Consider the following 115,343-nt stretch of genomic DNA (forward strand, 5'->3'; position numbering starts at 1 on the left):
ACAACTAATCAACTAAAAATAGTTATGGTGATAATATAGTAAAGGCTAGTTTTATGACAGAAAATAATCATCCAGAAATTAAATCAGAAGACTTACCACAGGAAATCACCGAATCCTATGGTACTGGTGTAAAAGACATCCCAGGATACAATATTGGAGGGCGTACCCTCCAGGAAAGAAGACATGAATACACCCAAACCAGTCCCGAACTGACTGGTGGTGATGTTGATGCTTATTGGCAAAATGCAGACTCAGTAGGAGATGAAGCTGTTGGTGGTACTGCTCCCACTCCCGACCAAAATGTCACAGAAGAGATAGAAGCAGCAGTCGGCTTAGAAATGAATGATAACGAGTTACTTCACACCCAAGACATCTTAGAACACCGCGACGATGCACGTTGGGAATTAGACCCCACCTCTGCCGAAGATTACCAAGAACGCCATTAACAATTCAAAATTCAAAATGACGCTCGATGACTCGCTAACGCTGCGCTAACAAAATTCAAAAGTAAAATTTCTCAACAACTCTCCGCGCCCCTACCCTGTGGGAACACTTATCAGCGAATGAGTTTAAATATTCGCCTTTGGCATTCCCGGTAGGATAGGCGCAAATTAGACCACAAAAACCAACATATAGGACTCATATTTGATTTTTGAACAGATAAATAGTCCAGTAGGGTGTGTTAGCGACAGCGTAACGCACCTTCCCCAACGCCTTCGGTGCGTTGCGGCTTACGCCCAACACACCCTACTTTTACTTAGATTGTTTCATAAATCAAATCGGATTCCTATATCTAATTTGGCGTTGCATAAATGCGGGATGAATTCAGATTTTTGACCAAAGCTAAAGATTGATTCTTCGAGCCTTTGCGCCTTTGCGCCTTTGCGCGAAACAAAATTCATCCCATCAATCAGCAACGCCCATATCTAATTTCTAACCAATCCCAAACACCGACCCCACAGTAGATTTAATCGAATCCCGCGCATCTTTCAAAGTCTGAGTTATCGGGTGCTTAGTTTGCAAAAATACCCGCGCACAATTACGTCCAGGCATTCCCGAAATCGAACCACCTGGATGAGTCCCTGCACCAGTCAAAAATAGATTATCAATGGGGGTTTTGTAATTAGCTAACTCAGGTAAGGGGCGGAAAAACACCATTTGATCTAATGTCATATCAACATGGTAATAATTACCCTTGTACGCGCCTAACCTCTCACCTAATTCTGCCGGACTTTCGACACGACGCGCAATAGTTGCAGTTTTTACATTCGGTGCATAGGTTGCTAACTTATCAACCACCCTATCAGCAACCTGGTTTTTCAACTCATCCGTCCAACCAGTCCCTTTTAAACCTGTACCTTTCGCGCCAGCAATTTGATAGGGGGCGAAAAATTCAATCCATACTGTATGTTTACCTGGAGGTGCGAGGGTAGGGTCAAGGAAACTAGGCATGACCACATACATAGAGGGGTCAGAATCAGGAATCTCTCCCAAGGTACATTTACTATGTGCTTGTTCTACATGAGCAACGGAGTCTGCAATTAAGATAGAACCAACAAGATATTCATCTTTATGGGCGTGGTAGGGAAAACGCAGGGGTTCATCTAAAGCCAAGTCAATTTTCAGGATAGTTTCATTGTTATTAACAATGCGGCGTTCCAATCTTTCCCATAAATCGGGGTCGGCTGCATCGATATCGCTTTTATCGGTCATTTGTAAAAATAACCGTTTGGCATCAATATTAGAAATGACCCCATATTTAGCACGATATTCAGTACCACCACCAACTCTGACACCAACGGCCTTACCGTCATCAATTAAAACTTTTTCTACCTGTTGGTCTGTGAGAATTTTACCACCTTTAGAGGTAACTAACTTGACCAAAGCTTCCACCAATGCACCAGTACCGCCCCGTGGTCTAGCCATACCAGGGTCATGACGCATAGCCATCATAATTGCCCCAATGGCAAGAGTTTTTTGGGATGGTGGCGCACCTAATTCTGATGCTAGTCTGGCGAGGGGTGCTTTGAGAAACTCTGAATCAAACCACTCATCGAGTAAATCTTCTGCACTGGTCAACATATTACGGATAAAGTCCAGGGTTTTGTTTGGAGAACCAATTACAGAAAGTAAATCTTTTAACTTGGTGATGTCGTAGTTACCGGCGATATCAATGATTGATTTTGGTGGTGCATTAAAAATGGGTATCATTGCACCTATAGCCCGTTGCCAATAGTCTGTAAATTCTGCATATTTCTTGGCATCACGTTCACTATAACGGGCAATCTCAGCACAGGTTTTTTCTAGAGATTTATGACCTAAAAAATATTTACCATCAGGATGGGGACAGAAAACAACTGGATCACATTCTAGATATTCTAAACCGTATTTTGTTAATTCTAATTCTTCAACAACTGGCCCTAGATGAATAAATTCATGATCAATAGCACACAAATTAAATTTAAATCCAGGTGCTTCTTTAGGTAAACATTCTTCAGTTGTGGCTGCACCACCTGGAACAGAACGTTTTTCTAGAAGTAAGACACTATAGCCAGCTTTGAGCAAATAAGCTGCACAAACTAGCCCATTATGTCCTGCACCGATAATTACTACATCATATTCTTGCATATTGATAATTTGAAAATAGTGTGGCTTGATAATATTACAAAGGGTGAGCAGAAATTACAACCTTGCTAATTAGTTCAAAAATCAGTTAAGGTGTACTAATAACCATATAATCATTTAGTTAATTCCATGATGGAATCAGGTACTTGACTTACATTAGCTTCTACCAAAAGAATTAAGATTTGTTTTTGCAACTCAATATTTTTAATGCTTAATTGCATATCTTCCCATTGTAAAGAAGGTAAATTTGCCAGGTCTTGAAATTTCTGCATCAAAGCCACAAGGAAATTGAGAGAAACACCCTCGCCTTCAGTACATTGAAAACTTTCTAGCATAATCGGGTAGGAGTGGGTACGGGGGCGAATGATGGCTGTGAATCCTAGCGGGCGACTATGACCATTTTCTATTAATTGTACTTTTCCCCTCAATCGCATTCGTTTATTATCAGATAAAACTATCTGCATTTGTTGTAGATCAAAATTTATAATTTTCCCTTCTACCTCCAACTCAAAATTCTGCACCAACTTGCGAGAAAAATCAGAAGTTAGCGCATGGTTAATATCAGTTTCGTTGAGGGTAACACGAGCTATTAAATTAACTGGCTTATTGAGTTGAATCTGCCCGATAATAGCCTTGAGAGGATGAATATCAATCCTGTCTGTTTGCAATTTAATTTCTTGGACACGGATATTTTCTTTTGTCACCAAGCCTTGTCCAGAAACTGTTACACCATCTGCTTGACCCTGAACGATTTTTAATAAATCAGTTTCTACATATATATCAATTTGTTCTGCGGCTTCTAACTGATTAGCTATACTTCTTTCAGCTACTTGGGAGATGATTTGCTTGTCTAAACTTTGCTGTTCTGACATTAATCTACATTTTTTATGTACTACTGTTAGTTATTTTAAACTTTAAGTATTTCTGAGCGAATCTATAACATGGTATATCTATTTTAAGAGAAAAGTCAGTAGACAGAATTAAAGGTAATCAGAACTATTACTTTTAACAGTGAAAAGTGTTGGGTAAAATCTCCCTTGGGAAACACCAAACCATACCCCTGATAACTGATAACTGGTTTAATATCAATTCTCTATGAAGTTGCACCAAATAAAAGAATTGCGGAATAAAGTAGTACCTTGTGATGGAGGGGATTGCTTCTCTGAAAGGATACCACTTCCTACTTTCTGCCTTATCCAATTTTAAAGCTAAAACAGTAAAATACTGATGAAAAAATAATTTCAGAGGTAGATGCAAAATATGCGGCTTTTTGGTATGGCAGCAGAAAAGGGCAGATGGTTGCTGATTCCCCTGGGTGCAACTGTTTTACTCTGTCTTGGTACTGTTTATTCATGGAGTATTTTTAGAAAACCTCTAGAAAAATTACTGAACATTAATGCGACAGAAAGTTTATTACCTTTTACAGTCTTATTAGTGTTTTATGCGATATTAATGCCAATTACTGGCTTTTACATTCACCGCTTCGGTAGTCGTGTTGTCACCGCAGTTGGTGGGGTAATTATGGGATTTGGTTATATTCTGTCTAGTCTTGATGGCAATTTACAAACGTTAACTTTTACCTATGGTGTGATAGCAGGTGTGGGTGTAGGTATAGCCTATGGAGTACCGTTAGTAGTTGTAGCTAAATGGTTTCCTGATAAAAAAGGTATTGCTGTGGGGTTAACTGTGATTGGCTTTGGTCTTTCACCGTTAATTACAGCACCTTTAGCAAAATTTTTCCTTGATAACTATGGAGTTCGGCAAACTTTTGTCATTTTGGGTATAGGATTTACGGCGATTATTCTGGCAATTGCTACTTTGTTGAAGACACCGCCACAAGACTGGAAGCCATCTGGCTGGAATCCTGGGGTATCAGTGCAGGGTGATAAATCTACCACTAGTAAAGGAAGAATACTGCAAACACCAGTATTTTACGGTTTATGGCTATGTTATAGCATTGGCACATTCTCAGGGCTGGCTGCAATTGGGATTTCTAGCCCTTTAGCGCAAGAAATTATTAAACTAGATGAGGCCACAGCCGCAACTACAGTTTCATTATTTGCGGTGTTTAATGCTTTAGGACGGTTGTTTTTTGGCTGGTTGACTGACCGATTTAGTCCTAAGTTGGCAGCAATCGTATCCTTTACATTGGTATTGATTGCTTCGGTGATGATGCTCAAAGCAGGTGAGGGTGATGTAGCTACTTATTTAGTCGGGTTTTCCTTATTTTACTTTGCTTTTGGTGGATGGTTAGCGATCGCTCCCACTACAACTTTAGTCTTATTTTCCCCAGCAGACTATGCCCAAAATTATGGTCTAGTTTTCACAGCTTATGGTGCAGGTGCTTTAGGCGGAACTTTGCTAGCTGGAAGAGTTAGAGATATCTTCGGCAGTTACACAGCTTTTTTCTACCCTACTACAGCACTAGCAATTTTAGGTATTGTCTTAGCTGTGTTCATGCTCAAACGTAGCTTCTCTAGTTCTAGAGTCAGCGAAGTTAATTAGGAGTGGGGTGTAGGGGAGGTAGGGGGAGAAAAACTCTTTAATTTTGTAGCTTGCTACTCTGCGAGAACGCCTTAGGGTGAACCCGTAGGGTATTTTGAATTTTTCTGCCCCATGACTAATATGTGATTAACCTACGGTAGTGGGTTCTAAACTGCGAGACTTGATTTGACGCTGATTTTTTACAATCATTTGGATGGGATGGTCTGGGCCAGTGACTAAACCACGACGTTGAGGTTTAACTTCTCGATGATTAACCAGTTCTAATTCTCGCATGGTTAAGATTTTAGCGATCGCTAATTTCATTTCCCATTGAGCAAAGGCTAAACCAATACAGCGTCTCGCACCTCCGCCAAAGGGTAAGTATTCGTAGGGGGAAAACTGCCTTTCTAGAAAGCGTTCTGGCTTAAACTGCTTCGGTTCTGGGTATAAATCTTCTCGTTGGTGAGTTAAGTAAATTGAACCCATAACTGGTGTTCCTGGTGCAAGTTCATAACCACCCACAGTTATAGGTGTTTTCACCCTTCTAGGAAAAGTCAGCATTCCCACAGGGTAAATTCGCAAAGTTTCCGAGCAAACAGCGTTGAGATAAGGTAATTTAAACACAGTATTGGGGTCTGGGTCATGACCTAAAGCATCTAGTTCTTGTAAGAGTTTTTCCTTAACTTGTGGTAGTTTATGAATCCAGTACATTGCCCAGGCCATAGCTGTAGCTGTAGTTTCGTGACCTGCTACCAACAGAGTCATCAGTTCATCTCGTAACTCTAAATCGGTCATCGGTTGACCTTCTGCATCCCTAGCATCCATGAGTAAGCTGAGGATATCTGTCCGTGATGGGTCTGGATGTTCGCGGCGTTCTTGGATTTCTTCGTAAATGAGTTGGTCGGTTTGTTGCTGGATTTGTTCTTGTTTTCCCCAAACTTTAATCGGGCCGAAATCTCTTTGTAACGCCGGAAAATAAAGCAAAGCCACACGCCACACAGAACTACCATTTTCTAAAGTTTCCCCCAAAAGCTGTTGGAGTTTTTTGGCGCGGACTCCTTCATATAGACCAAACACAGCCTGCATAATAACTCGCAGGGTAATAGCTTGGGTGACAGTGCGAATATTCAAAGATTGCCCGATTTGATACTCGCTGATAACTTTGGCAGTAATATCGTTAATTATCTCACTGTAGCCCCGCATTCTTTCGCCGTGCAGAGGAGGCATAAGTAATTGTCGTTGGCGTTGGTGTTCTGCACCAGAAAGACTAACTACAGAACGCTTACCCAGCAAGCCTTCAAACAAACTATTTAAATCCCCTGGTGCTTCTAATTCTTTGGTATCGTGACTCAAAATCTGCTGTTGGTCTTGGGGATTGCTAACAAATACCAAGGGAGGAATATTTTTTTGTAGTTTGAGAGCGAAAATGTCCCCATAGCGTTTAGTACACTCCTCCATGTAAGGCATAGGCCGGAAGATCCAATTTAGCATTTGTATAACTGCTGGAGTTTTTGGGGTTTTCGGTAGCTGCATAAAAAAATAAAAATAGACGTGAGTGGATATCGTTATTTTTACATAGGTGGGGATTGGGGATTGGGGGCTGGGGATTGGGGACTGGGGAAAAAATTTCTCCCTTACACGTCTACAGCATCCCCCTGCTATTGAAACTACTTATACTTAGCATTGCAAAACACTGATAACTCGTAACAACCCTAAAGATGTAAAATTTCTGTTAAATTCAACAGGCTGCGCTTAAGATTCTCTATTCTCCAAGCAGTGTTTTGGGGAAAATTGTGCGCTAAAGGACTGGGTACTGGGTACTGGGTACTGAGTAATCAGCTAATCTTCCCCAGTCCCCAATCCCTAATCCCCAGTCCCCAATACAAAAAGCATCTATGTCTCCCGTAATTCTTACAAGGTACTCAGCATGACTGCAATCTCACCAAAAGCATCTTCAGCACTGCCCAATTTTTATGAAGGAATTCAATATTTTGGGGAAATGCTACCAGGTTTTGAAACTTATGGTGCGACACCTGCGATAGAATCGGGTAAAGTAGCGATCGCAGATCCGACAGACCAAAAAGCTGTGTATCAAACCTTACTAGCTGCTGATGCCCTCCGCTATTTAACACTACAAGTCACTGCAAGTAAGGCATCTGGGCATCCCGGCGGCTTTGCTAGCCAAGCAGAAGCCTATGCAGCCTTGGTCATGCTGGGGTATAAAAACATTATTACCGAAGTCGGACATCACGCACCCGGATTTTATAGTGCCATGTTCCTCGATCGCTCCTTAGAGGATATGGGCATATCTACAGTACAACAATTGCGCGATCGCTTCCGCGAAAAGCATGGACTCTTAGGACACCTTTCCGGTTACATCCCCGGTATTCTCGCCCCAGCCGGCCCCCTGGGACAAGGACAGCACTTTGCAATGGCGGCTGCACTCCTCCACCGTGACAAACTTTTCCCCTTCACCCTCGGCGACGGTGGACTAGGTGAACCCTACATCATGAGTTCAATGGCGCACTTTAACACCGCCTATCCCAGCGTCACCAATTTTTTACCGGTGTTAGTGTGGAACGGTTACAGCCAAGAACATCACAGCATGGTTTCCTTGAAAACCAACGCACAGATGACAGCATTCTGGCAAGGTAACGGATTTGAGGAAGTCATCTTAGTCGATGCCAAAGAATTTGACGACCAAAACCAACCAGGGGATTACGTTGATAGTACCGCCTTTTCCTTTGAGCAACGCCTAGCCTTTACCAAAGCAATACTCGTAGCTGTAGATAAAGCCGCCCGTTCCGCCCTGGGTGGGAAGTTAACAGTCTTTATTATCAAACAACTCAAAGGTGCAGGCGTTCACGCCAGAGGTGCGAAATCACACAACCTCTACCCCAAAGACACCCTAGACGCACCCCACATTGTGAGTGCCTTAAAAACCCGTGCATTACCCCTAGAAGCTTGGCAAATCGTCAGAACCAACGCCGAACGCGCAGGTGGCGGCCCCGCAGCTAAGACAGTGGTGACAGAGTTTGAGTTACCATTGCCAGATTTAGGCGCGTTACCTTTAGAAGAATACGCAGTAGGCGGCGAACCCAAAGTTTCAACCACCGCAATGGGACGAATTGTAGGTGCAGTCGGACAAAAAGATGCGAAATTCCTAGTCACCAACGCCGACGGTAACGAAGCATCAGGTATTGGTAACATCAACCAAGCCTTAAAGATTATCCACCCCACCACCGACGAATTATATAACCAAGCACCCAACGGACAAGTTTACGAACCCTTGAGTGAAGATGCTTGTGCAGGTTTAGCCGTTGGTTTATCCTTGATGGGTGCAAGAACTCTCTGGTGTTCTTACGAATCTTTCGCCATCAACGGCTTACCAATATGGCAAACCGTCATCCAAGCAATGGCAGAATTACGCCGCCAAACACCCTCAACAATTACCTTATTCACCGCCGGCGCATTAGAACAAGGACGCAACGGTTGGACACACCAACGTCCTGAAATCGAAGCTTACTTTGCTTCCATGATGCGGAATGGTAATGTTTTTCCAGTATTCCCCCCCGATGCTAACAGTACCCAAGTTTGTTATGACTGGGCGTTGACAACTAAGAATAAAGGAATTGTCATCACCGCCAGTAAATCACCCTTACCAATTCGCACCACCTTTGCACAAACTCGCCAAGGTTTAGAAGATGGTGCAGTAGTGTTACATGAAATTGCTGGTGGTAAGACAGTTGTGTTTGCTGTCATTGGCGATATGACATTAATTCCAGTATTTGAAGCCGCAGCATTTTTAGAAACTGAAGGTATTGGGGTGAAGATAGTTTCTGTGATTAATCCCCGCCGTTTGTATCGTTCTCATGACGTAGCTTGGGATACCTGCTCTGAAGCTGATAACGGTTTCATTGATGATGCCAAATTCGCCGAGTTATTTGCTGGTGATGCCTTAATTGGTGTCACTGGTGGCGCGGCGGCGATGTTAGAACCCATCATGTTGCGGAGTAACAGCAAGCGCGATACCTTCGCCTGGAAGCGTGGGGAGACTACAGCTAGTGCAGGTGAGTTGATGGCGTTTAATGGTTTGACTGCTGAGGCGTTGACGAAGCGGGCGATTGAATTGGTGCATTAATATTTAGGCTGAAATTTTTAACCGCAGATGCACGCAGATAAATATCGGTGTGAATCTGTGGTTTTTTAATAAATGATAGAAATTAGTTTTTCAAAATCTTGGCAATCGAAAGTTTGCTGTTTTTTAGAATATTGTCCACATATTTTATAATAAATTTTCTTATCTTGGACAGTAAACAAATATCCATCTATTACAGATAACTGATTTCTCAATTTAAAAACTATTGTATGATTAGTATATTCACCATATTTATTAATAAGATAAAGAAAACTCTCAATATTTCCATTTTGAGCATTTTCAAATGCTAATAAATCCTTATCAATACTGCTAGTTGCCTGTAAAATTAATTTTTCTATATCTATAAAATTGTTAAGAGAATAGATTTGAAACTGATTATTTTTTTTAGTAAAAGTAATAATCTCATGATAATTATACAAAATTCCAATATTACAACCCGAATTTGTTAAGTATCTTTGTATCTGATTATAGTGGTTTTGTAAGTTCACATCTTCTCTTTTTACTTCCACAATCATTAAAGGATTCTGATGTGGCTTAAAATTTTCATTTTCTTGTTTTTTATATATTTCTATATCATGATTATTGGCTTCAACCTTAATAATAATTTTATCTAATAATAATATACTTTCTTTAATCAGGAAATGAATAAATATTTGTCTAACTAACTCTTCTGGTCTGCCATTAATTGGTATTTCTATATTCCTAATCAGACATTTTGTATATTGCTGGTTATATCCTTTAATATATATATCGAGTTTTTTATGGATTTCCTCATTCAAATATGTCATAAATGTTTTAGTAGAATTAACTAATGGTAAATATAATATTTTTAGGAGCGCAATTATATTGCGCTCTCAGAGGTGTATTAACTGCGAGGTAACAAAATTTTCTATTTTTGTCCAAAGAAGCTTAGAATTTTATTAACTAACTCCTTCCAATGTTCTTCAGCTTTACTCTGGTAAAATTTATTCAAATTTATCTCAGATGTAAGTTCTCGCTTAAATATCGCACATACATTATCTGTATATGTTTCTCCCTTACTGCGCTTTTCTTTGCCTTTCTCTGCAATTAGCGCATTCCAAAATTTAGAATCTTCACTTTGAGGTAATAGCTTTCTTGTGAGTTCGTCTTGAATTTCTGTCCCTACATTGTATATAAACTCGTCATATAATGAATAAAACTCTCGTATTAATTCAGGAATTAGTGTCTTTAAAGATTCATTTGCGTAAGTAAGCTCACATAAGACATTCTCTAATTCCTGCTTGACTTCTCTAGTGAATTTTTTCAACATTTCATCTTCACCTATTCCCTCAGCAACAACTTTTGCATCATAATATATGTCTATATCTCTTGGTTCATAGTAACCAAAATTTCTATGGATGGCGTGTTTAGTATTCCATGCTTTATGAGTAGTGCGATAGTATTGAATATACTGATCAATCAAGCTAAAGCTTTTCTCTTTATCAGGAGAACCTTCATAAACAAAACTAGGTACTCTGTACTCTCTTATATTCTCTATCTTCTGAATTGCTTTTTCAATTGCTTTGATTTCTGATACTGTCAAAGCTTCACCATTTTTAATTTTGCCAAAGCTTTCTCGAATATCCTTGATTTCATCTAATAAAAGATTCCGTCTACGTTCTATTACATCATTTATAGCCCTGATTAACTCATTTTTATCTTCCTGCACATCTTCTTTATATTCTTCATATACCTTGACTATATCATCACGGTAGTATCGCAAAGAGTCGTAGAACAAAATATTATCTTGGAAGAATTCTAAATTTAAATTTCTAAATGTAGATTGAACTTCATCCTGTCTAATTTTTAGTCCTAATTCCCTATCTCCATCAGAGTCATGTACTTTTTCAGGCTCACCTTTGTGAGGCAATACCAAAGTAACAAATCTATGATGAAATTCTTTTGATTTAGATGTCAAATGATAACCTATCAATTTTGTAATATTAGCTTCAGGAGCAGCATTGAAGGGGGTTACAAAAAGACATATACTATCCTGACTGTCAATATATTTCTGCAAGTCTTTACGAATTGGATTTTCATCAAGTCCTTTGGTATCAACAACGGAATCAAACTGAGACAAGTTTGAGCCAGATAAAACATCATGGCTTACATAAAGATATATTTTTCTTGGTATAGCAAAGTCTTTTAAACGCACATTATTGATATCATCAAAGTTATTTTTTATCCACTCTTGCTCTTTACTTTGATTATCAAACTCAATTCTGATAGAAGTTCTTGATTCTAAGTTAGCATTATTTAATGCAGTCTTTTTTAATACCTCTATTCCAGCTTCCTCAAATAATTCCTGAGCTTGATCGACGGTAATAGATTTACTTTTTTCCCCATTAGGAACTGATTTGGTAATTCTTTTTAGTTCTATAACATTTCTAATAGCTCGCTGAATCTCTTCTGAAATAATTATTCTTTGTTCAGATTGAGGATTTTCTTTATTTGCAATATAATTGCAAAATTCAAAAATAAGATTCTCCATCTCATCAACAGTATAAGGCTCTATCTCTATGTACGTTTTATCAGCAGCTTTAATAATTACTTCACATATAGTAGTTTTGCCAGATCCAGTTGAAAGTAAAGCTTTAGTTCCTATTGCATCTCTAGTTTTGCCATTAATTGTTTTAGAAACCCTGAAGTCACTTATTAAATTAAACAGATGACAAATAGCGGTCGTTTTGCCTTGTCCAATAGTACCGATAAAAACAATTTTATATTTTTCTATACTCAGAATTTTCTCAATTTCTTCTAATCGTTCTAACTTTGATTTTAAGTTATTAATGCAAATATGCTTAATCACATTAATATCCGAACCATCTGATATTTTGGTAATTTCACGTCTCAAGCTTTGCTGTAGTGATACGATTTCTTCTTGCCACTGTATAGTCAACATAATGCTTACCCTTTTATAAGTCTACTTGCTGGATAACTACAATATGCCCAGATAGCATGAAAATCTAACAAGTAGCTACCATTTATCTATCGCAATAAAATTTCCTGTATAATGGCATAAAATGGCAAAAACTGCCATAATGTAGAAAAACAGATTCAGGAAATAACCCTGATGAAAAGTATCAATATTTCCTTACCTGACACCATGCGAGCTTATATAGAAGAACAGGTTGCTCAAGGTGGTTACAGCAGCGTCAGCGAATATTTTCGTGAATTAGTGCGACAAGACCAAAAACAGAGAGCTAAACAACGTCTAGAAACAATGCTTCTAGAAGGATTAAACTCTGGAAATGCAACAGAAATGACTGCTCAAGATTGGGAAGATATACATCAAGCAGTACAAGAAAGAATTAGTAAACGTCAAGGTAACAATCAGCCGTGATGTTTACAATTAAAAAAAGACCTCAACCCGGATTTCTCACAAGATTCTTGCAACCTCATCCCAAAGTCTGTAGGGGCGGGTTTAGCGAGATATTCATGAGTAATTGAGCTTATCTGTGAACCCGCCCCTACTGTTTGTGAGAAATGCGGGTCAAGTTATCAGGGATTTAATAGACTTAGCAACCTACATAAAAATATAACTATGACTAATGCACCTCGAATGATTCATTTAAACTTAGATTTGTCACCAGAACTCAATCAAATTCTAGAAGAACTATCAAATAAAATAGGTGTAAGTAAAAGTGATGTTTTACGTCAAGCCATTACATTAATGCAAGTAATGGTAAAAGCAAAAGAAGAAACTCAGAAATTAGAAATATCTGAAGCCAATCAACTTATAGCGAATGAAATAGTTTTTTCACCTGATAAAAAGTCAGAGCCTCATCCACTAGATACATTTATAGAAAGACTTGGTGCTTGGGAAGATGAACGTACTGCTGAAGAGATAGTGAAAGAGATTTATGATAGCCGTACTATTTCTAGGTATGATATTAGTCTATGACTTATTTATTAGATACTGATACTTGTATTTACTGGATTAAGAACATTGAATCAGTCAGAAAGAAAGTTAAAGAAATAGGATGGGATCAAATTTGTATTTGTAGTGTTACTATCGCTGAGTTGTATTTCGGTGCTTACAATTCTCAAAGAGTATCGGAAAATCTAAATCGTGCAGAGCATTTTATTCAAAACATAACGGTTATATCTTTAGATAATAATACCTTAAAAACTTTTGGCAAATTAAAAGCTGAACTCCGTAAAACAGGACAACCAGTTGCAGAATTTGATTTATTAATTGCTAGCGTTGCACTGACCAGAAATTATATTTTAGTTACTAACAATACTCGTCATTATAGCCGTATAACTGGACTTAATCTAGAAAATTGGACTTTATCATAAAACTTATAAAGTCCAAAGTCATAAAATACTAAAAACTGCCATAATTGCTAATTTTATCGTAAAAAAGTAGTTGCGATCGCCATCAGCATTAGAGCCTACCAAATTTTAAATACAACACAGACACCTCTAATGAACCCTCTGCTACCCTCCGCGTGAACCTCTGCGCTCCTCTGCGTTTAAAAATCAAACATTTAAAATACCCCGATAAGCCCCCTTATTAGCCCATCATACTCGTCAGTTTTACAGCAATTCCAGATTATAATCAAAATAAAGTCATAAACATAATTTAACTATGACTCTCCAAACCTTAGATAAAAATCCCACAATTCCAGAACAGCGATTTCTCCTACCAGGTCATTACACCTGGGAAGAATTGGAGACAATAGAAACATTAACCGCAGATGCAGCAGGTTTGCGAATAACTTATCTTGATGGGTGCATTGAATTTATGACGCTGGGTGAACAACACGAAATGATTAAAACCATTCTTGGTTTTTTACTAGAATTATACTCCTGTGAAATAGGTATAAATCTTATCCCAGTAGGGAGTGCCACGCGTCGCGCTAAAGAGAAAAGTGCATCATTTGAACCTGATGAATCTTATTATATAGGAGAAAAAAAAGAAAATCCCGATTTAGCAATTGAAGTTAATATCACCAGTGGTAGTATTGACAAACTAGAGAAATATAAACGGTTTAATATTACTGAAGTTTGGTTTTGGGAAAATAATCAATTATATTTATATCGTCTGAAAAATGATAACTATGAGCAAATTAATCAAAGTGAATTATTCCCAGATTTAGATATAAAATTATTAGCGAATTGTGTTTTAATGCCTTCAATCATTGATGCTAGAAAACAATTCATGCAAGGAATTACAAAATAGCTTTAATTACGAATTACGAATTACGTTAGCGGAGCGGGGCGTTAGCCCATTACGAATTATTTCATCGCTCCTCTGACCAATATCACGGTACTATTTACGCTAGAGGCGATCGCTTCCGGGATGTTACCTTGAATAGCCTGTTGCAATAATCCTTCACGGGAAGCACCTAACACCACCACATCAAACCCTTCATTCTCCACTAAGTTAATCACACCCTCAGCTACAGAATCAGCCTGGACTGGAGTTGCAAAAACTGTACTCGACAATTGGCGGCGACGCATCAGTTGGCGGATGGCTTGTTCAATAACTGTCATGTCTGGTTTGAATTCCAAGGGTTTAAACACCCGTGTTAAACAAATTTGCGGGTTATCTCCCAAAGTCACCAAAGCCGGTAATAATTTAATTGCTAATCTGGCGTTGGGGCCGCCAGCCATTGGGACAAGCCAACGATTGAAGGAGTGCTGAGTGCTGTTAGCGGTAGCGGGGCGTTTAGCCCGTGCTGTTAGCGGTAGCGCGGCGTTTAGCCGGTGCTGAGTGGGGAGTGGGGAGTGCTGAGTGGGGAGTGGGGAGTGTGGGGACTGTTGACTACTACCTAACTTAACTAGGACAACATCACAGGTGGCTTGGCGGATGATGGTGTCTACAACATTACCGAAAATCCGGCCGGGGGTGGAGGTGTTACCTTTCCAGCCCATGAGAATTAAGTCTATGTGGTGTTCGTTGATAGTTTCTAAGATAGCTTGGGCGGAATCGTGGGCGACGCGAATTTGGGTGTGTAGGGGAATGTGCCATTTTTTAGCTAATACTTCCGCTTGTCTGAGGAGTCGGCGACTTTTCGTAGTTCTGACTGATGTTTCAGAGGGGGAACTGTGGCGGGATACTAAGATAACTTGCAAACATTCTATTTCATAATGGCGATCGCGGGCAATGGCGGCAGCCATCTGTAATAATATCTCGGCGGTTTCCGGGTTGGCGACTGGTACTAATAATCTACCTCTACCAATACTAGGCGATCGCGTTTGGTAAACTACATAAGAAGGTTCTGGTTGTGGCCCTGGAATAGCATTTTTACCATTCAGATGTTCTGCTTCTGCCCGGATTATATCTGCACGGGTAATAATCCCAATCAGTTTTCTCCCCTCTATGACTGGTAAACGACTCAGTTGATATCTATCAAGTAAATACAAAACATTACTCAAGCTGTGTAAAGGTGTTACCGTCATCGGATTGGCGGTCATAATCTCTTTGAGAACAGTATCCTTTTGTAAGTGGCGATTTTTGATTTTGGTTAAATCAGATTGGGTGACAATTCCTACCAATTTGCTCTCTTCGACCACCGGAAAACCACGATGATGGGAACTTGAAAAGGCTTGTGTGGCTTCTTCGAGAGTCATGTCTGCATCTAGAGTTTCTACCCGTTGCTGCATCACATCTTTAGCTGTTAATTTACTTAAAACCCCTTCCACAGAAACTTCTTTAGTTAAGGTGATGCCATTAAGTTGCAACAGCTTTTCATACAATGAACCAGGAAATACTTTATCTGCGACCAAATAAGCCGTTACCACCACAATCATCAAAGGTAGCACCAGATTAAAATCGGTCGTCATCTCAAATACAATCACAATGGCGGTGATGGGGACTTTAGAAACCGCACTAAAAAATCCTCCCATCCCGGCTAAAGCATAGGTAATTGGAGAACCTTGATGTAAAATTCCATGAGACAACACCCCTACCAAGTGACCCAAAACCGAACCTAAAATCAGACTAGGTGCAAATAACCCTCCCGGTGCGCCAGAACCAAAGGCTACTAAGGTGAGGATAAATTGAGAGACAAAGGCGATCGCAGCTATACTAGGATTTAAGTCACCAGTCACAATATATTCTCTTAAACCCGTATTATCCCGAAAAAATGCTGGTAAAAAAGAGACGACAATACCCGAAATTAAGCCAGCCAAAGCCATCCTTAAGGGTAAACTGATATGCAACCGACGATAAAATTTGATACTAAAAATTAAGCCTTGATTAAATAATGCGCCCAGTAAACCCGCCAAAACACCCAACAGTAAAAAAAAGGGAATTTCCGTAAAGTAGAATCCACTAGAATAACTCATCAATTGAATATTTAAATTAAAACTGCCACCACCCAACAACCGCGACACCACCCCACCAATAAACGCCGCGATAATGGCAGTCCCTAGAGTTATTCCCGATAAATCTTGCAGTAATTCCTCAATAATAAATAGTACCCCGGCAATGGGAGCATTAAACGCCGCCGCCAACCCCGCCCCCGCACCGGCTGCAATCATTTGTCGGCGATGGTCAGGAGAAGTAGGAACTAAGCGACTCATCTCAGCCGCCAAAGCTGCCCCCACGTGTACTGTCGGCCCCTGTCTACCCAAAGTCATCCCCGAACCTAAGACCATAATGGCAGTGACAAGCTTTACTAAAGCTACCCGCCAGGATAACTTAGTCGGGACATTAGCCAGAGTCGCCTTGACTTGGGGAATACCACTACCAGCAGCCTCTGGTGCAAACCTTTGTACCAACCAGCCAGCCAAAAACCCAAAACTCACCCCAACTAGAGGTAGTGCCACCCAAGTCGGTAAAATATGGGAACTCTGAACGCGTAATGCCCCCAGCGAACCAGAACCCACTTTCAGGAATACCGCAGATAAAGCCGCTACCACCCCGATAATACAAGCTTCTGCGATCGCTAAACCCTTTCTCGGTTGTAACCACCTACGAAAGTGCATAATAATTCGTAATTCGTAATTCGTAATTCGTAATTCGTAATTCGTAATTCGTAATGAGTCAATGAGCATTGGGCATTGGGTATGAGTTACCCTCTACCTTGTAACCTGTAACCTGTAACCTGTAACCTGTAACCTGTAACCTGTAACCTGTAACCTGTAACCTGTAACCTGTAACCTGTCACCTGTAACCTGTCACCTGTCACCTGTCCCCTGTCCCCTGTCCCCTGTCCCCTCAATTCCTCCCCGTTGTCGATAGTCCCTCCACTATCAAAGATGGTGTGTAGCACGAACCGTTCCAATCGGCATCGTCACCTAATTCTACTTGTTTGAGGGCGGTGTAGATATTACCTGCCACCATCGTATCTTTAATACGTCCGATAACTTCGCCTTTGCGGACGCGATAACCTAATTCAATGTTGATGGAAAAATCACCGGCAATGCCGCCGCCGCCACCCAGTATTTGATCAATAATTAAGCCATCATCCATTTTTTGAATTAACTCTGGCAATGATGCCTTACCAGGTTGGATGAGAAAATTAAATAACCCAGGGGTGGGATAGCTGCTCAAACTAGGACGGAAGCCATTCCCCGTTGTACCAGTTTCCAGTTTACGTCCAGTGGTGCGATCGCAATAATAATGCTGTAATATGCCGTTTTCTACAAATACTAAAGGCTTTGTCGGCGTACCTTCATCATCAAAAGGGCAACTGTAAGGCCCTGCTAGGGGGTCTTGATAAAGGGTAAGATTAGATGCTATTACTTGTGTACCTAAGCGTTCTCCCCACGGGGAGGCTGACTCTAGCACCCGCTTACCATTTAACGCGGCTTGGGCTGTTCCCCACAGCATATCAGCTGCTTTAGAAGTAAATAAAACCGGCACACGACGATTAGGCGATAGGACATTATGTTTAGCCCAAATCAATCGCTGTAAGATTTGCTGGACTAATTTCTCTGGTTCTAGAATGTCGCGCTGGGTTTGACCATCAGCAACACTCAAAAAATCATCACCCCGCACCCAATCGGCTGACATATAGCAACTAAGTGTAGTATCATTGTAATAACAATCTAGCCCTTGACTATTAACCAGTCTTGTGCTTTCAATATCACATTCCCAATCACTATTACAGACCACATCTGGATAAGCATCACGGATCATAGCGATCGCTTCCTTACCCCAACCAACTAGCACATCTATAGGTACAGATGAGCCTAAATCTGGATAATCTGGCTGAAAATTGCTGACCAGTTCCAAGAATTCTGGTTGATTAAGTTGGCTTAAAGCGATCGCTCTTTCCACCATAACTTGTGGGTTTACAGAACCATAAGCTACCGTGAGTCCTGGACGACCATTGCGCCATAGCCGCAATGCTGTGCCTTCAGATTGACTGGTTTCTAGCTGTTTGAGTCGGTTAGCCTCAAAAAAAACCGGGCGAGAAAGCGATCGTGACTGATAAACCTCAGCAGCTTCTGCTCCCGATTTGATAGCTAACTCCAGCAGGTGTTCTGCTAGTGTATCCTGTGACAAATTTTCAGAACCCATGACCCTCGGTAAATTATGGATTTTGGATCGTGAACCGCAGATCAACGCAGATCATTATCCCAAATCATAAGACTTTACGGTATGCGGGAAACTCAGTCCCTTTAGGGCTGAGAGGAAAGCGACACGTTCGCGCAGCGTCTCCGAAGGAGAAACCGTTTTAACGGCATTGAATATTAGAATCATTACCGCCTTGGGGTTAATCTGTTTGATGTGCTTTTGTAATGCACTTTAGACGGGACAATTACCGTTTCAAACTTTTCACCCTGTACGCATAATGTTTTGCTCAATAGAGCCTTCCCTTGCGGGAGTAATGTTAGCTTCTCCCAAGGGGAGACGCTGCGCGAACGATCTGTTATAAGAGCTTGTTAGGCTTGCAACACTGTTCCAGTGACCTTAGAACTGTTTAATCACAAGCGACAGAGCAGGGGACTAGCTACGCATCCACGGGGTGTCATGACTCAAATAACGTTTACCTATTACTAGGTGATCTGGTCAGTACGGCTTGCTTGATTTCTCTTACAAGCCCAGTCCCTTTAGGGCTGGGTTACTGACTGGCTACTATCCGCATAAATTAGCATTTGCCAAATTCGCAATAAAGACGGACGCAGATAATTATCCCAAATCATTGGTATCTCTCAGCATTTACTTAGGGGATGGGGAAAGAAGACAGGGGAGCAGGGAGCAGGGAGCAAGGGGAGAGAAATACAATGCCCCATGCCTAATTCTCTACCTTAAGGTACATTAATCTCTTGTAAGAGCCAAAATCCTGCGAAAGCCTCCGCTTGGGCATCAGATTGCACACCTATAAAATGCACACCCTTAGCTTGTTGCTTGGCTGCTTCAAAACCTTTGGCTTCAGCTAGGGTAGTTGGATTTTTGAGATTGGCTAAAATCCAACTTTCTGTAGTCCCAGTTTCTAAAACTAATCTCGTGCCTTGTTTAGTATCAACCCTCAAAAAGGCTAACTCTAAACCAGACATCCAACCCGCCAAAGGTAACGCTCTCGGCGAAAAAATCAATATACCAGGGATGCGGGCTTCTGGTGATAATTGTGCCAACTCTAGGGGAAAAGCTTCACTAAAACCAATTTCCCACTCTGGCATCTCAGCTAACTCCGCAGCCGATAACGAGACAAACACCCATTGTTGCCCTTCCAAAGCATCAGGTAATCTTTGAGGTAAAGGACTTTCCAAACGCACCGAAGCATTTGTTCCTCCTTGATAGCCAGGCTCTTGGGGATAGACCTCATCCATGCGCTGTTGCAGCCATTCGTTAAGTATCAAAATCCGACGGCTAGATAGGGCAGGAATACCCAAATCTTCGCAAGCTTTGACAATCATATTATTCATTTGACGGCGGAAAAAGCGAATTTTGATAGGTGCTTCCCCAGCTTTATCTATAGCTTCCTGTAATGCTGTCCTTAACCAACCTGAGTTGACCTCTGTACTAGGACAATATTTTGCATAACGGAATAAAGAATCCAAGTTTGTGCGGATATCTAAGGGACTTTCACAGACTAAGACTTCCCAAACTTTTTTTTGATTTTCGTCCAAAATCGGACGGGAGTAAAAATCTATTTCCCAAATACTGCCCATGTTTTGCCGTAAAAATCTGGCGAGTTTATATTTTGCTTATACTCCCACTCTACCCCTTTGGGGAATTCAAAATTCAAAATCTTGCCCTCGAAACAAGTGAAGGGTCAGAATTCAAAATGGGGGACTGGGGACTGGTGACTGGTGATTGGGAAAAAAATATTGTTAATCGTATCGCAGCTAACACTTGAAATCCCTACAACCATAAGAATCTTCTAGAATTAAGAAGAGTGATTAAGTACATATACCACGGAGGATAGAATAGCTCATGGCTGGTGGCGAGTCTCAGACCCCTGTTAGTCTGTCAGACAGAGAACTGCAAATTATCGACTTAGTGGCCGCTGGCTTAACTAACCAAGAAATTGCAGGAAAACTGGAAATTAGCAAACGCACAGTTGACAACCATATCAGCAACATTCTCGACAAAACCCGCACTGAAAACCGAGTGGCTCTTGTTCGCTGGGCTTTACAGTGGGGTAAAGTTTGCTTGAATGATGTCAATTGTTGTCCTCTCCCTCACCAAGACGAATAACCGACTTGCAGACGCTCTCAAGTGTATCTAGCATGGCAATTAATTTCGTCTGGTATGCAGCAAGGCTGATTTTGACAGATCATTAAACATCTCCTCACGCATATTTTGTGAATCTCTAGCGCAGGTCTCACACGGTCAAAATCAAGCCGAACGTAAAATTTGGCTGTTTAGTTATTGTGGGTCGCTATTTTTTCCCGTTGGTACAGTTAGTTACAAAACTGTACCAACGGGTAATTTTGCTATCTTTCAAAAGATATTGAGACAATCATCAACAAAAATTAGTAACAATCATTTGCCTCAGACGCTACATTGGTAGGAAATGTATATTGCTCCATCAGCTTGGGGAGCAGTGTTTTTGTCAATAACTCAGGGCTGAAGCCACTGAGCTTGTAAGAAACAAGTCTTACGTGTTTGACTAGCTCATTGAGACGCAGTTTGGTACGAACTTCCGAATGTTTCCCTAGTTCGGATTATCTTCAAACTATCTTGTTAATAGTGTTGCTTCGGGCAAGACATCTTAACTGCGTTGAGCGAGGGGACTTAAACTTTTACTCTTAGGATTATCTCCATGCAAAGAGTACCCGTAATTTCAAAAAACAATTTACCTTTGATGCCAACAAAAGCAAGTCGTGCTAGACGATGGGTAAAAGAAGGTAAAGCAATCGGTAAATTCAACAAACTAGGAATATTTTATGTTCAATTATTAATAGATTCAACTGACACCAAAACACAAGACATAGTAATTGGGCTTGACCCTGGAAAAATGTTTTCTGGTGTAGCAGTTCAATCTCAAAAATACACATTACAAATGTTGCATTTAGTTCTACCATTCAAATCAGTTAAAAAGCGAATGGAACAACGATCTATGATGCGACGTGGGAGACGTGGTAGAAGGATTAAGCGTAATTTGTCTTTTGTAAATCGCAATCATCGTCAAGCTAGGTTTGATAATAGACGAGGTTCTAAATTAGCACCAAGTATTCAAGCTAATAAAGACTTAGAATACCGAGTAATCACATTACTATGTGAAATCTACCCAGTAAATAAGATTATTATTGAAGAGTTAGAAGCGCGTGGGAACAAGAGTTTCAGCCCAGTAATGGTAGGTCAGCGTTATCAAATTGATCGTTTATCTAAAATTGCTAAAGTAACCTTAAAAAAAGGATGGGAAACATCTAACCTTCGTAAATATTTGGGGTTATATAAAGAAAAATATGATAAATCTTTGCAAATTCCAGAGACTCACGCAGTTGATGCAGTGACATTAGCCTGTTCCGATTTTGTTCAATACAAATCATGGGAAGGAAATAAAAGTCATGGTGCATCATGGGAAGGGAATGTAATTATTACTAATTCACAATTTACAATTGTACGCCGCCCTCCAATTAGTCGTAGACAACTACATTTAATGACCTTTTCTAAGGGTGGTAACAGACGTAAATATGGGGGAACAGTAACAAAACACGGATTGAGAAAAGGAGACTATGTGAAAGCTACGCAAGGGAATAAAACATATTTTGGTTGGGTTAGTGGCGATACAGAAAAGCAAGTATCAGTATCTGATCAAGATTGGAAAAGATTAGGTCAATTTAGCAAAAATAAAGTGTCACTAATTAAACGGTCAACTGGTTTAATTACCACTGTGGTTAAAACCACCCGTGTCGCTTCCCTCTCAGCACGCTTCGTGACTGAGTTTCCCGCATACCGTGAGGTCTTATGAATACTTCTGCTGCTTTTATTGGTAACTCATCTCCCTTTGATTTTTTGAGTTTTGACTTTACAACACCTCAAGCAACACAAGACGCTGACTTACTCAAGCAGCTATCTTTTATCCCTGGGTTGAAAGAGATTTTAATGTTGCGCCAAGTTCACGCCTTGGAACACGCCACGGTTTGGGTGTTAAGTGAAGTGAAAAACGCTCAGTCCCCTACAGCAAGACCAAGCAAAATTCAAATTGATGACGAATTATTAGGTGGTTTGTCTACAGACCAAGGATTTTATCTTTATGGAGAAGTAAATATCAGTGATTTGCGGCGAGCTGTTACCCTAGCTCTCCACCGCCTCACGCATGGCGAATGGGATTTGGCTGTACATCCCCGTTGCGGTACGAATTTATCAGTGGCTATGCTATTGACAGCTAGCCTCAGTATAGGTGTGACTTTAATGTTACCATTCCGACCTGTTGAGCAATTGATCGGTTTAGGATTAGCAGCCACTACAGCCTCCGAACTCGCACCCGATGTAGGTTCAATAGCACAGCGATATCTGACAACTGCGATTCCCTTTAACCTAACAGTTGAACATATTACTATCTCTCGTGATGTTTGGGGTCGTCAGGGGCATTTTGTCAAAGTAAACTGGCAAGAAAATAATTCGTAATTCGTAATTCGTAATTCGTAATTCGTAATGGGCTGCGCCCCGCTACGCTAACGTAATGGGCTAACGCCCCGCTCCGCTAACGTAATTCGTAATGACGTTCGTTCGCCCTTCTCTACGAGACGCTGCGCGAAGGCGTGCTGTAGGTAAAACTCGCTAACGTAATTCATAATTGGTAATGCGAAAACTGTATTTTTTAGTTCCTGGAACTGGCGGCAAATTTGCTTGTGGTGGTTTGTGGGCGGAGTTGAAAGCGTTTAAACTCGCTCAACAGGTTTGTAGTGCTGAGGTGGTGACTTATCGGCAACGGGAAACAGGTAAGCTGTTTTTAGATGACCTGCTGCAAAAGCCAAATTTAGATGATGTAATCTTTGTGATTAGTTGGGGATTTGATATAGCTAAGTTGGCTAAAAAACTCCAACCATATAATGTTGTTTATCATGCTCATAGTGCAGGTTACAAATTTAGTTTACCTGCAAGCATTCCCATTATTACTGTCAGCCGTAATACGATGGGATATTGGGGACAAAAAGCACCCAATTCTCTAGTTTATTATTTGCCTAATGAAATTAGTTATGACTTTAAAAATTTACATTTAGAACGAGATATTGATGTTTTAGTTCAGGCGCGAAAATCTTCTGAGTATTTACTAAATCAACTAATTCCCGCTTTAAAACAAAAATGTAGAGTCCAGGTAGTTAATTCTTATGTGGAAGATTTACCAGGATTATTTAATCGGGTTAAAGTTTATCTTTATGACTCGGCGGAATATTGGGCGCAACAGAATGTAAGTGAAGGTTTCGGTCTGCAACCAATGGAAGCTATGGCTTGTGGTTGTCAGGTTTTTTCTAGCATCAACGGCGGACTTTCAGATTATTTAGACCCTGGATTTAATTGCTATAAAATTGCTGGATATTCCCAAGAGTATGACGTTCAAAGGGTTATGAAGGTAATAGACTCTACTATCTCACCTAATTTATCTGAAGATTTCTTTGCTGAATATCGACCTGAAAATATTATTCAGCGTCTGCGAGTAATTATTGCAGAATTAAACGAGTTTTTTGACCATAAAAAGCATCACTCTAGCAATATTCCCAGTTTAACTAGAGGGCGTTTACTCAACCTATTTATACAGAGAGTCAATAAAAAATTTCGCAAAAAATATTTTCAGGGTTTGTAATTTCATCATGATGAATAACTGGTTTAATACAGCTAGACTGGGGATGTTTGTTCATTGGGGACACAGTTCTCAACAAGAATGTGAGTTATCTTGGCCGTTAGTTGGGGGTGTATTCAGTCTCCCTTTTTGCCAAGATATTCCTGTTGCGAAATACCACAGCACAGCTAATACTTTCAATCCACAACAATACAATCCTCAAGAATGGGCATATTTAGCAAAAAGTCTAGGTATGAAATATGCCATATTAACAGCCAAGCATCATGATGGTTTTGCCCTATTCCATACCCAAGAATCAGACTTTTCAATTGCATCTACACCTTACAAAAAAGACATTGTACGTGAATTTATCGATGCTATGCACTCTGAAGGATTGCGTATAGGTCTTTATTTTTCACTCAGTGATTGGCATCATCCTGACTATCCTGCTTTTACAGAGGCTGATAAACCTTATCGATTTGACAAATTACCTCAACCTACACCGCAACAGTGGGAGCGATATCTTCAGTTTTTGTGCAATCAAATCCGAGAATTATTGAGCAACTACGGTCAAATTGACATCATTTGGTTTGATGGGAGTTGGGAACGGACTTTAGAACAATGGCAAGTGCAAGAATTAGCAAAAATGATTCGTGATTTACAACCTAATATTCTCATCAACGATCGCCTGCCAAATTGTGGAGACTTTGCAACCCCTGAACAGTTTATTCCCCCTCACCCACCTACTCATCTTTGGGAAACCTGTCTAACTATCAATGAAAGTTGGGGATATAACTCCGATGACCATTGCTTCAAGTCCTCCCGTCAGCTAATTCATACGCTTTGTGAAGTTGCAGGTAAAGGTGGTAATCTTCTGCTCAATGTTAGTCCAATGGGTAACGGACAAATCCCCCCTGAGCAGTTGGAGCGTCTCAAAGATATAGCTGATTGGATGTCCAAGCACTCTGAAAGTATACTTGATACCATGCCAGGATTAGAACCCTGGCAATTTTATGGCCCCTCAACTCGTAAAGACCATCGCATTTATCTACACTTATTAATGAAACCTTACGAGACAATATCAGTTAGAGGTATACCAATCAAACAAGTCAAATCAGTGTCTGTTCTGGCTGACGGTACACCACTGACCTTTACAACTCGCTGTGCAATTATGGATTCTCTTCTCAATCCCAATCCGTTAGGAGAATTGACAATAGATGTACCTGAATCGGTAATTAATCCCTACGTCACAGTAATTTGTATTGATATTGAGTAATTAATATTACCAGTTGGCGACAGCTTCGGCGATCGCTTCCTTAGCAGCAACTAGAGACTTTTCACGCGCATCATCACCTGTATTCAGGTTCTCGGCGTGGATAAAAGTCACATCTATCAGACCGATAAAACCTAAAATAGCGCGCAGATAAGGTTCTTGATAATCGTAAGCAGCAAAGGGAGTTCCCGGTGAAAAAGCACCCCCACGAGAGGTAATAATTAATACTTTTCTGCTGCTATCTACTAGACCTTTGTAGCCGTTCGCATCCACAGCAAAGGTACGACCGACGCGCACAATTTGGTCAATGTACGCCTTGAAAGTCGAGGGTATATTCAAGTTATACATCGGTACACCAAAAATATAGCGATCGGCGGCGAGAAACTCATCAATTAGACTATCCGATAACTTAATCGCTTCATTTAATTCTGGTGTACGTGCATCTGGGGGTGTAAAAGCAGCAGCAATCCAAGATTCGTCTACATGGGGAACAGGACTATGGCCTAAATCCCGGTAAGTTAAGATGTCCCCAGGGTGAGTATCTTTCCAAGAAGTAATAAATTCATAAGATAGCGATCGCGAAATTGAACGTTCACCACGAGGACTAGTATCAATGTGGAGGATATTTGCCATAAAAAAATTTCTCCAAGTCTTAGGCACACAACAAAATTTATGGTCAAGTTAAAAACACTTGCCCAATAGACTTTAAACTATATAAAGTTAAGATGAAAGTACGCACTTAAAAGTAAGGTACTTACTAAAAAGTAACTATGAAAGCTGAAGCAGAAAATTACGAAAGGCTGACTTGTGAAGTGGAAACTACTTTAAAGGTAATTGGCGGACGCTGGAAGGTTTTAATCATTAGAGAACTGCTATCAGAAATTAAAAGATTTGGTGAATTGCAGCGTTCTCTACCTGGAATTACACAAAAGATGCTCACTCAACAACTTCGAGAATTAGAAGAAGATGGGATCATACATCGAGAAGTATATGCACAAATCCCCCCAAAGGTAGAATATTCTTTAACACCTCTGGGAAAAAGTTTACAACCAATTCTTTATGCAATGCACGAATGGGCTGTGAAGCATTTTTATCAAAAATAGGGGACTGGGGACTGGAAATAATGAATAGTTAATAGCTTCTTCGAGTTTTAATGAGTTTTTTCAAAAATAAAATAGAAGTCCTTTGTTTAAATTAAAGCTAAGTAAAGGTTAACAAAATTTAGGGGTTTAAATCCCCATTACAACAAGTAATTGCGTTAGCGGAGCGGGACGTTAGTCCATTGCGTTAGCGTTCGCGGTAGCGTCTCGTAGAGAAGCGGGGCGTTAGCCCATTGCGAATTGCGAATTGATTCTATTGGGTTTGTAAATATTCAATTGCTGCTTCTAACTTAGAAGAATAACTCTCAGCAAATCTTTCAAACCAAAGCCCTTCAGGAGAGAATGGATCTAATTTTGTTAGCCAATCTTGGGCTTGCTTTTTCAACCCTTCTCGTTGTTTAGCTTTGATTTGTTCTTGTCGAATCTTTTCTTGTTCTATTTCTTGCTGCTTTCTCAATTCCTCGGCTTGATCTTGGGCTTCAACGTCAGCCTGAACTTCTGCTAAGAGATTGTCGATAAAAGATGCTGATTTGTTTACAGGTGGGCTGAATGGTTTACCTACATTGGGTTTTGGCTGTGGCTGTTGTGGTTGTTCACTATTGTATTCAGCTTTAATTTGTGCTAACAGCTTGTCAATAGAATCCATAATTACACTTTAAAATTCAAAACTCAAAAAAGATAAAAAGTCAGGTTTTCACTGACTTTAGATACTTCTAAATGTTGTAGCTTACTTCCCTTTTTTACCTGACTGTGCTAGTCAGTAATAGCATTAAGTAGGACTTCTGAAAGACTCATATCCTCCATATCATCCATTGTGATGGTGTCGCAGATATCGAATTTCGCCCCAGCACTTTGCAATTCATCATCCAAAACCTTGAGAAAGCGGGTAGCTTGAGCATCTTTACCAACTTGGATGAAAGAAATAGCTAGTTCTTCATCTCTATCTAGACGGCGAGAAGCTTCAATAATTACCTTCATTACCGCTTTGCGATCGTCTGGTTCACCATCGGTAACAACCAAGATTGTTTCACCATTGGGTTTGGTTTTACCAGAGGCTTTGCGTTGAAAATAATCATCAGTGGCGTGTTTTAGTACAGCCGCTAAATCAGTAGTTCCAGAAGGATCATTTTCTAGAAAAATTTGGGCTACCTTAGCAGCAGTAACATTTTCATATCGCTTAAATCTACCAGAGAATACATATAAAGTAATGCCATCTGGATCAAATTGTTCGCACTTACTTGCTAAGGCTAAAGTTGATTCTTGGGCAGTTACCCATCTGTTTCTACCACCTTTTTGGTCTGGGGTAGCCATGCTGCCACTTTTGTCAATAATTAGAGTGTAATCACGATTTTCTAGCATGAATAAATTCTCCCAATACAACCTATAAACTATAGAATAATTAGTCAGTTATCGCTTTAATCAATACATCTGATAAACTGCTTGTTTCCAATTCATCCATTGTGATGGTGTCACAGATATCAAACTTAGCACCAACACTTTGCAGATGGTCATCTAAAGCTGTGAGAAACTTAGTCGCTAGGGAACTTGAACCTACTTGAATCAGCGAAATTCTCAATTCATCCGCACGTTCTACGCGATGAGTCGCCTTAATGATAACTTCAAATACAGCTTGGCGGTCATCTGTTGAAGCATCTGTAATTACTAAAATTACTTCTCCTCTGGGCTTGGTTTTGCCTAGAGATTTGCGCTGAAAGTAATTATTGATGGCATCCTGGAGTACACCAGCAAGGTTTGTGCTTTCATCAGGAGAATGTTCTGCAAGTAGCTGTTTAACTTTTGCAGAAGTTACATGATCATAGCGGTGAAAACTTTTAGAAAATAAATAGACAGTCAGTCCATCAGAATCAAACTCTTCGCATTTTTGAGCTAAAGCCAAGGTAGATGCCTGTATAGTTTGCCATCTCGTGTTTTCGCTATGATCATCTAGCCAGGCCATACTGCCACTATGGTCGATAATTAGCGTGTAATCGCGGTTTTCTAACATGATGTAATTTCACTATTGGCTAGTCAGTGATTGCATTCATTAATACATCTGCCAGACTCATGTCTTCTAAGTCGTCTAGGGTGACAGTATCGCAAATATCGAATTTAGCACCGACACTTTGTAGCTGGTCGTCTAAAGCCTTGAGAAACTTAGTAGCTTGGGCATCTGAGCCTACTTGAATCATGGAAATACCCAATTCTTCGTCACGCTCCATCTGGCGTGTAGCATTGATGATAACTTCAAAAACTGCTTTGCGATCGTCTGGTTCGCCGTCAGTAATCACTAAAATTGTCTCCCCATTGGGTTTAGCTTGGCCAGCAGCTTTGCGTTGAAAGTAATTATTGAGTGCATCCTGGAGGACACCGGCTAAGTTAGTTGTCCCGGATGGGTCATTTTCTAAAAATATCTGGGCGACTTTAGCTGTAGTTACATTTTCATAACGTTTAAATCTGCCAGAAAAAACATAAACAGTAATACCATCTGGGTCAAACTGTTCGCACTTTCTAGCTAAGGCTATGGTTGACTCTTGGGCTATTTCCCATCGGCTTCTACCACCTACTTGGTCAGGGGTAGACATACTACCGCTTTTGTCGATGATTAGTGTGTAGTCGCGATCGCTCATCATAATATTCCTGCAATTATTACCCTGCCGTTCTAGTCTAGTCTACGTGTCTCTCCCACTGACAAGCTTTTTAAGCTTTCGTATTAATTTTTCTACTCATTTTCTGCTCAAAATGCACATCTGACCGCTTGAGTAGTGCGATTGCACTACTCAAACTCTCACCTTTAAGGGTAAAAATCCGGTGGTCACATTGGTAGAAACATTTTATTCCACAGGAGTTAAACTTACTACCTCCGCTATGGCAGAAATTGAAACACAGATTCACCGCCTCCCCAATCTCAGAAAATGGTTTGTAGAAATTTTTGCTAAACCCGCATAGATAGCTATTGGATCATTTTTTTGTGGAGTTCTCTAATCCCAATTATGCGGAATACGCTCTAAAATACCAGAATCAAATACTTTATCTAACTCTAAATAATCTAGGTGAACATAACCTATATGACAATGGCAGGTTTCATTAATGCAAGTACGTTCAAATAGTGAATCTTCCCAGTTATAATCATAAATATTACCAATGGGTGATTTGATAAAGTGGCAGCGTCTAATTGTCCCCTCACCATCAACAGAAATCAATGATTCACCAGCACGGCAAGTTTTACCTAAACTGGGATAATGTTGAGTATTTAGTTCATAGAATGGGTCGATAGATTGAAAAAAATATCTATCTTCCTGTGATAAATTTGGTAGCTCTTTTTTAACTGCATTAATCCATAAGTAAATGTGATTTGGTAAGTTTTGACGTAAATAGGTAATTTGTGCTTTGAATTCAGGAAAACCGACAACTCCAGCACTAAAATTAATGCCACGCTGGTTTAATTCTAGACATTGGGAGAGGAATTTATTACACGTCACCCAATCTGAATGAAATGTTGCCCATAAGGCAAGTTTTTCTTGATTACAATCTTCTACCCAATCTAATTTACAAGAAAGATTTGTTTGGATTGCGGCTTTATTTACATGAGGCATTTGGGTTAGTTTAACTAATGCCTGTTGATACCAATTATGAATTAAGGCTTCTCCCCAAGGGGTAAATAATATAGAAAATTCATGGTGTGAATTTTGAGCAATCCAATTAACAAATTTTTCTATTTCTTGTTTATCAGTTGCTAATTCTGCGGCTGATTGTTGCTTTTTGGCGAAAGGGCAATATTCACAACCGTAGTTGCAACTGATTAATGAACCGCGATAGAGAATTTTAAGGTGCATGGCTGAATTGGGTTGGGGTATGAGAATTTATGCACGCAGAGGCGCAGAGACGCGGAGAGGAGTAAGAGTTTATTTGAGGTTGTAGGTTTGCATTAGTTGGTTGACTTGTTCTGAGAATAGCCAAGCACCTATGGTGTCTGAATGTTCAATTCCTTTTTCGGTTAAATGTAATATTTGTTTTGGTTGTGTGGCTAATTGCAAATCTATGAGTTGTGTTAATTCGGGGAAATCAGTATAGATATTGCTTTGGAATCTTTGCTGATAGGCGGTGAGATTTATACCTTCATTAGATAAGAGAGATAATAAAATGTAGCGGCGATGCTGTTCTTCAATATTTAATTGAAAGCCATAGGTGGCGTAGTCGAAGGTTTCATCGGGTGTTTGTATATAGGCTTGCAAAATATCGCGGACTTCTTTTGAACCTACCGCATATTCATTGGAATAATGCAAGGTGTCTGTGTAGGAACGTGCGCCGCAACCTATTCCTACCATACCGTCGGCTTGACAGCAGTAGACGGGAGAGGCGGGAGATAGGGGAGAAATGCGTTGGAACATTCGCATGGAAATTTGGGTGTATCCTTCTGAGATGAGGAGCGATCGCCCTTCGCGGTAAGATGATATACGGATATCGTCCCATTCTTTGTCTGAGCGTCCTAAACCGGTGAGGGGTCGGATGTATAAGGGATATAGATAAATCTCTTCTGGTTGGAAGCGTAAGGCAGACCGTATTGATTGTAACCATGTATCTACGGTTTGTCCGGGTAGTCCGTAAATTAGGTCAATGTTAATTGTGGAAAAGCCGGCTTCGCGCATTCTTGTCAGTGCGGCTTCTACTTGGGGGGTGGTTTGGCGGCGTTGGGTGGCTAGAACTTCTGATTCAATGAAACTTTGTACGCCAATACTAGCTCGATCAACGCCGCGATCGCGCAATAGTTGTAATTTATTTTTATCGGCTGTCTCTGGTGACATCTCGACGGAAACGGGGATGTGCTGTAAGTTAGCACCCATTGTTTCTTCGGCTATGTTGAGTATTGTTTCTAGGTGGTGTATGGGTAACTGGGTTGGTGTTCCGCCACCTAATGCAAATCTGCTAAAGGATGCTTTTCCTAGTGTGGCTTTGACTCTTTGTGCTTGTCTTTGAATGGTGTGGATGTATTGGGTAACGAAGTCTTCGTTATGGGTGACTGTGGTGAATAGGTTACAAAATCCGCAGCGCATTTCACAAAATGGGATGTGAATGTAGAGGAATAGTGATTGTTTATTTTGTTTTGTCCATATTTGACTGAGGTTGATGGTTGGGTTTAGGGGTCGATAGGCTGTTTTGTGGGGGTAGGAGTAGACGTAGGCTTGATAGGGGGATTGTTTTAGGAGTTGGTTGAGCATTTTTTGGGATGGTTGGCTTGGTGGAGTTGGATTTTGATTACCTCACGCAGAGGCGCAGAGACGCAGAGAGAGAGATGGAGAGATTTTTAGTTGGGGAGGATTAATTGTGCGTAGGGAATTGTCCATACTGTGGGGTGGCTGAGACGATGGCCTGTGTAGCCTTGTTCGCCGTAGGTTGTGCCATGATCGGAACTGAGGATGCAAAAGGTGGCGGCGCGTTTTTTTAGTGCTTCCCAGAGTTTGATTAGGTGTTTGTCTACGTATTCTAAGGCGGCGGCGTGGGAGGCGATGGTGTCTGTTTTCGCTTCGGGGAGATAAAAGTAGTTTGGTTGATGTAGTGCGGAAATATTAATGAATAAGAATAGGCGTTGGGTTTGGGGTGTTGCTTTGAGAATTTTTTCGGCTAGTTTTATCTGATTTTCTGTAGAGTTGGGATTGGTAACACCTAGTTCTTTACTCCAGTGACTTTCTGCAAATAAGGAAGGTAGGACTTTTCCCAAGGGGTTGAGTTTGTTGAAGAAGCCGACACCACCTATACACGCTGTATGGTATCCTTTAGTGGCTAATCCACTGACAATGTTAGAACCTTCTAGTACACACGTTTGCTCTGTGGTGGTTGTGCTACCTTCAAACCCCAACGCAAATAATCTAGGGTGTATTCCAGGTTTAACTGGTGTGGGTAAGAAGCCGGCAAAAAAGGCTTGATGTGCAGCGTAAGTAAAGTTTCCTGGGGAATGGCGTTCTTCCCAGCCAGTTTTGGGTAATACTGCGGCTAAGTTGGGGGTGCGTTCTTGTGCTAACAAGTTAACTGCAACGTCATAACGGAGAGTGTCGAATGTGATAAATACTATGTCGTGCGTTCCGACAATTTGATTCATGTCAAGCATTTGTTTGTCTCTCCAAAACTGCTTGCACTTCGCTTGTGTATGTGTCTAACCCTTTCCAGAAAATTCCGGGTAATAAATCACCAAAGGCGTTGATTTCTAAAATGGCATGGCGGTGAAAGTCTGGAAAAATTAATAAGTCAATTCCGCAATATAAGCTGTTAGGAAATAATGCGGCTGCGGCTTCACAGGTTTGCTTCATCTTCTCCCAGTTCTCATGTCCAACTTTAGCTAAAAATTCTGCTGTATCTCCCCGTTCGTTACCTAGGTGTAGATTAGTCATGGGACTTTTGCCTAATCTGACTACTATGTGCTGTGCTTCTCCGTTAATGACAACTACACGCACATCAAATGGATGTCCTTGAATTTGTGCTTTGGGAAGCCATTCTTCTACTTGCACGCCTTCAGCCGTCAATATATTAATAATGTCGGTAATTTCTTCGTGGTTGGTATAGTGACGAATTTTACGGGAGTTGTAAAGTCGGGTTTGTCCATCTTGGCAGACTCGTTCTACAGTGGTTATGGCTGATTCTTTGTGGTGATTAGTCCGGTAGGCAATTACTCCAGAGGCGGATGAACCGTGAGATAATTTGATAAATACTCTTTCCAACCCCTGAATTTGCATCTGTTCTCTTAAATGCTCATAGTGATGAATTACACCCAAAGAACGCGGCATTGGGATATTGTGAAGAGAAAAGCGATCGCAACACAATGGCTTATCAAACATCACACTAATATCATGGAGATGATTCATCACTGGCGATAATAGTTGTTTTTCCCATTGATGTAATAAATATCGCCAGCCTAAATACCACTGTCGCGGGTAAAGAATCCGTCCTTTATCAAACACTAAATCAGCCGCAGCTTTAGCACTAATACGCTGTTGATTACCTATATCTGGAACTTCCGCACCAGCCGCAATTATGGCTTTCTCTACCTCAAAGTTTTTCTCTGGCGACTCAAACCGAATAATAGTATTAGGCGCGTTGAATTTTTCTAAGTTCTCCCTACCTGCAATCAAATCTGCATAAGACACAACGATAGCAGGTGGTAAATCAAAATGTGCTAGTGCTTGTTGCATAAAGCCAACCCGACGATTTTCCAGGTTGGCGATGATGACACAGTTAAACATTAAGTTAATAGGCGTAAATATTAGACCTCTTGCATAAATGCTGAAGCTGTCATGTTGAGCAAAGCGAAACATCTCGAAGATTCTACATTTCCATCAGAATGACACATTTAATTTTCGGACTTTTGTAAGATGTCTATTGATAGAGGAGACAAGGAAGATTAAGAATAATCAAATTCTTCATAGTTTACTTACCCAATCCCCAATCCCCAATCCCCTTCACTCAGCAACAGCACAATAACGTTCTTCGTCGTATTCGTCTTCTCCTCTTTGTCCATTTATCATGATTTGAACATGAAAATTTCCCTGTTGTTCTTCTACAAAGTTGATAATTTCTGCTGATAGATAGTTCTCAGACAAATTGATAATATCTAATTGCTGTACAACAGGATTTTTCAAGAGTAACTCTGCACCTGCATCGCTGAGAGTTCCCATTGATAAATCAATAATTCTGATGGTGTTGAGTAGGGGAGAACGTACTAATGCTTCTGCAATATCATCAGAATATTCGCTATTTCTTAACCCTAAATAAACTAAATTAGAAAACTTTTGTTCAATCAGTATAGGGTTGAGGTCTACAATGGAGGAGTCGCCACCATAGTTATCTGAACCTAACCATAATTCCAAATGCTGTAAGTTTGGTAAGTTCAAGGCGCAAATCTGGTTAATCGTTGCACTACTCAAACCGCCAGTTTCAATAATCAGTGCTTTTAAATGATCATGTCCAACGAAGGGACTAAAAGCTAAACCCTCACCGCCTCGGATTTGCAATATTTCTAAGATGGGGTAAGCTTCTAAGATGGGGCTAATATCACTCTGTATAATCCAGGAAATTTCACTCTCTTCGGAGTGGATATCGCCAATAAATACTGCTTGCAAACTTGTCAGCTGATCTTTGGCAGATATTAAGGCTTCAATTACACCCTGGGAACTACCGTTAGGCATATCCCCATCCCAAAGTCCAAAAACCAAAGCTTGCAGGTTACTAGCTTGGTCATCTTGCAGGAGTTTTGCTAGTTTATCTACAGCGTTTTCTTCATCATCATATTCACATCTGATCGCATAAGCTGTATTTACAGGGTCGCTGATTCCCATCTCTGGATCAAATTCTACTACTGGCCGGTTTGCAAAGGTGGTAGTATATTCACCCCGATAACCTGGATATTTCTGCAACCGTTCTTGAAGATGCCATTGATTGTCTGTCATGATGCCTTTACCCCTAGGTAGGTAATAAGTTTCACCATAAATCTATGTGAATATGCTAATTTTTGCCAATATACTTGGGCTTTAATAATAGTACATTTGTTTTACTTTGTTGTCTAGCCTTGGAGAAACGAATATTAGGGGTTACTTTTGCGTTATTGTAGTAGCGATCGCAGGAAAACCAACTGATTCACCATTTCCTCCGCTTCCATACTGGCTACTAAGTTCAATAAACCTCGTAACTGTTCTCCGATGGAATAACTCTGCTTGGCAGCAACTACAATACCTGAATGCTTTTTTTGCTGTTCGAGATAAGCGTTATGCAATCGACAAAAATCACCAACATTGAAAGTATAAATAATATAACTCTGTTCCGTTGCCCAAATTATTTGACTCTCATCTGTTGATGAAACTCTATTTGCCTCAACTGTTGTAATTACATCGACTCCAGCATTGCGTAAACCATTAGCTAATGATTTCTTTCCCGCATCTTCATCTAGATAAAAGCGAATTTGGCTCACGCAAAATTACCTGACATCCACTTTGTTTCAAGAGCATCACATTCGGCTTGATAATCAGCAATTTCTTGATCCATTGCCTCTTGATTAGCATAGTAATAGGCAAGAGCGGCATAAACTTGAGCTAGAGATAAGTGTGGGTATTCTCGCACTATATCTTGACCAGATAAGCCTGCTTGGGAATCCATGACAATATTTTGAACTGTCATGCGTGTACCAGCAATGCAAGGACGACCTCCACAAACTTCAGGTGTCCTGACAATTAAAGTGCCAATATCAACTATTGCTACCATGTTTTTTGACTTGCTATCGGCGATCGCTTCTCCATTGTTCTATCGTATATTATCTGCGCGTCCGAAAAAAAAGCGATCGCCTAACATATAGAGCGATCGCTTAATATTATCGAAAGGATGATTTATTTGATAATTCCCGACACAGCCACCACTTCAGGTTCTGTGATTTTGGGGGAAATAAATCCCTTCGCATATATTCCGGGATTAGCTTGGGCAATTTGAGTATAAGCTTGACGTACCTGAGTATTGATAGCTACAGTCTTCACATCGTACATCTGGGTCGCTATCTTGGGATAAACACCAACACCAATAATCAATACCAAGAAGCAGGCGGCGATAAAAACTTCCCTGACGCTGGCATCTCTATATACTGCTTGGCTAGGTAGTAAGCAGTCTGTACCAAAACAAGCTGTTCCTTCGTCTTCTTGGTTTTCGTAAGCTGAATTATTAATGTTGCAGGAGAGTTCTGCACCATTACCGTAAAATACCTGTCTTAACATCGACAGTAGATAAATTGGTGTGAGGATAACTCCCACGGCGGCGAGGAATACCATCACCGTGCAGAAGGTAGGATTGTAGATGTCGCTAGTGGTGACACCGACAAATACCTGAAGTTCACTCACAAAGCCACTCATCCCAGGGAGTGCTAAGGAAGCCATTGCGCCGGCGGTAAACAGGGCAAATACTTTAGGCATAACTTGACCAATACCACCCAGATTGTCCATAGCCATTGAGTGGGTGCGGTCATAAGTGACACCAGCCAGGAAGAACAACACGGCAGCAATTAACCCGTGAGACAGCATTTGCAGCATCGCACCACTTACACCCACATCGGTAAAGGAAGCGATACCCAACAGCACAAATCCCATGTGAGACACTGAGGAATAGGCAAGGCGGCGTTTCATGTGGGTTTGGGCAAAGGAGTTTAAAGCACCGTAAATAATATTGATGACACCCAAAGTTGCTAAGACTGGTGCAAAGTAAATATGGGCATCGGGCAGGAGTTCTAAATTGATGCGGATTAGTCCATATCCGCCCATTTTTAACAGTACACCTGCCAAAATCATTGATACGGGAGCAGACGCTTCACCGTGGGCATCAGGCAACCAGGTATGTAGGGGGAAAATCGCCAGCTTCACACCAAAAGCGATTAACAATCCGGCGTAGAGTAATAACTCTAAAGCTAGGGGGTAATTTTTCGTACCCAGTTCCACAATATCAAAGGTGGTGTTGTCACCATAGAGAGCCATTGCTAGCCCAGCTATGAGAATAAAAATGGAAGCTGCTGCTGTGTAGATTAAGAATTTTGTGGCAGCATAGCGGCGTTTTTGACCGCCCCAAATAGATACTAGTAGATATACGGGAACTAGTTCTATTTCCCACATAATAAAGAACAATAGTAAGTCTTGGGCAACGAATACCCCTATTTGTGCCGAATACAGCACCAACATTAAGAAATAAAACAGGCGCGGTTTCAGGTCAACCTGCCATGCAGCCAACATCGCTAGGGTTGTGACAAATCCAGCCAGCAGTACAAGGGGCATCGAGATGCCATCAACTGAAACAGCCCAGCTAAAGCCTAACTGAGGTATCCAGGCATAATTCTCCGCAAGTTGAAAAGTCGGACTGCTAGCATCGTAATGCCGCCAAAAAGTGTAGCACATCAAAACAAAATCCGCGATCGCTACACCTAGGGCATACCATCGCACCAGCTTGCCATCTTTATCTGGCAACACGGGGATGAGCAAGGAAGCAACGAGTGGCAGTAGAATAATCGCGGTTAGCCAAGGAAATCCATCAGCCATCATGGTAGTGAGCAAAAATACTTAATGTGTGAATAACACCATTGTATTAAACTTTGTAAACTTATCCAAATAAATCTTTACCGCATCTGGGTATAGATGGAATCTATTGCAGGTGACAGGTGATAGGTGACAGGTGACAGGTGACAGGTGATAGGTGATAGGACAGAAGCCTTTTGAAGTTCTGCCTAGCTTCCCAAAAATAAAATACCAAGTCCGATAGTCAGGAAAGTGTCAACAAAAGATATACCTCTAGAGAAAAATTCTTTAGGGGTTTTTTAGATGGCGATTTTTTTGTAACCAAAATTACGGAATTTATTCCTAGTAGGAGAAGATAACGAATTATATTTATGACTACAGAGAGTGGGAATAAAAGATAACTAAATTTTAATAGTAAATAAACAGAAAATTTTTACTTTAAAAATTCAATCTCTCTGAAAAATGACCTTTTTTAATTATTCAGATCCACTTCTACGCCGCAAACAACCGGCTGTAGATGCACATAAATTAGAAGGAAGTGTGTTTGTTAATTGGCAAATTGGCAAAGTTAAGCTTTACTCAACTTTTTATACTTGCATTGATCAAGCTTGTATATTTTGGAGTTTATTGCTTATCCCTATGTTTGTCACGGCTCAGTTTTTGCCGATTAGTTGGAGTTTGCAAGCAACTTTGTGGTCTTTACTTAGTTGTACTGGTATCGCAGTGATGGTGATTTGGACTCGTTACTGGGTAAAAGCGCGACAAGTTAGCTGGGTTTTATATTGCTGGGTGATTTTCATGCTGTTGGGGGTGATATTAACTGATTTGGGTATTTTCTTAGGCTGGAGTGTCATCTTGTTAAATTTGTGTCCCTTGTGGTTGGGATTGAGTGCAGTTGGTTACTTCTGCACTAGTTTGGGGGTGCGATCGCGTGCTTTAATTTTCGTAGGTATGCTGCACTTACTCTTGATTTTCATTTTGCCTTATATCTTAGCTTGGCAGTTTCTCTGCACTGGTGCTTTGATGGTTTTTTGCTTATTACTACTAGCAGAATTCCAGTGGGATGGACTGTAAAAGCATGGAGTTTTCCCACTCTCCACTTAAAATAACTCTGCATCTACTTTAAGTAGTAAATTGACCAGCATGATTTCTGTCTTCAGGTTTATGAATTCTGAGCGAACAGTGCTTATAGTTAAGTTCGTAGGTGGTAATACACCTCGTTATGTAAGTGAGGCTAGCAATCATGTTAATGTGTTTATCAGTAGACTATTCTTGTCTCGATTTCCCAGAAATCTGCAATTGTTATTCTGAATAATCCATCATTGCAGAGGTAATCTTTTGGAATTTCCCCAGTAGCGTCGTAAACTTTGGAAATTCATCATCATTATACCAATCTGAATATTACAGACTGAATATTACAGATTGATTTTCCTTGAGCAAAGAAACTACTTTTGAGTTGCGATTGTTCTCAGAAATGCTCTAGGAGACTAAAAGAGCAATAATTTTTTCTATTGATATCTTACAACGGACTTTTAGTAAGCCAATAGACTTATTATTTTGCAATAAATTCTAGTCTAACTTTAGTTGGCTAGATAATAGACTTATTGCAAAAGTCCGAAAATGAGATGTGTCATACTGAATCAAATGTAGAATCTTTGAGATGTTTCGCTTTGCTCAACATGACAGCTTCAGCATTTATGCAAGAGATTTAATTATTTCCTTTGTAAATGCTGCCGCATAAAAAATTATGAGCCTGATAGTAAAGGTCTTCTAAATAAGACTGATGAAGGCTTTTAGTTCACTTAATTAATGTTGATATATAAAAACAGAGAATTGATTCTCTGGTGGGATATTGGATAGGTTTAAGGTATCTAGATAGCTGAATTAATTTGTTCTTATTTTCTATCTACTTTTATGAGTTGAAGAAACTAAGAGCTAATATCAATCTGCCAGAATTAGACAACGTATACAAATACGGAAATCTTCATGGAATCTTATTCGCTTAATTACGCAAGCGTTAGCCTTATCATCTGCTACGACATAAGCGCACGCCTTTCCTATATAGGCGCAGGCTATAAAGAATTCAACCTGATTTTGTTATTGAAAAAGGGGGAGAGGAGGTGACATTGACTCGCTCAACGTAAGTGAGGTTTTTGAGGGAGTTTGAGCGTTCTCCTCTATTTTCTCTAGACGCTACCAACGCTAGAGCTATAAGGAAACTAATTACCTGATGGGGTAATGTTTCCTTGTTCCCCTGCGATGATTATATCAATAATCAAACATAATTTTTGCTAATGTCAGCATCATTTTTTGGGTTGACACTACTATTTATGCCTGGGGAAATAGGTATTAAGTCTTTCGATAACTAAAATTAGTTTTTTGGACTTTATAGTGAGCCATAACACCTGCCACCATAGCTGTATTTTTTCAAAAATCTATCAATGGAAGGTGCAATACTGTGAACACTTTACCCCGCCAAGAAAATAATTTTTGGCATCAGTCAACTGAGCCGATTCCAGAGCAACTTCCTATGCTAGAAGCTAACGAGTTTCTTCCCCATATTGGTAAGTGGACAACTATCGGCGTAGGGGTAGTATTAAGTATCTTTGTAGCTGGGGTTGCTCTCACATCTGTTCTGAAATACAACGTGACTGTTAAAGTCCCTGCAACTATTCGTCCTGTAGGAGACATTAAGCTTGTACAGTCCCTCATTAGTGGCAAAATTGAAAAAATTGCTGTGACAGAAAATCAAACAGTAGCACCTGGAGAAGCTATTGCTTATATTGATAGTTCCCGCCTGCAAAATCAAAAGAGTCAACTAACAAATGTCATTCAGCAGAGTCAATTACAATTCAATAAAATTGATGCTCAGTTGCGAGAAATAGATACTCAAATTGCTGCACAAACAAACTTAAATAGCCGGATTGCGATCGCTGCACAAGCTGAACTCAGTGGCGCACAACGCAACTATACAGATCAGCAAATTACAGCTATGGCTGATATGGGACAGGCGCAAGCCGCCTTAACACTAGCTAGGGTACAACGCGATCGCCTGCAACGCGAAAACCTCTTGAAAGCCACAATCCAAGAAACGACAGCCGCCTTGGAATTAGCCAAAGCGCAACGCGATCGCCTACAACGGGAAAAACTCTTAACAACAAATATCCAAGAAGCCGAAACTGCCTTAAAGTTAGCGAGAGAACAGCGCGATCGCCTGCAACGGGAAAAACTCTTAACGGCGACAGTGGGGGAAACAGAAGCAGCCTTGGAATTAGCCAAAGCACAACGCGATCGCCTGCAACGGGAAAAGCTCTTAACAAAAAATATCCAAGAAGCCGAGGCCGCCTTGAATTTAGCTATAGTACAGCGAAACAGAATGCAGCCGATAGTTGCATCAGGGGCGATCGCTCGCAATGTATATGAAGAAAAAGAACAAGCCGTAATTTCTGCCGAGGTGAAGCTAGAACAAGCCAAAGCTAACGCTAAAAATCTCCTAGAAGAAAAAGTACAAGCGGTAATTTCCGCCGAAGCCAAACTAGAACAAGCCAAAGCTAATGCTAAAAATCTCCTAGAAGAGAAAGAACAAGCGGTAATTTCCGCCGAAGCCAAACTAGAACAAGCCAAAGCTAATGCTAAAAATCTCCTAGAAGAGAAAGAACAAGCAGTAATTTCGGCTGAGGCGAAGCTAGAACAAGCCAAAGCTAATGCTAAAAATCTCCTGGAAGAGAAAGAACAAGCTTTAACAACTGCACAAACCAACGTAGTTAAAGCTAACACTGCCCTTAATCCCAGTAATGCCCCTGTTACTGTCGCATCTGAACGAATTAAACAAGAACAGGCTAAAGGTGAGGCTACCTTAGCGGCTTTAAATAAAGAAAGAGAAACACTGCTACAACAACGCCTACAATTCCAAACACAACTAGATAGAACTCGCAAAGAACTACAACAAACTGACAACGACATCAATCAGAGTGTGATTCGCGCACCCATTGCGGGGACAGTGTTGCAGTTGAATTTGCGTAACTCCGGCCAGGTAGTGCAACCGAGTGAAGCGATCGCTCAAATTGCTCCCATTAATGCCCCCATACTCATTAAAGCTAATATCCAGTCTCAAGACGTTAACAAAGTCAAACCCGGTCAACAAGTCCAGATGCGGGTTTCTGCTTGCCCTTATCCAGACTACGGCACTCTTAGAGGCACTGTGAAAACCATTGCACCTGATGCCCTACCCATTGCCAACAATACCTCATTACCCAGCCCTCCCAAAGCTGGCTATGAAGTCATTATTGAACCTCAAACCCCCTACGTTGGTAGAGGCGCAAGGCAATGTCAACTCAAATCAGGTATGGAAGGACAAGCCGATATTATCTCCCGCCAAGAAACTGTCCTGCACTTTATTCTCCGCAAAGCCAGATTAATTGCAGATATGTAGGGAGTGCTGAGTAATGAGTAATGAGTAATGAGTAATGAGTAATGAGTAATGAGTAATGAGTAATGAGTAATGAGTAATGAGTAATGAGTAATGAGTAATGAGTAATGAGTAATGAGTAATGAGTAATGAGTAATGAGTAATGAGTAATGAGTAATGAGTAATGAGTAATGAGTAGTGGGTAATGAGTAATGAGTAATGAGTAGTGAGTAGTGAGTAATGAGTAATGAGTAATGAGTAATGAGTATAGGACTTACGCAACGGGCATATTTTTCACGTAGGGTGTGTGACGCTGCGAAAGTATTTGAACGTAGTAATGAGACTTATAGCGTCACGCACCAACTATCAATTGTGACACTTGCGTAAGTCCTGGAGTAGTGAGTAGGTAGAGAAAGGAGATTTTACCTTAATGTCCAATAAATACCCCAGTCAATAGTCAACATCTTTCGTTGTTCATTTTGAATTTTGAATTATTATGTTTAGTTTCAAAAAGAATTACCCTTGTGTTTTACAGTTCAGTGAAGAAGACTGTGGCGCAGCTTGTCTAGTGACAATTTGTAGACATTATGGACGCTTTTTAAGTTTAAATAAAAGCCGAGAAGCTGTAGGTACAGGACAATTAGGTACAACTTTATTAGGTCTTAAACGCGGTTCTGAAAATCTCGGTTTCAATACCAGAGCCGTGAAAGCGTCACCGGAAATCATTGACAGAATCAAAGAACTACAGTTGCCAGTTATTATTCACTGGCAGGGTTACCACTGGGTAGTTTTACACGACAAGCGGGGGAAAAAGTATGTCATAGCTGATCCTGCGATCGGTCTGCGTTACGTCAGTAAAGAAGAATTAACAGCCGCTTGGAATGGGGTGATGCTCTTAGTTGAGCCAGATCCCAATCGTTTTTCTCAACAACCCCAAGAAAAACCCCAGGCGGGTTTTGTGCGCTTTCTTCAGCGTCTTTTACCCTATCGTGGGCTATTATTCCAGGTTTTTATGCTCAATATTGTTATGGGCATCCTGGGTTTAGGTACTCCTGTTCTTATTCAACTGCTGACAGATGATGTCTTAGTTCGTGGAGATACCCAGCTACTCACTGTTGTAGTCACAGCTGTTGTAGTGATGACTTTATTTAGTAGCACTCTGGAATTATTAGAATCAACGATGATTGCTCATTTTGGGCAACGGCTGCAATTAGGTCTAGTGCTGGAGTTTGGCCGGAGAATATTACAATTACCCTTGACTTATTACGAAGCTCGTCGCAGTGGGGAAATCACCAGCCGACTCAGAGATATTAATGAAATTAACCAATTAGTATCGCAGATTGTGGTTCTGTTACCTAGTCAGTTTTTCATTGCAGTTATTTCTTTTGCCTTGATGCTGTTTTATAGTTGGCAGTTGGCGATCGCAGTAATTTTAATTGGTGGTTTAATGAGTTTATCCACCTTGCCACTTTTACCAGTTCTGCAACAAAAGACGCGGAATTTATTGGTTTTGGGTGCAGAAAATCAAGGTGTGTTAGTAGAAACCTTTAAAGGCGCACAGGTGCTAAAAACTACCAATGCCGCGCCGCAATTTTGGGATGAATTACAGAGTCGTTTTGGTCGTCTAGCTAATCTCACTTTTAGCACTATTCAAATTGGCATTATTAACAATACTCTCGCTAAATTCCTGTCCACAATTGGCGGTGTGGTTTTACTGGGGCTAGGTAGTATGCTGGTGGTTCAGGGACAATTAAGCATTGGTCAAATGTTGGCTATTAATGCTCTCCAGTTCAATGTTTTGGCATTAATAGGTACATTAGTGGGTTTAGTTGATGAATATTTTCGCTCTCAAACTGCTGTAGCTCGGCTGTTAGAAGTGATTGATGCAACTCCAGAAGAGGATGAAAAAACACAAAAGCCAGTTGCACAAATAGCAGGTGATACAGATATTCGTTTTTCCCATCTCAACTTTCATCACCCTGGTAGAGTTGATTTATTAGAAGATTTTTCTCTAAAAATCCCTGGTGGTCAGGTTATTGCTTTGATTGGTAAATCAGGCTGTGGTAAAAGTTCTTTAGCTAAACTCATGGCGGGTTTATATCAGCCCAATTCTGGCAATATCCGCATTGGTTTTTATAATATTCACGATTTATCCCTTGATTGTTTGCGACAGCAGGTAGTTTATATCCCCCAAGAAGCTCATTTCTGGAGTCGCTCGATTTTAGAAAATTTCCGTTTAGGAACGCCACACATTCCTTTTGAAGAAATTGTCACAGCTTGTCATGTTGCTGATGCAGATAGTTTTATCAGCCAATTACCCAATAAGTATCAAACAGTGTTAGGAGAATTTGGGGCGAATCTCTCTGGTGGACAAAAACAACGATTAGCGATCGCTAGAGGTGTTCTGACTAATCCACCTGTACTAATTTTAGATGAAGCAACTGCTGGATTAGATCCAGTTAGTGAAACGCAAGTTTTAGATCGCCTCTTAGAACACCGCCAAGGTAAAACCACAATTTTAATCACCCACCGTCCCAGCGTAGTCCAGCGTGCTGATTGGATTGTTTTGTTAGATCAAGGTAAGGTGCAAATGCAAGGCACTCTAGAAAGTTTACAGGCTCAATCGGGAGAACATTTAAAGTTTTTATCTGTGTAAATTTAATTGTCAGATTCAGACATTTAAAATTTACTATGATTCAGAATTGCAATAAACGCCTTATAGATGTGCAAACTTGTACATCTATTTTTTGCATACAAATAAATTTAATTAAAGCTATAAAATAAATGTGTTTTTTTGTTAGTAATTTAATTCGTGTTTTACGGTAGTTTCATGTATCAAGAGACATAAAAGAAAGTTCCAAGACTTTACCCCTTTTGACTAATTTAAACTAACAAGAAATATCTAATAATAAAAACATAGGTGATTAACACCTATAAATGAACAAACGTAAGTGAGGTAAGAATTTTATGTCAACTCTAATGATGTCTGATTTACTGGAAGACCTATCCGCAGAGCAACAACAAATCCTAGCTGGCGGACAAGGTAGAACAGAAGATGATTTAGATAGCGGAGACACCGAAGAAAATGGTGTTCAAGGCTTAATGAAGCTACGTTCTGGTACTTACAGAATTACCAAAACTAGCCGAACCAGAGCCATTGTCCGCATTCAAAAAGTTGGACAAAACTAATCTTTTCAAGTGATTAAGTAAGCACAGTAGAAGATTGATAGATTTGATTGAAAGTAATTTACTTTTGGAAAATCTTGCTCATTCTTCTACTTTCTTCCAGGCATTAATTAACCACAGTGACAGCAGAAAAGCGCGTGCTATATTTTCTGCTACCTCTATTTCTAATTGCAAATTAATTTGACAGCCTGATGCTCATTTCTACACTGGTTAACTCAAATAGTTAACCGTAAATTTGCACCCATTAATATATTTTTATCCCCACGGGTGCTAACTAAAAACCATGTACGAAAGTGAGGTAAATAATTTATGTCAACTAAAGTCATCACATCTGATTTGTTTGTACCATTATCCACAGATGAACAGCAGCTTCTATCTGGAGGACAACGTAGTTTTGGAGGCGGATCTGACGGAGACCAATGGAGAAGAAGATACTTCAGTTTACGTCGCTGCGTCCGCAGATGCTTACGATTTTAATTATACAAAATCTACGGTTTAATTAGTACCGTATTTTATGTAAAATTGCACCCACGGATGTATTTTATATCCGTGGGTGCAATTTATTTACAATAATATTGAAAGAAAATACTAATGTTTTATTGTTATTCAATGGGGCTTTGCTTAAAAATATTAAATATCTTAAGATAGAAAATTTTCTTATTTTTTTACTCCTAAAGAATAATTTATTTGTTAGCCCATAGATTTATAAATAAAGCATAGGTAATTAACACCTATATATGCAATGTAAGTGAGGTAAGAAATCATGTTTAGTCCAACAATTACATCCGATTTATTGATGGATTTATCCACAGATGAACAGCAACTTCTCGCTGGTGGAAAAAAACAACGTTGTGGCGGTGTCTCAGATGATGGTGAAGCATCCCAATTTAAAACACAAAATGGTGGTAACGGTAACGGTGGTGGATTCAGTGCGATGCTCTGTTACAGAATAACCGCAACACCATCTTTCCAATGTGGAAATGGAAATGGTAACGGGGAAGAAGAGGGAGACGAAGGAATGGAGTCATAATGTAATTTTGATGACTTACTCAAGATGAATTACTTTTTGAGCAAGTTATCACAAGTCTCCTATATTCTTTGAAAAAATTAAATCAACGGAACAGAAATATGAAAGCTAGGTGCTACACCTAACACTTAGCTTTCTGTTCCTTCCTGACACAAAACAGCAGTATTTTTGCTAATTCATACTCCTCTTGGGACGCTATTAAATACTTTGACAAAAATGAGGCCAATAACTATGACAAATCAAGTTCTTCCATCTGATTTACTCGTAGAATTATCCGCAGAAGAACAACAGCAACTAGCAGGAGGATGCTGTGGTGCTTCCAATGTCCCCAGTTGTGGTTGTGGTGATTCGAGTCGTCCTAGTTACGGTTATGGTAGTTGGGGTCGTCGCCGTCGTTTCGGTGGTTGGGGTCATCGCACCTATAAATATGGTTGTCGCTGAAGGTAATTCACCCAAGTTCACTTCAACAAAGTTTTTGACTCACAAACAATATCAAGTTTTAACTTGATTGGTTCTCTATTTGTTATGTGAGCATAATAGTTAACAGCATAAACCCATGATCACAAGTCTTGATTGTACATCTGTGTAATGCAGATAAAGCACATCAGACTTGTTTTTTTATGTCAATTTATGCGTTGAGTTTTTTAGAATCTGATAACCTGACGCGTTCCCAAATCCAATCTTGTAAAAGTGGGTTGACTAGATGAGGTGCTTCATCTTGAGGAGAATGACCTACGCCTTCTAAGGGAATAAATTTCAAGACTTGGGGATAATTGGCTAACTCTCTACCTAAGTCTATATTTTCCCACGGATCGGCTGTTCCCCACAAGATAATTGCTGGACAAGGTAGATTGGGTAAAAGGTCTTCGGGTAAAGGACCTGTAGAATAGGAGGTGAAAGCTAAAAATACAGCTACTGCACCAGGGTCTTTGGCTGGTGCGGTGAGAATGTCTACTAACTCATCTGTAACTGCTCCAGCATCAGCATAAGCTTGCAGTAAAATTTTGCGGACTGTTTTTGGTTGGGCTACCTGATTAAAGAAGAATTTGCCAATTGCTTTGATAGATAAGACTCGTTGCAGTACGGGTGCGCCAAAACGACGCGACCAAGGTAATGTTTCTCGTTTGCGATCGTGCAACAATCGTAGAGAACAGTTAATTAAAGTAATTCCCAGTGCAATGTCTGGGTTACTCACGGCTGCTTGCATGACTACAATACAGCCAATAGAATTTCCAACTAAAAAAGCTGGTTCACCTACTACTTCGCGACAAAAATCTGCTACTTGCTGTCCCCAATTTTCTAGGGTGTATGTCATTTCGATTTCTGGTTGGGGTTTAGCTGAAGCACCGAAACCAATTAAATCTATGGCATAAACTCGGCAGTTTTCAGCTAACACGGGTATATTTTTTCGCCAGTGTAACCACGAAGCTCCAAAGCCATGCACTAGAACTACAGATGGCCCTGTATTTCCTTGTGTTTGATAGCAAATTGGGAAGCCTCGCCAAGTCCAGGTTTTTGTGGAGTCAGAATTGATGGTCTGAGTAGTCATAAGAACTTACGAATATTAAAAAATTTATGCACGCAGATAAAAATTTATCAAAACCATAATCGGAGCAAAATTTAATGGGAAAAATAATTTATCTATAAAATCAAAACATAGTTAATAATGGGTTTATATATAATACCTTATATATTAGCGAGGTACAAATTCAGTAGTTTTACAAGTTACGTATCAGAAATCGGCTTATAAGATATATTGAATGTTAAGCATCTGCTAACGGTTGGTTTGCATCTAAAAATTGACGCAAAATTTAACCTACATTTTTATTGCTAGTACCTTCCAGTACAAGAAGATGACTAGAACTGAAACAATTGATACTCCTGTTGGTGGCTACGCACCAGATTTTGAACTGCCAGGCATTGACAATCAAGTACACCATCTTAGACGTTATTTAGAAAATTTCCGTGTAGTTGGTGTCATCTCTATGTGTCACAACTGCCCTTATGTAAATTTATATCTCAACAGACTAAAGGAAATCCAGGCGGAATTTACAGCAAATGGATTTATATTAATGGGGATAAATGCCAGTGATCATACTGAGTCTCCGGGGAACAACTGGGAAAGTATGAAAACTTTTGCTGAAAACCACCAGTTGAACTTTCCTTACCTATGGGATTCAACTCAAGATGTGAGTCGGAGTTTTGGCGCGATCGCTACACCGACGGCTTTTCTGGTAGACAGTCATGGTATATTGCGATATAGAGGACAGATTGACAATCATCCTCACGAACCGTTAGGTACGGGTGAAGAGTATCTCAGAAATGCGATCGCAGCCTTGTTTAAAGGTGAAGAAATCACCACACCGGAAACAGAACCAGTAGGCACTTCAATAATCTGGCGGATCTAGACATAGATAGTCATACTACTGCTATCTTAAATTGGAGGCAATTGCAACTTTTTTGATAAAGCGTGATTTCATGGGAACGACGAATTACCGACGGGTTTTACTTAAACTGAGCGGTGAAGCCTTAATGGGCAACATGGGCTATGGTATTGATCCAGAAGTGGTCAAAGAGATTGGGCAAGAAATAGCAGAGGTGATAGCTACAGGCGTTCAGATGGCCATCGTCGTAGGTGGTGGCAATATCTTTCGCGGTGTAAAAGCAGCCTCGGCAGGGATGGATAGGGCAACAGCCGACTACATTGGCATGATAGCCACGGTTATGAATGCCATGACACTGCAAGATTCATTAGAACGTATAGGAGTACAGACGCGGGTACAAACTGCGATCGCTATGCAAGAACTAGCAGAACCATATATTCGTCGTCGCGCCATCCGTCATCTTGAAAAAGGTCGGGTGGTTATTTTTGGCGCAGGTTCTGGAAATCCATTTTTTACTACAGATACTACCGCAGCATTGAGAGCCGCAGAAATTGATGCAGAAGTAATTTTTAAAGCTACTAAAGTAGATGGTATATACGATGCTGACCCGGAAATTTATCCGAATGCAAAACGTTACACTAGTCTGACCTACACCCATGTTTTAGCGAATGATTTGCGGGTAATGGATAGTACCGCGATCGCATTGTGTAAAGAAAACAATATCCCCATTTTAGTCTTTGACCTAACAATGCGCGGCAATATTCGCCGGGCAGTTTTAGGAGAATCTATCGGTACTCTTGTGGGAGGTTCATGTGAAATTAGCTGACGCTCAAAATAAAATGCAAAAAACTGTTGAGTCCACTCAACAGGCATTTAATACAATTCGTACTGGTCGCGCCAATGCGAGTTTGCTAGATAAAGTCTTGGTGGACTACTACGGTTCACCTACACCCTTAAAATCACTGGCAAACATCAGTACCCCAGATGCCACAACAGTCCTGATTCAGCCCTACGATAAAAGCAGCTTAAACATAGTCGAGAAGGCGATTTCCCTCTCAGATGTGGGTTTAACACCCAGCAACGACGGTTCGGTAATTCGATTGAATATACCACCCTTAACTAGCGATCGCCGGAAAGAACTAGTCAAAATAGCCGCCAAGTACGCTGAAGAAGGTCGCGTAGGGATTCGTAACATCCGCCGTGATGCTATAGACTCCATTCGCAAACAAGAGAAAGCCTCAGAGATTTCTGAGGACGAATCCAAAGACCAACAAGATAAACTGCAAAAGCTGACCAACCAGTACACGGCAAAAATTGACGAGTTACTGGCGGAAAAAGAGAAAGATATCAGCACTGTCTAATTAGGTGATAGGGGACAGGTGACAGGTGACAGTAAAAAGCCTTTCCTGTAATTGATGGGAGGAGGGGAAAAGGTCAAAGGGAGAAGGTGAAAGAAATTTTCTTTTTCCCTGGCGAACTTTCCCCTTTTTTCTGGGTTTATTAATTTTGAATTTTGTAGCTTGCTTCTCTTTCAGAGACGCTATCACGAACTCGTAGAGTATTTTGAATTTTGAATTATGTATGACACCATCATTGTTGGTGCTGGGCCTGCGGGTGGAACAGCAGCATATCATTTAGCCAAGAAAGGGCGTTCAGTATTAATTTTAGAAAAAGAATCCCTACCTAGATATAAACCCTGTGGTGGTGGCGTGTCACCTGCGATCGCTGACTGGTTCGACTTTGACTTTAGCCCAGCCATTTCTGTAAAAGTAGACTCCGTGCGTTTTACCTGGAATTTAGATGATCCAGTAGAAGCGGAAATCACCACCAAAGAACCAATTTGGATGGTACGACGCGATATTTTTGACCATTTTTTGGTGCAGCAAGCCCAGAATCAAGGTGCGGAACTACGCGACAATACTGAAGTTACAGGTATTGAATTTAAAAGTGACCATTGGCAAGTCAATACAGTCAATGGGCCAGTTGCTGGTCGCTATCTCATCGCCGCCGATGGTGCAAAAGGGCCGATGGCAAAATGGCTAGGCTTCAAAGACCGTAAACGCCGCCTAGCAGGGGCTTTAGAAGCCGAAGTTCCTGCTACAGTAGAAGACAAATCTACAATTCACTTTGAATTTGGTTTAGTCAAAAACGGCTATATCTGGAACTTTCCCAAAACTGATGGTTATTCAATTGGGGTAGGTACTTTTATTGGTGGCGAACCCCAAAATTTTAAGAAAATTGTGGCTGAGTATGCCAAATCATTCAATGTAGATGTGAACACTAGTAAGCAATATGGTCATCCCCTTTGCTTATGGGATGGTAATCAACGCCTGCATACTCAAAATGCAATTTTAGCAGGGGAAGCCGCTTGTGTCGTTGATCCAATGACAGCCGAAGGTATCCGTCCCTCAATTTTTAGCGGTTTAGTAGCAGCCGGGATGGTTGATCAGGCACTTGCTGGTGATATCAATGCTTTAGAACAATACACTGAAATCATCCATGAAAAATGGGGTTCAGAAATGGCTTGGGCAAAAAAATTAGCAGGAGCATTTTATCGCTTTCCTGGTGTTGCTTATCAAGTTGGGATCAAGCGTCCTTCTAGTACCCAAATCATGGGTAAAGTTCTGTCTGGCGAACTTTCTTATAGTAACGTTGCTGGACGCGCATTGAAGAGATTAATCCCTGGGTTTAGGAATTAAAAAACCTGACTTTTCACGTCATGAGGAAAAGTCTACGGAAAATCTAACTTCCAAACCAGGATTTCAAAGTCTCTCTCCTCGCAGGAGAGAGATTTAGAGAGAGGTTTTCCAGATACCGTGAAAAGTTAGTTAACCGAATATGGCTACCTGTTTGATGACTAACTTCGTATCCTAGAATTGCAAGTACTTTGACTAACTCATTACCAGATAAGTCTCGTGGGAGTTTCAAGAAGCTATCACCTCATCACGGACAATATGTAAACGGATGATTTTAGGACGCTGTTGTTCATCGGGAAAATGGCAGTGAACTGCATCCCGAACCATTCCCCGCAATGTTTCGATATTATCAGCCTGAGTAAAAATCGACTCTCCTAAAGCTTTAGCGGAGTATCCACCGTCTAGATCATCTTCAACGAGAAATACTATTTCAGTCATATTTAATATTTGTGTAACTACTCAATTTTACAGCCCATCAAGTAGCGATCGCGTTCCGCCCACCGGAGGCGATCGCCCTCAACTCTCAACTGTATCTCGGATTAAACTTGTGTACTACATCTTTCGTCTCGCCACAACAGATATAAACGATTGGCTGGCATCGTTAAATATAAAACATCCCCTTCATTTAGGTAAGTGGTGAGTAAATCCCAGCCTTGAACTCTTTGACTATTCCTTTCCATATATAAAGGTACACAGTTAGCAGACATAGCGATGTCTTTTACCAACTTATGACAAAAAGGATGTGACGGTGTAATTAAGGTGGCAAAAGCTACCCAAAGTTTATCGGCGGTGATGCCATTACCCAAGATGCGTCCACCCAAAGCCGCAGCCGCAAATGCCGGTGCTGCCAATTCTGCGGAACTGAGTACAGCTTCAAAGTCAAACACCTGTTTTGCCATCCCCGCAAAATCTGGGTCAGCGTAGTGGACAATCACCGGAATTTTGGGTGCTAAACCTTTGGCTTTCAGGGCAATTTCTAGATTAGTGGCATCATTGTTAGTCACAGTTAATACAGCCGCAGCAGTATTAACATTGCTAGTTTGTAGGATAGTGCGGAAACTAGCATCACCTTGAATTACAGGGATACCCAATCCACGGACAGAGTTGATATATCTATTGTTAGAGTCAGTTTCAATGGCTACAACTTCATGACCAGTGCTATGGAGTTGCTGGACAATGCGATTGCCGATGCCACTTAAACCACAGACTATATAATGATGACGTTGGGGAACACGGGCTACATCCCAAAATTGCTTGAAGCGGCTACCTAAAACAAAATCGGTAAGCATGGCGTACCAAATACCAATGACCACTGCTCCCACTAGCATTATCACCACAGTAAATAATTTAATACTATTGGGGGCATTTTCTACAACTTGGTCATTGCCACCTGCGCCTGTAATCATACCTACCGAGAAATATAGCGCATCGACCACAGATAAACTTAATTCTGTGGACATATAGGTGAGAGTGGCAGTTAAAATCACTACCATGAGGACGATCGCACCAACTACTACAGATTGTCCATGTTGCTGAAACTGGCGCAGACTCGTTAATATTTTCAGGAATTTTTTAATTAAGGATCGGCGTATTGGACGAATGCGGGGTTGGATACCAATAATTAGGCGATCGCCTATTTTTAATTCTTGTCCCGAAAGTACCGCCGAAATTAAATTCATCTCACCTTCTAGGGGTAAGTAATAAATCGGCATCCGTGTAGGATCTTCCCACAAATCACTCAACTGACGACCCAACCAAGGATGGCTTTCATCAATATATACTTCTTGAATCGGCCAAGTTTGATCGTATAACTTGATTTGCCCGATCGCTTGATTTCCCAACGCGGCAAAGGTAAATAATGGTGCTGCTAATCCCACAACACTCATACTTAAGTGGTCTGTTAAAGTTTTATCCAGACGTTCACCTAAGTTGGTATTGTATAGGCGGTTAATAACCCGAATGTGGGGATTTAGCACCCGCGCCTGCATCATGATTGATAAATTTAGTTCATCCTCTGCTCCTGCTATAACTAAGGTGTGCGCCTCCTGAATTCCGGCTGCTGTTAGGGTAGCAGCTGCACATAAACTACCAATAATCACATCGCCTGCTGCTTCGCCAGAGATGGGTTTGTGATGAATACCAACTACAAACGCTCCCTGTTGTCTGAGCAAACGAAAAATTTTATATCCAGTACGTTCTAAGCCGCAAACAATAATTCGAGGTTTCATGTAATAGCAGCATGATTTACTCTAAGGGCTGCATTGTTATTGATTAATCAATATTGTTGCTTACTTTATCGTCGAATAACTGTAACTGAAAACACGATAATTTGTCACATTATGGCACTTTTATTTCAGCCATCTAATCATGTAATAAAAATAACTGTAATCTTAAAAACTAATATCATGAAAAAAACTAGCTCAAATCACAATACTTTTAGTATCATAAAATTTAATTTTCCCCTTTTTAAGAGGTTGTTTGAAAAGTGATATATTATGATGTTCATCACATTCTTACCCCCTTAGAAATGGGGAAAATAAGAAAATCTAGTTCCCTCCCATTTCCAAGGGGAGGGTTAGGGTGGGGTAAAAAATATTTGATACATCAGTCATGACTTTTTGAACTCATCCACCTGGGCGAACTTCCTCAACCTCAGCTTGAATACCTAAATTAGCCGGTTGTGGTGGTTTAACTAAATCGTGATATAGCAGAACTGCATACACAATTTCATCATCAACAGCGTGACGCAACGCTGACATTGATTCTTGCTTGAGGCTTTTAATTAAATTTGTCAACGCTGCTTTGTGTAAAGCTTCAATTGCTCTTTGTAGCCCAACTGCCACACATCTTTGGCTTTCATCCCACTCAGATATAATGGTCTCAAATCTGTCGATTTCCCGTATGTATTCCTCAAGATTTGTCATTAGTGATTAGTCAGTAGTTAATCAAAAGTAATCAATATATGATGACTAATAATTCACTTCATTTTGAAATCCTTGAGAAGAAAGGGCATCATTATACCTGTTGTTAAGCTAGACAAAGTTACTGGTACGCAGAAAGGGATCTCTAACTGAGCTAGCAAGATTAGCACTAGCATACCAAAGCTCATCCCAATGGTAGTTTGTCTAATAAAATACAGTGGGTCACGAATTAATTTACCTCGGAAAAATAACTTTGCCGAAAACCAGGTTAATTCAATCATGTTAGCTCCTAATTATTACTTAAAAAATTTAAGGCAGCAAAACCTAGAAGTATTGCCGGAATTGCTCCAGTTGGCGCAAATAATGCTCCTATTGTTGCAGAGAAGATGTAACCTATCTCCTTTCCTGCTAATATCATTCCGCCAATAGCACCACCAATCATTGATATTATTGTGGCTACAATTAACCACAATAATCCTGTAGTTAAAGTTAAATTGCCTGTCACCATATTTGTGAGCAATGCGCTCACATTTGGATTATTCAAAAATTCACTCATGCTCTCTATTTCTCCTGTTAATTCTTAGTTGAGAATGAAGCTTGTAACTTGTAAAGTTCAGTGTAAATAAAGCCACTATTTAAAATGGGTAAAACCACTACTAACTAAGCATTATTTCTTTTGATTTCTGCCTTATATTACTAGTAGTCTATCAAGTTAGTTTTGACGGTTCGTAGTAAGGACTTTACCCGCATTTCTGACAAACAGTAGGGGCGGGTTCACAGATAAGCTCAATTACTCATTAATATCTCGCTAAACCCGCCCCTACAGACTTTGGGATGAGGTCGCAAGAATCTTGTGAGAAATCCGGGTTTATTCCTGATTTTTCTAAGAACTAAAGTCCTTACTACAAAAAAATCGAGAAAGTATATTTATTTACGCAAACAGGAAGTTTATGAAGCGTGATTTCCCTTGCTTTAGAACTAGAAAAGTAGTAAAAGTTTTTTCAATGCCCATTCACCTATAATCAAAAGACTTATTTTTTAATATAAAACACATTTATTCTTAAATTCTACGGTATTATTGCTAATATAAATATATGTTTTAAATACTTCTTACTTGTCAAAATATCCGCTAAATCAAAAAAGTAGTGTATCAATAGTATTTATGCTTATAAATTTAAATATATTATTCTTATTTTTTGATAAAAGTCTGTGTAATATATGACCCTTTTCAGGAAGTATTGTTGAGATTTAACTTTTGGTTAAAGATTAATTTTTATTTAATTAAATAAAATAAAAACAAAAAATATCTTATTCTAAAGATTAAAACTAAATATTTATCAACAGGTGCAACTCTACAAGCGTAAACACCTGCGTCACTCATGGTAAACAGTAGACAAATAAATAGCCAATGACTAACGTACTCTGGCTGCAAGGTGGTGCTTGTTCGGGCAACACTATGTCTTTTCTCAACGCCGAAGAACCGACAGTCTGCGATCTAATTGCTGACTTTGGCATTAAGGTACTTTGGCATCCTTCCTTGGGATTAGAACTAGGCAACAACTTACAAACCCTACTGTGGGACTGCATTCTCGGCAAAATACCTCTAGACATCTTGGTATTTGAAGGTACTGTAGTTAATGCCCCCGACGGTACAGGCGAATGGAATAGGTTTGCCGATCGCCCGATGAAAGATTGGCTGGCTGACCTCTCGAAAGTTGCTAGCTTCGTTGTGGCTGTAGGAGACTGCGCTACTTGGGGAGGAATCCCCGCTATGTCACCTAACCCCAGTGAATCCGAAGGGTTACAATTTCTCAAGCGTCAAGAAGGCGGCTTCTTAGGTAAGGATTTCGTCGCCAAATCGGGATTACCAGTGATTAATATTCCTGGATGTCCAGCACACCCCGATTGGATTACGCAGATATTAGTGGCGATCGCTACTGGACGCATCGCTGACATCGCCCTCGATGAACTGCATCGTCCCCAAACCTTCTTCAACACTTACACCCAAACAGGTTGTACCCGTAACGTCCACTTTGCTTACAAAGCCACCACCGCCGAATTTGGTCAGCGCAAAGGCTGCTTATTCTACGACTTGGGTTGTCGTGGCCCTATGACCCATTCCTCCTGCAACCGCATCCTCTGGAATCGCGTTTCCTCCAAAACCCGCGCCGGAATGCCGTGTTTAGGTTGTACAGAACCAGAATTTCCCTTCTTTGACCTCAAACCCGGAACGGTATTTAAAACTCAAACCGTGATGGGAGTCCCCAAAGAATTACCACCAGGAGTCAAAACCAAAGACTACGCCTTACTCACAATGGTTGCTAAGAATACAGCCCCCAACTGGGCAGAAGAAGACTTTTTTACAGTTTAGTTGGTAGTAAGCACTTAAGTGCTTACTACAAAACAATTACCGAGAGGAGAGGAGAATGGGAATTAAAACATTAGATATTTCGCCTGTCGGTAGAGTCGAGGGTGATTTAGACGTTCGCGTGGAAATTGAAGATGGACGGGTAGTTAACGCCTGGACACACGCAGAACTATTTCGCGGATTTGAAATTATTCTCCGGGGTAAAGACCCCCAAGCTGGATTAATTGTTACGCCTCGGATCTGCGGTATCTGCGGTGCTTCTCACCTAACTTCTGCATCCTGGGCATTAGATACAGCCTGGAAGACAACAGTTCCCCGCAATGCCATCTTAGCTAGAAACCTCGGTCAAATTGTCGAAACCATCCAAAGCATCCCCCGCTACTTTTATGGATTGTTCGCCATTGACTTAACAAACAAAAAATACCGGAGTAGCCGCTTCTACGATGAAGCTGTCCGCCGCTTCGCCGCCTTCACAGGCAAATCTTACGAACTCGGCGTGACTATTTCTAGCAAACCCGTAGAAATTTACGCCCTGTTTGGTGGACAATGGCCGCACAGCAGTTATATGGCAATAAATTAGTAAATTGCTTATATAGTAAGGACTTGTCAGGATAGGTAGAATGATTCCCTCATTTTTCCTTAAATTAGGCAATAAACCCACTCCAGAAATATCATAAATCCATTTATTTTTATCTACTAAAAGTTATTTGCTTTTCTCAGGCGTTACCTAACTTTTCCCTACATTGCCTCGCTCCAACTCCAAAATCATCTAAACTCAAAGTGTCCGCCAACTGCCAAAATCCCATGCCTCGCTGGTTCAACATTGCAGGTCCATGTAAAGACGATATTCACTATATGCTATCTCCAACAACACGATTACCAGATTTGGAGGAGCTAATCCAACAGTGTAGTTATTTTGTCCTTCATGCACCACGACAAACAGGGAAAACCACAGCAATGTTAGCTTTAGCACAGCAACTGACCGATACAGGACGTTATGCAGCAGTAATGGTATCGGTAGAAGTGGGAAGTGCATTTAATCATGACCCAGGTGCAGCAGAATTGGCGATTTTGGGAACTTGGTATGATACGATTTCTATCCGCTTATCTAATGAATTACAACCACCTGTTAAGCAATGGCAAAAGGCAGAACCAGGAAACAGAATTAAGGCTTTTTTGCAAGGTTGGGCAAAAGCTTTACCTCGACCTTTGGTAGTATTTATTGATGAAATTGATTCTTTACAAGATGAAACTCTAATTTCAATTTTACGGCAATTACGAGATGGTTTTTCTAATCGTCCAGAAAATTTCCCCTCATCGGTAGGATTAATTGGTTTAAGGGATGTGCGAGATTATAAGGTAGCATCGGGTGGTAGTGACAGATTAAATACATCTAGTCCTTTTAATATTAAAGTCAGTTCCATTACCCTGAGAAATTTTAATGCTGAGGAAGTTGTAGAACTATATCAACAACATACAGAACAGACAGGACAAATTTTCACACCAGAAGCCACAGCAACAGCCTTTGATTTAACTCAAGGACAACCTTGGTTAGTGAATGCTCTGGCTAAAGAAGTTGTGGAAAAAATGGTTAAGGATAGAAGTATTGCTATTACAAAAGAACATATTTTACAAGCAAAAGAAATATTAATTGCCCGTCAAGATACTCACTTGGATAGTTTAGCTGAACGCTTACGAGAACCAAGAATAAAAGCAATTATCGAGCCGATGTTAGCGGGTTTGGAATTGGGGGATATACCCAATGATGATATTCAATTTGTGATTGATTTAGGTTTGTGTAAAATGCACCCCCAGGGTGGATTAACTATTGCTAATCCCATTTATCGGGAAGTTTTACCCAGGGTGTTAACGGTGACACCAATGGCTTCCCTACCAGTGATTGCACCAACTTGGTTAACCCCGCAAGGTGAGTTAAATATAGATGCGTTACTTGCAGCATTTCTCAAGTTTTGGCGACAGCATGGAGAACCATTATTAGGTAGCACTGGCTATCATGAAATTGCCCCTCACATCGTATTAATGGCTTTCTTGCATCGTGTGATCAATGGTGGTGGAGTCTTGGAGAGGGAATATGCAATTGGTAGTGACAGAATGGATTTATGTATGCGTTACAAAGATGTAACTTTAGGTATCGAGTTAAAGGTATGGCGGGAGAAAAAGCGTGACCCCCAAGCTGAGGGGATTGAGCAGTTAGAATCCTATTTAGGGCGTTTGGGGTTGGATTTCGGTTGGTTATTTGTGTTTGACAGGCGTAAAAATGCTTTGCCAATGGAAGAACGTTTATCAACTCAGGTTGTGCTGACGGAAAATCAGCGTAGGATTACTGTGATTCGGGCGTGAGTAATGCTTGCTGAGATTTGAAGATGCAACAAATCCTATGCTGCTCCCTCAGCTACTATCTTCGCTCAGAAGCACTAACAGTAGTGACGGCGAAGGCAAGATTAAGCGGCAACGGTCAGGTGATAATGCCACTGTTGGAGGATTATGCTAGTGGAGAGGGAGCGATCGCCCTATCAAAGCGTTTCATTCATGCAAACATCAATTACATACATCAAAGTGTAGATTATAAACAATGGATGCAGATAGAGTTATATTTAGTACTCAATGGATCGCTATTAAGGAATCTCCTAGAGGATTTCAATATTTAGAGCGCAAAGGTAAAGATTCTGTTGCCGTATTTTTGCTCAGAAAAAGTGGCGAAAATCTGGAATCGTATGAGGTGCTAATTCGCCAGCAGCATCTTTGTATTGATAATAGAGAGATAGATGGACAATTCACGCTGTTTCCCTGCCCCGTGACAGGAGCATTAGAAGAAGGGGAATCGCCGGAAGCGGCTGCTCAAAGAGAGGTGTATGAGGAGACTGGCTATAAGGTTCAGGTTTCACCGTTGGGTGAGTATATTGTTGGCACTCAGGTGAATGAGATATGTTATCTCTACTATGCGGATGTTAACGGGATAGAGCCTGATGTCGCGCAACAGGATGGCACTTATATGGAGTCGATGGCCAAAAATGAATGGTATCCGTTTCAGTATTTAGAGACTTGCGAATATTCTGGTTGTCAAATTGGATACTTGAAGCTGTATAAGATACTCTTCAAAAGTATGGACTAAAACTCTAAAGTTGGGCAATTATGTTTTACATCAAAACTATGCCAAACAACGTTTCACACTGGATTGAAAAGAATAAGGACTATTTAGTTAAACAAACCGAGATGTTGCAAAGTGCGATCGCCCGCATGGCAAACAACTCTTTAGAAGTAAAAAAAGTTGGCATCACTGTTTGGGCAGCGATCGTAGGTTTTGGGTTTACCAACCGAAGTGCGGCTTTATTTGTGCTGGCATTTGTCGCTTTTTCGCTATTCGGTGTTTTGGATGTTTACTACTTATATCTAGAGCGAAAGTTCCGCGATAACTTTAATCGATTAACTCGAATTTTGAGTGGGTATATCGTTCCTGAAGATCAGGAATGGATCGAGAAAGTTAAAGGAAATTTTCTCAAACCCGATAACTCAACCAAATTCCTCGGACAGATTCCTAACACCCTCAAGTCTTGGGCAAACCTGCCTTATTTGATTACATTCTTGATCACAATTTTGCTTCTGGTTGTGCCACTACCAGCCTCGCCATAGGAAACTTATTAGTTACCAATCCGCAGCCCTAGCTGCATCTTCAACCCACTTACTGAAATTATTGTATCCACCATCGTTTACCCAATCATAAGTTGGATAAATTTGCGACATTCTAATTTGTGGCTTTGACATGTAAGCAAATCGGCGATGTTTTTTTGAAGAAGAACGCTATTGCAAATCTTTGGGAATGCCTGAAACTGTTAAATTCTACATTCTGCAAGTCTTTGCACGAGAGAAGAGAACCCCCACGCGCGTCCTCCTCTCCCCCTCCACGCTCCCGTCTCTTTTCCCGTCAACACCCTAAACGTGGCTGGGAAGTGTCCCACTGGGGCAGACATGTCAAGAGTTAACTCTTCATCGCATTTCCAAGTTCCTCCTAGTATAGCCGCTCCCTTCGTTCTCCATCCCAGCTCTACTCCAAACTTTTCCCATTGCGAATTGTACTTTTTAGGGCTACCGCACCTTTGCCAAATTTTCTTCTGGACACTAAAGCCAAACCTGCCATGGCTATACTTCACCCAGAGTTGGTCTATCGTGCATAGGTCAGCACAAGGAAATTGCTGCATATCCTGATCTCGAAGATAATAACGTTGCCCCATAACTTCGTACATCTTTTTGGTAGTTGCCTCATCTGCCTCCTTCCATTTGCCTGCTTTCAGCAAACTTTCCAGTTGGGCATAGTCTCCTCTTAAAGTATCAGGTGATGATTTTGGTTGATTGTCTGGTTTATCCTGGTGATTGGTTTCTGCCGCTTGGGTTAGCCGCGCTTGATATTGCCGTTCCAATTCTTGCTGTTTTAGCCGTTTAGCCTCGGCTGCTTGCTGTTGCCTTAATTGCTCGGCTTGGTGCAGTCTTTTCTGTTCCTCTGCCTGCTGCTGGCTACGTCGTTCCTTAATCTTTGTTGCAGCGAGATAGACTTCCTCTAACACATTTGTATAAGCTTCATCAATAGACATCTCCAAAATAGTATTATTCTGTGATAAAAGAACATTAAAGCGTTATTTTGACACAGAAGCATGAGCAATATACTGAATTACATTGAAGAGAATCCTAAACAAACCCAAAGGTTAATAGGTCTGGAATATGAACAGTTACAACAATTAATCATAAATGGGGAAAGATTATATCATGAAAAAAAAGCTTTACTGGAATCTAAGAAAGTGAGAATTATTGCTGGTGGAGGAGGTCGGAAACCAAAATTATCTATTTCTGAACAAATCATTTTAACTTTAGTGTATCTCCGACATCTGACAACCTTTCAACTTCTAGGTATTCAGTTTGAAGTAAGTGAGTCTACAGCCAACGATACGTTTAACTATTGGTTGCCTAACTTGCGAGAATTACTGCCATCAAGTTTGCTTGAACAAGTAAAAAAAAAACGCTTCTGACTATGAAGTAGTAAAAGAAATGCTCACAGAATATGAATTAATAGTAGATAGCTATGAACAAGTCAGAGAAAGACCTAGAGACAATGATGAACAAAAGAAATATTTTTCAGGTAAGAAGAGTAATCATACATTTAAAACTCAAATGATTATTTTACCTGATGCTAGTGATATCGTTGATGTTGTGGCAGGTGAACCTGGTCCAAAAAGCGATATAACTTTGTTCCGAGAATATCGTTCAGAGTTTGATGCCAAACAAAGATTTAAAGGAGATAAGGCATATCTTGGAGAAGATTTAATTACAACTCCAATTAAGAAACCAAGAAATCAAGAACTAACAACTGAACAGAAAGAACAGAACAAAATATTTTCATCTAAACGAATCTTTGTTGAACATCGAATACGGTCAGTCAAAATCTTTCGAGTTGTCCAAGAGAGATTTAGGTTAAATACCCGCAAATATAAGCAAGTAATTTTGACGATTTGTGGGCTAGTAAGGTTACGGATTCGAGGGCTAATATTACCATTAGAAATATCAGCTATATCATCAGGTTAAAATTATCGCATATAACTAGATATTTTTGCCTAATTATCAACAGCAAATATCTCAAAGTCTTATTTCATCGTACAGAATAGCTAATTTAAGATGATTGCATTTAGTGGCTACAGCCTAGCCAAACAAAGGCTTTGACTGTTTTCGGAGATGTCTAATATATGTCCAACTTACGACAGGTTTAGCCTTTTCAGGATATGCCTGAATTTTTGCTAGGGGAGTATATTTCCAACCGCACGATCTCAAAATGACGGGCATTACTGTAGCTTCGCCCGCTTCATGTCGCCGCAATGCCTCTGGAATCTCAACTTGAATGCAGTAGTCAGTCGCTAGAAAGTCGGCACTGATCAGCAGCAAAATGATATCTGCGGCATTAAGACGGGCTTTAATTTCTTCGTCCCACTCAGTACCCGGTAAAATTTGGCGATCGTGCCAGGTGATAATACCTTCCCTCTCAAGAGGGCGTAGGTGGGATAGCAATCCATCACGCAATTCTTTGTCTTGCTTGGAGTAAGAAATAAAGACTTCAATGGTGTCCGACATCAGAGTTGAGCAAAAAGATGACTTTAATCTAGATTATATAGCCACAATATTTTTAGGCCAGATCAGATATGAATTGACTTCAAACTCCAAAACATAGTTTTATGAGTGTTAGACAAACTACTATTTCACTCTAATTGTGCCACCCGATCCATTAAAGCAGCAAACTGTTTTACATTATTTCCATGACCACCACGTAACCACAATCGAGTCCGAGGGAAACAGCCTGGAGGAGCTTTGATTGAGAAATCAAGCTTTGCATCTGACAATAGTTCCTCATCATCACTACGCCAGCCAACTCTGCACCCTAATCGTTTCCATGCTTGTGATTCAGTTAATGGCTCTACCTTTTTAGCAAACGGGTTAAAGCGTGGTTTTTCTGGCTCCTGAATTTTTTGCCATATCTGCTGCTGAACCTTTAACCCAAACTTTCCAGCACTATATTCCATCCAGAAACGATCAATGCTACAAAGCAAATCCAAAGGAATTTGCCTAATTTGGGGAGCAGTTAAAGGATTATTTTGGTTTTCCATCAAAATGAGCTTTTTGGTTTGCTCATCTGCTTCTTTTATTTTTTCTGTCTTCAGCAGTTCTTCTAGCTTCAATAGATTTTCTGATCGAGTGCAGTCACTTATCCCAATATTAATTGATAGCTTTTGTTGCTCCGCTTCTGGTTTAGCAGCAGGTTGATATTGAATTTCAGCAATATCTAGAAAAACTGTTGGCGGTTCTGCCTGCGATTTTTGGGGTGAAAAAAACTTTGGTTCAGGAGGTGCTTGTAATTTTGCTATTGCAATTTCTGGCATTACAAGCATAGACTCTTTTCTAAGGCGATAACAAAGTTCTTTAAAGCTTTTTTCATCTTCAAGAATATATTTATCATTCCCATTGAAGATGATAGGAACATGGGTCAAATCTTGAGAAGAGAATACAACAGGAATAAACCTAGTGTTTAGCAATTGATCATTATAAAGATGTTGCCTGATGATAGCTCCTTCCCAGGTACTTCCTCGTCCAGTACCAGGTTCTTCATCTCCTCTAAATCGCCGCTTATAGGTTTCCGTGCAAACTATCAGCACAAACTCAGCCCATTCAATTCTTTTCTCCATCCATAAGTCCCATCCCTGTGAAGGAGTAAATGGATCTTTGGCTCTAATATATTGGTCTATATCAGTTTCTATTCCCCAAGGGTTTCGTAGCGTATTTGCCAAAGCCAACACACGTTCTTTGTGTTTGTCTGAATCCCAGCTATAGCTGATAAAGACTTTGGTAGGTGCTTTTGTTTGTTCGATCACCTGTCTCTCCACCAAGGTTTGAATGAAGTTGCCATTGATTATAGTCTCTCTCCAAGAGTTAACAGAAACGCCTTCAGTAGATACTTGCAGGGTTGAAAAAAGGGAAACTCATACCTTTCAACCTCCAAGATCAACATTGGATGTAGCGATTATCCTTTGTCACTACTTCACCCTAAAATCCCTCCCATGCTTTGCATCTTCATCAATAGCTCAAAGAATCAGGGCAAGGACTCAACACGAAAACAACTAATCTATATTATTAGACGAAAAGTTTCCGTCTATCACGCTAAACAATCCAGTCGAATAAAGCATTATAGCTAATTTATTCATAATATTAAGAACTTGTGCGGATATCGTCAATATCTACATATTATACAGAAAATTTCCAGATAATTACCTAAATCTGAGTGGATAGCAATAAATTTTCTGGCTATTATCTTTTTCCGAGTAATAGACGGAATGATTCGGTATATCTACCCGATGTTTAAACAAACAAAAATCCCCAATTAGCCCTTCGTGCCATCCCCAACCTTAAAATCGTCTAAACTCAAAGTGTCCGCTAACTGCCAAAATCCCATGTCTCGCTGGTTTAATATTGCAGGCCCTTGTAACCCTGAAAAACACTATACCATCTCAGCCACAAGTCGTCTTCCTGACTTATCATTGCTGATTGAACAAGAAAGTTATTTTGTCCTTCATGCACCGCGACAAACAGGGAAAACAACCGCAATGTTAGCTCTAGCACAGCAACTGACCGCCACAGGAAGTTATGCAGCAGTAATGGTATCGGTAGAGGTAGGAAGTGCATTTAATCATGACCCCAGTGCGGCAGAATTAGCGATTTTGGGAACTTGGCAGAATACAATTGAGGATAACCTACCCCCAGAGCTACAACCCCCAACTTGGGTTTATAATGCGCCTGGGCAGAGAATTGGCGAAAATTTAAGAGCTTGGTCAAAAGCTATAAATCGTCCGTTAGTATTATTTATAGATGAAATTGATTCCCTACAAGACCAAACACTAATTTCAGTTTTACGACAGTTACGTGAAGGCTATCGCAGTCGTCCGGAAAATTTCCCCTCATCTGTAGGATTAATTGGTTTAAGGGATGTGCGAGATTATAAAGTAGCATCCGGTGGTAGTGACAGATTAAACACATCTAGTCCTTTTAATATTAAAGTCAGTTCCATTACTCTGAGAAATTTCAATGCCGAGGAAGTGGCAGAACTATATCAACAACATACAGAACAGACAGGACAAATTTTCACATCAGAGGCAACTGCAACAGCGTTTGATTTAACTCAAGGACAACCTTGGTTAGTGAATGCTCTGGCTAAAGAAGTTGTGGAAAAAATGGTTAAGGATAGAAGTATTGCTATTACAAAAGAACATATTTTACAAGCAAAAGAAATATTAATTGCCCGTCAAGATACTCACTTGGATAGTTTAGCTGAACGCTTACGAGAACCAAGAATAAAAGCAATTATCGAGCCGATGTTAGCGGGTTTGGAATTGGGGGATATACCCAATGATGATATTCAATTTGTGATTGATTTAGGTTTGTGTAAAATGCACCCCCAAGGTGGATTAACTATTGCTAATCCCATTTATCGGGAAGTTTTGCCCAGGGTGTTAACGGTGACACCAATGGCTTCCCTACCAGTGATTGCACCAACTTGGTTAACCCCGGAAGGAGAGTTAAATATAGATGCGTTACTTGCAGCATTTCTCAAATTTTGGCGACAGCACGGAGAACCGTTATTAGGTAGCACTGGGTATCATGAAATTGCCCCCCACATCGTATTAATGGCTTTCTTGCATCGTGTGATTAATGGTGGTGGAGTCTTGGAGAGGGAATATGCAATTGGTAGTGACAGAATGGATTTATGTCTGCGTTACAAAGATGTCATGTTAGGTATTGAGTTAAAGGTATGGCGGGAGAAAAAGCGTGACCCCCAAACTGAGGGTATTGAGCAGTTAGAATCCTATTTAGGGCGTTTAGGGCTAGATTTTGGTTGGTTATTTGTGTTTGATAGGCGTAAAAATGCCTTGCCAATGGAAGAACGTTTATCAACTCAGGTTGTAGTGACAGAAAATCAACGTCGGATTACTGTGATTCGGGCTTGAGTATTTTGCTAGGAAGGAGCTAGGCGAAGTAATATCTGCGTTGGAATAAATATAGGTCATCGCCTAATAACCTTTCCAATAAGAAAGCCAATAATCAAAGCAGTTAACTCGTATGAGCCAATTAAGAAGGATATAACTATAAACGCTGCAAAGGTCGACAATAGGGGATTTTCAAACTGTTTGCCATTTAATAATGCACCTTTATACTCATCAAACTTTTCTAGATATTTTTCTTGTGTTAGTTCACGACCTTTCTCATATCGTCGAGCACCATCTTGTCCATAAAAATAGCCTAATAGTAGAGTTAAAGTCAAAAGTATGATCATCTTTGCAAAAAATGCGTTTCTGCTTGACTTTTTAATGCTGAAAGTCACACTCTCTTCAGAAGGTATTGGGGGTGTTTCCATAGAATCTATAGCTTAATCCTTGTTTTAATCTTATAATTTACAGCACTTTTAAGGATAAGTGAAGTACACCAATTGCAGGATCTGACTTTTCCCGTTATCTTTTCGTGGAGGTTTTGAGGCAGGAGAAAATAAAAGAGAGAAGGATTAAAAATCCTATAATAATTTTTAATATCAAACTTCTGCCTTCAAATCTAAACAGAATAGCGAACTGACAAGTCAGCTCTTGCGCTATCCCAGTTAATCGCAGTTAAGGGAAGTACAAGGCAATGGGTTAAGTATAATTCTTCTCTTAACGTTGAAGTATAAACCTGGTTTTTTCTCAATATAAATACGTAAATAGTAATATAAAAGCTTAAATAATTACAGGTTGTCTTGAGTATAAAAGTATTGATTTGTTTGGATATTGAGCGAACTGACAAGTCAGCACTTGCGCGATCGCACTCAAATATGTTTAACAGTAAATCTAACACCTCTAGACTGCGATCGCCTGATTAAAGTCCACAATCCCGGTGCGTTAAGAGGAATTTATCGGCGGAGTAATTAGGAATATTGTGGGGAAAGCACTCTACAAGATCGACTGGCCTGCTGGTTAAAGCTTATCAATTAGCTTGTCATATTCTGCGTGATTTCCGATCCAAAACCAAGAAATACCGCTTTCTACCTCAACTCCTAAAGCCCGATAGTCTAATCCTGCTCGAACTGACCAGTATTTTTTACCAATCTTCCTGAACGGCAATGTCCCGCTTTAAACTCAGCGATCGCTTCTTCTGCTAAAGCCTCCAGTTTGTCGTCTGCGATGTCTTGTTCTAGCTGCTCGTCCCAATGTTGGTAGTCTACGTCTAGATCCATTGTCGAAGTCGCTGAAATTGTTCTGGTGGAAGCGTTAGAATAGCTGCTTCAATTTGTTCAATGGTTGACATATCGGATTGTTTTTTGACTTCAATCACATTATAGCTTTGTAGAGAGGAGCAATTCTAATTTTTACCCTGCCACTGAATATAAAACACACTCTGCACACATCTTTTTATTGATTTGTTTGGATATTGAGCGATAGCGAAGCACTCCGCAGGAATCGCTTTTCCCAAAGATGTTTAACAGACCCGTTAGACCGTACCTCACAGATCGCTTATGATAAATGTATTATTGTATATCTCAAAGTTTAAAATATGTCACTCGCTGAGTTAATTCCTCTAGTCAATAATCTGAGTCAGTCCGACAAATTATCACTCTTTAAACTCCTAGCCACACAAATCCCAAATGCTGAATTACAAGTTATCTTTTCTGCTTCAGAGTATCCGATTTGGTCGCCCTACGACTCAACGGAAGCTGCAAACATTCTCATGCAGATGATTCAGGATCACCAAGAGGCATCTACTGATGCCTAGTACAGTGGAATTTCCCTTTAATGATGATGAAGCATTACCCACAATTCCTATCATTCTGAGTTATGCAAACTCTTCTGTTTCTGCAAATGCACTGCTGGATACTGGGTCTACTGTCAATGTCTTACCTTATGATATTGGATTACAATTAGGCGCGATTTGGGATAATCAAACTGTCCGTTTGCCATTGGCTGGAAATCTTGCAAAGGTTGAAGCACGGGGGTTATTTGTACAAGTTCAAATTGGGAATCTTGAACCCGTTCGTCTAGCATTTGCCTGGGTAGAAGCCTCTTATGTACCCTTAATCCTTGGGCAAACGAACTTTTTTCGAGAATTTGATGTCTGTTTTGAGCGATCGCAATGCACGATCAAAATTATCCGAGGTGATTAGCGATGGCTACGCCCGCCGCAGGCATCGCACTTAAACCATAACTAGCGATCGCAGTTAATCGCAGTTAAGGAAGCACAAGATAATGGAAATTGAGCGATCGCATTTCTCAAATATGTTCAACAGCAAATCTAACGCCTATAGACTGCGATCGCTTGATTAAAGTCTATAATCCTTCTACATTCCCAGGAATTTATCGTCGCACCACGTCATAAAAATTCCTGAAAGAGGTTATCGAACGGTTCTGTATTTTTCCAGCGATAGGTGTTGAAGTCTCGATAATCAACCGATAAAATTTGGCCATGACCTAATTCTTCTGCCAGGATAACAAGAGAGGAATCGGCTAAATCCATCGGTAAGTCTTTATATTTTTCCATCAGTTCTTCAATACGCTGGCAATGATGTTGTTTGAGATCAAAGATTTGTAGCTTTCCTGTATAAATTTTATGAATAAAGATTTTTGGAGCATCTATTCCTACTCTTTTTTGTAATAGATAGCAAGTTTCCGTGACGACGCACCAGGTTGTAATAAATTGCTGATTAGCTAAATCTTGAAATCGTTTTTTGGCGGATATATGAACTGTATCTTTTTTATTGGCAAGAGCTAACCAAAAGCCTGTATCAACTATGATCATATTTTTGGTTAAGTTCACGGTCTAAGTAGTTTTTATGGTTTTTTGAGAGGTCTGTTTCAGCTTCTATGCAACCGATAAAGTCTGACCAGTCTTGCGAGGAGTTTTCTGAAGATTCGTGTTGATTCAAAAGGTAGCGTTTTTTTAGGACTTCTACGAGTTCCACTATGATTAGTTGTGCATCGGGAGGAAGAGACGCAATATCTTGTTGAATTGTATCTAAGTTCATTATCTCATCTTGCTGTTTCCTTGATTATAGTTTAGCGAAAAAGCTTATCGGCGGAGTAATTAGGAGTGTTGTGGGGAACGCACTCTACAATATTGGCGATGGCTACGCCCGCCGCAGGCATCGCACTAAGCATATCAGGGTTAAGAGATCGGAATTTAAACCAGAACTCCTGCCATCTGCCTAATTCGATTTGCCCAGGTTTGAGACAAAGTTGAAATTTCCAGACGACTAGAATCACTTGCCCAAGTTGACCACCAATGAATATGCCATCGAGACAATTGACGTTGCATTTGAGCCAGTTCAAACGCACTGTCCACATCTAAATCAATCGCTGTCAGTTCTAAAAATACTTTACTTTCTCTAACAATCCCAAGTACCGCTTCCCCATTAACCCCATCCAAACTGAGAGATGCCATTTGCAGAAAGTTCTGTGCTAATCGTTCCAGACGTACAGAAAGGCGATCGCACCGAAACGCAATTTGTTCTACAGTCCAGTTATTCATACGCCTCCTAATAACTTATGGATGATTTGTTTGACTTGCTCCCGAATCGCTGGATCTAAAATTTCCATTGCTCGATTTTGACGTGGACGGAGATTTACCATTGATTCATAGAAAATTTCTTGAGAAATAGGATTCCAACTTGCACCCCAAATATCCTGCTGTTGACTTCCATTATCAAGTAAAATTGTTTCGCAGTCCGAGTGCATTTCACCTCCACCTGCCAAAATTTGATGACGTATATCTACGGCTGTTTTAATATAAAAACGATTGGCTTGAAGCATCTCGTTGATTTGGCTAGGTGTTGCAGGTTCTTTTAAAATATGAATTATCAAAGGTAAAATAGGAGTCAATTTATTAAAATATTCTCTCATATTACCTTAAACGATATTAACGTGACCCTATTTCAATCCCTTGATAATCTAAGCTAAGGTTCTCTACTTGATAGCGATCGCAGTTAAGGGAAGTACAAGGCAAGGGGTTAAGTATAATTGTTTTCTTAATGTTGAAGTATAAATCCAGTTTTTTCTCAATATAAATACGTAAATAACAATATAAAAGTTTAAATAATTACAGGTTATCTTGGGTATAAAAGTATTGATTTGTTTGGATATTGAGCGATCGCACTCTACAAAGATATTTAACGGCAAATCTAACACGTCTAAACTGCGATCGCTTGCTTAAAGTCCACAATCTTAGTGCATTCCCAGGAATTTATCGGCGGAGTAAGCACCCTGCAAGATAGGCGATCTGCTTGCAGCAGCGCTTCGCTATCGCACTGAACAATTGAGCGATCGCACTCAAATATGTTTAACGGCAAATCTAACACCTCTAGACTGCGATCGCTTGCTTATAGTCCACAATCCTGGTGCGTTCCCAGGAATTTATCGGCGGAGTAATTAGGATTTGTCGTGGGGAACGCACCCTACAAGATCGGCGATCGCACTATTGTCTTAAGTTTGATTTAGACTGCGCCTGCGGGCAAAAAAGGGCGTGAAGCTCACTTAGCGGTTGAGACTTTTAGGTTGTTCAACTTAAGCGGTTTCGCAAGGAGAGCGGGATCCTTTCCATCCAAGCACTTCACTGTGTCGATCGGGACTGCATAGTGCTCCCCGGATCTTTGGGTACAGACTTTGGTCTTATACTCGGTAAGCCCAATAGAGCGAGCAGCCGCTATCTCCTTTACGACCTCTTGATCAATAAACTGAGAACCTGATGATTTTAGCCCACGTTCAATGAGCAAGCCACCAACTGCGGCAACGGAGATAACCTTGCCCTTGCCGCTAAATATGACGGACTTCCCAGATAGCAAGCCCAGCTTGGCTGTTGAGCCAATTGCGGCCCTTTGCTTTGCAATCAAGACTGTAGAACCCTTGTTGATAACCACAGTCTTGACGGCGATCACCTTGCCAGTACCAAAAATGATCCATGGGAGGAACCAAAAAGCGGCATTCGCCGGACTAGGGCTTATAACAAGCGCCGCAGCCAAAGCAGTGATCACTACACATTTGCGCATAAAGACTCCCACTAGATTTTGTGAAGGACACAAAATATATTGTAGACGGATTAACCTGTCTATAGGCTGACGTACGAGCAGTAGAGTCGGGCGGCTAATTAAATTACTTTACGGTACGGGCTTGCGATTAAATGAAGCTTTAAAACAAGCAGTTCGAGCCGCAAAAATTCAAAAAAAGGTGGGTTGTCACACATTTCGCCACAGTTTCGCAACCCATCTGTTACAAAATGGTTACGACATCCGCACCGTTCAGGAATTACTCGGACACAAGGATGTCAAAACCACCATGATTTATACCCACGTTCTTAACCGTGGAGGTAAAGGTGTTCGTAATCCTCTCGATTGTTAGACATTCTCTCTTGATTTCCACTTTTCAACCTCCAACTTTAACCTTTCATTCTCCATCCTGAGCGCCAAAATTTCATTTTTCTGCAACTCAATTAACGACTTTTGACTAATTACCTCACCAAAGGCTTTTTTCCTATTTTCAATCCCAAACCATCTTTGATAGGTTTTTGTATGTTCATCAACAGTATGACCTAAATTATCTGCTGCGGCTTTAATAGGTATTCCCTGAAGATGCGCTCGAATTGCACAAGCATGACGTAAATCGTAGGGTTGAAACTCAATTCCCACTTTTCTAAACCATCTGGAGATATCTCTCCGCATCCAATTAATATTTTGTACAGATGCGATTTTGGTAACTTTTTTCTCTAAAATCTTTAATGGTTTGAGATTTTGTAAATCAAATAATTCTATCCATTCAGGTACAAAAGGAATAACTTCTCGATATCCAGTTTTTGTATTTTTATTCACTTTCCAAGTATGGTCTAGATTTTGGGGAGACATCCACCAATTAATATCCGGTTGTACAAATAGTTCCCTTGGTCTTAACCCAAATGTTGCCAACATTCCATATACCCAACGCCACATTTCCCAAGTGTCTATTTCATCACTAATATTTGTATTTTTGCGATTGAGGGCGAATTTTTCAAAGAAGTTAAAAGAATATATTATTTTGTCATCTTCAGGTATTTCTCGATGGGCCGGGGTGACATTATCACGTTTAACATCGAGTTGAAATCCTAAATTAAAGGTTTTAATCAAAACAGAAGTTACGGCTATTAGTTCATTTTTTTTATTCCCCTGAACTGAATTAATAATTTCCTCAAAATTTTCTTTTGTGGCTAAATGGGTGAGAGGGAAGTTTCTTTTAATTACAGATATATAGTTAGGAAAAGTATTTTGACTGGTTATAGTTTTCTGACGGGTTTGATAATATTTTTCTTCAAATCTATCTAATAATTCCCCAATAGTTTTTATTTCTTGCTTCTCTCTAGATTTAATTCCTAAATACTTTTCACTCCACTCGAAAGTATGACGAGCAATTAATTTACCCAATTCATAACTTTCTTCAATTGCAGTTTTCAGTCCTTCTAAATTTGCTGGTATCCCTAGAGACAAGTCATACTGCTTTTTTTGCTTACCTGAACTACCATCCCCTGGTTTTAAGGGTAGGGTAGCTCGTAATTGGAGAGAATTGCCAGTTTGTTTAATGCTAACTCTTATTCTCTCCCTTTTTAAATTAGTATTAGCTTCGACTAACTTCTGTTCAAAAACTGCTTGATACTGTAATTCCGTTGCTTTTATTTTCGCCATTGTTCCCCTATAGCTACCGTCTGTGGTGTTCTGCGGCTCAAAATCTGCAAACATATCTGCGAACCAGTCGGTTGAGTCTGCATTTGCATATTCATGTGTAGATGTGGAATATGTCTCCTCGCAATTACCCTGATTTTGTCCGCTCATTCCCTAAATATTCCCTTATTTATAAACTGAAATGGTGAAAATAAAATGTTCTTGCCGAGCAAAATTACCTTATCAAATAAGTTACTCAGGAACATTTTTAATATATCACCAGTTGTCACAGCAGTTATATGGTGCCTGGTGGTGTGATGTGCGCCCCAACATTAACAGACATCACCCGCGCTTGGGCAATTTTAGAATACTTCCGCACCAACTGGTTAGAACCTGTGTGGTTGGGTTGTTCTTTGGAACGCTACGAAGAAATCCAAACTTATGATGACTTCATGGACTGGTTAGAAGCAGACATCAAACATCGTGAGTCAGACTTGGGTTTCTATTGGCGCATGGGTTTAGATATTGGTTTAGATAGATACGGTGCTGGTGTTGGTAAATATGTCTCTTGGGGATATTTACCCCATGAAGATAAATACCAGAAGCCGACTATCGAAGGACGCAACGCCGCTATGATCATGAAAAGTGGTGTGTACAACAGCTTCACCGACACTCACACTTTAATGGATCATACCTTCGCCCGTGAGAATACCACCCATGCCTGGTATGACGAAGGTACAGACAACGTTCACCCCTTTGACCGCACGACCAAACCCACCCAGAAAAATACTAAAGACTTCAATAATGCCTACTCTTGGTCAACGGCTGTACTACACAAAGACTTTGGACGTTTGGAAGTCGGGCCTCTAGCGCGTCAGTTAGTCGCAGGTGGTCAGCATGGAGAATCTTGGCAACACTATGATGGGTTTATCCTGGATGTCTTTAAACAAATGGGTGGTGCTAGTATTCATGTGCGTCAGCTTGCACGCGTTCACGAAATTGTCAAGTTATACCGCCAAGCGGAACGATGTTTGCGTGAGTTTGTCTTAAATGACCCCTGGTATATCAAACCTAAAGAAAAAGACGGGCGCGGTTGGGGTGCAACGGAAGCCTCACGGGGTTCTTTATGTCACTGGGTAGATATTGAAGATGGCAAGATTAAGAATTATCAGGTGATTGCTGCGACTACTTGGAATGTTGGCCCCCGTGACAAAGACGGAATACGTGGCCCGATTGAACAAGCTTTGATAGGGACACCTATTGAAGATTCTAGCGACCCTGTGGAAGTGGGACACGTGGCGCGATCGTTTGATTCTTGTCTGGTGTGTACTGTTCACGCCCATGATGCGAAGACAGGCGAGGAGTTGGCGCGTTTTCGCACTGCTTAATTAGTTTCGGGTGCGTTATTTATAGGATAACGCCCCAAAATTTATTTGTGTCTTAATGTTTTAATAATATCTTTTTAAATGGTATCTCAAAATATTAGGATGATATTTGTACTTGAAAAGTAGATTTTAATACTAGCAAATACATTGTAGTTGAATGCAGGATTAGCCTATATTAGCTGTTTTCATTACTTTAACATCTGTAATATTGTAGGCATTGCAATTCTAATAATTTCAATTAATCCAGTATGGATATGGTGATTACATAAGTTTTCCAATAATAAAATCTGCTGTTGAGTATATGGAGACTCTTTATCGTATCCCTTTAACAATCTTGTATGAAGGTCAACAGCAACCTTGATATGCTCTAACGCCCAAAATTCTTCTGGGAAATACTCAACCCAGTCAATTTCCCTATTCCACAGGCTAATTAATATATCGTTAGAGGGAGAAGATTGCATTTTGGGAACTTCGTACAGTTCTTCCGCTATATCACTTAAAGAATATGTATAGAAGTTGCGAGAATCAGAATGGAAATCTCTACTAGCAATAAAGGATAAAACTTGTGGATGGTCGTCTTTAAAATCCCAATTTTTGAAAACCTCATAAAACCACTTAGCTCTAATCTCGTGTTCTCCGCCACTACCTTGATCTTTTATCATAATTTGGCTTTTATTATTAGTTTCTTGACTTAGCCATACTTCTTTGCGGTTCTTTGTCTTAACTTTTCTGTCTTGTCCGATTTCTACCTTTAATGAGTAATTTCCTTTAAAATTAGCTGACAGAAAAGCTCCATAGGAAAAGAAGATAGAGTAATAATACATTTGCAATATCTGAGCAGGCAAGTAAGCCTGTCTTCCAAGCAAGATACCGGAGAAAAACCACTGCCAAGCATTAAGCATTTGTAAAAAGCTAGCTGTAAAAGACCATTTTTGATAATTTGCAATTATATTAATATCTTCTCTATTTGTTTCTTCCAAAAGATTCCAGGTTTCAAGCGCGTTGCCTAAGTTTAAATTATCGAGATTGTAATAACCTTTATACTTATTAAAACTCGCCGACAATGTTTTAAAATTAAAGGTTGTACTACGATGTTCGTACATATTATGCTTCCTTATTTTTTAACATTTGCTATGACTCCATCAATATTAATAGCCTGCTTCAATGAACAATTCATGTAGAAATTTATCATCTTTCGTGATGTTGTCTCTACATGAATGATGAATGACGGCAGGTTAAGCTTGACGAACACGATTAGGGTGTCCAGAAGAACCTTTGTTTTTGTGACGAGCCGAATTAATGGCTTCTTGTAGTCCTTGCAGAACAGTCTCAGCTTCTTCTGGATTGAAAAACACCCCATAAACATTTTGAGCAGAGGGATTCTTAACTTGGTTTTCTGGGCAAACCGTGATCAAAACTCCACCATCTCTTTCACCTATTTCAAGCAAATAGCCAGGATGATTTCCGGTGATGTTATCTAAGTCACAAGTATCAGGTGCAACACTGCTATATTTAAAGCTGGTAGACATATTCTATTTGACCTCTTTTTTCATTCTTTCAAAACTGATGTACATTGTATGCTCTCCCTACACAGTTAAGTTTCCTTTTTTATCTATACTAGCGACAGAGTTATCGCTTTCCCAATTCCATCCAATCAGCTATTAATAATTCGACAGTATTGACTAAAAGCGATCGCCTGAAAAATACCAACAAGTGCGATCGCATAATCAACTAAACTTGAGTCTGTCAACTTGCTAGTTTCGCGTTTGCCAGATTTTAGGATCTCTGCGCCCGTGAAAAATTGCTATGATAATAATCCGACTCGATACAATTCGATAGTAAACACCATAAGGGAAGCGTTGTACAATAGCCCGGTGAACATCGTTATATACAACAGCATAAGATTCTGGCATTTGGCAAATTCTATTGAGAATCTCGTCCACGCAGTCTAAAAATTCGTCGCCAAGCCCTGCTTGCTGATTTTCGTACCAACTATACGCCTCATCGAGTTCTTCACGAACTTCTGGACGAAACACCAACACATAATTCATTATTGTTTTTTTATCGCAGCTTTAATTTCTTCCCATGTCATCACGTTGTCTGGATTAGCTTCGTAATCATTAATCCGACGATCAAGTTCTTGTTTTTGCGCTGCTGTGAGATCCGGGTAAGTCTGTTCTGCGGCGATACTGTCCCAAATAGCTTGTACAAAGCGAATCCGTTCTTCAATGCTTAGAGATTTAATCTCATTGAGAGTGGCTGTAAAATCCATGTTCACCAAACCAAAGGGAAAAATGGTGTATTAATCTACCTTAAATATAGCGTTATTAATTTTCAAGAAAAACAATTAATGTGCCAATGTCAGTAATAGTTTGCATACAATAAATTTATCAGTCTTGCCCTTAATCATAACTTAGAGAAGGTTCTGCCATAGGCGATGGATCGGTCATCGCCTCACTTGAGCTAAAGCTTCATCTCCTGGTATGGGTTGGACAGAACCACTTCTAATTTCATCTCGCCGCCTTTTTGCTTCAGTAGTCCAAGCAGCTTGAATGGCGGTATCTGTATCGAATTCTACAAACCAGAGACGAAAAGCAGACAGTTCCTCTGGTGAAAGTTGACTGACAGCGCGTTCAATTTCTTCTAATGTATTGATATTCATAGACTCCAATTCAGCCATTGTTATTTATTTTAAAGAAAAATATTGAATTCTTCTAGATTCCCATAGCGATCGCACTCCCCAGCGCAACCAAGTAATTTGATAGTGTTGACTAGGTGCGAGGACTGACGGTCGGTCGGAGACCATCGCTTGTTCTACTTCAGTCTGGAAAAGCTGTACCAGTGGTAGGGTCACTGATATACAGTCCTAATGTCAGACTACGCATCACTTCATCCCAAATGGGTGTGAGTTGTTCAGCTTGATCTGCCCAATAATCGAATGTAATCAAGCACTGTACATTTGATCCCAAACCAATGCAAGTCCGTGAAAAAGCTTCTCGTGGTTCTTCCTGAGTATCTATAAACTTAATCTCTGTCCACACAATTTTGGCTGTTTGGCGTTTAACGGTGAAGATTTCTCCCCTCTCAATGACGTTGCGACTGTCATCGTCCATAATTTTCTTCAAGGTAGATTTGAGGGGAAACAAACTCCAGTCACGGGGAGGTAGTGGATTAAATGATACTTCCAGACAGCAATCATCTTTGGGTGGTTTTTTATCCATAAACTTGAAGGATTTTTCTTGTGGCTCTAAAACCCAATCCTGCGGGACATTTAACCGAACAGCACCCCGATTACCGACAAAAATTTTGTATCCTGATGGCGATTCCCAGTGATGGTCAGGCTTGAGGTCAAGGGTTTCTTTAATCCACTGGAGATTGCTTTTTTTCCGTTTTGCCATAGTGTTTTTGCAAATCTGCAACTTTTGCGATCGCTCACTTGGTTAATACTATCAAATTTTTGATCAGTAGGATGAGATGCTGACAAAGTGCTATTTGCTATGCAATTCAATTACTCTGCCATTTACGGGTTGAATGGGACGGGCATTCACTTGATATAGTTTTTGAAAGGTACTAATTTCTTCTTTGGAGACGGTAATAGGTTCTACTAAAACATTCCATCTCACTCCTTCGCTACAGGGTGGTGTTGTAAGTGAGCCAGGGTAGCTGAAGTATGCTTTTGTCTTAGGTAAGAAAGCAGTCGCGTTAATAGTGCGGCTCACAGTTTTTGTTTCCCCAGCCGCAGGAATGTACTTCCAAATCTCATTAATTAGACGATTTGCTGTCCCTTCTTTCATTATGATACCCACAACTGATATTTGACCTGCATCGTTGCGGTGTACTAGGTGCAGTTCCATTGCGGAAGCTTTTCCCCCAATGGTATGTTCACTGGGAGTATGGAAATGAAACTGGAGAAGTGTATATTTTTCTCCATTAATGGTGATGGTGCTTCCTGGTGCGTAATTTACTTGGAGGGTGTGACCATTGTTAACTATGACTAAGGGTGTAGGCTTGTAGTTAAAGAATATCGGTGTAGGTTTTTCTTTGACAGCATTAACAATATTAATGGGAGACTGATCTCTACCTAATTCACACAGTGCAAAATCATGACTGAGTTCACTCCAGTGAGTGGGATTTGCTGCGCCACCATAGCCCCAGTGTGGTGTTCCTTCTCCCGCAAAGGTCTGTACAGATGGTATAGTTATCAACCCTATTAAAAATGTTACAAATACTAATATATTTTTACACCATTTTTTGTTGATTAGATTCATGATCGTATTCATTTTTTTGAGTGAGATATCCCATCATCCAGCTTGGCGTAGCCTGCTGTAGGCAAGCAGCTTGGAGTAGTTGAAACCTTGACAAATACTATAATAAAAATTCTACTTTTATGCGAAATATTACATATAAAAATAATGGCGTTGGTTGAGATATGGTCTTAAATGGATACTATTTTAAATTTTGGAGTCACTGCTGTACTGATGTTGACTCTTTTTTGGTAAACTGTGGACTCTAAAAAATTAATATCTGTTATCTTTCAACAGTCGTAGCGTAACACACTAAAACTTGTAGAAATAGTGAGTTAGGCTTGCCTTAATGTACTGCAACAAAACTCAAATTTATAAGGTGAGCCTGTGTCTGATTTAGAACTACACAAATATTTCCCCAAACTTCCTGAAGAAGCCCTCAAAGAATTTGCAGAATGGTGTATTTTAGAGCAGGCAAAAGTAGTAGCAGGAGAATTTATACTTGATCCAACTAAGTTACAAAACCTCACACCAAATGAATATATTTGGCAACTTATTGATCAGTTTATGAAAGCCAGACCAGACCCCATTAAAGCTGGACTAGTATCAGCAATGGCTGGACAGGAGGCTGATAGTCATGGATTAGTTGGTTCGGCAATTATGGTAGATTTTGTCGCCCTTTATATCAAGTATTTAATCCCAGAAAATGGCAAGAGTCCAGAAGAAGCGAAAGCTTTAATTACTGAAGCCGCAATCCAACAGTATGAAAAGCTTTCTGAACTTGCTGACAAATATAATGTCAAGTTCTGATCCGGGAAACAAGGGAGATAAGAAAGTAAGATTTTTGGATATTTTTCTATCTCCCTATAGCGGTTCTCGATACAAGAACCCCACCCCCAACCCCCTCCCCGCACGCAAGGAGGGGGCTATGGTATACTTCATGTGAATAGGAAATGCTATATTTCTTTTGCTAATTTGCAGGTAAAATTTCTAATAGCTGTGCCTCAGTTAACTGTGCAATTCCCAAAGATTGGGCTTTTTCTAACTTAGAGCCAGCATCCTCACCCACAACCAAATAATCTGTTTTTTTACTAAGTGATTCCGTTACTTTTCCACCAGCTTTTTGAATTAAGGCTTTGGCTTGATCGCGCTTTAATGTAGGCAAAGTTCCAGTAATTACGAAAGTCTTACCAAGCAATTTTTGATTAATATTATTAGGGGTTGTTGCTTCCTCTGTGTTAACAAATTGTAATCCTGCTGTTTGCAAACGTTCGATTAAAGTTTGATTAGCATTGATGCGAAACCATTGATAAACAGATTGAGCAATTTCTGCACCTATACCATAAATCCCGGCGATATCTGATTGTTTGGCGGTGGCTAACTGTTCTACTGTGCGATACTTTTCGGTGAGTAATTGAGCATTAACATTGCCCACATGACGGATGCCTAAACCATATAATACCCTTGACCAAGGTTGGTTTTTGGATTGCGCGATCGCCTGAATCAATTTCTCGGCTGATTTCTGTCCCATTCTTTCTAATACACATAATTGCTCTGCTGTCAAGTTATATAAATCTGCAACGGAATGCACCAAGCCTTTATCGACAAGTTGATGCACCAGTTTTTCCCCCACGCCTTTAATATCTAGAGCATCCCGACTCACCCAATGTTCTATCGAACCTTTGAGAATAGCGGGACAGGAAGCATTGACGCAGCGAGTCACGGCTTCCCCGGTTTCCCTCACCACAGGCTGTCCGCACACTGGACAATGACTCGGCATAATAAAAGGTTCGGTATCAGGGGGACGTAGTTCTTTCAGTACCCTGACGACTTCCGGGATGATTTCCCCAGCTTTGCGGACAATGACGGTATCACCAATGCGGATATCTAATTGGGCGATGCGATCGCTATTATGTAAGGTAGCGCGAGATACAGTAGTCCCCGCTAATTCCACTGGACGCATTTCCGCTAACGGCGTTAAAGCTCCGGTGCGTCCTACATTCACGGCAATATTTTCTACACGGGTGGGTGCTTCCTCGGCTGGGTATTTCAAAGCCACAGCCCACCGAGGGAATTTTTGCGTAAAGCCTAACTGTTCTTGCAGCTTAAAGGAATTTAGCTTCACCACTACCCCATCCGTCAGGTAGGGTAGATTTAATCTTTCGGTATCCCAGTATTTATAGTATTCAGCTACCTCTGCTAAAGATTGGCAAAGCTTATGCTGAGAGTTCACCCGAAAACCCAACTTTTGCAACAATTCCAAAGCTTCCCATTGGGTATTAGCAATACTAGCGTCATCCATACCGGGAATGTGCAACGTGTAGGCGAAAAAATCTAACCGTCGTCGCGCCACAATGCGAGAGTCTAGTTGTCTGAGTGTACCTGCGGCGGCGTTACGGGGATTAGCAAATAACTGTTCTCCGGCTTTTTGTCGGCGTTCATTGATGTATTGAAAAACTTCTATTGGTAAGAAAGCCTCACCCCGGACTTCCACTTTTTCGATATTTTCCAACCCATCAAAATTTAAACGTAAAGGAATTGAGCGAATAGTTCGCACATTTTGGGTGATATCTTCCCCCATCTCCCCATCACCCCTACTTGCACCCCTAACTAGTACGCCATTATGATATGTCAACGCCAAGGCCGAACCATCAATTTTCAGTTCTGTAACGTATTCGGCTGAGTCTGTTGGCGGTACTTGTCTGCGCCAACGCTGATCCCATACTTGCAACTCATCAATATTAAAGGCATTCTCTAGACTATACAGGGGTACATTGTGCCGTACAGAGGTAAAGTGTGTAGCAGGTCTTTCCCCGACGCGCTGAGTAGGACTGTCGGGTGATACTAATTCTGGATATTCAATTTCTAGTTGTTGCAGTTCTCGATACAGCTGGTCATAGACGACATCTTCCATGATTGGTGCATCCAAGACATAATAAGCATAGCTAGCTTGTTGCAACAACTGGCGCAGTTCATGAGCGCGTTTGACTTCGGACTGAATTTGAATCATTAGCTTTAATTATAAAATATCTATTGGATAAAAGTTATAGCTTATAAAATCTACGGCTAAGAGGTTGTTGGTTGATTATCCTAGAATAATAGTCTGTAGACTCAGACTTTCAATACATTTATTTACGCCGTACTTTACTAGGTTGGGTTTCGCCTTGCTTAACCCAATATAGGAATCCGATTTGATTTATGAAACAATCTCAGTAAAAGTAGGGTGTGTTAGGCGTAAGCCGTAACGCACCGAAGGCGTTGGGGAAGGTGCGTTACGCTGTCGCTAACACACTCTACTCCTAATATCTGGACTAATTATGTTGAACAAAGGTGATATGTCTAAAGTACGAGTTTACCCTGACATGATTCTCACTAATGGGTAATGAATAAAAACAATTTGCTCAGTTACATTCAAAGCGTAGCCAGTAAAAATTTTCACTGGCTCAACAAGACAACAACTCCAAACATCTACAAGGAGTCTGATTATGTCAGATACAAGCAAGCGCGGTTTTGCTTCGATGGATGAAGACAAACAGCGCGAAATTGCTAGCAAGGGTGGACACGCTGCTCACGAGAAGGGAACTGCTCACGAATTTACTCCTGAAGAAGCGCGTGAAGCCGGACGCAAAGGCGGCGAAACTGTTAGCCAAGACAGGGAACATATGGCCGAAATCGGTCGTGAGGGTGGTAAACATTCTCATGGCGGTGGACGCAAGAAAGAAGGTAGCGAAGAAACTGAAGAGACTGAAGAAATTCAGGATAGTGGTGAAGAGAAGAAAACTCGTGGTGGTACAAGCGAGCAACACGCTGAAGCCGGACGACAAAGCCACAAGAATAAAAACAAGAAACAATAGTCCCTTGTTTAACAAGAAAAAATAGATGTAATACGATTCGGTTAACAGTATGGATGTGTAAAGACGTTGCATTGCAACGTCTTTACTATTTAGTTATTTGGCAATATCTTCAAAGTCTGTAACTGCACAAGAAAACTCTCGAAACGCTGTTTTAATTATATCCTCTTTCATGTTTCTATCTAGGGCTGTGTCGCGAATCAGGTCTGCTAACTCTACAAATAATAGCGAAATCATAAAACGATCTTGGCGATCAATTTGCTTCAAGCAAGACAAAATAAACTCATACAGCTCTGTTTTTCTAGGTTTGGTTTGTTCTTCCCAAATTTGTAACCCAAGGCGGAAGGTTTTCAAACGTATTTCACTAGTATTGTAGGGCGTATCTTTATAGCGAACTGATACGCGTTGGGGCATTTCCATATATTGAGCATATAGATTCACTGTAAAGTCATTATTCAGCTTTATTATGATTTATCCGGATTAATATTGATGAAAGTCCTGACTACGAACTTTTTATTTTCAATGTTAAGCTTTGGACATTTAACTTGCATAATATGGGCAAGCAAGATGCCCACCCCACAATAGTTAAAGTCCGAAAATGAGATGTGTCATGGGAGCATGAAATGTATAATCTTTGAGATGTTTCGCTTCGCTCAACATGACACCTTAAGCATTTATCGTAAATTCAAGGGTTTAAGACCTCTACGTCTACACGTAGTATCAGTTAATTTAGGGTTTAAACCCCCGACTTCAACTGTCTTTAAGTAATAAGTAATGAATAATGGGATTTACTCACTACTCGTTACTCATTACTCATTTAAGTAAGAAGTCTACTGTTAAAAAAGGGGGGAACTAGAATCAAAGTCCCCCTTTTTAAGCATTTTAAGCGGGGATAGTTTTGGCTAAATCATCACCAGCAATAATGGTTGACATGAAAGTATATTTATTATTCAACTGGTAGCGACGGTCTTGTTTAATGATCTGCATAAATTCTTTATGTTCCTGACGAGATTGTCCTACCAAACAACCAGCACTGGCTTTATCAACGAATTTATTGTCATAACCCCAATGTTGATTAATTCCGAAACGACCAGTATCTTCAGGATCTCCAGTCCGAAATCCATCTTTATTGCGATCGCGATGTACTTTAACTACACCAGTTTGAACCAGTGCTTCGTGAGGTTCAGAGTTACCATGTGTTCCTACTTGCCAAGATTGATACTGCCCAAATGCAATTCTCGCTGCACCTTGGGGATTCATGGGCTTGACGACTGTGTAATGATGTCCTGGTTCTGTGGTAGCTAGCCAGTTACCCACAATTTGCGGAGTTCCCGTAGCGATTTCAATCACAATCCGGCGATCGTTCCATTCATTGAATTTATCAGCATTGGGTACACCATCAGCGTTAGCACCTTCAATATACACAATGTTGTATCTTTGTTTACCTCTGGCAACAAAGTAATTTTTACTTTGCATATACTTAATGATTCTGCTAGCTAAATTATTACTCAACTGCAAAGGAATAACTTCTTTAACTTCCATTAAAGCTTGGATAGTTGATTTACCTATAACCGCCTCTTCTATTTTCATGAGTGATTGGAAATCTTTAAGTGCCTGAGTAGAAAACCGTCCAAATTTACCATCGACGGGTGGATCTAATAAACCTAAGTCAATTAATTGTTTTTGCACTTCTTTTGCTAGTTCAGAGTTATTTTCTAAATTTTCTAAACTAATACTTTCTTGTGTACCTATTATTTCCGCTAATTGCATGAATGTAATCCTCTAGTTGAATTTCCTTGATATCGCCAAACAATATTTTAAAATGGCTGTTATTTTTTAATAGTTGTATTCTGAAGTGACTTATGCACTTGTAACTACTTAATAAAAAAGATACCAGTACAAAAAGTCCTGGTATCTTTAAAGATTTAAACTAAAGCTATAGGATATTTATTTGATTTCAGGTAACAATAGTTTTAAGATGGCGGCTGCTCCCACTTGCTCAGAAATAGCCACAGCACTCCACTTATTATCAGCAACATATTTACCTTTGGTATAGTGATGCGTGCCACTCCAGAGATAAGGCGTTAGCACATCTGGATGATGCAGTCTATAACCAAAACCATTGTAAAGTTCGAGCCGCCATAACTGAGCAGGAATACTCCAATCTTGAGCTGTATGGAAATCTTTCATAATCAGTGCATCTGCTGCACTTTCCTCCCAAGAATAGCCAATATCCCAACCATTTTTAGGTGGATTTAATGGCCTATCTTTTGGAACACGATGAGTCCTAGCTTTAAGCGAATCACCATTATGAAGATGACTGTTAAAGTTTAAAGATGCTTCCATGTTATGGATACAGCCGATAAAATACCAAGGAATGTTAGTTTGTGTGCCTACGCTTTCATAGCGATCGCGTTTCGCTTGAATGTTCAAGACAACTTTTTTAGTCCGCTCTAGCCACTCAGGTCTAATCTGACAGCTATTCCACAGGTTGTCATACTCTGGTTTGAGGACAGAAAGTCTCATAGTGTTCATTGATTGCATGGTATCAACTGTTCACTGATTTTATAGGTGTTATCAAAATCAGCTTATGCAGTATTTTTCTGAGAGGTTGTTTTATAGGGATTCTCAGTTGTGTACCATACACTCTGCAAGGGAAAAGAATGAGAAACGTTATATGACACTGCATAAGTTGAAACATATTGTTTGTATTTATGACTGAGCCAAAAATTCATATTGTCAAAAACTATGCAAGCTAATTTGATCCGAGCTTTTACCCCTCTGCTTTTAGCCGCTATTGGTGGAGCGATTGGGATCGCGGTTCTCTTTTTACCTAAAGATACTGACCCCGTGAAATGGTCGGCGGGAATGGGATTAGCAGGAACAGCTATAGCTGGCGCAGCCGGTCTAGCTCAACCCAGCAGCAATAAATCCGCCGAATAAACCCCCCGTAACAAAAATAACTAGCCAAATAACCGCAATTTAGCTGCATATGTTCAAAATGCTGACATTTAGTTATTTAATGCAAGTATGTGACTTAACATCTCAGCTAATGCGAGGTAAAGCAGTAAATAAATATGAATGCTGCATCAATATCAAGGTACTGGACAATTTGGCGTATTAATCTTGCTAATCAACAAGTAGGATACAAACAGTCTGACCTGTCTCAAGCACGGGATTTTTTTCAGCAACAAGTTCATGATTGCCAAAATGATGACATCCAATCTACCCTGCTAGGTAATTTTTATGCCAATCATCTGGCTGAAAAGGATTTACTCAATCGTGGCCTTGCTGGTTTGTGTCTACGGTGCTATGTTTCCTACCCGATTCTGAAAGCCTGTCAAAAAATTGATAGTCTGTTCAGTGGTGAAAAGTCTTTCAGCTATCAAGATTTATTAAGCTGTGTGCTAGATGATGATGGTAACAGGTTAGTGATTTTGGATTGCGATCGCAAAACTCAATTAGTCTTAGATGAGCATGGTATTCCTCACACAACAACTTATAAATTGTTTACGGTGGAAGTCTTACGCAAATTTAAGCATGACTCTCAATCAAGTATGAGTCTAGATAATTGGACTTACTTGCAAACTAAGCAAAATCCAGAACTGAGAAAGTTTTTAGCAGAATTTGGTTTTCAGCATCATAGTGATTGGTCATTATTAAACCGAGTTAGATCCAAACAACTAGAACTTTTAGTCAAGCGATCGCGCCAACTCATAACGGTATTTCATGCGGTCTACCGACGAGATAGACGTGAAAGAAAACAAATGGAAGTGGGAAAATGTCCAGACCCCACTATTTCCCAGTTGCAGGAAATGCTGACTTGCTTGCAAGAAGATGACATCATCATCAAAACGACAGATGAGTTGAAACGAGAACTCAAACAAGTAGCAAGTCAACTACGACAATATGATATTTGGAGTTATAGAGAACCTCTAGAAGTTCCAGATCATAATACTGGCATATATAAACCCAGAAAAGATTTACCCACGGTTTCTTACGATGAATCACATTTAGAACAACAAGAAATCATTGAATTTCTACATCAACAATTACAATTAATTTTGTCTGAGGCGATCGCCCAAGAAATTAGTCAGACAATTGCCAAGTTACAAAACAGTAAAAGTTACGCTCCACTAGCTCAAAAGTATCTTCCTGGTTTACAACTATATTACTGTGATTGTAAGTCTTTAAAGGAAGTTCAACTTCTTTTGGGTATGACAAGTTGGGATCAAACACGACGAATATTAAACCCTGGTGAACTTTTGAGTAAAGTACGTATATTAACGGTGCAGAAACTACTCGATACTATGTTACAAAAAGCTCATACTAAAGGTTTAACCTCAATTCCTCCTGAACCCGAATATCTGAAAACCTTGGCTGAACAAATAGAGAGTTTTGTGGATGTAGAAGTTTTTATAGAAGCAGGAGAAGAAATTAGAGCCGGCAGAAACCGTTCGCTTGATAGTGTATATGCTCAAAAACTCCAGAATTACTTGGAAACCCAACTGATTGCTATTTAGCCAAAATCACAGCAGTTTATGATTAAATGATGCACAAAATTGAGGACTTAACAAATACATTTTCTGACAAGTTCTGTACTTTGAGAAAACTCAATTAAGCCCTCATGTATTTACTCTGATAATTTTGTGCTTCATACGGAAAGACTGCTGGATTTTATATGGATATTTGAATTTAATTGAAATCAAGGATACAAATAATGATTAAGAACCATGAAAAAAACAATAATTTGAGATTATTCTTATCAGAATCAATTTGGTTAGAGCCAGAACATTTTGACTCAGCAAGAAAACTTAGTCAGCAGGTAGTTGATGAATTCAAACAATGGCAAACATATTTAAATGCACTGGCATCATTAGGATTCGCTAAATGGCTCAAAGAAAACCTACCAGAACAACTTATTAAACAAAACAATCAAATTATTGATAATTTTACTCATATTCAATTAGGTGAATTTAAATTTTGTTTAATCGTTACAGAACATCTACTAGATGAATTAGTAAACATACCTGAAGATACTATTATTAAGCCAGAAGCGGCCGCTCATTTATATGTTGTAGTTGAAGTATTAGAAGAGCAAGCAGAATTAGTTCTTCGAGGGCTTTTACGTTACGATCAACTAGTTATTTATAGAGATAAAATGAATTTAAAAACAAGGGATGGTTGTTATCAACTACCCCTAGCAGAATTTGATCCAGAACCAAATCACATTTTATTTTATTGCCGTTTTTTAGATGCTCATAAAATTCCTTTACCTGTGTTAACAACCGTCAACAAGGAAGATAATTTAATACAATTTTTTCCTCAAACTAAAACTAAATTGAGCCAATGGTTACGGGGTATTTTTCTCGATGAATGGCAGTCAATTTCTGCACTGATTAATCCAGATATTAATTTAGCTTTAAATATCAGAAATAATGCTGAGAGCATCAAGCGTGGTAAAATTATTAACTTAGAAATGCAACTTGGGAACTATCCTGTTGTCATGTTGGTCAATATTAAAGAAGAGGCTGAAGAAAAATTACGTGTATTAATCCAGTTGCATCCAAGCGGAGAAACAAAATTTTTACAGCCTAATCTCAAGCTAACTTTACTATCAAAGGCAGGAAAATCGCTGTGTGAAGTTATATCTAGAAATCAAGATAGTTATATTCAACTTAATCCTTTTCATGGAGAAATAGGAAAACAGTTTAGTATTGAGGTCAGCTTAGACAATATTACCATTAAAGAAAATTTTGAATTATAGGATATATTAATATTATTTTTCCGAATTTAAATAATTAAATTAATAATTTAATATTAATTAATACTTGGAATTATTTTTTTACCCCTCCCTAACCCTCCCCTTTATCCCGCATTTATCACAAACAGTAGGGGCGGGTTTAGCGAGATATTCATGAGTAATTGAGCTTATCTGCGAACCCGCCCCTACAGACTTTGGGATGAGGTTGCAAGAATCTTGTGAGAAATCCGGGTTAGGTTCTTTTGCTAGAGGCTGCGCCAACAAGAAGTTACCTGAATAGAATCAAGACTTTAGCACTGACGAATAAATTACAATATTTCGTAACAATGAAAATATTATTTATTTAAAGATAAATAACTACAAATATTCATAGGAGAAAAGTATCATTTTCGCAAAAATATCTAGCATAAATATGCAAAAAGCTATAAATTTAGGTTGTATATAAAAGTAGCTTTACTGAATCTATATAATCATCATGAGCAAGACAGTTGTCATAAATTTGGGTAATGGTGATTTGTATACTGGATTTCCCAGCGTGACAACTCAACTTTGGTCAGCAAGTCATCATGCGCCAGAACAGTTTCTTGGTAGCTTACCAGCTGCACCAAATTTACTAGAACTCTATAGAAATTGGCGTACCAATTATCAAGCTTTATGTACTCGTCAACCAATGCGTTCTGCATTGTTAGAGGAAGATGACCAACTGGAAATAGAATTAGGCGCGATAACAAACGTGTCTCTACTCGATTTTGATGAATTATGTAAACAGCTACGAGATAATATTAATACTTGGCTTAAGTCAGTAGAATTTCTAGAAATTGAAAGAAAATTGCGATCGCAACTTAACCGCAATGAAGAAATTCGAGTCATTTTAGAAACCAACGATGACAGTTTACGGCGGCTACCCTGGCATTGCTGGGACTTTTTTCGAGATTATCCCCAAGCAGAACTAGGACTTTCCCGGACAGAGTATCAACGAAGAGATGCGACACAACCCCTATGCAACAGAAACAAAGTTAGGATTTTAGCTATTTTGGGCAATAGCCAAGGTATTGACTTGCAAAGAGAAGCCGCTTTTCTGAAAGAACTAGAGAATATTGCCGAAGTTGTGCAGCTAAATCAGCCCTCACGTCAAGAATGCAACAGACACCTTTGGGACTCTTTAGGTTGGGACATCTTATTTTTTGCAGGTCATAGTCAAAGCAAGGGTGACACAGGCATAATTTATATCAATGACAATCCCATAAACAATAGCCTGACAATTGGAGAATTAGAAGAAGCTCTCACCACAGCCATTGATAGAGGTTTAAAGTTAGCTATTTTCAACTCCTGTGATGGACTGGGATTGGCGAATGCTTTGGGAAAACTGCATATTCCCCAAGTGATTGTTATGCGAGAACCAGTGCCAAATTGTGTCGCCCAGCAGTTTTTCCAAAATTTTCTGGAAGCTTTCGCTATCAAGCGTCAAACTTTATATTTAGCAGTACAACAGGCACGCAGACAGTTACAAGGATTAGAAGATGACTTTCCCTGTGCTTCTTGGTTGCCCGTAATTTTTCAAAACCCATCTGTAGAACCACCAACTTGGTTGCAATTGGGAGGGATTTCCCCTTGTCCATATCGTGGTTTATTTGCCTTCCGAGAAGAAGATGCACACTTATTTTTTGGCAGAGAAGAATTCACGGCTGATTTAGTCAAGGCGGTGAAAAGAAAGCGGTTTGTGGCTGTAGTGGGGGCTAGTGGCAGTGGTAAGTCTAGTTTAGTGTTTGCTGGGTTGACTCCCCAGTTACGACAAGATCCGAATGTGCAATGGCAAATCATTTCTTTTCGTCCAGGGAAAAATCCCTTTGAAGCTTTGGCGACTGCATTAGTGAGTTTACAACAGTGTTGTCCCTCTTTTTCCCTAGAAAACATACTAGAGTTACCAGAAGATAGTACCACTACTCGCTTACTAGAATTAGATTTAGCGATCGCCTTACAACAAAACCATCAATTACTACACACCATCCTAGAAAAGGTTGTGCAGCAAGAATTTGGCACTCGTTTACTACTCATAGCAGATCAGTTTGAGGAACTTTACACCCTTTGTCCAGAACCACAACGTCAGCCTTTTTTAGATTTATTACTCAATGCTTATAGTTTCACTCCCGCCTTCACCATCGTTTTAACCCTGCGGGCTGACTTTTACAGTTATGCTCTTTCTTACCGCCGCTTTAGTGATGCCTTGCAAGGAGCAGTGCAGAACCTTGGCCCCATGAATAGAAAGGAATTGCGTCGGGTGATAGAAGAACCTGCTAAACAAATGCAGGTAGGACTAGAAGCAGGATTAACCAATCAATTAATCGACGAGATAGACCAACAGCCAGGACATTTACCCTTACTTGAGTTTGCCCTGACCCAGTTATGGTCAAAACAGCAAAATAGGCTCTTAACTCATCAAGCTTATCAAGAAATTGGTGGTGTAGAAGAAGCCTTGGCTAACCATGCTGAGGCTGTATATGCCCAGCTAAACGAAGCAGATAGGCAAAGGGCGCAACAAATATTTATCCAATTGGTACGTTTAGGAGATGACACAGAAGCTACCCGACGGTTGACAACTCGTGAGGAAGTCAGGCCAGAAAACTGGGATTTAGTCACACAACTGGCTTCTTCACGTCTAGTAGTGACCAACCGTAATGAGTCCACGGCAGAAGAAACAGTAGAAATCGTCCATGAAGCCTTAATTAGAAGCTGGGGACGACTGGAAGAATGGCTACTTGAGAATGGTGACTTTCTGCGCTGGCGAGAACAATTACGGTTAGCAATTCGCCAATGGGAAAATAGCGGACATGATCAAGGGGTGCTATTACGAGGTAAGGCCTTGATAGATGCCCAAGAATGGCAATTGCAACGCGCACAAGAACTCAATACAAATGAAATCAGGTTCATTAATCAGAGTTTGGAACTGAGAGAACTTGAGGTTAAACAGCAGCAGCGCAGACGTAAAATAAGTATCTCATTGATTTCATCCCTAGCCACCGGCTTAGTCTTTAGCCTCGGTCTCGCTGGGTTTGCTTGGTTGGAAGGACAAAAGGCACGGATTAGCGAAATTAAAGAAATTGGGTCATCAGGCGAAATTTTCCTCAAATTAAATCTAGAGTTGGACGGGTTAATTGCCAGTATTAGAGCTGGTAGGCGCATTCAAGGCACTGATGGAACTGATGGAATTGATGCCAACACTCGCACTCAAATTACCGAAACTCTACAACAGGCCATCAACTTCGTCAGAGAAAAAAATCGTTTGGCAGAACATGATGGAATGCTAGAGAGTGTGAGTTTTAGCCCTGACAGTAAATTTATTGCCACCGCCAGCAGAGATAAAACTGTCATAATTCGGAGTCTTGACGGCAAAAAACAGCCAGTCATACTGAAAGAAAATGAAGGAGAGGGTTTCAATAGCGTTGCCTTCAGCCCAGACGGTACACTCATGGCTACCGGCAGTTGGGACAAAACAGCAAAAATCTGGAGTCGAAACGGTAAACTCCTCCACATTCTTAAGGGACATAAAGAAGCAGTTTTGGAAGTCGCCTTTAGCCCTGATAGTCAGCGACTTGCCACTGCTAGTTGGGACAACACAGTTAAACTCTGGAGTCGGGACGGTAAACTCCTGCACACCCTGGAAGGACATAAAAATAAGGTCAACAGCGTCACCTTTAGCCCAGACGGTAAGCTAATTGCCACTGTCGGTTGGGACAAAACCGTGAGACTTTGGAATCTTGACGGTAAGGAATTGCGAACCTTTAGCGGGCATCAAGATATGATTTGGAGTGTCAGCTTTAGCCCAGATGGTAAACAAATTGCTACCGCCAGTGGTGACAGAACTGTCAAAATTTGGAGTTTAGACGGAAAAGAACCACAAACCCTCATAGGTCATCAAAATGGGGTGAACAGCGTTCAATTCAGTCCCGACGGCAAACTGATTGCTACAGCTAGTGGTGACAAAACTGTCAAACTTTGGAACAGTAAAGGTCAAGAACTAAAAACCCTTTACGGACACACTGATGCAGTTAATAGCGTCGCCTTTAGTCCTGATGGCACATCCATCGCTACAGGTGGTAATGACAAAACGGCTAAAATCTGGAAACTCAACAGTCCTAACAGCATTATTGTCAGGGGTCATGAAGATGAGGTCTTCGACCTAGTATTTAGCCCAAATGGTAAGTACATTGCTACGGCTAGTTGGGATCAAACCGCTAAACTCTGGAGTATTGTAGGGGATAAACTTCAAGAACTGCGAACCTTCAACGGGCATCAAAGCAGGGTAAATAAGCTGAGTTTCAGCCCTGATGGTAAGTACATTGCTACGACGAGTTGGGATAAAACCGCCAAACTCTGGAATCTAGACGGTACATTACATAAAACTCTTACAGGACACAACGATACAGTCTGGAGTGTCAATTTCAGCCCAGATGGTAAGTTAATTGCTACGGCTAGTGAAGACAAAACTGTCAATCTCTGGAATCCAGACGGTACATTACGTCAAACTCTCCCACGTCAGAGTAGTGTAGTCAATAGCGCAGTTTTCAGCCCTGACGGTAAGCGAATTGCCACGGCTGGTTGGGACAAAACAGTGAAAATTTGGAGTATTGATGGTGGAAAACCGATAACCTTAAAGGGACATACAAGTGGTATTAACAACGTCACCTTCAGCCCGGATGGTAAGCTGATTGCTAGTGCCACTTGGGATAATACTGTAAAAATCTGGAATCTTCATGGCAAAGAATTGCGAACTCTGCAAGGACATAAAAATGTTGTTCACAATGTTGCCTTCAGCCCAGATGGGAAACTCATTGCCACTGCCAGTGGTGATAATACTGTAAAAATCTGGAACATTAACGGTCAAGAACTGCGTACCCTGCGAGGTTATAAAGATGCAGTTTGGAGTGTGCGGTTTAGTCCTGATGGTAAGACTCTAGCCACTGGTAGCAGATATGATATCGTGGTTTGGCATTTATATCTAGATGATTTAGATCAATTACTAGTGCGTGGTTGTGATTGGGCGCGAGATTATTTGCAGAATAATCCTGATGTGAACCCTGATGAAAAAAGTTTATGCGATCGCATACCTGCGAAAGTTGTCAACCAATCAACTGAAGTAAATATAGCGCGTAATTGACGGCAAGATGGGCTGAAAACCTAATTTTTGGTTGAACGATACCGTTAAAAATAAAACCTTTTTAACAGTATCGTTCAACCAAACATTTAAATGATAAACTTTCTAGATTTCATATAACCTCAGAAGTAAATTCTTTCTTGATTTTATCTATAGCTTTATTCATTTCTTTTGTATGAATCCAACCTACATAGCCTCCAAATATCATCTTATTGTTGTCATCTGCTAAGAATATGTGTTTTACCTGTGCTGGATTTATGAAAATTTTAACTACCGTTTTATCTTTTAGTGTAAAAAAAGGTGTTGCTCTTTGAAAATCTCTACTATGAGCCATAGTCATACCAGGCACATTCACCAATATTTCAACAACTTCTTGGGCTGTTCGAGAAATACTAGAAGCAATTTGCGCTTCAGTATTCCATTCTTTTAAATAATCAATTGCTTTTTCAGATAAGCGGAAACCTTCTTCGAATGCTTCAAATCGAATTAACATTTTAGCTTTTCCTGTTCTAATGAAAGTGAGAATTGGTTATAAGTTACTGCACAAACTTTGTATCTATTTCGGAAAGATGTTCTAATCACATTCAATACCTGTAGCGAACTGCAAACAAGGCAATTTTAAAACCACATTATTGCGTAAGTTCTATAACTTAAAAACAAGGCTTTTGAGCCTGCGGAGGCAGGCTTTGCTCGTGTAGCCGCGACTGAAGTCGCTTGGAGCAAGATATGAGAAAAACAGCTTTTGAGTTCGTAAAAATCAATCATGCGATCGCATGATTGATTTTTAAACAGTCAACAATTACTTTATTTCACCAAAATTTGTGCTTCCATCGGTTGAAGAGTCACTTTCATCATCCGTTCAAAAGCATTCCAAGACATTGTAGGCGGAGCAGATGGATTATTAAAGCGGTCTGTCATAATAAAGTAAATCCATAGATCGCGCCAATCGGCTGGTGATGGAAAAGGCGAAGGAATTTCTTTCACCTCATCGCCAACTTGGACACTTTTCGTGGCTTTGTTCAGAGCATTACATTTAGCCTGATTGAAGATATCATAAACTTCTCTGGAGTAAATTGAGTTAAGCATTTTCTCTCCTTAGATATGTAAGATATTATTTCTGTAACTAAATAGAGACCTGTATTGTGAGCTTATGCAGTTGCTAAAAAGATACACTTAGTAAACTCACAAGTTTTAATCGTGAGTGCCTATAGTAGTGTGTATCTTTTTACTCTGCGGTAATAAATTAAGTGCATTCATAATGGGAGGAGAACAAAATCATTGGCTCTTATTTCCCGTCGTAAAAGTATGTATATATTTTTACATTGTTTATGTTCAGACCAGATTAATTATTCCAACTGCATAAGCTAATTTCGGCGACACTTATAAATAATCAGAAGAAAGATAAACGAAATCAACTCATTACTCAATTTAGTTAAGTTGAGAGTTTAGTTCCTAGTTATATTTTTTATATCTATAAATTTATAGCTAGATTATCTATAATCTTCTATTTACTTTATCCATGTTATGAGAGAAAAAAATGAATACAAACTTCAGTTTGGTAAATTTTTTCAGTTTCATCAAAGACAACAATAAAGACCTCAATCCAGACAATTATCAGATTGCCTTTCGCCAAAATGGATTAGGTGTAAAGATTGTGTTGAAGTATATTCAAGGAAATCCTGATAAAGAAACTGTAGTAGGGGAAATAGGACTCTAACAATAAATCTGTAGAGTTAAAAATTATTTATTGTTGAGGTAAAAGTAGTAAATTAGTTTAACTAGTTAGTTCAGTTAATTTGCTCAATTTAACTCATTTGCACTGAATATGACTATGGCATAGAGCCGAGATACCTGGCTCTATGCCATTTCTTAATGATAATGTTTTGAGGGGGCGACAAAGAAGTTAAAGAGGCTGCTGTATAAGCATCATCAGTAAACCAAAAGTATTCATAACCTTTCCACAGGCGTTGAACCCTCATAAATTGGCTAAAGTATTGAACATATTTGAGACTCTCAACTCGTGAAAGTCTCAAATATGTTATTCCTATTTCACTAATATTTGTACTTCCATCGGTTGGAGAGTTACTTTCATCACTCGTACTGGCCCATAATTCTTGTGACCATTAACTTCTGTGATATTGACACCGTGATGTTCTTCAACTTTTTCCGGCTGAATACTGTTATCCCTAGATTTATTGCTAAATAAAATCTTGAAACTAGGGTTTTCAGAATGGAGATTGTCATCAACTATTACATAAACAGACTGAGTAAGTTCTGTGTTCGTATTTGCTACCACAACCACTTCTGTCTCATTCAAGATGCGAGAGAACGCCAGCACACCAGACGGGTAGGGAGAAATGGCATAATTAATGCGATCGCCAGATATAGGACGAAAATACTGCCGACCATAGCGCAGCGCAGGGTGAGTCTGGCGGTATTCAGATAGTTGTGCAATTGCTTTATAGAAAGAGTGATCACGATTGAAGCCGCCTTCTGGTTTACCCCATAAAGCTTGACGGACTACGAGATCACCAAATGGGACATCCCCAACAGCACCATTGAGTCCCTGTTCTGTGCCGTAGTATATGCAAGGTATCCCTTGTAAAGCAAACAAGCAAGTAATAGCTAAAGTTACTTGGTCATCAAATCTGTGAGGATTTGCAGGGTCACTGTAGTAAAAGCGACTCTTCAAATCATGGTTATCGAGGAATGTCACTAAAAATTTGCTGACATCTCCATGCGAACTGATAACACTCTGAAGACTTTCCTTGCGCCTTTCATACACATCAACTACTGCTTTTGGTGCTTTCGCGCCTTTCAACGCATGGGGAAGTTGGAAGAATAAAGGAAAATCAAGTGCTGCATCAATACCTAACAAATCACCTGGTTCAGCTGCATTGCGACCAATAAAACCTTTAATTTTCTCTTCTGTATTGTGTTCTTCAGCCCATATTTCACCAAAAGAGAAGAAATTTTTCTTACCCATACTTAAAGCAAATTCGTGCATTGCATTACCAAAAATTCTGGCGAACTCTGGCTCAATAAACCGCAATGTATCAATGCGAAATCCGTCAATATCGAACTTGGCAATTAAATATTGATGAATACGAATTAAGAGATTGCGTACTTCTGGAAGATCAGTAACTAGCTCCCGTAAGTCGCTAAAATCCCCACCTTTTTCAGTATCCCCTCTAGTTCCTCTTCTGCGGAAAAACTCATTCTTGCACAGTTCTTTAGGCCATACTATTGCATCAGAGTCAAGGTTAGAAAATTCGTCAACGGGTGCATTCATCCATTGCGGGTTTCCCTCTTTGTCATGCCACTGAATATTATAAGGATTATTCGGTTCATCAATGAATAGAGGTGATTCAGACTTTTTGCCATCAATCAAATAGCTGAAAACATTGCCGACGTGGTTAAGTACAATATCAAAAATTACATAAATTCCGCGTGCATGAGCCTCATCAATTAGTGCTTGTAATTCTTCTTCTGGGTTCTCTTTGTTGCTAGCAAATCGCGGATCAATTTGTAAAAAATCTTGAATCCCATAGCCGTGGTAGGTACGTTTATACTGACAATTTTTCAAAGGAGGAGTTAGCCAAATTGCTCCCACACCTAATTCCTGTAAGTATTCTAATTGTTGACGGATGCCTTCAAATGTACCACCTTGGAAATCTAACCCTTTTTCACCTAAAAAATTACGATCACCATCAAAACCATTCCAAGCACTGGTAGGCGCAGCAGATGGGTTATTAAAGCGGTCTACCATGATAAAGTAAATCCATATATCGCGCCAATCTTTCGGTGATGGAAAAGGCGAAGGAATTTCTTTAACCTGATCACCAATTTGGACACTTTTCAGGTCATTTCTCAGAGCCTTATTTTTAAACTCATGGAAGGTATTGTCAACTTTTTTTGAGTCAATTAATCTAAACATTCTCTCTCCTGAGATATCCAAGATACTATTTCTGTATCTGAATAGATACCTGTATTGTGAGCTTATGCAGTTGCTCATCAGAAGAGCCAGAAATTTTGCGATCGCCTATTTACAGCTAGTTATAAAAATTAAAAAATGGTTTGTATTCAGGACTTTAGCGCGTAGACAATCAGGACTAAAGTCCTGACTACGAACCTTCTTTGCATTTTTTATTTCTTCCAAGGAAATTTTGTCCCCATTTCAGTTAATGCAGAAAAGATGAGATACGCAATTAGTAAACCAACACCTGCGAAAAAAGCTAGTAAGTCATTATCCATAAAAAAAGTCCGCTTGAGCGGACTAGGGTAGAAGGGTCAAATGATCGAAATTGACTATGAGATTTTTAAATCCCTCTTGTATTGTTAGCAATTAAGTCTTCAAAATCAACCATCAAGCAACAAGTTTGAGACATAATTACTAGAATTATGTCTTTGGTTGTAGATATTGGTAATCTAAAAAACATTAAATCAACTAAAAAACTTCTCCACACATCGTATAAATATCTCTACACCCATTCCTAAAGCCGTTTCATCAAAATCAAACCGGGGGTGATGATGGGGATAGGCTAAATCTTTTTCTGGATTAGCAGAACCGAGGAAAAAATAACACCCAGGAACTTCTTGTAAGAAAAATGACATATCCTCGCCGCCCATAGTTTGGCATTCAGGGACTATCCCCATAGGTGTGTCTATAACTTCCTCTGCAACCGATCGCACTAATTCCGTAATCCTTGTATTATTAATTACGGGGGGATAAAGTGACCCATATTCTAAATCATACTTTGCCCCATGACTTTGACAAATACCAGCAATAATTTGCTCAATGCGTTGATGAAAAAAGCCTTGGAAAGCAGGGTTAAAATACCTCACAGTTCCTTTCATAGTGGCTGTATCAGCAATCACATTGTGAGTTGTCCCCGCGTGGAGTGCGCCGACAGTCACCACGGCGGAATCAATGGGGTTGACATTCCGCGCCACAATGGTTTGTAAGGCGTTAACGATTTGGGCAGCCACTACCACAGAATCAACTGTTTGATGGGGTATTGCACCATGTCCACCTTTACCCAAAATTTTACAGTCAAATAATTCTACAGCCGCCATCAACGCCCCACTGCGAACTCCTACAGTTCCCAAGGGCAAATTATTCCAGAGGTGTAACCCAATAATTGCATCAACATCAGGGTTTTTCAGGACTCCAGCCTCAATCATTGGCTTTGCGCCCCCTGGACTTTCTTCGGCAGGTTGGAAGATAATTTTTACCGTACCCGCAAAATCTTGACGATGCTGTTGTAAATAATAAGCTGTTCCGAGAGCGATCGCAGTATGTCCATCATGTCCGCAGGCGTGCATCACCCCATCATGCTGTGAACAATAGGGTACTTCGTTGAGTTCTTGAATTGGCAAAGCATCCATATCTGCGCGAATTGCCAAAACTGGGGATTGGAGACTGGGGGGTTTTGTCCCTTTGATGGTGGCTAATATACCGGTTTTAGCAATCCCAGTTTGATGCTCTATTCCCCAGGTTTGTAATTTGTTGGAGATAAACTCGGCTGTTAGCTTTTCTTGAAAACCTAACTCTGGTTTTTGATGTAGTCTCCGTCGCCATTCTACTAACTGTGGTTGTAATGAACGAATTGCTAAACGCACACGCGATAGGTCTATGGAGGCGGGAGTGGGAAAGCTAGAAACCATCACAATTATTTTTGGCAGAGAATAGATTTTTTAACCACAGAGACACGGAGACACGGAGAAAGAAAAAAGTTAAGATAGTTTTTCTAAGTCTAGATTTGAGGCGATTTGAGCGAGTTTATCTAGGTCAGTGAGGTTGTCTATATATGGTAGATATCCCAATACGGGAATGTTGGTGAGGGATTGAATTAGGTCTTTTGGTGTTAAATCGGCGATTTGAGCGTCTGAATGGGGTTGTGTGCAGTTCAACACAATACCTTTGAGGTTTATCCGTGTTTGTCTGGCTAAGGCTACATTTGCTACGGTGTGGCTGATTGCGCCTAATTTGACTGGGACTACTAAGACTGTTGGTAAACGCCATTCTCCAGCTAAATCGGCTACTGTTAACTCATCGGTAACTGGTGAACCTAAACCACCTAAAGATTCTATTAACAGAAAATCACACTGCGATCGCAATTTGGTTAAAGCTTGCCAAACTATCCCTAAATCCACTGGACGATTTTCTTTAGCGGCGGCGATGGGAGGTGCTAAAGGTGCTTGAAAGTATAGGGGTGTAATTTCTTCTGGTGATTGTTCTAATTTAAATGTATTTTGATACCATTCGCGATCGCCTACTCCCGATTGAATTGGTTTCATTATCCCCAAGCGACTTTGAGGATGATGTTTTTGCCAGTAGGCTGCCAAAATGGTAGTCAAAACAGTTTTACCTGCTTCGGTATCAGTGCCAGTAATTAGTAGTTCTTTTAGCAAGCTAGTTTCAATCTGGATAACCGGAATTACTTTTGGGGATGAATTTGCAATTGTTCACAAATCATCAACATTCTAATACATTGCTGCGGAAATTTCCTCAAGACAAAGTAAACAAGGTAGAAATTACTCACCACCGGCTAAACGCCGCGCTACCGCTAACATCACGGGCTAAACGCCGCGCTACCGCTAACATCACTCACCACCCACCACTCATTACTCATTACTCATTACTCATTACTCATTACTCACTCCCAAACTCACGGTAAATTTGTCGCTTCAGGAATTGGGGGAACGGTGCTATCAACAGGCGGGTTGATCATCTCTATGTCATCCGTTGGGGTAGGTGTGGGTGTAGGAGTAAGGGTTGGAGTTGGGGTTGGGGTTGGCGTAAGTGTAAAACTAGGTGTGGGTGTGAATGTAGGTGTCGGTGTAAGTGTGGGTGTCGCTTGGATGGGTTTTTCTATCGCCACATTCAAGTTATAGTCACTAGCCGCTACTCCAGGGGCTAAAGTTAACTGAATAGTATATCTACCAGTGTTGGGCAATATACCTACATAGCTAGTTATTTGCTGTGCGCTACTGTCAATTGGTTGTTGATTAGGGGCTAATACTGTCACTAAAACGCCGTCCCCTTGGATAACAGAGATAGTTAACTTGTCACCTGCTTCTCCAAACAAACTGTATTGAATGATTTGATTGGCTTGGAGAGTGTCTTCAACTATGGCGGTGTTAGCATCTCCCAGATTAAGCCGTTTGTTAATAATTACAGGTTCTGGTGTGGGTGTGGGAGTGGGGGTCAATGTACCCTCAGTAATCACCGGTGAAGGAAAAGTTTGTGGTGGTAATGTTTCTTGTGGTTGGGATGATGATTGACTGCGGATAGAACTGACTAACGCCCAAGAACCGAAACCTGCCAAAATGACTACAGCACTGCCAATAGCCCCCAATGCCAAGGGATTATCTAGAACTGAACTACTCCGACTGGGTGGAATTACCGGATCGGGTTTGTTGGGTGCTGGTGCTGGTGGTGGTGGTACTAAATCAGGACGGCGACCAACAGCGACTGTTTGCACGCGGGAAATGTCCGGGAGAGAAACACTCATCCTAGATTGATCGAGTATTTGTAATGCTTGCGCCACTTCAGCAGTATTTTGATAGCGATCGCTAGGAGTATAATTCAACATCCTAGTCAAAATCTGGGCAAATACTGGATTCACACTCACCCACTTTTGCCAATTCCAAGTTAGTTGATTTTCATCAAATAATTCTGATGGTTCTTTCCCTGTCAACAAAACTATTGCTGTCACCGCTAAAGCATACAAGTCACTACTAGGATAAGCGCGCCCTGTTTGCATCTGTTCACTGGGAGCATAACCTAATTTGCCCACGGTGGTGACAGGTGTTGTATTATCTGGAAATTGCAGACGCGTTGCCAGTTCTTTAACTACACCAAAGTCAATCAAAACTGGTTGAGTATCGCCATCACGCAAAATAATATTGTCTGGTGAAATATCACGATGAATAATCCCCCGTCCATGAATATGCTCTAAGACAGGTAACAACGAGCGTATCAAATATAATACTTCCGCTTCAGTAAAACTTTGACCATTCTTTTGGCGTTCAGTCAAAATTTGCCGATAAGTTTTACCTGCAACGTAGTCTTCTACTAAAAACAAGCGTTGGTCTTGCTCAAACCTTTCGCGAAACCTTGGTATTTGGGGATGTATTATCTGATACAACACAGTTGCTTCCCTGTGAAACAGTTCTTGAGCCTTTTCCCAAGCTAAAGTCCCCGTTCCAGAAGGAATCAATTCTTTAATCGCGCACAGTTCATTAAAGCGTCTTTGATCTTCCGCCAAATAAGTTCTACCAAATCCCCCTTGTCCGAGAATTTGAATAATGCGGTAACGATTTTGCAGAACAGTGCCAATGGAGATTGGTGGTTGCATGATTCATTAATTAGAGTGTAGTGGCAGCTGAGAAGGAAGTCACCCACCAAGATAATCTCAGCAGTGACGACTTTGGGGGGTATAGGGCAATATTTGACAGACAGCGATATTCTACCTTACACAACACTCAGCACCCAGCACTCCCCACACCCCATAAGTCCTAGAAATATAGTTTTGACCGAAATAAATGGGATACAAGCCCCGTCACTTCGACAGGTGATACAGTGAGCCTGTCGAACTGCTCAGTGCATCGCCTTTTAGGATGGCTTTGTTTGTGTTATACTAATTGACGTAGAAGTTTTCCACGTCAAATGATAGTTTTGGAGTTTAAGGCAAAAGGGAAAACAACTCAATATGCAGCTATCAACGAAGCGATCAAGACCGCTCAATTTGTCCGCAACAAGTGTATCCGTTTTTGGATGGACAACCGAGATGTAGGGCAAAAAGAGCTATATCGCTACAACACTGCGTTAAGGGCTGAATACTCCTTTGTAAAAGACTTAAACTCTCATGCAACTCAGGTAGCAGTAGAAAGAGCATATAGCTCCATAGCTAGGTTCTACTACAATTGCAAGAAACAAATCCCTGGTCAAAAAGGATATCCCAAGTTTAAGAAAAATAACCGTTCGGTGGAATATAAGTCCTCTGGGTGGAAACTATCTCAAACGAGAAAACAGATCACCTTCACCGACAAAAAGGGTATTGGCAAACTTAATCTCAAAGGAACGTGGGATTTAAACTTCTACCCATTAGAACAGATAAAACGGGTGAGATTGGTACGTCGTGCTGATGGTTACTATGTTCAGTTTTTAGTCAGTGTAGATAATAAAGTAGAAACACAACCAACGGGTAAAACCATTGGCTTAGATGTTGGCTTAAAAGAGTTTTACACAGACAGTAATGGACACAGTGAACCTAACCCAAGGTTTTATCGCACAGGAGAAAAGCGTCTAAAGTTTCGACAAAGACGTGTCTCTCGGAAGAAAAAAGGCTCTATCAACCGCAAGAAAGCCATTAATAAATTAGGGCGAGTACACCTCAAAATAAGTAGGCAACGCGAAGAACACGCTAAGAGAATAGCGCGTTGCGTCATCCAATCTCACGATTTGGTCGCCTATGAAGACTTGAGGATAAAAAATTTAGTTAAAAATCACTGTCTTGCCAAATCTATTAATGACGCTGGTTGGTATCAATTCAGAAAATGGTTAGAGTATTTTGGGGTGAAGTTTGGCAGGATAACTGTAGCGGTCAATCCTGCCTACACATCGCAAGAATGCTCTAACTGTGGAGCATTAGTCAAAAAATCTCTATCCACAAGAACTCATGCTTGTGAATGTGGATTTGTGCTGGATAGAGATTGGAATGCTGCTATTAACATTCTGAAATTAGCCTTGAGTACGGTAGGGCATACCGGAACTTGGATCTTAGATCCGAACGCTTCAGGAGATTCGACCTCTACTTGTGCTGGAGAAATCCTGCATGAGCAAGTTGGGTCTATGAATGAAGAATCTTCGCCCTTATAGGGCGGAGAGTGTCAAATAGTTAATTACCGTGGTAGAATCTATTTGCTCAAAATATTGACAAATAATAAATTGTAAATCTGCTGTCAGCGTAAACCCTTCCGTAATGGAAATAAACTACCCTAAAAATACTCATAATTTTGTGAAGGTAGCATAATATTCAAATCTTCAGATCAGCAATTCTCATGGTTTTTATTGTTTAAAAACCATTGCGTTTATTTACATTCGCTACTTTGTTAAGAAAAGCTATAAATAGTCTTACCCGACAGTGATAATTTGGCGAAATATAGGATATGGGTCTGAGAAGAAAGGTAAATGTAACAATCTCACTCACTTGTACCTATTTTGCAACTACTAGTTGTGATTATTAGCAGTTCACCCTTATTCTTAGGGTTTTGAGAACAGTTATGAAAAACCCACATTCCATAACTAGCCACCTCATCAGTTATGACCTCCACCGCTAAGAATTGGGTCGTATTCCTAAACTAAAGATTTTTTTGGATTTATAACCAAAAATATAGTCAGTCAGTTTATATTATAATTTTGCAACTACTATCATTTAAATATTCAGTAAACATTCAGATGCCCTCAACATATTTGTCGGTAAATGTATGAGTTTGCTGAGTGCTGTAGCAATCCTCAATCCTTTGTGAGAGCCGAGTACCCTGGTTTCTTTAAGAAAGCAGTGTTTATAGTCTCGGAATTCTGACAAATCAAATAGGATAGTTATATCAGTTCCAGAACGATTCAGTCTTGAATTGACACATACAATAGATAGAGGCGGCAATCTCACAAAGATTTTGTTTTTTCTTGTTACCCCAGGTGCAACTAATGAGACTAGTTTACAGAGTTGGTGTCAGTTCATTTATGAAGAATTTTTGGCGACAAAGAACGAAACATGAGCAGCTAATGATTATGTTGAGAAATATTTAAAGTAATTATCAAAGCTTCAAGAAAACTTACAGATGTTTTTTTGGGTCTATTTCAGTTAAATCTACTAAATATCTAGTGCTAATATTGCCATGAATGCACATCGAGGATCTGCTGTGCTCAGTTCTGCCACTTTCAAAGTGCAGCCAGCTGCAACAGGACTGACTGAAAATCATCGCCTGCGGCTTTTTTCTGGTTCTGCCAATGTACCACTTTCTCAAGAAGTAGCTCGTTACCTGGGTATGGACTTAGGCCCTATGATTCGCAAAAGATTTGCGGATGGGGAAATATATGTCCAGATTCAGGAATCGATTCGGGGTTGTGATGTCTACCTCATCCAACCAACCTGTCAACCCGTGAATGATCACTTGATGGAATTGCTGATTATGATTGATGCCTGTCGGCGCGCTTCTGCACGGCAGGTAACAGCAGTAGTTCCTTACTATGGTTATGCTCGTGCTGATCGAAAAACAGCCGGGAGAGAATCCATCACGGCCAAACTAGTTGCTAACCTGATGACTCAAGCAGGTGCTAACCGTGTTCTGGCAATGGATTTACACGCCGCTCAAATTCAAGGCTATTTCGATATTCCCTTTGATCATGTCTACGGTTCACCTGTCCTTCTGGATTATTTAGCTAGCAAACAACTGCATGATATTGTAGTTGTCTCCCCCGATGTTGGAGGTGTAGCCAGAGCTAGGGCTTTTGCGAAAAAACTGAATGATGCCCCCTTAGCCATTATTGATAAGCGTCGTCAGGCGCACAATGTGGCGGAAGTGTTGAATGTAATTGGTGATGTCAAGGGTAAAACCGCCGTTTTGGTTGACGACATGATTGACACGGGTGGAACAATTGCCGAAGGTGCTAAACTACTGCGTCAAGAAGGCGCACGTCAAGTATATGCTTGTGCTACCCATGCAGTATTCTCTCCACCTGCGGTTGAGCGGTTGTCAAGTGGTTTATTTGAGGAAGTGATTGTCACCAATACAATTCCCATACCAGAAAGCGATCGATTCCCCCAACTAGTCACGCTTTCAGTAGCTAATTTGTTAGGGGAAACCATCTGGCGGATTCATGAAGATACTTCTATAAGTAGTATGTTCCGTTAATTAGTGCTGAGTGCTGAGTTCTGAGTGCTGAGTTCTGAGTGCTGAGTGCTGAGTGCTGAGTTCTGAGTTCTGAGTTCTGAGAGATGTAGCATTGCTACGTCTCTTTCTCTGAATAACGCATATTTAATTTCTGGATATGTCTATTATCTCCCCAGTACCCAGTACCCAGTCCCCAGTCCCCAGTACCCAGTCCCCAGTACCCAGTACCCAGTACCCAGTCCCCAGTCCCCAGTCCCCATGAACCATGAGCCATCCTCATGTTTCATCAAGACTGTCTTCTTGAATCGCTACCAAATTCTCAATTGCTGTAACTACTCGTGTTAACTCTTCAACAATGGCAGTAGGTTGAGTTTTATTAAAAGCATTTGTCATCGCCCGATAATACCAAAGCGTACCAGCTTTACCTCCTTGGAAGCGTTGCCAGAGTAATTCACCAATTAAGCGATAATCTTTGAGAATTGAGCGGGCATTGTAGAGTTTATCAGCTGCGGATACTAGTAATACTGATGGAGAAGCCGTAGCCAAGTGAGCAATATATGCCTCCTTGCGTTGTCGCCAAGGGGGTTTAGGTATGGTGTCCGTATCCGTACAACCATCGACAATTGCTGTGACATTTTCACCAAAACGGCGGCAAATTTCTGCTCGTGTGGCTGCACCGCCTTGGTCTTCTATGGCATCATGTAATAAGGCTGCGATCGCTTCATCTTCATTCGCACCATATTCTAAAGCAATACTGGCAACACCTAATAAATGGGAAATATAAGGAACACCAGAACCTTTACGCACTTGTTGAGCATGGAGTTCTGCTGCGTAGGTTAAAGCTTGGGTAAAACGTTCAGAAAGTACCATATCAAAATCTCGGAATACTTTTGAGCAAAATTTATTTTTTCAGTCAGAATACCCGCAGAAGTATAATTATTATTAATACACATCTGCGAGGTACGGATGACTACTAGTATTTCTCATACTTTATTTGTTTGCACAACCTGTGCCAGTGTTTGGCAAGATGGTAAACGCATAGGTGAAAGTGGTGGTCAAAAACTGCTCAATCAGTTGCAACATCTGGTGCAAGATTGGGAATTACGTGATCACTTCTCCATCCAAGCAGTTGAATGTATGAGTGCTTGTAACCGTTCCTGTGTCGTGGCTTTTGCGGCTGAAGGTAAAGTGACTTATTTATTTGGGGATTTAGCAAGTGATGCTAGTATATCTGCTGTATTAGAATGTGCTAGTAAATACTATGCCAAAGAAGATGGGTTACTACCTTGGTCAGAACGTCCAGAACCATTAAAAAAAGGAATATTGGCCAGGATTCCATCTTTATAGTATGAATCGTGTTTTAATTCTGGGTGGAACTGGAGATGCGGCAGAGTTAACTGCCAGAGTGGCGAATATTCCAGGGATTGAAGCGATCGCATCTTTAGCCGGTCGTACTCGTGAACCATCAGTCCCAGAAGGGAATGTGCGGATTGGTGGTTTTGGCGGTGCTGCTGGATTAGCTGATTATTTGCGTCAGATGCAAGTTGACTTACTCATCGATGCTACCCATCCCTTCGCCAGTCAGATTTCCTGGAACGCGGCGGCGGCGGCGAATCAAGTTAATATACCCAGGTTAATGTTAATTCGTCGTCCTTGGGAGATGCACCCCATCTTAGGCGATGACTGGATAGAAGTAGATAATCATCAAGCTGCTGCCAAAATTTTGGAAAATCAAGCAAAAAGAGTCTTTTTAACCGTTGGTAGACAAGAATTAGCAGCTTTTGCCCACTTAAACAATATTTGGTTTCTGATGCGGATGATTGACCCCCCTAGTGCTGAGGCTTTAGTACCACCGGGAGTGATATTGTGCGATCGCGGCCCCTTTGTCTTAGATAATGAGCGGCAAATCCTGATTCAGCACAGCATTGACACTATAGTCAGCAAAAATAGCGGTGGTAACGCTACCTACTCCAAGATAGTTGCCGCGAGAGAACTAGGTATACAGGTTGTGATGATAAATCGTCCTCCCATACCACCAGGGGAGCAAGTAGCAGATGTTGATGATGCAGTCACATGGCTGCTAGGTCAAGTCGCTTCGCTCCAATTCAAAATTCAAAATGACGCTCGCGGACTCGCTAACGCTGCGCTAACAAAATTCAAAATTAAATACCCCACGGATAAATCCGGGGGCTTGAATTAATGCTGTTTCACTTTTTTCTTCTCCATCAATAAATTTAGGGGCTTGTATCCTTTTTTCTTTGGTCAAATATGATAAAAAAAGAGTGGGAGAAAGCATATCAATCGCTTTAATCATTTATCTAAGAGCAAAAAGATATAGCATATACTGAGCATCGACCTTAGCAGTCCCAAGGCGGACGATTGATTGTTGTGCAACCAGTTGACTTTACGACCCTCACAGCCGCTTGTAGCGAACTTCGCACGCACTGGCTACCCTCACGTTTAGAGCAAGTGTATCAGCGCGATCGCTATACTATTGCCATAGCTTTACGTACCCTGAAAACTAAAGGATGGTTAGAAATTTGTTGGCATCCTCAAGCTACACACATTTGCATTGGCAACCCGCCACCACGCACACCGGATACTTTTACTTTTAGCCAACAATTGGTACATCAGTTGGGTGGATTAGCCTTAGTAGGAATTGAGGCGATCGCACCTTGGGAACGGGTGATTGATTTACAATTTGCCCGTCGTCCGGGAGAAGAGGCACTATATCATCTCTATGCAGAGATTATGGGCAAATATAGCAACGCCATCCTCACTGAAGCCAATAATCTCATTATCACAGCCGCTCATCAAGTCAGTCAGCAACAGTCTAGTGTCCGTCCCATCCAAACAGGACAACCCTATGAAACACCACCACAACTGACTGGCCCAGTACCTAGTCTGAGTGAATCCCCAGAACGTTGGCAAGAAAGGATTAGCTTAGTTCCAGGGGCGATTAAAAAGCAGTTACTCAAAAGTTATCGCGGCTTAAGTGCAGCATTGGTTGAGTCTATGTTGCTGGCGGTGAATATAGCACCGGAAACTAGCACTGATGCCCTCACGGCAGAAGATTGGCAAAGATTATGGCACAACTGGCAAGTATGGCTGGAAACTTTAGAAAATAGCAAATTTCAGCCAGCTTGGACTGCCAACGGCTACACGGTGATGGGTTGGGGTGGGGTTAAACCAGCTAAAGATATTCAGACATTAATTAGTGAATATTACACAGGACAACTCAATCAACAGCTATTTGCTCAGTTACGCCATCAACTAAGTCAGAAATTGAGTAACATTCTGACCAAATTACGGAATAAAGCCCAGACATTTAGCGATCGCCTGCGACAATCAGATAACGCCGATGACTATCGCCAAAAAGCCGATTTATTAATGGCGCACCTATACGAATGGCTACCAGGGATGAAAACCATTACCCTGAATGACTTTGAAACTGGTGAACCTGTAGCGATCGCCCTCCAGCCAGATAAAAACGCCGTGCAGAACGCCCAAAACCTCTATAAACAGCACCAAAAACTCAAACGCGCCCGCATAGCTGTAGAACCATTACTAAAAGATGTACAAGCAGAAATTGATTATTTAGAACAAGTAGAAGCAGCAATTACTCAAATAGATACCTACCAAACAGCAGAAGATTTACAAGCCTTAGAAGAAATCCGCGACGAATTAATTGGACAAAAATATCTAGAAGAATTAGATTACCGTCGCAGTAGTAATGAAACTGCTAGCACCAACTTTCGTAACTACTCCACACCTAACGGCTTTCAAGTTTTAATTGGTCGTAACAATCGCCAAAACGACCAATTAACCTTTCGGGTAGCCGGAGATTATGACTTGTGGTTTCATGCTCAAGAAATTCCTGGTAGCCATGTCCTATTGCGTTTAGAACCCGGTACTGTAGCAGATAACACAGACTTACAATTTGTCGCCAACCTCGCAGCGTATTACAGCCGCGCCCGTCAAAGTGACCAAGTACCAGTAGTTTACACCGAGCCAAAACACGTCTATAAACCCAAAGGTGCTAAACCAGGAATTGCCATTTACAAACAAGAACGCATCCTGTGGGGAAAACCGCAGTTAGTGAATTAAGGGGTGTAGAGAGACAAGGGAGACAAAGGAGACAAGGAAAATTTTACCCCAATCCCCAAAAACCTCGCGCCGTGGAAGCCCCTGCTGTACATTCACAAATTGAATGTCGCTGCTTAACAAATTAATGTCGCTAAAATATTGTGTGATTTAAACCATAAGCTTGCCGCGCGTTAAGGCATAAACTTGCCGTTGACTAACCTCAAATACTAATTCTTTTGTAAGCTTGTTTCCACCTAAAAGCACAGCTTTCAAGCATAATATTGCCGGAATTGAAATTTTAAATCGTAAGATTGCCGAAATTTGAACTGTCTGATATTATAGCTGTTCTGTCAGGTGCAACAGTGCTACTAACGGATAGTTTGCCAACTATGCCAGAGTTTCCTTCGTCTGATGAGTTAGTAAAAATACTTGACCGTATCCTCGATGGTAGTCGAAATCAAAACGATATTAATTTACTACGGCAATATCTGAGGACAGTTGATGGTCAAAATCAGGTGCAGTTAGCAAATTACATTGTTAACCTTGCCGAAGGAAATGGAGTTCATATTGGCGATCGCATCACCTACCAAGGTATCGACGAAGAAACAAAGACCATTCTCCGCCAGTTACAAAAATTTCTCCAGGAAAGCCAAGTTTCGATTTCGTCTAATTGTTCTCCTCAAACCCCAACTAAAAAGTTTTTAGTCAACACTAATTCATATAAGCCAGTTAGTCCACCACCCTCTGAGCTTAATATTTTCGAGTTTGAAGTGGTAACTGTAGACCATAAAGGAAAAGAAACAAAGTGTTACCGTACACAAACTGAGTATTTTCTAGAAGACTTAGGAAATAGTGTTGTACTGGAAATGGTTTCCATTCCAGGTGGTAATTTTCCAATGGGTGCATCACGAGAGGAAGAAGCATCACAAGAAGATGAACGTCCTCAACATTTAGTTAATATAAAACCCTTCTTTATGGGTAGATATTCTATTACCCAAAGACAGTGGAGAGCTATTGCAAACCTCCCTAAAATAAACCACCACCTCAAACCCGACCCATCCTGTTTTCATGGCGATAATTTACCTGTAGAACGAGTTTCTTGGTATGATGCACTAGAGTTTTGTGAGCGACTGTCGCAGAAAACAGGAAAGCAATATCGCTTACCCAGTGAAGCTGAGTGGGAATATGCTTGTCGTGCTAGAACCTCAACGCCATTCCATTTTGGTCAAAAAATTACAGATAAATTAGCCAATTATTGCGGTAAAAACGACAATATAAATAGCGTTAATCGCCAATGTACAACAGAAGTTGGTAGTTTTCCAGCTAATACTTTTGGCTTATACGATATGCACGGTAATGTTTGGGAGTGGTGCGCTGATTATGAACACGATGACTATCAAGACGCACCATTAGATGGTAGTGCATGGGTAGATGATGGCAATGAAGAATATAGAATTTTGCGTGGTGGTTCTTGGGGTCATCCTGCAAATTTATGTCGTTCTACATCTCGCTTTTCTGAAGCTGCAACCACAAAGGACAAGCAAATTGGATTCCGGGTTGTCTGCTCTTTGATCTAAAAATTTTTGACTATTGTGAAATTAATTGATAAATTTTTGCTTTTATACTCTCAATCGACGATAAATCGGAAAATTGTACACTTGTTTCTTGGCGAATTTGAGGCTTAATATTTAACGATGTCCTGCCACATTGCGTTCTGTAAGGGTGAGAAAGCCAATTCCAAGTTCCTATAATAGCCAGTTTCGTATCACGTACCAAAATTCTTTCATTTGTTCCTCTACTTTCTATATGTTTTCCTTCTCCTAAGCGAATTAATTGTGAACCTGGATATTGTGAGAATAAATGTCTCAGCTTATTCTCAATTGTGGGATCATTATTATCATTCTCCTCGTTACCTTTGTTTCCGTAAACTACTGTTACTTTAACTCTTCTTTCTAAAACTGAAACAACCTCTTTACCAAACAGTTTTGATTCACTTCCCCTAATCCAAGGCGTGACAATTATCAATTCTTCCTCTGCTTGGTCGATAGCTTCTCTAAAAATTCTTAAATGAGCGCAATCATAAACCGGAGTAGTACCAGGTTCTGCTTTAGGAATTTCTGCTGCTGATTTATACTCTAATACAACTCCATACTCTCGAATATGTTCAACAAGTTGCCGAGTCAGGTTTCCTTTTTCTAGTCTGTAAAGATTACCAACTAAAATAAATAATTCTTTAGCTCTTGATACAGCAACATTTAAAAGATTTGGTCGTTTGTTAATCCAGTAAACATTATCTTGTGGTTGACATACTTTTGTAGATAGGATAATGACTTTTTTCTCAGAACCTTGAAAAGTGTGAACTGTGCCAACAGATTTTGAGTCTAATTGAGAGAATTTTTCTCTTAATTGTTCTCTCAACGCAGCAGCATGAAATTTAAAAGGTGAAATAACGCCTATATCTTCTACTGAGTAACCTTGTTTAACTAAATGCTCAATTATCTCACATACAGCAGTAACTTCTTCCTCATTAACATTATTGCGGATATTACCTTCAACATCATAAGCAATTAAGTGCGACTCTACTAAAGAATTGACTGGTTCTGTTTTGATTTCTAAATCATAGTCAGCAATAGCATTGCAATATTGAATAATACTAGGCTGACAACGGTAATGTTCTCTTAAAATAATTCCTTTACCTTTATCTTCTCCTTCTCCAGTTGCTCCAGCAGCGCGGTGATAAGCCGTAGCACTATACTCCTCTTCTGGACTATAACGATGGTAATCAATGTCTGTTAATCCTCTATTAATAAACGCTGTTTGGCGATAATCTTCACGTCTTTGATTGCTCAAAGTAATAATAGGTTCAATTTGTAGAGGATCACCAACAATAATAGCTTTGCGCGATCGCACTAATAACGGAAAAGCCTTATGCTGGTCAATCATTCCCGCTTCGTCTATGATTGTGCGGTCAACACATTCCTCAATCCAAGGAATCATTTTGCGGATTGAAAGTAATGTGCAAGTGATTACCGGAAAAATCAAGCTGAGATTTTTAATATGCTCATCTAGGTTTTCCGCAATCTTATATTTCGACTTCCAATCTCCTGAAATAAGACTACAATAAATTTCTAGAGTTGGTTTGATGTTATATTTGTTGTAGAGTGCTTGTTGAATAAGAAACTCACGCGATAGCTTAAATAGGTCTTTTTGCTTGTCATGAAATTTCTGGTGAAATGAGGTATAAAAATTTTCTGGTGGATTAGCCAAGCTAATCTCTAATAACTGGAATTCCTTCAAAGCATCTTCCATCTGCTGATTTATCTGGTCTCTGTCTTTATATTTTTCCTCTAATCTTTTTTGTACATTTTTTAACTCACCTGCTTCATTTATTCTTTCTCTAACTAAGCCTGCTTTTTGAATTAAATCAGCGCGATTGGTAGGTGGTTCTATAGGGAAAATAGTTGTAGATGTTTGTTCTATAGCTGATTTACAAGCTGAATTTAGCTCACGCAAAATACGTTCTTCCGTTTTCCCAGTCAACCAACGCCAAAAGCGAACCCACCAATTTAATCTGCTTTCCGATAGAAGTGATTCAGCCTTATTAAAATGCTTTTCTATGATGTTATACGCTTGTATTGGTAGTTGATTGTACTGTGATAAATCTCTGGCTCGTTGCTGAAAAGGAATTAAGGTTGAGAGAATTTCGTCTAAATTCTGTTGCAGCCTTTGAATCTGTTGTGAAAGATGTTTATGTCTTTGTTTATCTAAATCCCACTGTTGGCTTAATTTTAAATATCTAGACTCTTCTGCTAACAATTCTTCTTTAATCTGTTGAATTTTTCGTTTTAATAAATTATTTAGTTGCTCATCAAATTGATTCTTTTGTAAAAAATCAATAGCTTGTCGTAATTTTGCACTAGCTCCATTAGCTGATCCAATATTATCTTTGTTTCCACCTTTGAGATAAAATAAATCGTTTTTTAAAAATTCATCTAGCTTTTCAATAACATTATCAACTGCTTTATTATTCGTGCTGCTAACTACTGTTAGGTTATTGATATCCTGACCAATTTCAATTAAACTGAGTGCGCGTTTAACTACCTGTTGAGCAATAACATGAAGAATCAGAGTAGTTTTACCCGAACCAGGCGGGCCTTGTACAGCTGTTATCGGTTCACTTTGAGCGTGTTTGAGTGCTGTGGATTGTGAATTAGTCGGTGGATGAGGAGTTGGGAAAGCTCCTATGTAGATAACTTCTTGTTTTGCAGGCTTAGGTTCACCAAACAAATATTCAAACCCAGGATGTCCTTTTGAGCAATTTTTTGAGCCTGATTTAATCTCTTTTAAGTCTCGCCGGAGATTAGCAGAGTATCCACTTCCTTTAAATTCAAATAAATATGGTTGTGGTTTAATTTCTTTGATCTGATGTGAGTAAGGTACACTAACTGACTTCATCCAATCTTCATAAGTAGTCTCTAAGTCTAGTCCGAAGGTAGAGTTTAGCAAATTCCTCAACCCATGTTGAGTGTTCAGTTGCTCTCGTTCTTCATCATCAAGTTTTAGAAACTTCGCTAAATTTTCTCCTGCTTCTATTAAATTGAGGTTGTCAATACTCCATCCCTGTGGTTGATGTTTTCCTTGAAGAACAGATGTTACATCTAAGCTAAATAAAGGACGAAGATAAGATTTTCCGTCTTCTTGAGTACGAATTGAAGGGAAAGATAGTACCCAAATCTCATCCTCTTGACTTTGCTTTTTTGTAGTAACTGTTCGGGACAATTCTAAAAAGGTAGATTGCTCAATAAATATGTCATTACCTTTTAAGCTTATACCATGCAGCTTTAATGGATTTTTACCTATTTCTATTCCTGCTTTGCTGTAATCATCTAAAGCAACATAGTCTAACCAAGCGTTGAGAATAGCATCTACCTTACTAGCTACGTTCAAAACTACCTCCAAGTTACTGTACTGGCTTTAGCGTTGCATTATCCCTTTACTTAGATGCTAAGGTAATTTGTTACACAAAAAATGTTTAAACTTATACAATTTGGTTAAAATGCTTAAATCAGCAAGCAATGTTTACAACGGGCTACGCCTACGCACCTTTGAGCTAAAATCAAACTACTCATCGATTAACTTTCTGGCACTGCCATGAGCATCTCTCAGCCACCGAAACTATCCTGTCTGCCAACAAAGCTACCCATTGATGGTGCAGTGCGGATTGATTTAGAGGAAGGTATCCCAGTTTTTCGAGCATCCAGCACTGTCCAAAGTCGCGTTGAAGAACTATTGGCAAAACTGCAAGCAACTTCACTGAGTACAGAAGAAGAACAAGAACTTGATTGCTACGAAGAAATTGATGATTATTTAAGCTTTGTCAATCGTACAATTCGTAATTTAACCTGAGTTCGGGATAAGGAAAAGGACAGGTAGTAAGCTGAAAATAACAACAAATCCAGCAGCCTGTCCTATGTTTAGTTTAGATGCTTTGTTCTGTCATGTAGATGATTTCTGTAAAGCGTTTGAAGCGCAATGGCACAAAAAATTGTTAAATCATGGAGGAATAAAACGTTTTCGTGCTAAAAGCTTATGTTTAAGTGAAATCATGACAATTATCATCGCTTTTCATCAAAATCACTACCGGAATTTCAAGCATTTTTATTTAAATCAAGTGAAACAACAGTGGAGTTCTGCATTTCCAGGTCTTCCTTCTTATCAACGATTTATTGAATGGATGCCATCAACCTTGATACCTTTGTGTGTCTATCTGAAGCATTGTTTTGGACAATGTACAGGTATCGGTTTTATCGATTCAACTTGCTTGAAGGTATGTCATAATCGTCGGATTTCTAGGCATAAGGTGTTTGAAGGTTTAGCCGCTCGTGGCAAGACTTCTGTGGATTGGTT

Annotated in this window: 107 protein-coding genes and 6 pseudogenes (1 of these 113 cut by a window edge); 53 read left to right on the forward strand and 60 right to left on the reverse strand. The window is 40.2% G+C overall.

The window, feature by feature from the left end; genetic code table 11:
• The first annotated feature begins 53 nt into the window (after nucleotides 1-53).
• Entirely contained in the window at nucleotides 54-446 is a 393-nt protein-coding gene (locus L6494_RS09360) for a DUF6335 family protein (protein ID WP_237994107.1), read from the forward strand.
• Nucleotides 447-933: 487 nt separating this feature from the next.
• Here the strand turns inward: L6494_RS09360 and crtO are convergent, their stop codons facing one another.
• Entirely contained in the window at nucleotides 934-2,628 is a 1,695-nt protein-coding gene (gene crtO, locus L6494_RS09365; protein ID WP_237994109.1) for a beta-carotene ketolase CrtO, read from the reverse strand.
• 110 nt (nucleotides 2,629-2,738) lie between these two features.
• Entirely contained in the window at nucleotides 2,739-3,497 is a 759-nt protein-coding gene (locus L6494_RS09370) for an LmeA family phospholipid-binding protein (RefSeq protein WP_237994111.1), read from the reverse strand.
• Nucleotides 3,498-3,900: 403 nt separating this feature from the next.
• Here L6494_RS09370 and L6494_RS09375 point away from each other — a divergent pair, with 403 nt between their 5' ends.
• Nucleotides 3,901-5,130: an L-lactate MFS transporter gene (locus tag L6494_RS09375; RefSeq protein WP_237994113.1), complete on the forward strand. Its 1,230-nt coding sequence runs from the start codon at nucleotides 3,901-3,903 to the stop codon at nucleotides 5,128-5,130.
• A 126-nt stretch (nucleotides 5,131-5,256) separates the two neighbouring features.
• On the opposite strand, the gene L6494_RS09380 is transcribed toward L6494_RS09375, so the two are convergent.
• The gene (locus L6494_RS09380) at nucleotides 5,257-6,642 is read right to left on the reverse strand and encodes a cytochrome P450 (protein ID WP_237994115.1); all 1,386 of its coding nucleotides are present in this window, start codon (nucleotides 6,640-6,642) and stop codon (nucleotides 5,257-5,259) included.
• Between the two features lie 394 nt (nucleotides 6,643-7,036).
• On the opposite strand from L6494_RS09380, the gene L6494_RS09385 reads away from it, so the two are divergent.
• Nucleotides 7,037-9,250: a phosphoketolase family protein gene (locus tag L6494_RS09385; RefSeq protein ID WP_237994117.1), complete on the forward strand. Its 2,214-nt coding sequence runs from the start codon at nucleotides 7,037-7,039 to the stop codon at nucleotides 9,248-9,250.
• Between the two features lie 65 nt (nucleotides 9,251-9,315).
• Here L6494_RS09385 and L6494_RS09390 read toward each other — a convergent pair whose 3' ends face one another.
• Nucleotides 9,316-10,056 carry a type I restriction enzyme HsdR N-terminal domain-containing protein gene (locus L6494_RS09390; RefSeq protein WP_237994119.1) on the reverse strand — a complete coding sequence of 247 codons (741 nt, stop codon included), beginning with the start codon at nucleotides 10,054-10,056 and terminating at the stop codon, nucleotides 9,316-9,318.
• A gap of 101 nt (nucleotides 10,057-10,157) precedes the next feature.
• Nucleotides 10,158-12,191: a hypothetical protein gene (locus tag L6494_RS09395; RefSeq protein WP_237994122.1), complete on the reverse strand. Its 2,034-nt coding sequence runs from the start codon at nucleotides 12,189-12,191 to the stop codon at nucleotides 10,158-10,160.
• 171 nt (nucleotides 12,192-12,362) lie between these two features.
• Between L6494_RS09395 and L6494_RS09400 the strand changes: the two genes are divergently transcribed.
• From L6494_RS09400 to L6494_RS09415, 4 genes are all read left to right on the forward strand, one after another.
• Nucleotides 12,363-12,632: a type II toxin-antitoxin system ParD family antitoxin gene (locus L6494_RS09400; RefSeq protein ID WP_237994124.1), complete on the forward strand. Its 270-nt coding sequence runs from the start codon at nucleotides 12,363-12,365 to the stop codon at nucleotides 12,630-12,632.
• 201 nt (nucleotides 12,633-12,833) lie between these two features.
• Entirely contained in the window at nucleotides 12,834-13,193 is a 360-nt protein-coding gene (locus L6494_RS09405) for a ribbon-helix-helix domain-containing protein (protein WP_237994126.1), read from the forward strand.
• Entirely contained in the window at nucleotides 13,190-13,591 is a 402-nt protein-coding gene (locus L6494_RS09410) for a type II toxin-antitoxin system VapC family toxin (RefSeq protein WP_237994128.1), read from the forward strand. Before L6494_RS09405 ends, L6494_RS09410 begins: the two co-directional genes overlap by 4 nt.
• 292 nt (nucleotides 13,592-13,883) lie before the next feature.
• Nucleotides 13,884-14,477 (forward strand): Uma2 family endonuclease, encoded by a 594-nt coding sequence (locus L6494_RS09415; protein WP_237994130.1) that lies wholly within the window; start codon nucleotides 13,884-13,886, stop codon nucleotides 14,475-14,477.
• 56 nt (nucleotides 14,478-14,533) lie between these two features.
• Here the strand turns inward: L6494_RS09415 and L6494_RS09420 are convergent, their stop codons facing one another.
• The 3 genes from L6494_RS09420 to L6494_RS09430 all read right to left on the reverse strand — a co-directional run bounded on the left by L6494_RS09420 (nucleotide 14,534) and on the right by L6494_RS09430 (nucleotide 20,365).
• Nucleotides 14,534-17,230, reverse strand: coding sequence for a chloride channel protein (locus L6494_RS09420; RefSeq protein WP_237995923.1), 2,697 nt, complete (start codon nucleotides 17,228-17,230; stop codon nucleotides 14,534-14,536).
• A 232-nt stretch (nucleotides 17,231-17,462) separates the two neighbouring features.
• A complete protein-coding gene (locus L6494_RS09425) occupies nucleotides 17,463-18,770 on the reverse strand; it encodes a TldD/PmbA family protein (RefSeq protein WP_237994132.1) in 1,308 nt (435 codons plus the stop codon).
• 731 nt (nucleotides 18,771-19,501) lie between these two features.
• Nucleotides 19,502-20,365 (reverse strand): Tab2/Atab2 family RNA-binding protein, encoded by an 864-nt coding sequence (locus tag L6494_RS09430; RefSeq protein WP_237994134.1) that lies wholly within the window; start codon nucleotides 20,363-20,365, stop codon nucleotides 19,502-19,504.
• 265 nt (nucleotides 20,366-20,630) lie between these two features.
• Between L6494_RS09430 and L6494_RS09435 the strand changes: the two genes are divergently transcribed.
• From L6494_RS09435 to L6494_RS09455, 5 genes are all read left to right on the forward strand, one after another.
• The gene (locus L6494_RS09435; protein ID WP_237994136.1) at nucleotides 20,631-20,894 is read left to right on the forward strand and encodes a helix-turn-helix domain-containing protein; all 264 of its coding nucleotides are present in this window, start codon (nucleotides 20,631-20,633) and stop codon (nucleotides 20,892-20,894) included.
• A 568-nt stretch (nucleotides 20,895-21,462) separates the two neighbouring features.
• On the forward strand, nucleotides 21,463-22,614 hold the full coding sequence (locus tag L6494_RS09440) for an RRXRR domain-containing protein (protein ID WP_237994138.1): 1,152 nt from the start codon (nucleotides 21,463-21,465) through the stop codon (nucleotides 22,612-22,614).
• Nucleotides 22,611-23,273, forward strand: a complete 663-nt coding sequence (locus tag L6494_RS09445; protein ID WP_237994140.1) for a DUF6391 domain-containing protein — start codon at nucleotides 22,611-22,613, stop codon at nucleotides 23,271-23,273. The genes L6494_RS09440 and L6494_RS09445 overlap by 4 nt, the downstream gene beginning before the upstream one ends.
• Nucleotides 23,274-23,448: 175 nt before the next feature.
• Entirely contained in the window at nucleotides 23,449-24,450 is a 1,002-nt protein-coding gene (locus L6494_RS09450) for a glycosyltransferase (protein WP_237994142.1), read from the forward strand.
• A 7-nt stretch (nucleotides 24,451-24,457) separates the two neighbouring features.
• Nucleotides 24,458-25,702, forward strand: a complete 1,245-nt coding sequence (locus L6494_RS09455; RefSeq protein WP_237994143.1) for an alpha-L-fucosidase — start codon at nucleotides 24,458-24,460, stop codon at nucleotides 25,700-25,702.
• 6 nt (nucleotides 25,703-25,708) lie between these two features.
• Here the strand turns inward: L6494_RS09455 and L6494_RS09460 are convergent, their stop codons facing one another.
• Nucleotides 25,709-26,332: an FMN-dependent NADH-azoreductase gene (locus L6494_RS09460; protein ID WP_237994145.1), complete on the reverse strand. Its 624-nt coding sequence runs from the start codon at nucleotides 26,330-26,332 to the stop codon at nucleotides 25,709-25,711.
• Nucleotides 26,333-26,469: 137 nt separating this feature from the next.
• Between L6494_RS09460 and L6494_RS09465 the strand changes: the two genes are divergently transcribed.
• Nucleotides 26,470-26,802 (forward strand): winged helix-turn-helix transcriptional regulator, encoded by a 333-nt coding sequence (locus L6494_RS09465; protein WP_237994146.1) that lies wholly within the window; start codon nucleotides 26,470-26,472, stop codon nucleotides 26,800-26,802.
• Nucleotides 26,803-27,052: 250 nt separating this feature from the next.
• Here the strand turns inward: L6494_RS09465 and L6494_RS09470 are convergent, their stop codons facing one another.
• The 4 genes from L6494_RS09470 to L6494_RS09485 form a co-directional block, all read right to left on the reverse strand.
• Nucleotides 27,053-27,445: a salt stress protein, Slr1339 family gene (locus L6494_RS09470; protein ID WP_237994147.1), complete on the reverse strand. Its 393-nt coding sequence runs from the start codon at nucleotides 27,443-27,445 to the stop codon at nucleotides 27,053-27,055.
• Between the two features lie 107 nt (nucleotides 27,446-27,552).
• Nucleotides 27,553-28,158: a vWA domain-containing protein gene (locus tag L6494_RS09475; protein WP_237994151.1), complete on the reverse strand. Its 606-nt coding sequence runs from the start codon at nucleotides 28,156-28,158 to the stop codon at nucleotides 27,553-27,555.
• A 40-nt stretch (nucleotides 28,159-28,198) separates the two neighbouring features.
• Nucleotides 28,199-28,804, reverse strand: a complete 606-nt coding sequence (locus tag L6494_RS09480) for a vWA domain-containing protein (protein ID WP_237994153.1) — start codon at nucleotides 28,802-28,804, stop codon at nucleotides 28,199-28,201.
• 19 nt (nucleotides 28,805-28,823) lie between these two features.
• Nucleotides 28,824-29,429 carry a vWA domain-containing protein gene (locus L6494_RS09485; protein WP_237994155.1) on the reverse strand — a complete coding sequence of 202 codons (606 nt, stop codon included), beginning with the start codon at nucleotides 29,427-29,429 and terminating at the stop codon, nucleotides 28,824-28,826.
• 148 nt (nucleotides 29,430-29,577) lie between these two features.
• Between L6494_RS09485 and L6494_RS09490 the strand changes: the two are divergent.
• A pseudogene (locus L6494_RS09490) lies at nucleotides 29,578-29,745 on the forward strand (ISAzo13-like element transposase-related protein); the annotation flags it as partial.
• Between the two features lie 32 nt (nucleotides 29,746-29,777).
• On the opposite strand, the gene L6494_RS09495 reads toward L6494_RS09490, so the two are convergent.
• The 8 genes from L6494_RS09495 to L6494_RS09530 all read right to left on the reverse strand — a co-directional run bounded on the left by L6494_RS09495 (nucleotide 29,778) and on the right by L6494_RS09530 (nucleotide 37,850).
• A complete protein-coding gene (locus L6494_RS09495) occupies nucleotides 29,778-30,632 on the reverse strand; it encodes an STM4011 family radical SAM protein (RefSeq protein WP_237994159.1) in 855 nt (284 codons plus the stop codon).
• 69 nt (nucleotides 30,633-30,701) lie between these two features.
• Nucleotides 30,702-32,015: an STM4012 family radical SAM protein gene (locus L6494_RS09500; protein ID WP_237994161.1), complete on the reverse strand. Its 1,314-nt coding sequence runs from the start codon at nucleotides 32,013-32,015 to the stop codon at nucleotides 30,702-30,704.
• Between the two features lie 86 nt (nucleotides 32,016-32,101).
• Complete coding sequence (locus L6494_RS09505; protein WP_237994163.1) at nucleotides 32,102-32,902, reverse strand: STM4013/SEN3800 family hydrolase; 801 nt, start codon at nucleotides 32,900-32,902, stop codon at nucleotides 32,102-32,104.
• Nucleotides 32,895-34,103 (reverse strand): STM4014 family protein, encoded by a 1,209-nt coding sequence (locus tag L6494_RS09510; protein WP_237994165.1) that lies wholly within the window; start codon nucleotides 34,101-34,103, stop codon nucleotides 32,895-32,897. The genes L6494_RS09505 and L6494_RS09510 overlap by 8 nt, the downstream gene beginning before the upstream one ends.
• A gap of 144 nt (nucleotides 34,104-34,247) precedes the next feature.
• Entirely contained in the window at nucleotides 34,248-35,234 is a 987-nt protein-coding gene (locus tag L6494_RS09515; RefSeq protein WP_237994167.1) for an STM4015 family protein, read from the reverse strand.
• 152 nt (nucleotides 35,235-35,386) lie between these two features.
• The gene (locus L6494_RS09520; RefSeq protein ID WP_237994169.1) at nucleotides 35,387-35,752 is read right to left on the reverse strand and encodes a DUF5615 family PIN-like protein; all 366 of its coding nucleotides are present in this window, start codon (nucleotides 35,750-35,752) and stop codon (nucleotides 35,387-35,389) included.
• Complete coding sequence (locus tag L6494_RS09525) at nucleotides 35,749-36,042, reverse strand: DUF433 domain-containing protein (RefSeq protein WP_237994171.1); 294 nt, start codon at nucleotides 36,040-36,042, stop codon at nucleotides 35,749-35,751. The genes L6494_RS09520 and L6494_RS09525 overlap by 4 nt, the downstream gene beginning before the upstream one ends.
• A gap of 122 nt (nucleotides 36,043-36,164) precedes the next feature.
• A complete protein-coding gene (locus L6494_RS09530; RefSeq protein ID WP_237995925.1) occupies nucleotides 36,165-37,850 on the reverse strand; it encodes an NAD(P)H-quinone oxidoreductase subunit 4 in 1,686 nt (561 codons plus the stop codon).
• Nucleotides 37,851-38,285: 435 nt separating this feature from the next.
• Between L6494_RS09530 and L6494_RS09535 the strand changes: the two genes are divergently transcribed.
• From L6494_RS09535 to L6494_RS09565, 7 genes are all read left to right on the forward strand, one after another.
• Nucleotides 38,286-38,897 carry a hypothetical protein gene (locus L6494_RS09535; protein WP_237994173.1) on the forward strand — a complete coding sequence of 204 codons (612 nt, stop codon included), beginning with the start codon at nucleotides 38,286-38,288 and terminating at the stop codon, nucleotides 38,895-38,897.
• Nucleotides 38,898-40,281: 1,384 nt separating this feature from the next.
• Nucleotides 40,282-42,255, forward strand: coding sequence for an HlyD family efflux transporter periplasmic adaptor subunit (locus tag L6494_RS09540; protein WP_237994175.1), 1,974 nt, complete (start codon nucleotides 40,282-40,284; stop codon nucleotides 42,253-42,255).
• A gap of 472 nt (nucleotides 42,256-42,727) precedes the next feature.
• The gene (locus tag L6494_RS09545; RefSeq protein WP_237994177.1) at nucleotides 42,728-44,887 is read left to right on the forward strand and encodes a peptidase domain-containing ABC transporter; all 2,160 of its coding nucleotides are present in this window, start codon (nucleotides 42,728-42,730) and stop codon (nucleotides 44,885-44,887) included.
• Nucleotides 44,888-45,198: 311 nt separating this feature from the next.
• Entirely contained in the window at nucleotides 45,199-45,420 is a 222-nt protein-coding gene (locus L6494_RS09550) for a hypothetical protein (RefSeq protein WP_237994179.1), read from the forward strand.
• A 306-nt stretch (nucleotides 45,421-45,726) separates the two neighbouring features.
• Nucleotides 45,727-45,894, forward strand: a complete 168-nt coding sequence (locus tag L6494_RS09555; RefSeq protein WP_237994181.1) for a hypothetical protein — start codon at nucleotides 45,727-45,729, stop codon at nucleotides 45,892-45,894.
• A gap of 286 nt (nucleotides 45,895-46,180) precedes the next feature.
• A complete protein-coding gene (locus L6494_RS09560) occupies nucleotides 46,181-46,447 on the forward strand; it encodes a hypothetical protein (protein WP_237994182.1) in 267 nt (88 codons plus the stop codon).
• 228 nt (nucleotides 46,448-46,675) lie between these two features.
• Nucleotides 46,676-46,885, forward strand: a complete 210-nt coding sequence (locus L6494_RS09565; protein ID WP_237994184.1) for a hypothetical protein — start codon at nucleotides 46,676-46,678, stop codon at nucleotides 46,883-46,885.
• Nucleotides 46,886-47,072: 187 nt separating this feature from the next.
• On the opposite strand, the gene L6494_RS09570 is transcribed toward L6494_RS09565, so the two are convergent.
• Nucleotides 47,073-47,993: an alpha/beta fold hydrolase gene (locus tag L6494_RS09570; protein WP_237994186.1), complete on the reverse strand. Its 921-nt coding sequence runs from the start codon at nucleotides 47,991-47,993 to the stop codon at nucleotides 47,073-47,075.
• Nucleotides 47,994-48,297: 304 nt separating this feature from the next.
• On the opposite strand from L6494_RS09570, the gene L6494_RS09575 reads away from it, so the two are divergent.
• The 4 genes from L6494_RS09575 to L6494_RS09590 all read left to right on the forward strand — a co-directional run bounded on the left by L6494_RS09575 (nucleotide 48,298) and on the right by L6494_RS09590 (nucleotide 51,527).
• The gene (locus L6494_RS09575) at nucleotides 48,298-48,852 is read left to right on the forward strand and encodes a thioredoxin family protein (RefSeq protein ID WP_237994187.1); all 555 of its coding nucleotides are present in this window, start codon (nucleotides 48,298-48,300) and stop codon (nucleotides 48,850-48,852) included.
• Between the two features lie 70 nt (nucleotides 48,853-48,922).
• Nucleotides 48,923-49,654: a UMP kinase gene (gene pyrH / locus L6494_RS09580; protein WP_190703966.1), complete on the forward strand. Its 732-nt coding sequence runs from the start codon at nucleotides 48,923-48,925 to the stop codon at nucleotides 49,652-49,654.
• Nucleotides 49,641-50,189 (forward strand): ribosome recycling factor, encoded by a 549-nt coding sequence (frr, locus tag L6494_RS09585; RefSeq protein ID WP_237994189.1) that lies wholly within the window; start codon nucleotides 49,641-49,643, stop codon nucleotides 50,187-50,189. Before pyrH ends, frr begins: the two co-directional genes overlap by 14 nt.
• Before the next feature lie 216 nt (nucleotides 50,190-50,405).
• Entirely contained in the window at nucleotides 50,406-51,527 is a 1,122-nt protein-coding gene (locus L6494_RS09590) for a geranylgeranyl reductase family protein (protein ID WP_237994191.1), read from the forward strand.
• A gap of 225 nt (nucleotides 51,528-51,752) precedes the next feature.
• On the opposite strand, the gene L6494_RS09595 is transcribed toward L6494_RS09590, so the two are convergent.
• The 5 genes and pseudogenes from L6494_RS09595 to L6494_RS09615 all read right to left on the reverse strand — a co-directional run bounded on the left by L6494_RS09595 (nucleotide 51,753) and on the right by L6494_RS09615 (nucleotide 55,001).
• On the reverse strand, nucleotides 51,753-51,962 hold the full coding sequence (locus L6494_RS09595; protein WP_237994193.1) for a 2-oxoisovalerate dehydrogenase E1 subunit beta: 210 nt from the start codon (nucleotides 51,960-51,962) through the stop codon (nucleotides 51,753-51,755).
• Nucleotides 51,963-52,063: 101 nt separating this feature from the next.
• Nucleotides 52,064-53,752 (reverse strand): NAD-binding protein, encoded by a 1,689-nt coding sequence (locus L6494_RS09600; RefSeq protein WP_237994195.1) that lies wholly within the window; start codon nucleotides 53,750-53,752, stop codon nucleotides 52,064-52,066.
• A 402-nt stretch (nucleotides 53,753-54,154) separates the two neighbouring features.
• Nucleotides 54,155-54,448: pseudogene (locus L6494_RS09605) on the reverse strand (NifU family protein); the annotation flags it as partial.
• 53 nt (nucleotides 54,449-54,501) lie between these two features.
• On the reverse strand, nucleotides 54,502-54,726 hold the full coding sequence (locus tag L6494_RS09610; protein WP_237994197.1) for a hypothetical protein: 225 nt from the start codon (nucleotides 54,724-54,726) through the stop codon (nucleotides 54,502-54,504).
• Between the two features lie 8 nt (nucleotides 54,727-54,734).
• Entirely contained in the window at nucleotides 54,735-55,001 is a 267-nt protein-coding gene (locus L6494_RS09615; protein ID WP_237994199.1) for a hypothetical protein, read from the reverse strand.
• Between the two features lie 852 nt (nucleotides 55,002-55,853).
• On the opposite strand from L6494_RS09615, the gene L6494_RS09620 reads away from it, so the two are divergent.
• The 5 genes and pseudogenes from L6494_RS09620 to L6494_RS09640 all read left to right on the forward strand — a co-directional run bounded on the left by L6494_RS09620 (nucleotide 55,854) and on the right by L6494_RS09640 (nucleotide 60,464).
• Nucleotides 55,854-56,816, forward strand: coding sequence for a hydrogenase small subunit (locus L6494_RS09620; protein ID WP_237994201.1), 963 nt, complete (start codon nucleotides 55,854-55,856; stop codon nucleotides 56,814-56,816).
• Nucleotides 56,817-56,871: 55 nt separating this feature from the next.
• A pseudogene (locus L6494_RS09625) lies at nucleotides 56,872-57,381 on the forward strand (nickel-dependent hydrogenase large subunit); the annotation flags it as partial.
• Nucleotides 57,382-57,617: 236 nt separating this feature from the next.
• Nucleotides 57,618-59,174, forward strand: coding sequence for an AAA-like domain-containing protein (locus L6494_RS09630; RefSeq protein WP_237994203.1), 1,557 nt, complete (start codon nucleotides 57,618-57,620; stop codon nucleotides 59,172-59,174).
• A 232-nt stretch (nucleotides 59,175-59,406) separates the two neighbouring features.
• Nucleotides 59,407-59,946, forward strand: coding sequence for an NUDIX hydrolase (locus tag L6494_RS09635; protein ID WP_237994205.1), 540 nt, complete (start codon nucleotides 59,407-59,409; stop codon nucleotides 59,944-59,946).
• 20 nt (nucleotides 59,947-59,966) lie between these two features.
• On the forward strand, nucleotides 59,967-60,464 hold the full coding sequence (locus L6494_RS09640) for a hypothetical protein (RefSeq protein ID WP_237994207.1): 498 nt from the start codon (nucleotides 59,967-59,969) through the stop codon (nucleotides 60,462-60,464).
• A 200-nt stretch (nucleotides 60,465-60,664) separates the two neighbouring features.
• Here the strand turns inward: L6494_RS09640 and L6494_RS09645 are convergent, their stop codons facing one another.
• Entirely contained in the window at nucleotides 60,665-61,420 is a 756-nt protein-coding gene (locus L6494_RS09645) for a GUN4 domain-containing protein (RefSeq protein WP_237994209.1), read from the reverse strand.
• Nucleotides 61,421-61,480: 60 nt separating this feature from the next.
• On the opposite strand from L6494_RS09645, the gene L6494_RS09650 reads away from it, so the two are divergent.
• Together L6494_RS09650 and L6494_RS09655 are read left to right on the forward strand one after the other, a co-directional pair.
• Nucleotides 61,481-61,852, forward strand: coding sequence for a helix-turn-helix domain-containing protein (locus L6494_RS09650; protein ID WP_237989128.1), 372 nt, complete (start codon nucleotides 61,481-61,483; stop codon nucleotides 61,850-61,852).
• Nucleotides 61,853-61,871: 19 nt separating this feature from the next.
• Nucleotides 61,872-62,405 (forward strand): HARBI1 family protein, encoded by a 534-nt coding sequence (locus tag L6494_RS09655; RefSeq protein WP_237989127.1) that lies wholly within the window; start codon nucleotides 61,872-61,874, stop codon nucleotides 62,403-62,405.
• Nucleotides 62,406-62,519: 114 nt separating this feature from the next.
• Here the strand turns inward: L6494_RS09655 and L6494_RS09660 are convergent, their stop codons facing one another.
• Nucleotides 62,520-62,945, reverse strand: a complete 426-nt coding sequence (locus L6494_RS09660; RefSeq protein ID WP_237994211.1) for a toll/interleukin-1 receptor domain-containing protein — start codon at nucleotides 62,943-62,945, stop codon at nucleotides 62,520-62,522.
• A 125-nt stretch (nucleotides 62,946-63,070) separates the two neighbouring features.
• Complete coding sequence (locus tag L6494_RS09665; protein WP_237994214.1) at nucleotides 63,071-64,237, reverse strand: GUN4 domain-containing protein; 1,167 nt, start codon at nucleotides 64,235-64,237, stop codon at nucleotides 63,071-63,073.
• 576 nt (nucleotides 64,238-64,813) lie between these two features.
• Here L6494_RS09665 and L6494_RS09670 point away from each other — a divergent pair.
• Entirely contained in the window at nucleotides 64,814-66,364 is a 1,551-nt protein-coding gene (locus L6494_RS09670; protein ID WP_237994216.1) for an ATP-binding protein, read from the forward strand.
• A 56-nt stretch (nucleotides 66,365-66,420) separates the two neighbouring features.
• Here L6494_RS09670 and L6494_RS09675 read toward each other — a convergent pair whose 3' ends face one another.
• Nucleotides 66,421-66,771: a hypothetical protein gene (locus L6494_RS09675; RefSeq protein WP_237994218.1), complete on the reverse strand. Its 351-nt coding sequence runs from the start codon at nucleotides 66,769-66,771 to the stop codon at nucleotides 66,421-66,423.
• Between the two features lie 403 nt (nucleotides 66,772-67,174).
• On the opposite strand from L6494_RS09675, the gene L6494_RS09680 reads away from it, so the two are divergent.
• A complete protein-coding gene (locus L6494_RS09680; protein WP_237994221.1) occupies nucleotides 67,175-67,315 on the forward strand; it encodes a hypothetical protein in 141 nt (46 codons plus the stop codon).
• 140 nt (nucleotides 67,316-67,455) lie between these two features.
• Here the strand turns inward: L6494_RS09680 and L6494_RS09685 are convergent.
• A pseudogene (locus L6494_RS09685) lies at nucleotides 67,456-67,691 on the reverse strand (hypothetical protein).
• Nucleotides 67,692-67,937: 246 nt separating this feature from the next.
• Here L6494_RS09685 and L6494_RS09690 point away from each other — a divergent pair.
• On the forward strand, nucleotides 67,938-68,156 hold the full coding sequence (locus L6494_RS09690; protein ID WP_237994222.1) for a hypothetical protein: 219 nt from the start codon (nucleotides 67,938-67,940) through the stop codon (nucleotides 68,154-68,156).
• A complete protein-coding gene (locus L6494_RS09695) occupies nucleotides 68,149-68,544 on the forward strand; it encodes an aspartyl protease family protein (protein WP_237994224.1) in 396 nt (131 codons plus the stop codon). The genes L6494_RS09690 and L6494_RS09695 overlap by 8 nt, the downstream gene beginning before the upstream one ends.
• Nucleotides 68,545-68,750: 206 nt before the next feature.
• Here L6494_RS09695 and L6494_RS09700 read toward each other — a convergent pair whose 3' ends face one another.
• The 5 genes from L6494_RS09700 to L6494_RS09720 form a co-directional block, all read right to left on the reverse strand.
• Nucleotides 68,751-69,176 carry a type II toxin-antitoxin system VapC family toxin gene (locus tag L6494_RS09700; protein ID WP_237994226.1) on the reverse strand — a complete coding sequence of 142 codons (426 nt, stop codon included), beginning with the start codon at nucleotides 69,174-69,176 and terminating at the stop codon, nucleotides 68,751-68,753.
• The gene (locus tag L6494_RS09705) at nucleotides 69,163-69,402 is read right to left on the reverse strand and encodes a hypothetical protein (protein ID WP_063871788.1); all 240 of its coding nucleotides are present in this window, start codon (nucleotides 69,400-69,402) and stop codon (nucleotides 69,163-69,165) included. The genes L6494_RS09700 and L6494_RS09705 overlap by 14 nt, the downstream gene beginning before the upstream one ends.
• A 155-nt stretch (nucleotides 69,403-69,557) precedes the next feature.
• Complete coding sequence (locus L6494_RS09710; RefSeq protein ID WP_237994228.1) at nucleotides 69,558-69,905, reverse strand: hypothetical protein; 348 nt, start codon at nucleotides 69,903-69,905, stop codon at nucleotides 69,558-69,560.
• Nucleotides 69,902-70,276 (reverse strand): DUF5674 family protein, encoded by a 375-nt coding sequence (locus L6494_RS09715; protein ID WP_442946989.1) that lies wholly within the window; start codon nucleotides 70,274-70,276, stop codon nucleotides 69,902-69,904. The genes L6494_RS09710 and L6494_RS09715 overlap by 4 nt, the downstream gene beginning before the upstream one ends.
• 626 nt (nucleotides 70,277-70,902) lie before the next feature.
• The gene (locus tag L6494_RS09720; RefSeq protein ID WP_237994230.1) at nucleotides 70,903-71,418 is read right to left on the reverse strand and encodes a hypothetical protein; all 516 of its coding nucleotides are present in this window, start codon (nucleotides 71,416-71,418) and stop codon (nucleotides 70,903-70,905) included.
• A gap of 121 nt (nucleotides 71,419-71,539) precedes the next feature.
• Between L6494_RS09720 and L6494_RS09725 the strand changes: the two genes are divergently transcribed.
• Nucleotides 71,540-71,767, forward strand: coding sequence for a tyrosine-type recombinase/integrase (locus L6494_RS09725; RefSeq protein WP_339394030.1), 228 nt, complete (start codon nucleotides 71,540-71,542; stop codon nucleotides 71,765-71,767).
• Here the strand turns inward: L6494_RS09725 and L6494_RS09730 are convergent.
• Nucleotides 71,764-73,224 (reverse strand): site-specific integrase, encoded by a 1,461-nt coding sequence (locus tag L6494_RS09730; RefSeq protein ID WP_237994232.1) that lies wholly within the window; start codon nucleotides 73,222-73,224, stop codon nucleotides 71,764-71,766. The genes L6494_RS09725 and L6494_RS09730 overlap by 4 nt on opposite strands.
• Before the next feature lie 116 nt (nucleotides 73,225-73,340).
• Between L6494_RS09730 and L6494_RS09735 the strand changes: the two are divergent.
• Nucleotides 73,341-74,441: pseudogene (locus L6494_RS09735) on the forward strand (nickel-dependent hydrogenase large subunit); the annotation flags it as partial.
• A gap of 185 nt (nucleotides 74,442-74,626) precedes the next feature.
• Here the strand turns inward: L6494_RS09735 and L6494_RS09740 are convergent.
• The 8 genes from L6494_RS09740 to L6494_RS09775 all read right to left on the reverse strand — a co-directional run bounded on the left by L6494_RS09740 (nucleotide 74,627) and on the right by L6494_RS09775 (nucleotide 78,706).
• The gene (locus L6494_RS09740; protein ID WP_237994234.1) at nucleotides 74,627-75,541 is read right to left on the reverse strand and encodes a hypothetical protein; all 915 of its coding nucleotides are present in this window, start codon (nucleotides 75,539-75,541) and stop codon (nucleotides 74,627-74,629) included.
• A 132-nt stretch (nucleotides 75,542-75,673) separates the two neighbouring features.
• Nucleotides 75,674-75,967, reverse strand: coding sequence for a hypothetical protein (locus L6494_RS09745; protein WP_237994236.1), 294 nt, complete (start codon nucleotides 75,965-75,967; stop codon nucleotides 75,674-75,676).
• Between the two features lie 225 nt (nucleotides 75,968-76,192).
• Nucleotides 76,193-76,489 (reverse strand): type II toxin-antitoxin system RelE/ParE family toxin, encoded by a 297-nt coding sequence (locus L6494_RS09750; RefSeq protein ID WP_237994238.1) that lies wholly within the window; start codon nucleotides 76,487-76,489, stop codon nucleotides 76,193-76,195.
• Nucleotides 76,489-76,710, reverse strand: coding sequence for an addiction module protein (locus tag L6494_RS09755; RefSeq protein ID WP_237994240.1), 222 nt, complete (start codon nucleotides 76,708-76,710; stop codon nucleotides 76,489-76,491). The genes L6494_RS09750 and L6494_RS09755 overlap by 1 nt, the downstream gene beginning before the upstream one ends.
• Nucleotides 76,711-76,884: 174 nt before the next feature.
• A complete protein-coding gene (locus tag L6494_RS09760) occupies nucleotides 76,885-77,094 on the reverse strand; it encodes an addiction module protein (protein WP_237995930.1) in 210 nt (69 codons plus the stop codon).
• 30 nt (nucleotides 77,095-77,124) lie between these two features.
• Nucleotides 77,125-77,292 (reverse strand): hypothetical protein, encoded by a 168-nt coding sequence (locus L6494_RS09765; protein ID WP_237994242.1) that lies wholly within the window; start codon nucleotides 77,290-77,292, stop codon nucleotides 77,125-77,127.
• Nucleotides 77,258-77,836: a hypothetical protein gene (locus tag L6494_RS09770; RefSeq protein ID WP_237994244.1), complete on the reverse strand. Its 579-nt coding sequence runs from the start codon at nucleotides 77,834-77,836 to the stop codon at nucleotides 77,258-77,260. Before L6494_RS09770 ends, L6494_RS09765 begins: the two co-directional genes overlap by 35 nt.
• 90 nt (nucleotides 77,837-77,926) lie before the next feature.
• Complete coding sequence (locus L6494_RS09775; protein ID WP_237994246.1) at nucleotides 77,927-78,706, reverse strand: carbonic anhydrase; 780 nt, start codon at nucleotides 78,704-78,706, stop codon at nucleotides 77,927-77,929.
• 363 nt (nucleotides 78,707-79,069) lie between these two features.
• Between L6494_RS09775 and L6494_RS09780 the strand changes: the two genes are divergently transcribed.
• A complete protein-coding gene (locus L6494_RS09780; RefSeq protein ID WP_237994248.1) occupies nucleotides 79,070-79,492 on the forward strand; it encodes a hypothetical protein in 423 nt (140 codons plus the stop codon).
• 160 nt (nucleotides 79,493-79,652) lie between these two features.
• Here L6494_RS09780 and ligA read toward each other — a convergent pair whose 3' ends face one another.
• Nucleotides 79,653-81,692, reverse strand: a complete 2,040-nt coding sequence (ligA, locus tag L6494_RS09785; protein ID WP_237994250.1) for an NAD-dependent DNA ligase LigA — start codon at nucleotides 81,690-81,692, stop codon at nucleotides 79,653-79,655.
• Between the two features lie 475 nt (nucleotides 81,693-82,167).
• On the opposite strand from ligA, the gene L6494_RS09790 reads away from it, so the two are divergent.
• Nucleotides 82,168-82,536 carry a KGG domain-containing protein gene (locus tag L6494_RS09790; RefSeq protein WP_237994251.1) on the forward strand — a complete coding sequence of 123 codons (369 nt, stop codon included), beginning with the start codon at nucleotides 82,168-82,170 and terminating at the stop codon, nucleotides 82,534-82,536.
• 93 nt (nucleotides 82,537-82,629) lie between these two features.
• Here the strand turns inward: L6494_RS09790 and L6494_RS09795 are convergent, their stop codons facing one another.
• The 3 genes from L6494_RS09795 to L6494_RS09805 all read right to left on the reverse strand — a co-directional run bounded on the left by L6494_RS09795 (nucleotide 82,630) and on the right by L6494_RS09805 (nucleotide 85,059).
• Nucleotides 82,630-82,953, reverse strand: a complete 324-nt coding sequence (locus L6494_RS09795; protein ID WP_237995932.1) for a hypothetical protein — start codon at nucleotides 82,951-82,953, stop codon at nucleotides 82,630-82,632.
• 462 nt (nucleotides 82,954-83,415) lie between these two features.
• Nucleotides 83,416-84,303 carry a peptidoglycan-binding domain-containing protein gene (locus L6494_RS09800; RefSeq protein ID WP_237994253.1) on the reverse strand — a complete coding sequence of 296 codons (888 nt, stop codon included), beginning with the start codon at nucleotides 84,301-84,303 and terminating at the stop codon, nucleotides 83,416-83,418.
• A 177-nt stretch (nucleotides 84,304-84,480) separates the two neighbouring features.
• Nucleotides 84,481-85,059, reverse strand: coding sequence for a hypothetical protein (locus tag L6494_RS09805; RefSeq protein WP_237994255.1), 579 nt, complete (start codon nucleotides 85,057-85,059; stop codon nucleotides 84,481-84,483).
• A gap of 222 nt (nucleotides 85,060-85,281) precedes the next feature.
• Here L6494_RS09805 and L6494_RS09810 point away from each other — a divergent pair, with 222 nt between their 5' ends.
• From L6494_RS09810 to L6494_RS09825, 4 genes are all read left to right on the forward strand, one after another.
• A complete protein-coding gene (locus tag L6494_RS09810) occupies nucleotides 85,282-85,476 on the forward strand; it encodes a hypothetical protein (RefSeq protein WP_237994257.1) in 195 nt (64 codons plus the stop codon).
• A 134-nt stretch (nucleotides 85,477-85,610) separates the two neighbouring features.
• Complete coding sequence (locus tag L6494_RS09815; RefSeq protein ID WP_237994260.1) at nucleotides 85,611-87,056, forward strand: hypothetical protein; 1,446 nt, start codon at nucleotides 85,611-85,613, stop codon at nucleotides 87,054-87,056.
• Between the two features lie 197 nt (nucleotides 87,057-87,253).
• The gene (locus tag L6494_RS09820) at nucleotides 87,254-88,300 is read left to right on the forward strand and encodes a DUF1822 family protein (RefSeq protein WP_237994262.1); all 1,047 of its coding nucleotides are present in this window, start codon (nucleotides 87,254-87,256) and stop codon (nucleotides 88,298-88,300) included.
• A 472-nt stretch (nucleotides 88,301-88,772) separates the two neighbouring features.
• The gene (locus tag L6494_RS09825; protein ID WP_237994265.1) at nucleotides 88,773-93,452 is read left to right on the forward strand and encodes an nSTAND1 domain-containing NTPase; all 4,680 of its coding nucleotides are present in this window, start codon (nucleotides 88,773-88,775) and stop codon (nucleotides 93,450-93,452) included.
• Nucleotides 93,453-93,561: 109 nt separating this feature from the next.
• On the opposite strand, the gene L6494_RS09830 is transcribed toward L6494_RS09825, so the two are convergent.
• Nucleotides 93,562-93,942, reverse strand: coding sequence for a hypothetical protein (locus L6494_RS09830; RefSeq protein ID WP_237994267.1), 381 nt, complete (start codon nucleotides 93,940-93,942; stop codon nucleotides 93,562-93,564).
• 311 nt (nucleotides 93,943-94,253) lie between these two features.
• Nucleotides 94,254-94,535, reverse strand: coding sequence for a hypothetical protein (locus L6494_RS09835; protein ID WP_237994270.1), 282 nt, complete (start codon nucleotides 94,533-94,535; stop codon nucleotides 94,254-94,256).
• Nucleotides 94,536-94,986: 451 nt separating this feature from the next.
• Between L6494_RS09835 and L6494_RS09840 the strand changes: the two genes are divergently transcribed.
• A complete protein-coding gene (locus L6494_RS09840; protein ID WP_237994272.1) occupies nucleotides 94,987-95,166 on the forward strand; it encodes a hypothetical protein in 180 nt (59 codons plus the stop codon).
• Between the two features lie 112 nt (nucleotides 95,167-95,278).
• Here the strand turns inward: L6494_RS09840 and L6494_RS09845 are convergent, their stop codons facing one another.
• From L6494_RS09845 to L6494_RS09865, 5 genes are all read right to left on the reverse strand, one after another.
• Nucleotides 95,279-95,482, reverse strand: a complete 204-nt coding sequence (locus L6494_RS09845) for a hypothetical protein (protein WP_237994274.1) — start codon at nucleotides 95,480-95,482, stop codon at nucleotides 95,279-95,281.
• Nucleotides 95,483-95,493: 11 nt separating this feature from the next.
• Entirely contained in the window at nucleotides 95,494-97,386 is a 1,893-nt protein-coding gene (locus L6494_RS09850) for an alpha-amylase family glycosyl hydrolase (RefSeq protein ID WP_237994276.1), read from the reverse strand.
• Between the two features lie 506 nt (nucleotides 97,387-97,892).
• Nucleotides 97,893-99,116 carry a M20 family metallopeptidase gene (locus tag L6494_RS09855; RefSeq protein ID WP_237994278.1) on the reverse strand — a complete coding sequence of 408 codons (1,224 nt, stop codon included), beginning with the start codon at nucleotides 99,114-99,116 and terminating at the stop codon, nucleotides 97,893-97,895.
• A 69-nt stretch (nucleotides 99,117-99,185) separates the two neighbouring features.
• On the reverse strand, nucleotides 99,186-99,863 hold the full coding sequence (gene bioD, locus L6494_RS09860; RefSeq protein ID WP_237994282.1) for a dethiobiotin synthase: 678 nt from the start codon (nucleotides 99,861-99,863) through the stop codon (nucleotides 99,186-99,188).
• 257 nt (nucleotides 99,864-100,120) lie between these two features.
• Nucleotides 100,121-101,812: a serine/threonine-protein kinase gene (locus L6494_RS09865; RefSeq protein ID WP_237994284.1), complete on the reverse strand. Its 1,692-nt coding sequence runs from the start codon at nucleotides 101,810-101,812 to the stop codon at nucleotides 100,121-100,123.
• 311 nt (nucleotides 101,813-102,123) lie between these two features.
• Between L6494_RS09865 and L6494_RS09870 the strand changes: the two genes are divergently transcribed.
• Nucleotides 102,124-103,335, forward strand: a complete 1,212-nt coding sequence (locus L6494_RS09870) for an RNA-guided endonuclease InsQ/TnpB family protein (protein ID WP_237994286.1) — start codon at nucleotides 102,124-102,126, stop codon at nucleotides 103,333-103,335.
• A gap of 1,019 nt (nucleotides 103,336-104,354) precedes the next feature.
• Nucleotides 104,355-105,371 carry a ribose-phosphate pyrophosphokinase gene (locus L6494_RS09875; RefSeq protein WP_237994289.1) on the forward strand — a complete coding sequence of 339 codons (1,017 nt, stop codon included), beginning with the start codon at nucleotides 104,355-104,357 and terminating at the stop codon, nucleotides 105,369-105,371.
• 94 nt (nucleotides 105,372-105,465) lie between these two features.
• Here the strand turns inward: L6494_RS09875 and L6494_RS09880 are convergent, their stop codons facing one another.
• Both L6494_RS09880 and L6494_RS09885 read right to left on the reverse strand, forming a co-directional pair.
• Nucleotides 105,466-105,624: a hypothetical protein gene (locus L6494_RS09880; protein ID WP_237994292.1), complete on the reverse strand. Its 159-nt coding sequence runs from the start codon at nucleotides 105,622-105,624 to the stop codon at nucleotides 105,466-105,468.
• A gap of 2 nt (nucleotides 105,625-105,626) precedes the next feature.
• On the reverse strand, nucleotides 105,627-106,220 hold the full coding sequence (locus L6494_RS09885; RefSeq protein ID WP_237994294.1) for an HD domain-containing protein: 594 nt from the start codon (nucleotides 106,218-106,220) through the stop codon (nucleotides 105,627-105,629).
• Nucleotides 106,221-106,316: 96 nt separating this feature from the next.
• Between L6494_RS09885 and L6494_RS09890 the strand changes: the two genes are divergently transcribed.
• The 4 genes from L6494_RS09890 to L6494_RS09905 all read left to right on the forward strand — a co-directional run bounded on the left by L6494_RS09890 (nucleotide 106,317) and on the right by L6494_RS09905 (nucleotide 111,013).
• Nucleotides 106,317-106,697: a DUF1636 domain-containing protein gene (locus tag L6494_RS09890; RefSeq protein ID WP_237994296.1), complete on the forward strand. Its 381-nt coding sequence runs from the start codon at nucleotides 106,317-106,319 to the stop codon at nucleotides 106,695-106,697.
• Between the two features lies 1 nt (nucleotide 106,698).
• Nucleotides 106,699-107,550 carry a cobalt-precorrin-6A reductase gene (locus tag L6494_RS09895; RefSeq protein ID WP_237994299.1) on the forward strand — a complete coding sequence of 284 codons (852 nt, stop codon included), beginning with the start codon at nucleotides 106,699-106,701 and terminating at the stop codon, nucleotides 107,548-107,550.
• Between the two features lie 188 nt (nucleotides 107,551-107,738).
• On the forward strand, nucleotides 107,739-109,457 hold the full coding sequence (locus tag L6494_RS09900) for an Rqc2 family fibronectin-binding protein (RefSeq protein ID WP_237994301.1): 1,719 nt from the start codon (nucleotides 107,739-107,741) through the stop codon (nucleotides 109,455-109,457).
• A gap of 341 nt (nucleotides 109,458-109,798) precedes the next feature.
• Complete coding sequence (locus tag L6494_RS09905) at nucleotides 109,799-111,013, forward strand: SUMF1/EgtB/PvdO family nonheme iron enzyme (RefSeq protein ID WP_237994303.1); 1,215 nt, start codon at nucleotides 109,799-109,801, stop codon at nucleotides 111,011-111,013.
• 10 nt (nucleotides 111,014-111,023) lie between these two features.
• Here the strand turns inward: L6494_RS09905 and L6494_RS09910 are convergent, their stop codons facing one another.
• Nucleotides 111,024-114,383 carry an AAA domain-containing protein gene (locus L6494_RS09910; RefSeq protein ID WP_237994312.1) on the reverse strand — a complete coding sequence of 1,120 codons (3,360 nt, stop codon included), beginning with the start codon at nucleotides 114,381-114,383 and terminating at the stop codon, nucleotides 111,024-111,026.
• A gap of 204 nt (nucleotides 114,384-114,587) precedes the next feature.
• On the opposite strand from L6494_RS09910, the gene L6494_RS09915 reads away from it, so the two are divergent.
• Both L6494_RS09915 and L6494_RS09920 read left to right on the forward strand, forming a co-directional pair.
• On the forward strand, nucleotides 114,588-114,842 hold the full coding sequence (locus L6494_RS09915; RefSeq protein ID WP_237994314.1) for a hypothetical protein: 255 nt from the start codon (nucleotides 114,588-114,590) through the stop codon (nucleotides 114,840-114,842).
• 64 nt (nucleotides 114,843-114,906) lie between these two features.
• Nucleotides 114,907-115,343 (forward strand): annotated as a pseudogene (locus L6494_RS09920) (IS982 family transposase) (it continues 472 nt past the right edge of the window).

It is taken from the genome of Nostoc sp. UHCC 0870, assembly GCF_022063185.1.
In the GTDB taxonomy this organism is placed as follows: domain Bacteria; phylum Cyanobacteriota; class Cyanobacteriia; order Cyanobacteriales; family Nostocaceae; genus Trichormus.

What these genes read in the sequence shown, in the direction of transcription:
- L6494_RS09755 (WP_237994240.1), bottom strand. Translation starts at nt 76,710, where the DNA reads ATGGATTTTACAGCCACTCTCAATGAGATTAAATCTCTAAGCATTGAA.
- L6494_RS09610 (WP_237994197.1), bottom strand. Translation starts at nt 54,726, where the DNA reads ATGATTGAATTAACCTGGTTTTCGGCAAAGTTATTTTTCCGAGGTAAA.
- L6494_RS09715 (WP_442946989.1), bottom strand. Translation starts at nt 70,276, where the DNA reads ATGAGAGAATATTTTAATAAATTGACTCCTATTTTACCTTTGATAATT.
- L6494_RS09825 (WP_237994265.1), top strand. Translation starts at nt 88,773, where the DNA reads ATGAGCAAGACAGTTGTCATAAATTTGGGTAATGGTGATTTGTATACT.
- crtO (WP_237994109.1), bottom strand. Translation starts at nt 2,628, where the DNA reads ATGCAAGAATATGATGTAGTAATTATCGGTGCAGGACATAATGGGCTA.
- L6494_RS09790 (WP_237994251.1), top strand. Translation starts at nt 82,168, where the DNA reads ATGTCAGATACAAGCAAGCGCGGTTTTGCTTCGATGGATGAAGACAAA.
- L6494_RS09770 (WP_237994244.1), bottom strand. Translation starts at nt 77,836, where the DNA reads ATGGCAAAACGGAAAAAAAGCAATCTCCAGTGGATTAAAGAAACCCTT.
- L6494_RS09470 (WP_237994147.1), bottom strand. Translation starts at nt 27,445, where the DNA reads ATGGATTCTATTGACAAGCTGTTAGCACAAATTAAAGCTGAATACAAT.
- L6494_RS09375 (WP_237994113.1), top strand. Translation starts at nt 3,901, where the DNA reads ATGGCAGCAGAAAAGGGCAGATGGTTGCTGATTCCCCTGGGTGCAACT.
- L6494_RS09840 (WP_237994272.1), top strand. Translation starts at nt 94,987, where the DNA reads ATGAATACAAACTTCAGTTTGGTAAATTTTTTCAGTTTCATCAAAGAC.
- pyrH (WP_190703966.1), top strand. Translation starts at nt 48,923, where the DNA reads ATGGGAACGACGAATTACCGACGGGTTTTACTTAAACTGAGCGGTGAA.
- L6494_RS09480 (WP_237994153.1), bottom strand. Translation starts at nt 28,804, where the DNA reads ATGTTAGAAAACCGCGATTACACGCTAATTATCGACCATAGTGGCAGT.
- L6494_RS09615 (WP_237994199.1), bottom strand. Translation starts at nt 55,001, where the DNA reads ATGAGTGAATTTTTGAATAATCCAAATGTGAGCGCATTGCTCACAAAT.
- L6494_RS09505 (WP_237994163.1), bottom strand. Translation starts at nt 32,902, where the DNA reads ATGCTTGACATGAATCAAATTGTCGGAACGCACGACATAGTATTTATC.
- L6494_RS09430 (WP_237994134.1), bottom strand. Translation starts at nt 20,365, where the DNA reads ATGGGCAGTATTTGGGAAATAGATTTTTACTCCCGTCCGATTTTGGAC.
- L6494_RS09675 (WP_237994218.1), bottom strand. Translation starts at nt 66,771, where the DNA reads ATGGAAACACCCCCAATACCTTCTGAAGAGAGTGTGACTTTCAGCATT.
- L6494_RS09390 (WP_237994119.1), bottom strand. Translation starts at nt 10,056, where the DNA reads ATGACATATTTGAATGAGGAAATCCATAAAAAACTCGATATATATATT.
- L6494_RS09690 (WP_237994222.1), top strand. Translation starts at nt 67,938, where the DNA reads ATGTCACTCGCTGAGTTAATTCCTCTAGTCAATAATCTGAGTCAGTCC.
- L6494_RS09455 (WP_237994143.1), top strand. Translation starts at nt 24,458, where the DNA reads ATGATGAATAACTGGTTTAATACAGCTAGACTGGGGATGTTTGTTCAT.
- L6494_RS09545 (WP_237994177.1), top strand. Translation starts at nt 42,728, where the DNA reads ATGTTTAGTTTCAAAAAGAATTACCCTTGTGTTTTACAGTTCAGTGAA.
- L6494_RS09465 (WP_237994146.1), top strand. Translation starts at nt 26,470, where the DNA reads ATGAAAGCTGAAGCAGAAAATTACGAAAGGCTGACTTGTGAAGTGGAA.
- L6494_RS09890 (WP_237994296.1), top strand. Translation starts at nt 106,317, where the DNA reads ATGACTACTAGTATTTCTCATACTTTATTTGTTTGCACAACCTGTGCC.
- L6494_RS09590 (WP_237994191.1), top strand. Translation starts at nt 50,406, where the DNA reads ATGTATGACACCATCATTGTTGGTGCTGGGCCTGCGGGTGGAACAGCA.
- L6494_RS09775 (WP_237994246.1), bottom strand. Translation starts at nt 78,706, where the DNA reads ATGAATCTAATCAACAAAAAATGGTGTAAAAATATATTAGTATTTGTA.
- L6494_RS09710 (WP_237994228.1), bottom strand. Translation starts at nt 69,905, where the DNA reads ATGAATAACTGGACTGTAGAACAAATTGCGTTTCGGTGCGATCGCCTT.
- L6494_RS09565 (WP_237994184.1), top strand. Translation starts at nt 46,676, where the DNA reads ATGACAAATCAAGTTCTTCCATCTGATTTACTCGTAGAATTATCCGCA.
- L6494_RS09630 (WP_237994203.1), top strand. Translation starts at nt 57,618, where the DNA reads ATGCCTCGCTGGTTCAACATTGCAGGTCCATGTAAAGACGATATTCAC.
- L6494_RS09475 (WP_237994151.1), bottom strand. Translation starts at nt 28,158, where the DNA reads ATGCTAGAAAATCGTGATTACACTCTAATTATTGACAAAAGTGGCAGC.
- L6494_RS09800 (WP_237994253.1), bottom strand. Translation starts at nt 84,303, where the DNA reads ATGCAATTAGCGGAAATAATAGGTACACAAGAAAGTATTAGTTTAGAA.
- L6494_RS09750 (WP_237994238.1), bottom strand. Translation starts at nt 76,489, where the DNA reads ATGAATTATGTGTTGGTGTTTCGTCCAGAAGTTCGTGAAGAACTCGAT.
- L6494_RS09380 (WP_237994115.1), bottom strand. Translation starts at nt 6,642, where the DNA reads ATGCAGCTACCGAAAACCCCAAAAACTCCAGCAGTTATACAAATGCTA.
- L6494_RS09385 (WP_237994117.1), top strand. Translation starts at nt 7,037, where the DNA reads ATGACTGCAATCTCACCAAAAGCATCTTCAGCACTGCCCAATTTTTAT.
- L6494_RS09635 (WP_237994205.1), top strand. Translation starts at nt 59,407, where the DNA reads ATGGATGCAGATAGAGTTATATTTAGTACTCAATGGATCGCTATTAAG.
- L6494_RS09650 (WP_237989128.1), top strand. Translation starts at nt 61,481, where the DNA reads ATGAGCAATATACTGAATTACATTGAAGAGAATCCTAAACAAACCCAA.
- L6494_RS09875 (WP_237994289.1), top strand. Translation starts at nt 104,355, where the DNA reads ATGAATGCACATCGAGGATCTGCTGTGCTCAGTTCTGCCACTTTCAAA.
- L6494_RS09525 (WP_237994171.1), bottom strand. Translation starts at nt 36,042, where the DNA reads ATGGTAGCAATAGTTGATATTGGCACTTTAATTGTCAGGACACCTGAA.
- L6494_RS09820 (WP_237994262.1), top strand. Translation starts at nt 87,254, where the DNA reads ATGATTAAGAACCATGAAAAAAACAATAATTTGAGATTATTCTTATCA.
- L6494_RS09570 (WP_237994186.1), bottom strand. Translation starts at nt 47,993, where the DNA reads ATGACTACTCAGACCATCAATTCTGACTCCACAAAAACCTGGACTTGG.
- L6494_RS09705 (WP_063871788.1), bottom strand. Translation starts at nt 69,402, where the DNA reads ATGAACTTAGATACAATTCAACAAGATATTGCGTCTCTTCCTCCCGAT.
- L6494_RS09510 (WP_237994165.1), bottom strand. Translation starts at nt 34,103, where the DNA reads ATGTTTCGCTTTGCTCAACATGACAGCTTCAGCATTTATGCAAGAGGT.
- L6494_RS09620 (WP_237994201.1), top strand. Translation starts at nt 55,854, where the DNA reads ATGACTAACGTACTCTGGCTGCAAGGTGGTGCTTGTTCGGGCAACACT.
- L6494_RS09515 (WP_237994167.1), bottom strand. Translation starts at nt 35,234, where the DNA reads ATGACAGACAATCAATGGCATCTTCAAGAACGGTTGCAGAAATATCCA.
- L6494_RS09795 (WP_237995932.1), bottom strand. Translation starts at nt 82,953, where the DNA reads ATGGAAATGCCCCAACGCGTATCAGTTCGCTATAAAGATACGCCCTAC.
- L6494_RS09595 (WP_237994193.1), bottom strand. Translation starts at nt 51,962, where the DNA reads ATGACTGAAATAGTATTTCTCGTTGAAGATGATCTAGACGGTGGATAC.
- L6494_RS09830 (WP_237994267.1), bottom strand. Translation starts at nt 93,942, where the DNA reads ATGTTAATTCGATTTGAAGCATTCGAAGAAGGTTTCCGCTTATCTGAA.
- L6494_RS09405 (WP_237994126.1), top strand. Translation starts at nt 12,834, where the DNA reads ATGACTAATGCACCTCGAATGATTCATTTAAACTTAGATTTGTCACCA.
- L6494_RS09555 (WP_237994181.1), top strand. Translation starts at nt 45,727, where the DNA reads ATGTCAACTAAAGTCATCACATCTGATTTGTTTGTACCATTATCCACA.
- L6494_RS09535 (WP_237994173.1), top strand. Translation starts at nt 38,286, where the DNA reads ATGACCTTTTTTAATTATTCAGATCCACTTCTACGCCGCAAACAACCG.
- L6494_RS09400 (WP_237994124.1), top strand. Translation starts at nt 12,363, where the DNA reads ATGAAAAGTATCAATATTTCCTTACCTGACACCATGCGAGCTTATATA.
- L6494_RS09805 (WP_237994255.1), bottom strand. Translation starts at nt 85,059, where the DNA reads ATGAGACTTTCTGTCCTCAAACCAGAGTATGACAACCTGTGGAATAGC.
- L6494_RS09810 (WP_237994257.1), top strand. Translation starts at nt 85,282, where the DNA reads ATGCAAGCTAATTTGATCCGAGCTTTTACCCCTCTGCTTTTAGCCGCT.
- L6494_RS09550 (WP_237994179.1), top strand. Translation starts at nt 45,199, where the DNA reads ATGTCAACTCTAATGATGTCTGATTTACTGGAAGACCTATCCGCAGAG.
- L6494_RS09895 (WP_237994299.1), top strand. Translation starts at nt 106,699, where the DNA reads ATGAATCGTGTTTTAATTCTGGGTGGAACTGGAGATGCGGCAGAGTTA.
- L6494_RS09745 (WP_237994236.1), bottom strand. Translation starts at nt 75,967, where the DNA reads ATGTCTACCAGCTTTAAATATAGCAGTGTTGCACCTGATACTTGTGAC.
- L6494_RS09700 (WP_237994226.1), bottom strand. Translation starts at nt 69,176, where the DNA reads ATGATCATAGTTGATACAGGCTTTTGGTTAGCTCTTGCCAATAAAAAA.
- L6494_RS09560 (WP_237994182.1), top strand. Translation starts at nt 46,181, where the DNA reads ATGTTTAGTCCAACAATTACATCCGATTTATTGATGGATTTATCCACA.
- L6494_RS09395 (WP_237994122.1), bottom strand. Translation starts at nt 12,191, where the DNA reads ATGTTGACTATACAGTGGCAAGAAGAAATCGTATCACTACAGCAAAGC.
- L6494_RS09575 (WP_237994187.1), top strand. Translation starts at nt 48,298, where the DNA reads ATGACTAGAACTGAAACAATTGATACTCCTGTTGGTGGCTACGCACCA.
- L6494_RS09640 (WP_237994207.1), top strand. Translation starts at nt 59,967, where the DNA reads ATGTTTTACATCAAAACTATGCCAAACAACGTTTCACACTGGATTGAA.
- L6494_RS09440 (WP_237994138.1), top strand. Translation starts at nt 21,463, where the DNA reads ATGCAAAGAGTACCCGTAATTTCAAAAAACAATTTACCTTTGATGCCA.
- L6494_RS09435 (WP_237994136.1), top strand. Translation starts at nt 20,631, where the DNA reads ATGGCTGGTGGCGAGTCTCAGACCCCTGTTAGTCTGTCAGACAGAGAA.
- L6494_RS09495 (WP_237994159.1), bottom strand. Translation starts at nt 30,632, where the DNA reads ATGCACCTTAAAATTCTCTATCGCGGTTCATTAATCAGTTGCAACTAC.
- L6494_RS09855 (WP_237994278.1), bottom strand. Translation starts at nt 99,116, where the DNA reads ATGGTTTCTAGCTTTCCCACTCCCGCCTCCATAGACCTATCGCGTGTG.
- L6494_RS09660 (WP_237994211.1), bottom strand. Translation starts at nt 62,945, where the DNA reads ATGTCGGACACCATTGAAGTCTTTATTTCTTACTCCAAGCAAGACAAA.
- L6494_RS09815 (WP_237994260.1), top strand. Translation starts at nt 85,611, where the DNA reads ATGAATGCTGCATCAATATCAAGGTACTGGACAATTTGGCGTATTAAT.
- L6494_RS09885 (WP_237994294.1), bottom strand. Translation starts at nt 106,220, where the DNA reads ATGGTACTTTCTGAACGTTTTACCCAAGCTTTAACCTACGCAGCAGAA.
- L6494_RS09425 (WP_237994132.1), bottom strand. Translation starts at nt 18,770, where the DNA reads ATGGGTTCTGAAAATTTGTCACAGGATACACTAGCAGAACACCTGCTG.
- L6494_RS09600 (WP_237994195.1), bottom strand. Translation starts at nt 53,752, where the DNA reads ATGAAACCTCGAATTATTGTTTGCGGCTTAGAACGTACTGGATATAAA.
- L6494_RS09695 (WP_237994224.1), top strand. Translation starts at nt 68,149, where the DNA reads ATGCCTAGTACAGTGGAATTTCCCTTTAATGATGATGAAGCATTACCC.
- L6494_RS09410 (WP_237994128.1), top strand. Translation starts at nt 13,190, where the DNA reads ATGACTTATTTATTAGATACTGATACTTGTATTTACTGGATTAAGAAC.
- L6494_RS09835 (WP_237994270.1), bottom strand. Translation starts at nt 94,535, where the DNA reads ATGCTTAACTCAATTTACTCCAGAGAAGTTTATGATATCTTCAATCAG.
- L6494_RS09445 (WP_237994140.1), top strand. Translation starts at nt 22,611, where the DNA reads ATGAATACTTCTGCTGCTTTTATTGGTAACTCATCTCCCTTTGATTTT.
- ligA (WP_237994250.1), bottom strand. Translation starts at nt 81,692, where the DNA reads ATGATTCAAATTCAGTCCGAAGTCAAACGCGCTCATGAACTGCGCCAG.
- L6494_RS09880 (WP_237994292.1), bottom strand. Translation starts at nt 105,624, where the DNA reads ATGGCTCATGGTTCATGGGGACTGGGGACTGGGGACTGGGTACTGGGT.
- L6494_RS09865 (WP_237994284.1), bottom strand. Translation starts at nt 101,812, where the DNA reads ATGCAACCACCAATCTCCATTGGCACTGTTCTGCAAAATCGTTACCGC.
- L6494_RS09415 (WP_237994130.1), top strand. Translation starts at nt 13,884, where the DNA reads ATGACTCTCCAAACCTTAGATAAAAATCCCACAATTCCAGAACAGCGA.
- L6494_RS09870 (WP_237994286.1), top strand. Translation starts at nt 102,124, where the DNA reads ATGATAGTTTTGGAGTTTAAGGCAAAAGGGAAAACAACTCAATATGCA.
- L6494_RS09485 (WP_237994155.1), bottom strand. Translation starts at nt 29,429, where the DNA reads ATGATGAGCGATCGCGACTACACACTAATCATCGACAAAAGCGGTAGT.
- L6494_RS09500 (WP_237994161.1), bottom strand. Translation starts at nt 32,015, where the DNA reads ATGCTCAACCAACTCCTAAAACAATCCCCCTATCAAGCCTACGTCTAC.
- L6494_RS09450 (WP_237994142.1), top strand. Translation starts at nt 23,449, where the DNA reads ATGCGAAAACTGTATTTTTTAGTTCCTGGAACTGGCGGCAAATTTGCT.
- L6494_RS09370 (WP_237994111.1), bottom strand. Translation starts at nt 3,497, where the DNA reads ATGTCAGAACAGCAAAGTTTAGACAAGCAAATCATCTCCCAAGTAGCT.
- L6494_RS09670 (WP_237994216.1), top strand. Translation starts at nt 64,814, where the DNA reads ATGTCTCGCTGGTTTAATATTGCAGGCCCTTGTAACCCTGAAAAACAC.
- L6494_RS09740 (WP_237994234.1), bottom strand. Translation starts at nt 75,541, where the DNA reads ATGTACGAACATCGTAGTACAACCTTTAATTTTAAAACATTGTCGGCG.
- L6494_RS09730 (WP_237994232.1), bottom strand. Translation starts at nt 73,224, where the DNA reads ATGAGCGGACAAAATCAGGGTAATTGCGAGGAGACATATTCCACATCT.
- L6494_RS09460 (WP_237994145.1), bottom strand. Translation starts at nt 26,332, where the DNA reads ATGGCAAATATCCTCCACATTGATACTAGTCCTCGTGGTGAACGTTCA.
- L6494_RS09360 (WP_237994107.1), top strand. Translation starts at nt 54, where the DNA reads ATGACAGAAAATAATCATCCAGAAATTAAATCAGAAGACTTACCACAG.
- L6494_RS09645 (WP_237994209.1), bottom strand. Translation starts at nt 61,420, where the DNA reads ATGTCTATTGATGAAGCTTATACAAATGTGTTAGAGGAAGTCTATCTC.
- L6494_RS09915 (WP_237994314.1), top strand. Translation starts at nt 114,588, where the DNA reads ATGAGCATCTCTCAGCCACCGAAACTATCCTGTCTGCCAACAAAGCTA.
- L6494_RS09655 (WP_237989127.1), top strand. Translation starts at nt 61,872, where the DNA reads ATGCTCACAGAATATGAATTAATAGTAGATAGCTATGAACAAGTCAGA.
- L6494_RS09850 (WP_237994276.1), bottom strand. Translation starts at nt 97,386, where the DNA reads ATGTTTAGATTAATTGACTCAAAAAAAGTTGACAATACCTTCCATGAG.
- L6494_RS09420 (WP_237995923.1), bottom strand. Translation starts at nt 17,230, where the DNA reads ATGCACTTTCGTAGGTGGTTACAACCGAGAAAGGGTTTAGCGATCGCA.
- L6494_RS09720 (WP_237994230.1), bottom strand. Translation starts at nt 71,418, where the DNA reads ATGCGCAAATGTGTAGTGATCACTGCTTTGGCTGCGGCGCTTGTTATA.
- L6494_RS09530 (WP_237995925.1), bottom strand. Translation starts at nt 37,850, where the DNA reads ATGATGGCTGATGGATTTCCTTGGCTAACCGCGATTATTCTACTGCCA.